The sequence below is a fragment of the Methylobacterium sp. J-077 genome (assembly GCF_022829365.1).
Lineage (GTDB): Bacteria > Pseudomonadota > Alphaproteobacteria > Rhizobiales > Beijerinckiaceae > Methylobacterium.
Map to the genome: position 1 here is coordinate 113706 of NZ_JAKSYJ010000093.1, position 99203 is coordinate 212908.

General features: G+C 66.7%; 89 protein-coding genes and 3 pseudogenes (1 of these 92 only partly in view). 46 read left to right on the forward strand and 46 right to left on the reverse strand.

Annotated features, from left to right (window positions below; translation table 11 throughout):
- A protein-coding gene (locus tag MKL11_RS07215; protein WP_243941683.1) for an ABC transporter transmembrane domain-containing protein crosses the window boundary here: on the reverse strand, positions 1-828 show its beginning. The gene continues 1821 nt to the left of window position 1, outside the view; 828 of the gene's 2649 nt are visible here — the first part of the coding sequence; its start codon is at positions 826-828; its stop codon lies beyond the left edge, outside the window.
- A 577-nt stretch (positions 829-1405) separates the two neighbouring features.
- Between MKL11_RS07215 and typA the strand changes: the two genes are divergently transcribed.
- On the forward strand, positions 1406-3232 hold the full coding sequence (gene typA / locus MKL11_RS07220) for a translational GTPase TypA (RefSeq protein WP_243941685.1): 1827 nt from the start codon (positions 1406-1408) through the stop codon (positions 3230-3232).
- Positions 3233-3350: 118 nt separating this feature from the next.
- Positions 3351-3602, forward strand: a complete 252-nt coding sequence (locus MKL11_RS07225) for an RAG2 PHD domain containing protein (RefSeq protein WP_409565823.1) — start codon at positions 3351-3353, stop codon at positions 3600-3602.
- A gap of 30 nt (positions 3603-3632) precedes the next feature.
- Here the strand turns inward: MKL11_RS07225 and MKL11_RS07230 are convergent, their stop codons facing one another.
- The 6 genes from MKL11_RS07230 to MKL11_RS07255 form a co-directional block, all read right to left on the reverse strand.
- A complete protein-coding gene (locus tag MKL11_RS07230; RefSeq protein ID WP_243941687.1) occupies positions 3633-3785 on the reverse strand; it encodes a hypothetical protein in 153 nt (50 codons plus the stop codon).
- Positions 3782-4096: a hypothetical protein gene (locus MKL11_RS07235; protein ID WP_243941689.1), complete on the reverse strand. Its 315-nt coding sequence runs from the start codon at positions 4094-4096 to the stop codon at positions 3782-3784. Before MKL11_RS07235 ends, MKL11_RS07230 begins: the two co-directional genes overlap by 4 nt.
- Entirely contained in the window at positions 4096-4434 is a 339-nt protein-coding gene (locus tag MKL11_RS07240; protein WP_243941691.1) for a hypothetical protein, read from the reverse strand. Before MKL11_RS07240 ends, MKL11_RS07235 begins: the two co-directional genes overlap by 1 nt.
- Before the next feature lie 118 nt (positions 4435-4552).
- Positions 4553-5050: a hypothetical protein gene (locus MKL11_RS07245; RefSeq protein ID WP_243941692.1), complete on the reverse strand. Its 498-nt coding sequence runs from the start codon at positions 5048-5050 to the stop codon at positions 4553-4555.
- A 368-nt stretch (positions 5051-5418) separates the two neighbouring features.
- Positions 5419-6393 carry a cysteine synthase A gene (gene cysK / locus MKL11_RS07250; protein ID WP_243941695.1) on the reverse strand — a complete coding sequence of 325 codons (975 nt, stop codon included), beginning with the start codon at positions 6391-6393 and terminating at the stop codon, positions 5419-5421.
- Between the two features lie 498 nt (positions 6394-6891).
- Positions 6892-7422: a GcrA family cell cycle regulator gene (locus tag MKL11_RS07255; RefSeq protein WP_243941697.1), complete on the reverse strand. Its 531-nt coding sequence runs from the start codon at positions 7420-7422 to the stop codon at positions 6892-6894.
- A gap of 441 nt (positions 7423-7863) precedes the next feature.
- Here MKL11_RS07255 and MKL11_RS07260 point away from each other — a divergent pair, with 441 nt between their 5' ends.
- Entirely contained in the window at positions 7864-9051 is a 1188-nt protein-coding gene (locus tag MKL11_RS07260) for a patatin-like phospholipase family protein (RefSeq protein ID WP_243941699.1), read from the forward strand.
- Between the two features lie 55 nt (positions 9052-9106).
- Here the strand turns inward: MKL11_RS07260 and MKL11_RS07265 are convergent, their stop codons facing one another.
- The 3 genes from MKL11_RS07265 to MKL11_RS07275 form a co-directional block, all read right to left on the reverse strand.
- On the reverse strand, positions 9107-9235 hold the full coding sequence (locus tag MKL11_RS07265; RefSeq protein ID WP_007561257.1) for a hypothetical protein: 129 nt from the start codon (positions 9233-9235) through the stop codon (positions 9107-9109).
- Between the two features lie 83 nt (positions 9236-9318).
- Entirely contained in the window at positions 9319-10731 is a 1413-nt protein-coding gene (gene pyk, locus MKL11_RS07270) for a pyruvate kinase (RefSeq protein WP_243941855.1), read from the reverse strand.
- A 139-nt stretch (positions 10732-10870) separates the two neighbouring features.
- Entirely contained in the window at positions 10871-11368 is a 498-nt protein-coding gene (locus tag MKL11_RS07275; protein WP_409565824.1) for an SRPBCC family protein, read from the reverse strand.
- A gap of 229 nt (positions 11369-11597) precedes the next feature.
- On the opposite strand from MKL11_RS07275, the gene MKL11_RS07280 reads away from it, so the two are divergent.
- Positions 11598-12881 carry a lytic murein transglycosylase gene (locus MKL11_RS07280; RefSeq protein ID WP_243941859.1) on the forward strand — a complete coding sequence of 428 codons (1284 nt, stop codon included), beginning with the start codon at positions 11598-11600 and terminating at the stop codon, positions 12879-12881.
- Here MKL11_RS07280 and MKL11_RS07285 read toward each other — a convergent pair whose 3' ends face one another.
- From MKL11_RS07285 to MKL11_RS07310, 6 genes are all read right to left on the reverse strand, one after another.
- Positions 12882-13670 carry an aldolase gene (locus MKL11_RS07285; RefSeq protein WP_243941701.1) on the reverse strand — a complete coding sequence of 263 codons (789 nt, stop codon included), beginning with the start codon at positions 13668-13670 and terminating at the stop codon, positions 12882-12884.
- Between the two features lie 103 nt (positions 13671-13773).
- Positions 13774-14790, reverse strand: a complete 1017-nt coding sequence (locus MKL11_RS07290) for a biotin-dependent carboxyltransferase family protein (protein WP_243941703.1) — start codon at positions 14788-14790, stop codon at positions 13774-13776.
- Positions 14787-15530 (reverse strand): 5-oxoprolinase subunit B family protein, encoded by a 744-nt coding sequence (locus MKL11_RS07295; protein WP_243941705.1) that lies wholly within the window; start codon positions 15528-15530, stop codon positions 14787-14789. Before MKL11_RS07295 ends, MKL11_RS07290 begins: the two co-directional genes overlap by 4 nt.
- Positions 15527-16288: a LamB/YcsF family protein gene (locus MKL11_RS07300; RefSeq protein WP_243941707.1), complete on the reverse strand. Its 762-nt coding sequence runs from the start codon at positions 16286-16288 to the stop codon at positions 15527-15529. The genes MKL11_RS07295 and MKL11_RS07300 overlap by 4 nt, the downstream gene beginning before the upstream one ends.
- A gap of 210 nt (positions 16289-16498) precedes the next feature.
- Positions 16499-16900: a DCC1-like thiol-disulfide oxidoreductase family protein gene (locus MKL11_RS07305; RefSeq protein ID WP_243941709.1), complete on the reverse strand. Its 402-nt coding sequence runs from the start codon at positions 16898-16900 to the stop codon at positions 16499-16501.
- The gene (locus MKL11_RS07310; protein ID WP_243941711.1) at positions 16897-18576 is read right to left on the reverse strand and encodes a hypothetical protein; all 1680 of its coding nucleotides are present in this window, start codon (positions 18574-18576) and stop codon (positions 16897-16899) included. Before MKL11_RS07310 ends, MKL11_RS07305 begins: the two co-directional genes overlap by 4 nt.
- 484 nt (positions 18577-19060) lie before the next feature.
- Here MKL11_RS07310 and MKL11_RS07315 point away from each other — a divergent pair, with 484 nt between their 5' ends.
- On the forward strand, positions 19061-19750 hold the full coding sequence (locus MKL11_RS07315) for a class I SAM-dependent methyltransferase (RefSeq protein WP_243941713.1): 690 nt from the start codon (positions 19061-19063) through the stop codon (positions 19748-19750).
- A 91-nt stretch (positions 19751-19841) separates the two neighbouring features.
- On the opposite strand, the gene MKL11_RS07320 is transcribed toward MKL11_RS07315, so the two are convergent.
- From MKL11_RS07320 to MKL11_RS07335, 4 genes are all read right to left on the reverse strand, one after another.
- A complete protein-coding gene (locus MKL11_RS07320; protein ID WP_243941714.1) occupies positions 19842-20501 on the reverse strand; it encodes a glycosyltransferase family 25 protein in 660 nt (219 codons plus the stop codon).
- A gap of 465 nt (positions 20502-20966) precedes the next feature.
- A complete protein-coding gene (locus MKL11_RS07325) occupies positions 20967-22286 on the reverse strand; it encodes an O-antigen ligase family protein (RefSeq protein ID WP_243941716.1) in 1320 nt (439 codons plus the stop codon).
- A gap of 810 nt (positions 22287-23096) precedes the next feature.
- Complete coding sequence (locus tag MKL11_RS07330; RefSeq protein WP_243941718.1) at positions 23097-23882, reverse strand: VOC family protein; 786 nt, start codon at positions 23880-23882, stop codon at positions 23097-23099.
- A gap of 424 nt (positions 23883-24306) precedes the next feature.
- A complete protein-coding gene (locus MKL11_RS07335) occupies positions 24307-24627 on the reverse strand; it encodes an FAD-dependent oxidoreductase (protein WP_243941720.1) in 321 nt (106 codons plus the stop codon).
- A gap of 453 nt (positions 24628-25080) precedes the next feature.
- On the opposite strand from MKL11_RS07335, the gene MKL11_RS07340 reads away from it, so the two are divergent.
- The 7 genes from MKL11_RS07340 to MKL11_RS07370 are packed head-to-tail and all read left to right on the forward strand — an operon-like array spanning position 25081 to position 31543.
- On the forward strand, positions 25081-26238 hold the full coding sequence (locus MKL11_RS07340; RefSeq protein ID WP_243941722.1) for an ABC transporter substrate-binding protein: 1158 nt from the start codon (positions 25081-25083) through the stop codon (positions 26236-26238).
- Between the two features lie 8 nt (positions 26239-26246).
- Positions 26247-27128, forward strand: coding sequence for a branched-chain amino acid ABC transporter permease (locus tag MKL11_RS07345; RefSeq protein ID WP_243941724.1), 882 nt, complete (start codon positions 26247-26249; stop codon positions 27126-27128).
- Entirely contained in the window at positions 27125-27970 is an 846-nt protein-coding gene (locus MKL11_RS07350; RefSeq protein WP_243941727.1) for a branched-chain amino acid ABC transporter permease, read from the forward strand. Before MKL11_RS07345 ends, MKL11_RS07350 begins: the two co-directional genes overlap by 4 nt.
- A complete protein-coding gene (locus MKL11_RS07355) occupies positions 27970-28734 on the forward strand; it encodes an ABC transporter ATP-binding protein (protein ID WP_243941729.1) in 765 nt (254 codons plus the stop codon). The genes MKL11_RS07350 and MKL11_RS07355 overlap by 1 nt, the downstream gene beginning before the upstream one ends.
- Positions 28727-29452 (forward strand): ABC transporter ATP-binding protein, encoded by a 726-nt coding sequence (locus MKL11_RS07360; RefSeq protein WP_243941731.1) that lies wholly within the window; start codon positions 28727-28729, stop codon positions 29450-29452. Before MKL11_RS07355 ends, MKL11_RS07360 begins: the two co-directional genes overlap by 8 nt.
- Positions 29453-29510: 58 nt before the next feature.
- Positions 29511-30380 (forward strand): ABC transporter substrate-binding protein, encoded by an 870-nt coding sequence (locus MKL11_RS07365; protein ID WP_243941734.1) that lies wholly within the window; start codon positions 29511-29513, stop codon positions 30378-30380.
- A gap of 38 nt (positions 30381-30418) precedes the next feature.
- Positions 30419-31543, forward strand: a complete 1125-nt coding sequence (locus MKL11_RS07370; RefSeq protein WP_243941736.1) for an LLM class flavin-dependent oxidoreductase — start codon at positions 30419-30421, stop codon at positions 31541-31543.
- Between the two features lie 21 nt (positions 31544-31564).
- On the opposite strand, the gene MKL11_RS07375 is transcribed toward MKL11_RS07370, so the two are convergent.
- Positions 31565-32941: an LLM class flavin-dependent oxidoreductase gene (locus tag MKL11_RS07375; protein ID WP_243941738.1), complete on the reverse strand. Its 1377-nt coding sequence runs from the start codon at positions 32939-32941 to the stop codon at positions 31565-31567.
- 235 nt (positions 32942-33176) lie between these two features.
- Here MKL11_RS07375 and MKL11_RS07380 point away from each other — a divergent pair, with 235 nt between their 5' ends.
- Genes MKL11_RS07380 through MKL11_RS07405 form a run of 6 tightly spaced genes read left to right on the forward strand, consistent with a single transcriptional unit; the run spans position 33177 to position 38187 of the window.
- A complete protein-coding gene (locus MKL11_RS07380; protein ID WP_243941740.1) occupies positions 33177-34385 on the forward strand; it encodes an ABC transporter substrate-binding protein in 1209 nt (402 codons plus the stop codon).
- Complete coding sequence (locus MKL11_RS07385) at positions 34382-35158, forward strand: ABC transporter ATP-binding protein (protein ID WP_243941742.1); 777 nt, start codon at positions 34382-34384, stop codon at positions 35156-35158. Before MKL11_RS07380 ends, MKL11_RS07385 begins: the two co-directional genes overlap by 4 nt.
- Entirely contained in the window at positions 35155-35883 is a 729-nt protein-coding gene (locus tag MKL11_RS07390) for an ABC transporter ATP-binding protein (RefSeq protein WP_243941744.1), read from the forward strand. Before MKL11_RS07385 ends, MKL11_RS07390 begins: the two co-directional genes overlap by 4 nt.
- The gene (locus MKL11_RS07395; RefSeq protein ID WP_243941746.1) at positions 35880-36740 is read left to right on the forward strand and encodes a branched-chain amino acid ABC transporter permease; all 861 of its coding nucleotides are present in this window, start codon (positions 35880-35882) and stop codon (positions 36738-36740) included. Before MKL11_RS07390 ends, MKL11_RS07395 begins: the two co-directional genes overlap by 4 nt.
- Positions 36737-37645, forward strand: coding sequence for a branched-chain amino acid ABC transporter permease (locus MKL11_RS07400; protein WP_243941748.1), 909 nt, complete (start codon positions 36737-36739; stop codon positions 37643-37645). The genes MKL11_RS07395 and MKL11_RS07400 overlap by 4 nt, the downstream gene beginning before the upstream one ends.
- Positions 37645-38187 (forward strand): carboxymuconolactone decarboxylase family protein, encoded by a 543-nt coding sequence (locus tag MKL11_RS07405; protein ID WP_243941750.1) that lies wholly within the window; start codon positions 37645-37647, stop codon positions 38185-38187. Before MKL11_RS07400 ends, MKL11_RS07405 begins: the two co-directional genes overlap by 1 nt.
- Positions 38188-38461: 274 nt before the next feature.
- Here the strand turns inward: MKL11_RS07405 and MKL11_RS07410 are convergent, their stop codons facing one another.
- Positions 38462-38863, reverse strand: coding sequence for a RidA family protein (locus MKL11_RS07410; protein WP_243941752.1), 402 nt, complete (start codon positions 38861-38863; stop codon positions 38462-38464).
- Between the two features lie 170 nt (positions 38864-39033).
- On the opposite strand from MKL11_RS07410, the gene MKL11_RS07415 reads away from it, so the two are divergent.
- Positions 39034-39630, forward strand: a complete 597-nt coding sequence (locus MKL11_RS07415; protein WP_243941754.1) for a TetR/AcrR family transcriptional regulator — start codon at positions 39034-39036, stop codon at positions 39628-39630.
- Positions 39631-40149: 519 nt separating this feature from the next.
- Here the strand turns inward: MKL11_RS07415 and MKL11_RS07420 are convergent.
- The 3 genes and pseudogenes from MKL11_RS07420 to MKL11_RS07435 all read right to left on the reverse strand — a co-directional run.
- Complete coding sequence (locus tag MKL11_RS07420; RefSeq protein WP_243941756.1) at positions 40150-41859, reverse strand: IlvD/Edd family dehydratase; 1710 nt, start codon at positions 41857-41859, stop codon at positions 40150-40152.
- A 26-nt stretch (positions 41860-41885) separates the two neighbouring features.
- A pseudogene (locus MKL11_RS07430) lies at positions 41886-42808 on the reverse strand (NAD(P)-dependent oxidoreductase).
- A gap of 46 nt (positions 42809-42854) precedes the next feature.
- Positions 42855-43736 (reverse strand): annotated as a pseudogene (locus MKL11_RS07435) (MurR/RpiR family transcriptional regulator); the annotation flags it as partial.
- A 373-nt stretch (positions 43737-44109) separates the two neighbouring features.
- Between MKL11_RS07435 and MKL11_RS07440 the strand changes: the two are divergent.
- Complete coding sequence (locus MKL11_RS07440; RefSeq protein ID WP_243941759.1) at positions 44110-45441, forward strand: aspartate aminotransferase family protein; 1332 nt, start codon at positions 44110-44112, stop codon at positions 45439-45441.
- 140 nt (positions 45442-45581) lie between these two features.
- A complete protein-coding gene (locus MKL11_RS07445; RefSeq protein WP_243941762.1) occupies positions 45582-46403 on the forward strand; it encodes an amino acid ABC transporter substrate-binding protein in 822 nt (273 codons plus the stop codon).
- A 78-nt stretch (positions 46404-46481) separates the two neighbouring features.
- On the opposite strand, the gene MKL11_RS07450 is transcribed toward MKL11_RS07445, so the two are convergent.
- From MKL11_RS07450 to MKL11_RS07495, 10 genes are all read right to left on the reverse strand, one after another.
- Entirely contained in the window at positions 46482-47360 is an 879-nt protein-coding gene (locus MKL11_RS07450; protein ID WP_243941863.1) for an amino acid ABC transporter substrate-binding protein, read from the reverse strand.
- Positions 47361-47476: 116 nt separating this feature from the next.
- Positions 47477-47941, reverse strand: coding sequence for a RidA family protein (locus tag MKL11_RS07455; RefSeq protein WP_243941765.1), 465 nt, complete (start codon positions 47939-47941; stop codon positions 47477-47479).
- Positions 47938-48840 carry a PhzF family phenazine biosynthesis protein gene (locus MKL11_RS07460; protein ID WP_243941767.1) on the reverse strand — a complete coding sequence of 301 codons (903 nt, stop codon included), beginning with the start codon at positions 48838-48840 and terminating at the stop codon, positions 47938-47940. Before MKL11_RS07460 ends, MKL11_RS07455 begins: the two co-directional genes overlap by 4 nt.
- A 97-nt stretch (positions 48841-48937) precedes the next feature.
- Positions 48938-49828 (reverse strand): helix-turn-helix domain-containing protein, encoded by an 891-nt coding sequence (locus tag MKL11_RS07465; RefSeq protein WP_243941769.1) that lies wholly within the window; start codon positions 49826-49828, stop codon positions 48938-48940.
- 61 nt (positions 49829-49889) lie between these two features.
- Entirely contained in the window at positions 49890-50183 is a 294-nt protein-coding gene (locus tag MKL11_RS07470) for a hypothetical protein (RefSeq protein ID WP_243941771.1), read from the reverse strand.
- A 104-nt stretch (positions 50184-50287) separates the two neighbouring features.
- Positions 50288-50992, reverse strand: a complete 705-nt coding sequence (locus tag MKL11_RS07475) for an ABC transporter ATP-binding protein (protein ID WP_243941773.1) — start codon at positions 50990-50992, stop codon at positions 50288-50290.
- Entirely contained in the window at positions 50989-52878 is a 1890-nt protein-coding gene (locus tag MKL11_RS07480; protein ID WP_243941775.1) for an ABC transporter permease subunit, read from the reverse strand. The genes MKL11_RS07475 and MKL11_RS07480 overlap by 4 nt, the downstream gene beginning before the upstream one ends.
- The gene (locus tag MKL11_RS07485; protein ID WP_243941777.1) at positions 52878-53753 is read right to left on the reverse strand and encodes a branched-chain amino acid ABC transporter permease; all 876 of its coding nucleotides are present in this window, start codon (positions 53751-53753) and stop codon (positions 52878-52880) included. The genes MKL11_RS07480 and MKL11_RS07485 overlap by 1 nt, the downstream gene beginning before the upstream one ends.
- Before the next feature lie 10 nt (positions 53754-53763).
- Positions 53764-55071: a substrate-binding protein gene (locus MKL11_RS07490; protein ID WP_243941779.1), complete on the reverse strand. Its 1308-nt coding sequence runs from the start codon at positions 55069-55071 to the stop codon at positions 53764-53766.
- Between the two features lie 44 nt (positions 55072-55115).
- Positions 55116-56141 carry a carbon-nitrogen hydrolase family protein gene (locus MKL11_RS07495; RefSeq protein ID WP_243941781.1) on the reverse strand — a complete coding sequence of 342 codons (1026 nt, stop codon included), beginning with the start codon at positions 56139-56141 and terminating at the stop codon, positions 55116-55118.
- A gap of 138 nt (positions 56142-56279) precedes the next feature.
- On the opposite strand from MKL11_RS07495, the gene MKL11_RS07500 reads away from it, so the two are divergent.
- From MKL11_RS07500 to MKL11_RS07545, 10 genes are all read left to right on the forward strand, one after another.
- On the forward strand, positions 56280-57263 hold the full coding sequence (locus MKL11_RS07500; RefSeq protein WP_243941783.1) for a LysR family transcriptional regulator: 984 nt from the start codon (positions 56280-56282) through the stop codon (positions 57261-57263).
- 1017 nt (positions 57264-58280) lie between these two features.
- Complete coding sequence (locus MKL11_RS07505) at positions 58281-59672, forward strand: sodium:solute symporter family protein (protein ID WP_243941785.1); 1392 nt, start codon at positions 58281-58283, stop codon at positions 59670-59672.
- 60 nt (positions 59673-59732) lie between these two features.
- Positions 59733-60590: a helix-turn-helix transcriptional regulator gene (locus tag MKL11_RS07510; protein WP_243941787.1), complete on the forward strand. Its 858-nt coding sequence runs from the start codon at positions 59733-59735 to the stop codon at positions 60588-60590.
- A gap of 128 nt (positions 60591-60718) precedes the next feature.
- Positions 60719-63694 (forward strand): xanthine dehydrogenase family protein molybdopterin-binding subunit, encoded by a 2976-nt coding sequence (locus MKL11_RS07515; RefSeq protein WP_243941789.1) that lies wholly within the window; start codon positions 60719-60721, stop codon positions 63692-63694.
- Positions 63691-64554 (forward strand): FAD binding domain-containing protein, encoded by an 864-nt coding sequence (locus MKL11_RS07520; protein WP_243941791.1) that lies wholly within the window; start codon positions 63691-63693, stop codon positions 64552-64554. The genes MKL11_RS07515 and MKL11_RS07520 overlap by 4 nt, the downstream gene beginning before the upstream one ends.
- Positions 64542-65075, forward strand: a complete 534-nt coding sequence (locus MKL11_RS07525) for a (2Fe-2S)-binding protein (protein WP_029357551.1) — start codon at positions 64542-64544, stop codon at positions 65073-65075. The genes MKL11_RS07520 and MKL11_RS07525 overlap by 13 nt, the downstream gene beginning before the upstream one ends.
- Positions 65068-66627, forward strand: a complete 1560-nt coding sequence (locus MKL11_RS07530) for an AMP-binding protein (protein ID WP_243941793.1) — start codon at positions 65068-65070, stop codon at positions 66625-66627. The genes MKL11_RS07525 and MKL11_RS07530 overlap by 8 nt, the downstream gene beginning before the upstream one ends.
- A 35-nt stretch (positions 66628-66662) precedes the next feature.
- Positions 66663-67469, forward strand: coding sequence for an enoyl-CoA hydratase/isomerase family protein (locus MKL11_RS07535; RefSeq protein WP_243941795.1), 807 nt, complete (start codon positions 66663-66665; stop codon positions 67467-67469).
- A gap of 174 nt (positions 67470-67643) precedes the next feature.
- On the forward strand, positions 67644-68993 hold the full coding sequence (locus tag MKL11_RS07540) for an MFS transporter (RefSeq protein WP_243941797.1): 1350 nt from the start codon (positions 67644-67646) through the stop codon (positions 68991-68993).
- Between the two features lie 31 nt (positions 68994-69024).
- Positions 69025-69492 carry a TIGR02444 family protein gene (locus MKL11_RS07545; RefSeq protein WP_243941800.1) on the forward strand — a complete coding sequence of 156 codons (468 nt, stop codon included), beginning with the start codon at positions 69025-69027 and terminating at the stop codon, positions 69490-69492.
- Here the strand turns inward: MKL11_RS07545 and MKL11_RS07550 are convergent.
- Together MKL11_RS07550 and MKL11_RS07555 are read right to left on the reverse strand one after the other, a co-directional pair.
- Complete coding sequence (locus tag MKL11_RS07550; protein ID WP_243941802.1) at positions 69470-70072, reverse strand: UbiX family flavin prenyltransferase; 603 nt, start codon at positions 70070-70072, stop codon at positions 69470-69472. The two genes, MKL11_RS07545 and MKL11_RS07550, sit on opposite strands and share 23 nt — an antisense overlap.
- 108 nt (positions 70073-70180) lie before the next feature.
- The gene (locus tag MKL11_RS07555; protein WP_243941805.1) at positions 70181-71104 is read right to left on the reverse strand and encodes a LysR family transcriptional regulator; all 924 of its coding nucleotides are present in this window, start codon (positions 71102-71104) and stop codon (positions 70181-70183) included.
- Between the two features lie 176 nt (positions 71105-71280).
- Between MKL11_RS07555 and MKL11_RS07560 the strand changes: the two genes are divergently transcribed.
- The 3 genes from MKL11_RS07560 to MKL11_RS07570 are packed head-to-tail and all read left to right on the forward strand — an operon-like array spanning position 71281 to position 75168.
- Positions 71281-72666: a UbiD family decarboxylase gene (locus MKL11_RS07560; protein WP_243941807.1), complete on the forward strand. Its 1386-nt coding sequence runs from the start codon at positions 71281-71283 to the stop codon at positions 72664-72666.
- 4 nt (positions 72667-72670) lie between these two features.
- Positions 72671-74377, forward strand: a complete 1707-nt coding sequence (locus tag MKL11_RS07565; RefSeq protein WP_243941809.1) for a GMC family oxidoreductase — start codon at positions 72671-72673, stop codon at positions 74375-74377.
- Entirely contained in the window at positions 74374-75168 is a 795-nt protein-coding gene (locus MKL11_RS07570; RefSeq protein WP_243941811.1) for an alpha/beta fold hydrolase, read from the forward strand. The genes MKL11_RS07565 and MKL11_RS07570 overlap by 4 nt, the downstream gene beginning before the upstream one ends.
- A 1694-nt stretch (positions 75169-76862) precedes the next feature.
- Here MKL11_RS07570 and MKL11_RS07575 read toward each other — a convergent pair.
- The 7 genes from MKL11_RS07575 to MKL11_RS07605 form a co-directional block, all read right to left on the reverse strand.
- Entirely contained in the window at positions 76863-77330 is a 468-nt protein-coding gene (locus MKL11_RS07575; RefSeq protein ID WP_243941866.1) for a hypothetical protein, read from the reverse strand.
- Complete coding sequence (locus tag MKL11_RS07580; protein WP_243941812.1) at positions 77252-77722, reverse strand: exonuclease domain-containing protein; 471 nt, start codon at positions 77720-77722, stop codon at positions 77252-77254. The genes MKL11_RS07575 and MKL11_RS07580 overlap by 79 nt, the downstream gene beginning before the upstream one ends.
- 107 nt (positions 77723-77829) lie before the next feature.
- Entirely contained in the window at positions 77830-78042 is a 213-nt protein-coding gene (locus MKL11_RS07585) for a hypothetical protein (protein WP_243941814.1), read from the reverse strand.
- A gap of 616 nt (positions 78043-78658) precedes the next feature.
- Positions 78659-80668, reverse strand: coding sequence for a plasmid replication protein, CyRepA1 family (locus tag MKL11_RS07590; RefSeq protein WP_313900736.1), 2010 nt, complete (start codon positions 80666-80668; stop codon positions 78659-78661).
- Positions 80658-81854 (reverse strand): hypothetical protein, encoded by a 1197-nt coding sequence (locus tag MKL11_RS07595; RefSeq protein WP_243941817.1) that lies wholly within the window; start codon positions 81852-81854, stop codon positions 80658-80660. Before MKL11_RS07595 ends, MKL11_RS07590 begins: the two co-directional genes overlap by 11 nt.
- A 372-nt stretch (positions 81855-82226) precedes the next feature.
- Complete coding sequence (locus MKL11_RS07600; RefSeq protein WP_243941819.1) at positions 82227-82505, reverse strand: hypothetical protein; 279 nt, start codon at positions 82503-82505, stop codon at positions 82227-82229.
- 117 nt (positions 82506-82622) lie between these two features.
- The gene (locus MKL11_RS07605) at positions 82623-83261 is read right to left on the reverse strand and encodes a hypothetical protein (protein WP_243941821.1); all 639 of its coding nucleotides are present in this window, start codon (positions 83259-83261) and stop codon (positions 82623-82625) included.
- 323 nt (positions 83262-83584) lie between these two features.
- On the opposite strand from MKL11_RS07605, the pseudogene tnpC reads away from it, so the two are divergent.
- Positions 83585-84914 (forward strand): annotated as a pseudogene (tnpC, locus tag MKL11_RS07610) (IS66 family transposase).
- Positions 84915-85302: 388 nt separating this feature from the next.
- Here tnpC and MKL11_RS07615 read toward each other — a convergent pair.
- Positions 85303-85926, reverse strand: coding sequence for a hypothetical protein (locus MKL11_RS07615; protein ID WP_243941823.1), 624 nt, complete (start codon positions 85924-85926; stop codon positions 85303-85305).
- A 339-nt stretch (positions 85927-86265) separates the two neighbouring features.
- On the opposite strand from MKL11_RS07615, the gene MKL11_RS07620 reads away from it, so the two are divergent.
- Together MKL11_RS07620 and MKL11_RS07630 are read left to right on the forward strand one after the other, a co-directional pair.
- Positions 86266-87171 (forward strand): hypothetical protein, encoded by a 906-nt coding sequence (locus MKL11_RS07620; protein ID WP_243941825.1) that lies wholly within the window; start codon positions 86266-86268, stop codon positions 87169-87171.
- A 284-nt stretch (positions 87172-87455) separates the two neighbouring features.
- A complete protein-coding gene (locus tag MKL11_RS07630; RefSeq protein ID WP_313900737.1) occupies positions 87456-88781 on the forward strand; it encodes an integrase in 1326 nt (441 codons plus the stop codon).
- Between the two features lie 763 nt (positions 88782-89544).
- Here the strand turns inward: MKL11_RS07630 and MKL11_RS07635 are convergent.
- Positions 89545-90984: a PLP-dependent aminotransferase family protein gene (locus MKL11_RS07635; protein WP_409565825.1), complete on the reverse strand. Its 1440-nt coding sequence runs from the start codon at positions 90982-90984 to the stop codon at positions 89545-89547.
- 361 nt (positions 90985-91345) lie between these two features.
- Here MKL11_RS07635 and MKL11_RS07640 point away from each other — a divergent pair, with 361 nt between their 5' ends.
- The 9 genes from MKL11_RS07640 to MKL11_RS07680 form a co-directional block, all read left to right on the forward strand.
- The gene (locus MKL11_RS07640; protein WP_007558304.1) at positions 91346-91828 is read left to right on the forward strand and encodes an MSMEG_0572/Sll0783 family nitrogen starvation response protein; all 483 of its coding nucleotides are present in this window, start codon (positions 91346-91348) and stop codon (positions 91826-91828) included.
- 83 nt (positions 91829-91911) lie between these two features.
- Complete coding sequence (locus MKL11_RS07645; RefSeq protein ID WP_243941831.1) at positions 91912-93000, forward strand: Nit6803 family nitrilase; 1089 nt, start codon at positions 91912-91914, stop codon at positions 92998-93000.
- On the forward strand, positions 92954-94057 hold the full coding sequence (locus MKL11_RS07650) for an MSMEG_0568 family radical SAM protein (protein ID WP_243941864.1): 1104 nt from the start codon (positions 92954-92956) through the stop codon (positions 94055-94057). The genes MKL11_RS07645 and MKL11_RS07650 overlap by 47 nt, the downstream gene beginning before the upstream one ends.
- Positions 94054-94599 (forward strand): MSMEG_0567/Sll0786 family nitrogen starvation N-acetyltransferase, encoded by a 546-nt coding sequence (locus tag MKL11_RS07655; protein WP_243941833.1) that lies wholly within the window; start codon positions 94054-94056, stop codon positions 94597-94599. The genes MKL11_RS07650 and MKL11_RS07655 overlap by 4 nt, the downstream gene beginning before the upstream one ends.
- Positions 94599-95594, forward strand: coding sequence for a sll0787 family AIR synthase-like protein (locus tag MKL11_RS07660; protein WP_243941835.1), 996 nt, complete (start codon positions 94599-94601; stop codon positions 95592-95594). The genes MKL11_RS07655 and MKL11_RS07660 overlap by 1 nt, the downstream gene beginning before the upstream one ends.
- Positions 95591-96766, forward strand: a complete 1176-nt coding sequence (locus MKL11_RS07665; RefSeq protein WP_243941836.1) for an MSMEG_0565 family glycosyltransferase — start codon at positions 95591-95593, stop codon at positions 96764-96766. The genes MKL11_RS07660 and MKL11_RS07665 overlap by 4 nt, the downstream gene beginning before the upstream one ends.
- On the forward strand, positions 96759-97040 hold the full coding sequence (locus MKL11_RS07670) for an MSMEG_0570 family nitrogen starvation response protein (RefSeq protein ID WP_243941838.1): 282 nt from the start codon (positions 96759-96761) through the stop codon (positions 97038-97040). Before MKL11_RS07665 ends, MKL11_RS07670 begins: the two co-directional genes overlap by 8 nt.
- A gap of 37 nt (positions 97041-97077) precedes the next feature.
- Complete coding sequence (locus tag MKL11_RS07675; protein WP_243941840.1) at positions 97078-98346, forward strand: MSMEG_0569 family flavin-dependent oxidoreductase; 1269 nt, start codon at positions 97078-97080, stop codon at positions 98344-98346.
- A gap of 101 nt (positions 98347-98447) precedes the next feature.
- Positions 98448-99203 (forward strand): IS5 family transposase gene (locus MKL11_RS07680; RefSeq protein WP_243941842.1). Its coding sequence is split into 2 segments (ribosomal slippage), with 757 coding nucleotides annotated over them: positions 98448-98775 and positions 98775-99203; the frame shifts between segments, so codons are not numbered across the junction. This gene is flagged as partial in the annotation.

The following is a 99203-nucleotide window of genomic DNA, read 5'->3' on the forward strand; positions in this document are numbered from 1 at the left end:
CCGCCGGTAAATGCGCAGGCGCAGGTCGTACAGGCTGTAGAGCCGGCCGCCGATCTCGGCCCGCTCCCAGCGGCCGGTATCGTTGAGCGTCACCGCCGGCAGGCCGTCGAGCACCTCGGCGACCCGGCCGGCGAGGTTGCGCGACGCGATCTGGCGCTGGCGGCTGAGCAGAATGATCTGCCGCCGCAGCCGCGGGATTACGGTCATCTGCACCGCCACCATCCCGCCGGCAGCGAGGCCGAGCCAGATGTTCTGCATCATGATGAAGGCGAGCGCGGTGGCCGCCTGGGTGCCGAGGAAAACCGGCACCACGATCGCGTCGCCGATGAACGAGCCGATCGGCTCGACCTCGTCGCGGATAATCGTCGCCGTCTCGGAGGATTTCACCTCGCGCTGCGCCTCAGGGGTGAAGCGCAGCATCAGCGAGAACAGCTGGAAGCGCAGGCGCCGGAGCATGCGCTCGCCGAGGATGCCCTTCTGCAGATTGATGTAGAACTTGAACGCGCCGTTGATGAGCACGAGCATCAGGAACAGGGTCGAGAGCCCAAGAAGCAGCTCGAACCGGTCGAACTGGAACCCCTCGAACAGCCGGGTCGTCCCGCCGCCGAGCAGGTCCGGCCAATCAACCGTGATCTCCAGAAAAGGCGCCGTCGCCTCGCCGTGCGCGAAGGCCTTGCCGGTTATGGCATCGTTGACGATGCGCTTGGGCAGGTCCAGCGAGGCGAAGTAGAACGGCAACGACGCCAGGACGACCGCGCAGATCTTGAGCTGTTCGGCCTTGGAGTAGCGCCAGATGTAGGAAAAGAGCCGCGGCTCAAGCTCGCGCATCGGGAACGTCCGGCAAAGGTCTCTCCTGGCGAAAATGGTGCCGGCTCGGTGTGCGCCTCCGCACGGATCTGAGCGAAAACGCCACCGAACGATGCGGTTCGCTTCAACAGGCTTGGCGGCAGGCGGAGCCAACCATCCAGCCGCGTCGACGCGGACCCGGTGCTAGCGGGCAGTGTCATCGCGTCGTCATATAGGGCATGCGGGCCCGGCGGCAGCATCCCCCGTTGCGGACGCGGTTGCTGCACAGTCCCCGCGGACCCGGAAGTTTTGACTTCGGCTTGGGGCGACGAATCGCCACCATCGGCATGGCCGGTCGGCTTACGGTACACGAGCAGCCCCGGCTACGATGGGGCGCGGGCGCTGGGGAGCAGGTTCTTCCCCGCCGCAGAATGTCCGCTACCACGTGTGGTTTAGTGGGGTACGCGAGGCCCGCGCTCCATCGGCATGCGTGCGCCGGCCTTGCCGCGGGGCCCGCGGGCTTATATTGCGACGCAACCACCTCGACCGTACCTCACCCGGCGCGGACGGCCGCGCCGCGCGGCCGCCAGGGAGCCGGCACAACCCGTTTCGGGCCGCCATGAATCTACGCAACATCGCCATCATTGCCCACGTCGACCACGGCAAGACGACGCTCGTCGACAAGCTGCTGGCCCAGTCCGGCACCTTCCGCGAGAATCAGCGGGTCGAGGAGCGGGCGATGGACTCCAACGACTTGGAGAAGGAGCGTGGCATCACGATCCTGGCCAAGGCGACCTCGGTCGTCTGGGACGACACCCGGGTCAACATCGTCGACACCCCCGGCCACGCCGATTTCGGCGGCGAGGTCGAGCGCATCCTGTCGATGGTCGACGGCGTGATCGTGCTGGTGGACGCCGCCGAGGGGCCGATGCCCCAGACCAAGTTCGTGGTTGGCAAGGCGCTCAAGATTGGCCTGCGCCCGATCGTGGCGATCAACAAGGTCGACCGTCCGGACGCGCGCATCACCGAGGTCGTGAACGAGGTGTTCGACCTGTTCGCGGCGCTCGACGCCACCGACGACCAGCTCGACTTCCCGATCCTGTACGGCTCCGGCCGCAACGGCTGGATGGCCGACAGCCCCGAGGCCGACCCGTCGGTCGGCCTGAAGCCGCTGTTCGAACTCGTGCTCAAGCACGTGCCGCCGGCGCGTGTCGAGGAGGGCCCGTTCCGGATGCTCGGCACGCTGCTCGAGGCCAACCCGTTCCTCGGCCGGATCATCACCGGCCGCATCGCGTCGGGCACCGTCAAGCCGAACCAGCAGATCAAGGTGCTGTCGCGGGACGGCAAGGTGGTCGAGACCGGTCGCGTCTCGAAGATCCTCGCCTTCCGGGGCCTGGAGCGCGCGCCGATCGATATCGGCGAGGCGGGCGACATCGTCTCCATCGCGGGCCTGATCAAGGGCACCGTGGCCGACACGTTCTGCGACCCGCAGGTGGATACGCCGATCCAGGCGCAGCCGATCGATCCGCCGACCGTGACCATGTCGTTCATCGTCAACGACTCGCCGCTCGCCGGCACCGAGGGCGATAAAGTCACCAGCCGGATGATCCGCGACCGCCTGTTCAAGGAGGGTGAAGGCAACGTCACGCTGAAGATCGAGGAAGCCGCCGACAAGGACTCGTTCTATGTGTCCGGTCGCGGTGAATTGCAGCTCGCCATCCTGATCGAGACCATGCGCCGGGAGGGCTTCGAGATCGCGGTCTCGCGTCCTCGGGTCGTCTACGAGAAAGACGAGAATGGCGAACTCCTGGAGCCGATCGAAGAGGTCGTGATCGACGTCGACGAGGAGCATTCGGGCGTCGTCGTCCAGAAGATGTCCGAGCGCAAAGCCGAGATGCTGGAGATGCGGCCTTCGGGCGGTGATCGCCTGCGCCTCGTGTTCCACGCCCCGACCCGCGGCCTGATCGGCTACCAGGGCGAATTGCTCACCGATACCCGCGGCACGGCGATCATGAACCGCCTGTTCAAGGCCTACGAGCCGTTCAAAGGTGAGATCGCCGGCCGCCGCAACGGCGTGCTGATCTCCAACGACAAGGGCGAGGCGGTCGCTTACGCCATGTGGAACCTCGAAGACCGCGGCCCGATGATGATCGAGCCGGGCTGGAAGGTCTATCAGGGCATGATCATCGGCGAGCACAACCGCGAGAACGATCTCGAGGTGAACGTGCTCAAGGGCAAGAAGCTCACCAACATCCGCACCACCTCGAAGGACGAGGCCGTGCGCCTGACGCCGCCGATCCGGATGACCCTGGAGCGCTCGCTGGCCTGGATCCAGGACGACGAGCTTGTCGAGGTGACGCCGAAGTCGATTCGCTTGCGCAAGACCGTGCTCGACCCGAACGACCGCAAGCGCGTCGAGCGTTCGTCGAAGGACACCGCCGCTTGAGCTGAATAACGGGCAACCGGGCACTCAGGCCCGGTTGCCGTTGGGGACCTTACACCGATCCCCGGTTGACCCATCGGGCCGTCCTGCCGAGCTTCCCGGCTCGGCAGCGAGGTCCCGGATGGGCCGCGTGAACCCCGTGATCCCAATGCCCGTGCCGTCGAATGCCAGTCTGCCGGTCCGCCCGGCAGCTCTCCCCTATCGCGTCGGCCAGGATTGCGAAGGCCATTGGGTCGCCCTCGAGTTCGGCGGCCGGGCAGGGGGCCTGTTCCGCACCCGGCAGGATGCGATCCGCTACGCCTGCGTCGAGACCGGCTGCCGCCCGGATGAGGTCGCGCTGGCCGTCGAGCCGATCCGGTTCCGGCTTTCCTGAACCGATCACGCCGGGCGATCTGAAAGACCCTCAGCTGCCGCCGGGATCGGTCTCGTCGTTCTGGGTCTTATCGCCCTTTGGACCCATCCCGGGCTTGCCGTCGGTCTTCTCGTTCGGGTCCTTCACCGCGTCAGGCGCGACGTTGGCCGGCTTCTCCAGCTTCGGATCTTCGCGCTCGCTCACGCTTCGTCCTCCCGCTCGACGCGATCGTGCCCGTCGGCCACCTTCTGGTCGGCGGACGGGCCGCGCGATGCTTTCTGGTCAGAATGACCGCCGGACGAGCCGCCGACGGCGGGCGGCGAGCGCCCGGCCTCGCCGGACGCGCCCCAGCCCTCTTTGGGCTCAGTCTTGGCCGCACCGCCCGGACCCATATCGGTGATCGCCGCCTGTTCGGGGGTCTGGTGACCGCCGCCCGCTGGGTGATCCCCCTGTGAGCCGACCGTGTCGTCGGGCTTGCGGGTGACGGTTCTGGAGCCGCTGGTGAGCCTGCCCATCAGCGTTTCCCGTCGTCCTGACCGACCGCAGCGGTCGCCCGGTCGATCGCCTCGCCCAGGCTCGAGCCCTTGTCCGAAGCTTGGCCGAACTCGCCCTGCAGCTTTCTCAGGTTCTCGGGCGGCGTCTCCGCCTCGGTGGCGTCGGTGGCGTCCGAGCCCGGGGTGCCGGAGGCGATTCGCGCCGCCTGGGCGTCACCCGCCGGATCCCGCTTCAGGTCGGCCTGCGTGTTGGCCGCCAGTCCCACGTCGAGGGGCGAATCCTGGCCGAGATCTTGGCCGTTGCGGTCGGCGTTGGCGTTGAAGTCCTTCAGCGAAGGCCGTGTCGTCTGCTCTGCCATGGCTCTTGCCTCTCTCGCGTTGCGCTGTGGCGGGACAACGGAGGCGGGAGACCAGGGTTGCGTCGGAGCCGCTGCTCCCTCGGAGCCGTGCGGTCCGCGCGCTGCGGGTACGTCAGATTCAGGGGCCGACGATCTTGGGGACGATGGTCTGCGTCAGTGCCCGGACAGAATCCTCGGCATGCCCAGGGCTGTCGGCCCTGGCCCGGATCGTCAGAAGGTCGCCGCCGCGCAGGATCACGGCGGTCGAGCCGCCCCCGTTCTCCAGAGCATAGACGGTGATCCAGCCGATCGCCGGGCTGACGGGCAGGGCCGAGAGGCGGCAATCGGGGTTCTGCTTGATGCAGAGCGATTCGAGCTTCCCGAGGGAAGTTTCCCCGGAGCGCACGCGCTTCTCGGTCCCGTCGTTCGAGCCTCCGATCTGCACGTCGATTGCCGGTGAACCCGTGCAGGGCGCACAGGTGAGGGCCAGGTTCAGCGGTGTCGCCTGAACCGTGGCTTTGCCGCCGATTGTGACCTTGATCGGGTCGATGAAGGCGGTGAGGTCGTGGCTGGCAAAACCCCGTGCCTGCGCAGCCTGGGCGCTGAGGCAGCTGAAGAGAACGAGCAGGCAGCGCATGCGGGTAGGTCCGTCCGATCGTCGGGCCGCCAGCGGCGACCCGGAATTCAGATGACCTATGCCCGATGGTTTTCCAAGATTTGCGTCAGAACGGCTTCTTGCGTGCAGTGCAGATCACAAATGATGCTGGAGAATATTGACTATAAGATCGAGAAAAATCGTACTGTTCGCAAAGCAAGGCATCGATATGTCGATGATAAACCGCTTGGATCAGTCGATCGATTGATAAATCCTGTGCCAAATATCTTCAGCGGGCCGACGATTTCATCCGGGAGCGCGCACCGAGCATGGCCCCGCGATACCGAAAGCCGCGCCGGCTCCAGCGGAACCGGCGCGCCTTGAGGCTTCATCGTCGGTGCGAGGCCGCGCTAGCCGATTCCGTCGAACAGGGCCGACGAGATGTAGCGCTCGGCAAACGAGCAGGCGATCGTGACGATCCGCTTGCCCTGGAACTCCGGCCGCTTGGCCAGTTCCAAAGCCGCGGCGACGTTGCCGCCGGTGGAGATGCCGCCCGGGATGCCCTCGAGCCGGGCGAGCGCCCGCGCGGTCTCGAAGGCGGTATCGTTGGAGACCTTGAGCACGCCGTCCAGGATATCGATGTGCAGGTTCTCCGGGATGAAACCCGCGCCGATGCCCTGGATCTTGTGCGGGCCGGGCTGGCCGCCGGAGATCACGGGCGACTCCACCGGTTCGACCGCAAAGACCTTGAGGTTCGGCAAGCGCGGCTTCAGCACCTCGCCGACGCCGGTCACGGTGCCTCCGGTGCCGACGCCGGCCACGAAGGCATCAAGCTGGCCGCCGGTGTCGCTCCAGATCTCTTCCGCCGTGGTCTTGCGGTGGATCTCGGGATTGGCCGGGTTCGAGAATTGCTGCGGCATCACCGAGCCCGGGATCTCCTTCAGCAGGTCCTCGGCCTTGGCGATGGCGCCCTTCATGCCCTGCGCGCCGGGGGTGAGCGCCAGCTCGGCGCCCAGGAAGGCCAGCATCTTGCGCCGCTCAATGGACATCGTCTCCGGCATCACCAGGATCAGACGGTAGCCCCGCGCCGCGGCCACGAAGGCCAGCGCGATCCCGGTATTGCCGGAGGTCGGCTCGACCAGCGTGCCGCCGGGCTGCAGCTTGCCCGAGGCCTCCAGGGCGTCGATCATGTTGACGCCGATCCGGTCCTTCACGCTGGCGATCGGGTTGAAGAACTCGAGCTTCAGCAGGATCTCGGCATCGACGCCGTGCTCCTTGGGCAGGCGGTTGAGGCGCACCAGCGGGGTGTTGCCGATGGTCTCGGTGATCGAGCCGTAGACACGGCCGTGGCCGACCTTCGCCGGCGCGTTGAGGGAAGCGGCCATCGCGGAACTCCTGCTGGTCTCATGTCGAACGGATGTCGGGTCCGGGCGGACCGTGCCAAGGGGGGCCTCGGCCGGGCGGCGGACAGGAGGCTGCGATATCGCGTCGCCGGACTGGGGGCAATCAGGCTAAGTGTCCTGTACGAAAGTTCTTTTTGCCCGTTTCACGGATGACGCGTGAATATGGAACACCGTCGCTGACGCACGGCCATTCTGTGGAATATCGTTCTCTTAAAACGATGAGGGTCTGCCGCCGGCGGCGGGGATCCCTGAAACGCGATGGTGCCGGGGCGACACGGCGCGCGGTGCCCCCGGCCGCGCCGGGGTGGTCCCGTCTGGCCAAGTTTTGCGGCGATGGCGCAGGCACCGGACGACGCACGGTTCTTCGGGCCGCCGGACGCCGATATCGCGCGCCTGTTCGTGCCGGAGTCGCAGTTCAGCCTCGGCACCCTGCGCGATCGCGGCGAGACCGGTGTTCCGGCCTGCCGAGACGGCCGAACGTTACCGGAACGAGGCGACGCGCCGGTCGCGCTTGCGCTCCGCGGCCGGCTGGTAGGCGATCTCGGCGTGGTGGGTGCAGTAGGGCAGCCCGGTGATCGAGCGGCCGCCGCAGAACCGGAATTCCGGCGTGGTCGGATCGCCCAGCGGCCAGCGGCACATGGATTCCCGCAGGTCCATGATCGTGACCCGCTGCGATACCGACAGCGCCACGGGCTCCGGGGCCGCCGGGGCGGGAGTCGGGAAGACCGGTGCAGGACGATGCGAGAGGATCGCCACCGGTTCGGGCGCCTGGGTCTCGACCACCGCGATGGCGGTCTCGATCTCCACGGCCTTCACCGCTTGCGCGATCACGGGAGCCTCCTCGCCACCCCGGGCGCGGCCGCCCAGGCCGAGACGATGCACCTTGCCGATCACCGCGTTGCGGGTGACGCCGCCGAGCTGCGCTGCGATCTTGCTCGCGCTCTGCCCGTCTTCCCACAGCCGGCGCAAGAGCGCCACGCGATCATCCGTCCAGCTCAGGCCCGCTTCCATAGTCCCCCTCCGCCCCCTGCGGCCCGCGCGCCGTGTCCGTATCGGGGTGCGTTCCGGGTCGCTCGAGACCCGCCCGGCCGTACCGCCGGTGCGGACAGCACCCTTGAGCGTCACCCATGCGCGTCGGATGCCGCACCGCGTGCGACACCCTGTCTCGTCAGGCCACGGCCGGACCCTAGCGCGGCGTTCGCGACGCTTGCAAGGGCGGCGCGAAGACGGAGACCGGCCCTGTCCACCGGCAATGGGCCGTTCCCCTGGGAAGGTGGTTACCGGGTGCCCGCGCACGCACCCATCCCGGCGCGGCGTGGCGCCGGCGTCACAGCCCGGCGCAATCACACCACAATCACGTCGAATGCTCAGCTTGGCCGGAACGGGGTCACGGCCGAGTCGCTTCCCTGTGGCATTAAAGGGCAAGCGTTGCTGTTATCCGAGGTGAGGACGATGGGTTACCGTCACGGGGGGCTGCGCGCGCTGGTCGCGCTCGGGCTGGCCGGTCAGGTTGCGGCCTGCGGCAGCGTCCCGCGCACCGCCTACACGGCCGAGCAGGCGGCGTTCGCCAGCGTACCCGGTATCCCCGGGGCGCGGGTCTACGCCGACGCCTCGGTCGACACGATCGCGGAACTCGCCGGCAATCCGCAGCGCCGCGCCGCCGGGTTCAACTATCTCGCGCTGTCGGGCGGCGGTGGCGACGGCGCCTACGGGGCCGGCGTGCTCAATGGCTGGACGGCCTCCGGAACCCGCCCGGAATTCAGCTTGGTCTCGGGCGTGTCGACCGGCGCGCTGATCGCACCCTTCGCGTTCCTGGGCCCGGCCTACGATCCGTATCTCACCGAGTTCTACACCAGCGGCGTCGCGGGCGAACTGGTGACCTCGCCCAACATCGCCAACGTCCTGTTCGGCTCCGGCCTGTTCGGGGACGGGCGCCTGCGCAACCTGATCGGCCGCTACGTCACCCCGGAGCTGCTCACCGCCATCGCGGAGGAGCATGCCAAGGGCCGTCGCCTCATGGTTGTGACGACCAATCTCGATTCCCAGCGCGCGGTGATCTGGAACATGGGCGTCATCGCGTCGAGCGGCGCGCCGAACGCCCTGGAGCTGTTCCGTGACGTGCTCGCTGCCTCCGCCAGCATCCCGGCAGTGTTCCCGCCGCAAATGATCGACGTGACTGCCGGCGACTCCCGCTTCCAGGAGATGCATGTCGACGGCTCGGTGGTCACGCCTGTCTTCACTCTCCCGCAGACGCTCCTGCTGCGCGACGGAAAGATCCGCACCGGCGGCAAGGCCAACATCTACGTGGTGATCAACGGCCGTCTGGAGCCGGATTTCGAGGTGACGAAGGACAACACCCTGTCGATCGTCGAGCGCTCGTTCACGACGGCCAGCCGCGCCCGCTCGCGCGCCACCCTGACGGCGACCTACGCATTGGCGCGCGGCAACGGCATGGGCTTCAACCTGACCTATATCGACGAGAACGGGCCGAAGGCGTCCGCCGCCAAGGGCTTCGACACCGGATACATGCGGGCGCTCTACCAGGAGGGGCTGGAGAAGGGCCGGACCGGCACCTTCTGGCAGCACACGGTCCCGGCCGCGCCGACGCTCAAGCAGACCGCGGCCGCGGTGGCGAACTGACTTTTCCCGGACTTCCGCGCCGCGCACCTGGGACGGTGCGCGGCGATCGGGCCGGTTACTTGCCCAGGATCTTGGTGACCAGACGGCCAATCGGCGTCGCGGTGCTGGCGTTGCGGTCGTCGCGGTCGATGGGGCGGTTCTCGTTGCCGAGAAGCTTGGTGACGATGCGTCCGATCAGGCTCATGACTCTCTCCGCGCGTTCGCGCCAAAACGGCGCAGCTTGCCCATTAACGGGCGACGCGCGGGCGGCGTTCCCCCCGCGCCGCGTCAGACCTGCATCAGCCGGATGTTGTTGGTGTTCCCCATGGTGTGGAACGGGATGCCGGCGGTGACGACGATGATGTCGTTCGGCCGGGCAAAGCCCTCGTCCTGCGCGTGCTGGCAGGCCTTGGCGGTCATCTCCTCGTAGGAATCGACATCATCCGTGTGGACGCTGTGCGCGCCCCAGAGCAGGCACAAGCGCCGCGAGGTTGCGAGGCTCGGGGTCAGCGCCAGGATCGACGCGGCGGGGCGCTTGCGGGCAACCCGGGCCGCCGTCGTCCCGCTCGTCGTGTAGGTGACGATCGCGGCGGCGTGCACGGCCTCGGCCAGATCGGCGGTGGCGGTGGCGACCGCGTGAGGCGGCGTCTCCTCCTCGCCAGGCTCGGAGGCCGCCACGATCGAGTGGTAGAGCTTGTGGCCCTCCACGCTGCGGATGATCCGGTCCATCATCGAGACGGCCTCGACCGGATATGCCCCGGTGGCCGATTCCGCAGAGAGCATCACGGCATCGGCGCCGTCGTAGATGGCGGTGGCGACATCGGACGCCTCCGCACGGGTCGGCGCGGGCGCGTTGACCATCGAGTCGAGCATCTGGGTCGCCACGATCACCGGCTTCACCGCGAGCCGGCAGGCGCGGATCAGCTCCTTCTGCCGCCCGGGGACGTCCTCGTGCGGGATCTCGACGCCGAGATCGCCGCGGGCGACCATCACGGCGTCGGAGAGCCGGATAATGTCGTCGATCCGCTCGAGGGCCTGCGGCTTCTCGATCTTCGACATGATGCCGGCCCGGTCACCGATGATCCCGCGGGCCTCGATCAGGTCCGACGGCTTCTGGACGAAGGACAGGGCGACCCAGTCGACGCCGAGTTCCAGCCCGAAGGCGAGGTCGGCCCGGTCCTTCGCGGTGAGCGGCGACAGGTCGAGCAGCGTGCCCGGCAGGTTGACGCCCTTGCGGTTCGAGATCGGGCCGCCGGTCACCACTTCGGCGGTGATCGAATCCCGCTCCGGCCCCACGACCCGCACCCGCACTCGCCCGTCGTCGATCAGGAGGTCCTGGCCTGGCACCACCGCGGCGAAGATCTCCGGGTGGTGCAGCGGGATCGCCTGCTTGTCGCCCTCGGACCCGTCGAGCACGAAGCGAATGGTCTCGCCGGTCACGAGATCCTGGCGTCCGCCCTGCAGCGTGCCGATGCGGATCTTCGGGCCCTGCAGATCCTGCAGGATGCCGATCGGCCGGCCGACTTCCTGTTCCAGGGCGCGGATCGCCGCGTGGACCTTGGCGTGATCCTCCTGCACGCCATGGCTGAAATTGAGCCGGAAGGTGTCGACCCCGGCGAGGAACAGGGCGTGCAGCCGGTCGGGCGCGGAACTCGCGGGACCGACGGTGGCGACGATCTTGGCGTGGCGGTGACGGCGCATGCGGGTCTCTGCCATGAGGGCGGCCTCCGGAAATCGGCCGGCCGATCGGGCCCGCCGACGGCACCCACATTGGTAACGATGCGCGCCGAGGCGAGCTTTTTTTGCGAGGCGCGCGCGATTCGCCGATCCGGCCCGCCGCCTACTTGGCCGTTTCCCTGGCGATGCCGGCGAGACCCGCGTCGTAGACGCCGGTGATGTCCGCCAGCGCCTCGGCGTCGCTCATGCCCTCGGCGTCGAAGGTCGCGGTCCAGACCACCGTGGAGCCCGCGCCGTTCGGGCGGACCGCCAGCGTCGCGTTGTAGGCGCGCACCGGCAGCGGCCCCTGGATAAAGCTGTAGCTGTAGCTCATGCCCGCCTCGTCGCGGGCGGTCTCGACCTCGACGATGGTGCCGAGGCCGCCCTTCGCCACGACTCCCCGGACCTGCGCCCGGATGCCGTCGTCGTCGTCTTCGCGCGACAGGATGCAGCGTTCGACCTGCGGGTGCCACAGCCCGATGGCGCAGAAATCGCCGATCAGCGCCCAGACCGCCGTGGGCGGCGCCGGGATGTCGCGGCTGCGGGTCACTTCGAGGGCGCAAGCCGGACCGGCGGCCAGCAAGAGTGCGGCGCCGATCGCCGCGTGGGCGGGTCGCTTCACGATGGGGCCTCCGCGGGATGTCGCTGGATGCAAGTAGGGCGCGTCCCGGGCAAAACCCATCCGTGTCTCAAGGCCGCCTATGCCTGGAAACCGTCGGTCATGACCGGTAAAAGCCGCGTTGATCGGGCGAATTGCTCGACCGGATTCGGCATTGCGAGCGCAGCGAAGCGACCCGGTGCCGCGCGCTTCGACCGGAAAACGCATGATTGGCCTGAAGCCGGGGACGCCTATGGACGACCGCATCATGTCGGCTTCCCCATCGCGGCAAGGCAGCCATACGGGGCTTTGCGCCCTCAGGCTCGGGATCGCAGCCCTGGTGCTGGCTCCGGCGCTTGCTGTCGCGGCGCCGGAGCCAGCGCCGACCCCGTCCTTCGAGACCTGCCGCACCGATCTGATCGCCTGGGCCGCGGCGCATGACGTGCCGCAGGCCGTCGCACTGGCGCAGCTCGGCGGCCTGGAGCCCGATCCAGAGGTGCTGGCCGCCACGCGGAACCAGGGCGAGTTCGTCCGGCCGATCTGGGACTATCTCGAGGCCAGCGTCACGCCGGCCCGGATCGAGGCCGGGCAGCGCAAGCTCGCCGAGTTGGCGACGCCGCTTGCGGCGATCGAGGCGAAATACGGCGTCGACCGTTACACCCTCGTCGCGTTCTGGGGCGTGGAATCGAGCTACGGGACCGTCCTCGACAACCTCGCGGTGGTGAAGCCGGTCGTGCGCTCGCTCGCGACCCTCAGTTGCGGTGATCCCACCCGGGCCGCCTACTGGCGCGACGAGCTGACCGCCGCCCTTCAAATTCTCGCCCGCGGGGAAGCGCCGCTCGACCGGATGCCCAATGGCCTGACCGGCTCCTGGGCCGGCGCGATGGGCCACACCCAGTTTATGCCGACCGTCTACCAGCAGCACGCGGTCGATTTCGACGGCGACGGCAAGCGGGACATCTGGACCTCGGCCACGGACGCGCTTGCCTCAACGGCGAGCTACCTGCTTGCCCATAGCTGGCGAGCCGGCGAGGGCTGGGGTTACGAGGTGGTGTTGCCGGAGGGGTTCGACGCGGCGCTCGCCGACGAGACCACATCGCGCAGCCTTGCTGCCTGGCGGGACCTCGGCGTGAAACCCGCCCGGGACCGCGCGATCTCCGACGCGGCCGCGCAGGCGACTCTGATCCTGCCGACGGGGATCCGCGGCCCCGCCTTCCTGCTCCGGCCGAATTTTTCGGTGATCCTGCGCTACAACACGGCGCTCGCCTACGCCCTGACCGTGGCGCATCTCTCGGACCGCCTGCGCGGCGATCCGGGGTTTTCCCGCGACTGGCCGCGGGGCGATCGACCCCTGAGCGGGGACGAGCGGCGTGACCTCCAGTCCCGGCTGACCGAGCGCGGCTACGCCATCGGCGTCGATGGAAAGATCGGTCCCAAGACCCGGGCGGCCCTGCGGGCCTACCAGGGCTCGGTCGGGCTGCCGGCGGACGGCTATGCCGACGCCGCCCTGCTGGAGCGGATCCGGGCGGCGCCGTGATCAGGCGAGGAAAGCCGGCTCGTCCCGGGCCAGCACGCGCTTGACGCTCTCCAGGTGCCGCCGCGCGCTCTCGGCGCGCCCCGCGGCCTCCTGGGCGGCGACGTGCTTCACGATCTCCTCGGGCACGACCTTCAGGGTGCGCCCGGTGCTCATGGCGAGCACCTGCGCCTGGGCGGCGCGCTCCAGATAGTAGAGATCGTCCCAGGCCTCCGCGATGGTCTCACCCAGCACCATCACGCCGTGGTTCTTCAGGAACACCACGTCGGCCTCGCCGGCGCTGCGGGCGATCCGCTCGCCCTCGCGGGAATCGAGTGCCAGCCCGTTGTAATCCTCGTCCACCGCGATGCGGCCGTAGAAGCGCAGGGCGGTCTGCCCAGCCCAGAGCAGCGGCTGGCCCTCCAGCATGGCGAGCGCCGTCGCGTAGGGCATGTGGGTGTGGAAGGCCGCCCGGGCGTTCGGCTTCAGCCGGTGCAACTCGGCATGGATGTGGAACGCGGTCGCCTCCGGCTGGCCGTCGCCCTCGACGACGTTGCCGTGGAAGTCGCACAGCAGCAGGCTCGAGGCGGTCACCTCCGCAAAGGCCAGCCCGTAGGGATTGACCAGGAACAGGTCGGGCCGCTCCGGCAGCACTGCCGAGAAGTGGTTGCAGATGCCCTCCTCAAGGCCGTTGCGCGCGGCCCAGCGCAGGCAGGCGGCCAGGTCGATGCGGGCGCGGCGGACGCTGTCCGCGTTCAGAGGCTCATTGCTGCGCACGGGCGGCATGCCCGAGGCTGTGACGGCGTGCGCCATGCGGGAAGGCTTTCTCTCGGATTGAATCTCGTCCGCTGGAATCAAGCGGCGCGGTATCTTACGCGGTCGCGCGGCGTTGCGGACCACCCCAGCGTGCAGACGGTCAGGCGCCACCGTCGGTGACACCGTCGACGAGGTTGAGCCCGAGCAGGAAATCAGACGCGAAATCCGTGCGCACCACGGGCTCGCGCAGCACCGGCTCGCGCAGGGCGTCGCGTTCCGCCCGGCGCGCGGCCACCGCCTCGGCCACGGTGACGCGGCGGAACGACAGCCGCGTCCCGCCCTGCACCTGGGCGAGGCGCCCGAGATCCGGCCCGATCACCGTGGCGATTTTCGGATAGCCGCCGGTGGATTGCCGGTCGGCCATCAGGATGATCGGCAGGCCGTTGCCGGGCACCTGGATCGCGCCCATCGCCACGCCGTCGGAGACGATGTCGTGGCCCTTGGCGTGGGTCAGCGGCGTGCCATCCAGGAAGCAAGCCATGCGGTCGCCGCGCGGCGAGACGGTCCAGGGGCCGGCCAGGAAGGCATCGATCTGGTCGGAGGCGAAATAATCGTCCTGCGGGCCGAGCACGATTCGGATTTTTTGGGGATCGCGATCGAGCCACGGCGCGAGGAGCCTGTGCGGCGAGACTTCGCCGGGCCGGGTCTCGGCGACCGGAAGGCGGTCGCCGGCCGCGAGCCCCCGCCCATGCAGGCCACCGAGGCCGGAGCGTGTGTGGGTCGCGGTCGATCCGAGCACCGGCGCCACGTCGATGCGCCCCTGCACGGCCAGGTAGCCCCAGGCACCGGATGCGCCGGCGCGGATAGTCAGTGTCCGACCGGGGTCCAGGGTCAGCGCCACCGCGTCGGGCAGGGCGGCCCCGTCGAGGGTGATCCGGAAGCTTCGGGAGACCATGGCGATCCCGAGCGGCCCGCCCTCGGCCGTGACCGTGAGGCCGCCGGTGGAGATCTCGATCGCGGTGGCGTCGAGGCGATTGCCCGCCGCTCGGTTAGCCGTGGCGTGCATCAGCGGATCCATCGGGCCCGCCGCGGTGATGCCGTAGCGCAGGTAGCCGTGCCGGCCGCCATCCTGCAGCGTGACGCCGGGCCCGGCGGATTCAATGACGAGGGCGGTCATCGGACGGCCTCTTCCCGGCGGGCCACGGGCTCGCCGGCCGCCTCCCGGGCCGTCAGGGCGTCGAAGGTCGCGACGTCCACCGGCTCGAACCGGATCAGGTCGCCGGCGCCGATGAAGAAACTCTGTTCGCGCTCCGGGGCGTAGAGCCGGGCCGGCGTGGCGCCAATCACGTACCAGCCGGTCGGCATCGGCACCGTCGCCACCGCGGCGAGGCCGCCGCCAATCACCACCGCGTTCTTCGGATGCGGCGGCCGTGGGCTCGCGCGCCGAGGCACCGCCAGGGTCTTGGGCAGGCCGCCGAGATAGGCGAAACCCGGTGCGAAGCCGTACATGTAGACTCGATAGATCGCCCCGGCATGGGTGGCCACGATCGTCGCGGCGGACAGGCCGGTGCGCTCGGCGACCTGGGCGATGTCCTCGCCGTGCGGGTCATCGTAGCAGCAGGGCAGGGTCCAGAGGTTCGGCGTGCCGGCCCGCGCCACGGCCCCGGCGACCAGCGTCCGGACGTGTTGCGCCAGCGTCTCCCGATCGAGCATCAGCGGATCGTAGTGGAGCATCAGCGAGCGGTAAGTCGGCACCCGCTCGCGCAGGCCCTCGGGCGGGTCGACGCCGAGGGCGTCGTCGAGCGCCAGGACCCGATCGCTGATCGCGGGATCGACGGTGCTGCCGAACTCCACCACCAGGGCCGCCTCACCGGAATCCAGCAAGCGGGGTTCGCCCGCGCTCTCAACCCCGCTCATGGCCGGAACGGCGCCAGCGTCACGCCAGCACCCTCAAGACGGGCGCGAACCGCCCGGGCCGTGGCGACCGCGTGCGCAGAATCCCCGTGGACGCAAATCGAGCGGATCGGGGTCGGCAGCGTCCTGCCCGACGCAGTGAGGATCGCCCCGCCCTCGACCATGCGCAGCACCCGGTCCGCGGCCACGTCGGCCTCGGTAATCAGCGCGTCCGGCCGGTCGCGCGGGATCAGCAGACCCGCCTCGGTATAGCCGCGGTCGGCGAAGATTTCCTGGTGAACCTCCAGGCCGCAGGCCTCGCCGGCCGCGACCTGCGCCGTGAGCGCGATGGCGAGCAGCGCGAGGTCGCGGTCCACCGCCCGGACCGCCTTGGCGATGGCGTCGGCCACGGCCCGATCTTCGGCGGCGAGGTTGGCGAGTGCCCCGTGGGCCTTCACATAAGTGATTCGGTGGCCGGCGTAAGTGGCGAGCGCCTGCGCGGCGCCGACCTGATAGGCCACCAGCCGCTCGATCTCGGGCGGAGTGAACGGCATGCGGCGGCGCCCGAAGCCCCAGAGGTCGGGGAAGCCCGGATGGGCGCCGACCGCCACACCGCGTTCCTTCGCCAACGCGAAGGTGCTGGCCATGATCTCGGGATCGCCCGCATGCAGCCCGCAGGCGACATTGGCGGAGGTGACGATGCCGAGGATCGCGGCATCGTCACCGCAGGCATAGGCGCCGTAGCCCTCGCCGAGATCGGAGTTCAGGTCCACGCTGGCCAACGGACTCGTCCCCTTCCTGCTGCACAGTCGCCCTGCCGAGCCCACGGGGCGGCGCGCATCGCGACCGGATCTGCTCCTTCCACACCCGCGACGGTCAGAAGTCGAGAGCGCCGTCGCGACGGCGGGGTGGATGCCGGACCGGGAGCAAGGCCGATGCCGGATGGGTTTTCTTTCGGGAGATCAGAGGGGCGCCCGGGCGGCCGGCCGGTCTCAGCGCAGCAGGCCGGGATCCGGCTCGGCGATGAGCCGGCGGCCCAGCAGCGCCAGTGTCGCGCGCCGACCGAGCTTCATCACCGGATAGAGCAGGCGGGCGCGGGCCGGGTCGCGCAGCAGCCGCGCTAGAGTTCGGCCGACCGCGCCCCGATCCTCGCTGAGGGTCGAGAGCAGCACCAGGGCGTCCGCGCCATAATACAGGCTCCGGCCATGGCGCGCGACCATGCCGTTATTCAGATCGTAGCCACGCCGATGCAGGTCCTCCACCAGGGGGCCGCCTGTGCGGGCATCGACCAAAGCCACGGTGCCGACTGACCGGCGCAGGGCCATCAGGCGGACGTAGTTGCTGCAGAACGGGCATTCGCCGTCATAGACGACCGTTAGGGTGGCGTCGGTCATGGCTTCAAGTCGATCCGATGCTCGGCTTCCGAGACCAGCCGCCGGACCGGCACACCGTCCTGCAGGCTCAGGCAGACGGATTCGCGCCGGTAGATGTAGGCGACGACATCGCGCAAGGGCACGCCGTCGAAGCTCGCTCCGTGCTGGAGCGGGACGAAGAAGTGATGTGGGTAAAGCGCGTGGGGAAACGACCCCAGCGTGTCGGCAATCCGGCTGACCAGGCCGTGGTAGCCGCGGATATAGGCGTCGACCGCAGGGTTGATCTCGGTCTTGGCAAGCTCTTGACTGGTGCCGTCCCGGGCGGTCAGGACCGGCACGTCGCAGCTCAGCGAGGCGAGCACCTTGCGATAGACCTGGGTTCCACCGTTCGGGTTGTCGAGGGCGAAGGCGGTCTCGGCATCCGGCGAGCCGTAGGCCATGTGGGCGAAGGGATACGAGTAGAAGGTGAAGAAGTTGGTCGGCACGTAGTGCCGCCCGCCGTCCTTATCGACCGCCTGGACGTACATCTTGTTGTTGGCGGCGGTGTCGTACCAGCCGAGCCGCGCCTGGGTCATGAAGCTGTTGTCGGTCAGGATGAACAGCACCGAGAGGAGCCCGACCAACAGCGGCGGCCGCTGATAGTGGCGGCTGACCACCACGGCGCCGATCGCCAGGTTCAGCAGGATCCACGGGGCGAAATTGGCCCCCATCACGATCACGATCGACAGGTGCATCGCGTCGAAGCCGAGCAGCAGGAGCAGGAGCCAGCGTCGCGGCATCAGGATGCCGAAGAGGGCCGCACCTTGCCCGAGCAGGATGAGCGCGTTCGTCACCGGGCCGGCATGGCTCAGGATCGCGCGCATGCCCGCCACGAGCGAGGCCCAGCTCGCATAGAAGACGTGGTTGTTGTCGAGGCCGACGCTGAACAGCTTTCCGGGGTCGTTCGCCAGCAGCCAGGAGGTCGGTCCGGCATCGAGCGTCACCTTGGCCAGGAACGACGAGTAGTAGTTCCCGAGATGGATGCTGATCGCCGCGGCGATCAGGACTTTCGCGAACAGCGCGCTCGCCGCCGCCATATCGCTCTTCGCGGAATCGCTCATGCCCGGCCGGGCGCTCAGGCGCCCCGTCAGCGCGATGACGGCGAGGCCGGCCAGAAGGCAGAAGCTGACCTCCGCGAGGGGCACCACGTCGATGATGTGCCCGTGCCAGAGCCCGGTCACCCGGACGACGGCGAGCTTGCTCCAGACCAAGTAGGCCGCCGCCACGGCCCCGAGCGACGGCCAGCGCAGGCACAGGATCCCGGACGCCACGGCGGCGATCCAGAGGACCACGATGGCCCAAAGCGTCGTCGTCGCCTTGAAGCCCTGCTCGATCATCGGGAAGAGCGGGTAGTGGACGAGCGCATAGGCTCCCGAGATCACGCCGATCAGCTGCAGCAGCCGGATGGCGGCTCGGTCGGAGGCGGCATAGGTCCGGCGCACCATCGCGGCGGACAGCAGCAGCGGCAGCACGATGATGTAGAAGTTGTTCTGCTCGTCGATGACCCGGGACAGCTTGATCACCGTCAGCAGCGCGATGGTCTGCGCCAGCACGATGAGATACGGCCGCGCAACCGCCAAGGAGACCGGTCCGGCCGACCGGGATTCCTGGAGCGAGAGCGTTCCGTTCTGAGCTGAACCCAAAAGCGATCGGATCATCGTCCCTCTTCGCTGCCCGGGTGATCGCGGCGGACGCTGCGGCGGCTGGACGGTCGGAGCGGCCTCGACCCGTCCGCCTGTCGGAAGCCAGATTGGCACGGTTGACGGCCGGGTCGCGGGCAAAGTCGGAGGAGGCCGGATACGCCTTTCGGTTGTGGCGGCTTCTTCGCGCCGATATCCGCGCCCCGGCAAACCCGGGCTCGAACCGGATCGCTCTCGGCCGCTGTACGGGTGTCTCGGAATACCTCGTCAGTCTCGACGCGCTCATCCGAATGGATAGCCTGCGCGGCCGAGGCGAGTCCTGCGAGATTGGCTCGGCACGCTCTCGCGGTCGGTGACGGACCAGGCGCGTCCGGATTGCGCGATCACGCTTGCGATCCGCTGAACAGGACGACGGCGGTTTCGGACGATCGAAAACGATCGCTCCGGTTTCGAGAGCACCAGACCTTTGGAACCCCGAGATTTCCAGGCAGGAGGATACGGAATGCTGGTCATCAAGCAGAGCGCGGGCCGGTTTCTGGCCCGCCGGCCTGCCCTGCGGTCGTCCATCAAGGAACTCGTGGAACTTGCCTTCTGGCGCAAGACCCTGTGGAAGTCGAGGGGACGTTTCTACAACGCCCATTTGGCCCCGTTCTACACGACGTTCTTCGGTCTGGGCCAGGAGTTCTATGCCGGCAAACGGGTTCTCGACGTGGGCTGCGGCCCGGTCGGCAGCCTGGAATGGGCAACCGAGGCCCTGGAGCGTGTCGGCCTCGACCCGCTGGCCGATTCGTACGTGAAGCTCAATCGCGGCCTTCACAAGATGCGCTACGTCGCGGCGCCGAGCGAGAGCGTCCCGTTCCCGAACGGCCGCTTCGATGTGGTGACCATGTTCAACGCCCTCGATCACGTCGAGGATGTCGACCGGACCATCGGCGAGCTGAAGCGCGTCTGTGCGCCCGGCGGGACGATCCTGCTGATCGTCGAGATCAACCATCCGCCGACCGTCACCGAGCCGCACCTGCTGGGGATGGACATCGTCGACCGGTTCGACGGGTTCTTGGTCGCGCGAAGCGAGGTGTTCGGGATCCGGGAGGACCACAACGTCTACGGCAGCCTGACGGACCGGCATCCGTTCCCGGGCTCGGGCAAGCCCGGCATTCTCTGCCTGCGCCTGACCAAGAAGCTGAACTGAGCGGCGCCGCGCGGCATCGGTCGAAACGGGATCGCAGACCGAGGCCGCGCAATCCCGTTTCGACCGAGGCGCGCGGCCCCGGCGATCGCCGCTATTGCGGCGCCATGGTCCCGTAAGGCGAGGCTTCGTCCACGAACACCGTGTTGCCCGTCATCCGCGCGCTCAGGAACCTGCGTTTGACCGCCAGCAGCGGCTGCAGCAGACGGCGACCTGTCATCGGGAGGCCGCCGGCCTTCGATCCGGCGGCGAAGGGCCGGGGCTCGAAGGTTTTGAGCGTTACGGGGTTTGGCGACATCACCCGCGCCCGGGTGATCGCCTGGCACTCGTAGAAGTAGCCCCAATCGTCCGCGGCTGCCACGACCGGGCGATTCGCCGCCAGAATGCCTTCCGCTGCCTGTCGCGTGATCACGTAGGCCGCATTCGCTCCGAGCCCGCCCATGCTCATCGGCAGGCATAGCCGGTAATCGCCGATCGAGACGGCATCCACGGTGCTGAACGCCGCACGGTGCTGCGGCAGATTGTGGAGCAGGACGACGTCGCCCCGGCGGAGGGTCGCCTCGACCCGGACCAAGATGTCGTGAATGTCGGGCGGCAGCACCGCGTCGTCCGCGACGATGAGCGCCCAGGGCATTTTGCGGGCGATCACCGATCCGTAGGCCGCCAAGTGGGAGAGGGCGCAGCCGACCTGGACCGGACTCAGCTCGGAACCCGGCAAGGCATCCCGACCGGCCACCGTCCCGTCGATGCCCATGATCTCGAAGTCGGCCCCCCAGATCGTGTGGAGATGCCGGGTAATATAGGCATGTCTCTCGCGGAACCGCGGGGTGGATATTGCAATGCAGCACATTGTACCAACCTTCGACGGCCGATAATGTGCAGAAGTTAACGATTTTGCAAGTTATTTCTGTGCTCGAATTCAGTAATCACCCTGCATAGAAATCGTCCGTTCGAGATCGACCGGGATGTCGAGTCGGTTTCGACGGCGTCCGATCCGACTCAAGCGAATCGGCAGTCGGGGAGCCGCCTTTTCGACGTTCGACTTTATCCGCGCTGACGCTGTACGCGTGATAGAACCCAGGGATGCCAAAAAAAGTTGTTTTTTGCTGCAAGATCCGGCACGTGATCCGGGGTGGATCCCGTTCTATTCAGGACAAATTCTTTTTCTGATCGAAATTCGCTCGGCTCAGCGTCGAGAGCCGGAATCGGATCGGCGCGCTCAAGTCGCCGGCCGGGGCCGCAGCACCGGCAGAATCGCCGCCAGCAGAAACTGATGCAGGCCGTGGTTCACGAAGAGCGGGCATTCGAAGCAGATGAGGATGCTGAGCTGCGCCAGGAACAGGATCGGCCAGGCCTCGACATAGCCCGGCGAGCGGGCGAAGTGCCGAACGACCCGGCGGGCCGTGTCGAGCATCACGCCCGTGAAGACCAGCAGGCCGACGGTCCCGAACGCGACCGCGATGTCGATGAAGTTGTTGTGGAAGAACCAGACCTTCTGCTTCGTGGTGAAGTGCAGGTAAGGCGCGGTCGTGATCGGGCTCTCCCAATAAGCTTTGTAGCCGATACCGATAACGGGCTCCCGCCAGAACTGGTCGATGCCGAACTGCCAGAGGATCGTGCGGCCGGTGAGCGTGGTGTCCTTGCCGAGATCGGAGAGCAGGCTGGCGGACAGATCCGCTCCGTAGCTCGCGCAGACGAGGATGCCGATGCCGGCGAGCGCGATGGCAACGCCCAGACAGAAGCCCGTGACCAGGTTTCCCTGGCGCCACGCGATGATGGCGCTGAGCGGCGCAAGCCCAAGAACGCCGGCCATCAGGGCGGTCGCCGAATGGGACGAGGCGAGCAGCGCCAGCGCCCCGAGGAAGGCCGCTCCGGTCAGGACCCGGTTCCAGCCTTGCAGGAACAGGCTGGCAGCGCAAAGCAGCTGGAGGCTCATCAGGCCCCCGAGCACGTTCTTGTGCGAGTAGACCCCCGACCATTCACCGCTGAGGCCCCGGGTCATGTCGGGTGCCGCCACCCCCAGCACGACCGACAGGATCTGCCCGCCCAGGAGCCCGAGAAAAACGATCCGGACGACGCCGGACAGTCCCAAAGTCGCGCGCAGGGCGATCCCGGCCACGATCGTGGCGAGCAGCTGAAGCCCGTGATAAGCCGAGATGCCCGGGGTCAGGGACCAGGTCGCCGACAGGATGGCGAGCGCCGGCCAGAGCAGGATGATCGGCCGGCTGCCGAACAGGATGCCGGCGAGATCGCGCCGCAGGACCAGGAAGGCGAGGGCCGCCAGATCGGCGCCGAGCCAGATGAGCTTATCGAGCCCCGGAAGCTTGACCTGCTCTCCGCTCACCGGCGCCAGCATGATCAGCAGGATCCAGGGAATCGCCAAGGCTCCAAGCCGTGGCAGCGCCTCCGCGGGATGGCGGCGGCGCGCACGGCGGCCCACCGGCCGGCCGGAGATCGCGCGGGAGCCATCGGGCGGAAGCCAGGCCAGCGGCGCGGCATCCCCCGGCCCGAAGGCCGCCATGTCTCGCCGAAACGCCATCGCACCCAGCTCCAGACCTGCCCAACGCTCCGCGGCAGCGCCTCCGTACGGGCGGGACTCTAGCCGAGCCCGCTGCCCGGCCGATTCCGCCAAACGAGGTAGGCCGTCTCACGCGGCGGCCGGTTCCGTGCTGCGGTGTTCAGGGGACCGGCTCGCTCGGTCGATCGTCTCAACACCCGCGGAGCCGGCCAAGGCCGCCGGCTGTGCCGGGCAGTCGCCATGATCCAAGAGAACAGTACGCTCCCGCCACGGACCGGCGCAGGTTTGCGGTGAAGAGAAAGTGGAGCGGGCGATCGGGATCGAACCGACGACATTCAGCTTGGGAAGCTGAGGTAGATCGTTGAAATCATTGGAAGGTGTTCCTCGAGCCAATCTGCGCCTTGCAACCGTTCGGCCGCGGGCAGGCGTATTTCCCCAGCGGTGTTCGTCAGTCCAGGAGTGGACGAAATCTCTCACCTGCTGGCCATCAGGTTCCGTGGCCCTCGGATTGGACCGTGTTTCCGAAGCTCGGCGCATCGACCGTAGGCCGTGGGAGCCAATTGAAGCTCCGACAGGGGAGGGGGCTCAATTCAAGAGTCGAACAATTTTCGGCTCGGCTTTCGTCACGCCTCTTGAGCGGAGCAGCATCCGCCCTGCGCGGCGAAAAGGGTATATGGGCGCAAAGCGGACATTCCGCTTTGCGCCCATTGCCGTCATTCAAGACAACCGCAGTCATCCCCATAAGCGGACATCGTTCATAGTGATTGGGGCTTTAGGCCATTGCATCGAGTTGCGGTGCAGTCTACGCGGCATGGTTACAACGGCGCTCGGTCACAACGTGATCGACAAGGGCGCGCCGTGCGATCGGGATGTGTCGAGGGCCCCGACCGGATGCGCCGCCCGCAAGCTCGCCGAGAACGGACCCTCTCCGCGTGCCGCCAGCGATGCCGCCAGGGGCCCCTCCGACGCTGCTGGGCTCGCCCAGGTCACGGCCGTGCCGTTGGCCAGCGTCAATGTCGCGCTGCGGGCCGGCGCGCCGGCTACGTCCTCCGCCTGGATCGTGGGAGGCGAGAAGCCGAGGAGGGCGGCGTTGCGGCGCACGGAAGCCTCCAGGTCAGCGACGACGACCGTGAGTGTGGCAACGCCGACCACCCCGTTGCCGTGCCGGCGGACCGCCCCTTCCTGCACACGCAGCGATCGGGGCGTGACGTCGCCGCAGAGGAACGGGACGTCGGGCCGCGGCGAGCGTGCGGTGCGCCACTCCAGGCGGGCGCCGTCCGGGCGGTTGCGCCCGCCGGGGATCGGGTTCTGGATGTCGAGGCCCCGTGCCTGCGCGCCGGCAACGACCGCCTCGATCTCGTCGGGGAGCAGAGCAAAATCGATGAGCCCTTCGCCGGCTCGTTCGTAGACGTCCCACCAGCGGTTGCCGGGGTCGGGCCGCTTCCAGGCAATCAATTCCAGGTAGGCGCCATCCTCGAAGATGACGAGGACGTTATGGGTGATGCCGTTGGCGTGCGCGCCGCCGCGCACGACCGTGAAGCCGAGCGCCGCGTAGTCCGCGGCGGCGTCGTCGAGGTCGCGAACCGCGATCACGATGTGGTCGAGCACGAGTGACATGGGGTCTCCGGTTTCAAGCGGCGGGTTCAGGAGGCCGGGGCGGCTGTAGTCGATGCACCGGCCTCGCCCGCAGCCCGCCCCCGGCCGGGGACGGCATCGAGTAGGGCGCGGGTGTAGGGGGGGGGCGGGGCGCGCGGAACACATCGGCCGTCGTCCCCGTCTCGACGACGACGCCGCGCCCGTCCGCGATGGAGAAGCCGACCGCGCCCCTCACGCCGCCGTCGCCTGAGGAGAGATCCGTGATGCAGAAGTCGCCGATCCGGGTGATGCCGGCCTGCCGCAGCACGCGTGTGCGCAGGGTCTTGGCGACGGCGGGGCCGGTGGAGAGAAACTCGACGTAGACGCAGCGTGGGCGATCGTGGCCCGGCGCCTGCGCCTGCGCCTGCCGGATGCGCCCGTCCGGGTCCCGGGCCCAGCAGACCTTCTAGGCATCCAGTTGCCGGATCTCGGCGGGCCCGCGCTCGCAGACGAGGCGAGCGAGGGGGGCGTCGCAAAGGCCCCGCCCGGCGGTGAGCGTGTCGGCGAGGTGATGGGTCCAGTCGTCGGTCCCCTCCGAACCCAGGGAGGCCGCGACCGTCATCTGCGCCATGATGGCGGCGCCGCTGCGCCCGATCAGGCTGCGGTCCGCAAGGATCACGCGGGCGCCGTCCTCCGCCGCGGCCAGGGCGGAGGCCATACCGGCGGCCCCCGAGCCGACGACGAGCACGTCTGTCTGGAGTGTCACCGTCTCGATCGTCGGAGCCATGTCGTTCTCGTCAACTGGCACGGGGACGCGCGTGTGGGGTGCGTTGTGGGCCGGTGGCATCGGCCATGCCAACCGCATCGCGCGATGCGATGGGCCGGTTCATCGCGGCCATCATACCGACCGAATCGCCGAATCGTCGATCCGGACACCAGCAAAAAGGCCGAGCACCCCGATGAGAGGTTCGTTCAGGTCACACGTCTCGAAAGTAAATTCTATTCTCTGATTGAAATTTGGATGCAAAGCCTCGAAAGCCGCGGAAATTTGCGGCGCGCTTTTGTTGACGCAGGCGCTGGCATGATGAAGAATTACGTATGCATTTATTCACTCATTCGAATTGATGCTCCAGAGATAGAATGACTTCTATCGTCACCAGACCTTGCAAACGCAGCGACAGTCATTCCACCTTCCTGGCCCGGGGGGGACGAGAATGCCTGTTGCCGACGGAGTGTCTCGATGCCTGATCTCCGCCTCTCTCGCCGGAGAGTGCTCGCCCTTTCGGCGGTGGCGACCCTGCTCCCCCGGTCGGGCCTGGGCCAGACCAGTAAGGTCGCCCGGATCGGGCTCGTCCAATCAACAACGGGGGGGTCGGCGGCGCTTTACGGCACGGAGCAGAAGCAGGCGATCGAACTCGCCTTCAACGAGATCACTAAGGCCAGGACGCTGGGCGACATCGCGTTGCAGGCGTTCCACGCGGACGACGGTGCCGACCGTGGGCAGACCGTGAACATCTTCCAGCGCCTGATCCGGCAGGACAAGGTGGTGGCGATCCTCGGCCCCACCCTGTCGAACTCGGCCTTCGCCGCGGATCCCTTGGCCCAGCAGGCTGGCATCCCGGTCATCGCCAGCTCCAACACGGCACCCAACCTCACCAAGATCGGCGACTTCATCTTCCGCACCAGCGTGCCTGAGGATCAGGTGTTTCCCACCGTCCTCGCCTACGGGGTGAGGAAGCACGGGGTGAAGCGCGTCGCCCTCATCTACGGGATCGACGATGCCCTGACGCGCAGCGCGCACGACGTCCAGAAGAAAGCGGTCGACGCCCTCGGGCTAGAGTCGGTCGGCATCGAAACCTACCAGCGCGGCGACGTGGATTTCTCGGCGCAGCTGACGAAGATCAAGGCGCAGAAGCCGGACGCGATCATCCTTGGCGCCCTGGCCGAGGAGGGAGCGGCGATCCTGCGGCAGGCGAGGCAACTGAACCTCGACCCGAAGACCGTCTTCATCGGCTGCAACGCCAACATTTCCGCGAAGCTGTTCGAGCTGGCGGGACCGGCGGCCGACGGCATCCTCGTCGGAGCGTCGTGGTTCGCCGGGTACGACACACCCCGCAGCAAGGCTTTCGTCGAGGCTTACCGCAAGCGCTACGGCACCACGCCGGACATCTACGCCGCGCAAGGCTACGACGCCGCCTACCTGATCGCCGAGGCCATCCGCCGGGCGGGGACCGCCACCGACAGCCGCGCCATCCGCGACAAGCTCGCCGGCATCACCGACTTCGAGGGGGTGCTCGGCAGGTTCGGCTGGTCGCCGGAACGGGATGCCACCGTCACGCCGAAGGTTTTGATCGGCGACGGGCAGGCCAAGGTCTTCGCCGCCGCGCCGGCGGTCTGACCGGCATCATGATCCTTCAGCAATTGATCAACGGTCTCTCGCTCGGGGCTGTCTATGCCGTGTTCGCCGTGGGCTTCACCCTCGTGTTCGGTGTCCTCAACGTGCTGAACCTGTCGCAGGGCGCCGTCTTCATGTGGGGCGCCTATGTGGGCCTGGAGATGGTCCGTACCCTGCAGCTGCCCCTGCCGGCCGCCATGACGGTGGCGGTGATGGCGGCGGGCCTCCTCGGCGTCGTCACGGAATGGCTGGTGTTCCGCCCCCTGCAGCGGCGCGGCGCGCATCGCTGGATGGGCATGGTCGCCAGCCTCGCCTTCGCCCGGATCCTGATCGGGGCGGCGCAGGAGGTGTTCGGGACGCAGGTCATCCGCTACCCCGACGCCACCCTCGTCGATGCGACCCTCGTGGTCGGCGAGGCCCGTATCCAGGGCCTTCAGGTCGTCGCCCTCGGTGTCGCGCTGGCGATGGTTCTGGCGTTGGGGCTCCTCCTCAAGTTCACCAATTTCGGCCGGGCGATCCGCACGGTCGCCTTCAGCGAGACCGTCGCACGGCTCGTCGGCGCGCCTGTCGCCCGGGTGCGGGGGGCGACCTTCTTCCTCTCGGGCACCCTCGCCGGAGGGGCCGGCGTGCTGTGGTCGCTTCTGTTCCAGTCGGTCTCTCCCTTCATGGGCGACACGATCCTGCTGAAGGGTTTGACTGTCCTGATCCTCGGTGGCCTCGGCAACGTGGCGGGAGCCCTCGTCGGCGGTCTCCTCCTCGGGCTCGTGGAGGTTGGCAGCGTCGTGGCCGTCGGGTCGGGCTTTCGGGACGCCGTCGGCTTCGGCCTCGTCCTCCTCATCCTCCTCACGCGGCCCACGGGTCTCTTCGCCACCCGGGAGGCGAAGCGGGCATGAGCGACCTGTACGCGGCCTACGAGAACGTCATCGACCTCTGCCTGCTGAACGCCGTCCTAGCCTTCAGCTGCCTCCTCCTGTTGCGGGTCAACCTCCTCTCGCTGGCGACCGGCGGACTCATGGCGATCGGCGCCTATCTGTCGATCTGGCTGACCATGCGAGAGGGCTGGCCCTTCGGCCCGGCCCTGCTCGCAGCCACCGGTGCGGGGGCGCTGGCCGCCGCCGGGCTCGGCACCCTCGTCCTGCGCCTGCGCGGCGATTACTTCGCCATGGCGACCCTCGCCTTCACGGAGGTCGTCCGCATCCTGGCCTTAAACGCCGATCCGGTGACGGGTGGGGCGCTCGGAATCTTCGGCATCCCGAAATACACGCAGACTTGGCAGCTCCTGGCGCTCCTCGCGCTGGCGATCTACCTCGTCTGGGCGCTGCGCCGCTCGAGCCTCGGTGACAGGATGCGCGCCATCGCGGAGGATGAGCTCGCCGTCGCAGCTGCGGGACACGACGTCGCCCGCCTCCAGCTTGGCCTGTTTACGGCATCGGGGGCCATCGCCGGGCTCGGCGGGGCGCTAGCCGCGCATCTAAACCTGTTCGTCGCCCCCAGCGATTTCGGATTCCTGCGCTCCATGGATGCCGTGATCGCCCCCGTCCTCGGCGGGGTCTGGAACCTGTTCGGGGCGGTCGTCGGCGCCGCGATCCTGACCGTCCTGCCGGAGGTGCTGCGCTTCTCGGCCCAGCTGCGCGAGATCCTCATCGGCGCGGTGACGTTGCTCGCGGTCCTATTCCTGCCGACCGGGATCGCCTCCCTGCCCCGCCTCCTCCTCCGGCGCGGGAGGCTCGCCTGATGGACGCGCTCCTCGCTATCCGGGGCGTCTCCCGGCGGTTCGGAGGCGTGGCGGCGCTGGCCAACGTCTCCTTCGCGGTCCCGGCTGGGGCCATCGTCGGGGTGATCGGGCCCAACGGCTCCGGCAAGACGACCCTGATGAACCTCGTCAGCGGTGTCGATGCGCCGAGCGGCGGCGAAATCCTGTTCGAGGGGCGGCCCGTCCAGGGGCGCCCGGTACACCGCCTCGCCCGACTCGGGATCGCCCGGACGTTCCAGCACATCCGCCTCGTCCCGCAACTGACGGCTGCGGAGAACGTCGCCCTGGCGCTGCACGAGCCGGAGGCGAGCCTCGCCGACACCCTCCTGCGCCTGCCGCGCCTCTCCCACATCGAGGGGGAGCGCCGCCGGCAAGCGGTCTCTCTGCTGGAGCGGACAGGCCTCGACGGGGCCGCCGACCGGCCGGCGGGGGACCTCTCCTATGGCGACCGCCGCCGGGTCGAGATCGCCCGGGCGCTCGCCACACGGCCGCGCCTCCTCCTCCTCGACGAGCCGGCCGCGGGCATGAACGCCACCGAGAAGCGGGCCCTGCACGCCCTGATCGCGGGCTTCCGAGCCGATGGCATCACGACCGTTCTCGTGGAACACGACATGGATCTCGTCATGGGCGTCTGCGACCACCTCCATGTCCTGAATCAGGGCCGCGCGATCGCCTCCGGCCCCCCGGCCGCCGTGCGGCACGACCCCCTGGTCATCGAGGCCTATCTCGGGGCCGAGGATGCTTGAGATTCAGTCCCTGTCGGCGGGCTATGGCGGCCCACCGGTCCTTCACGGGATCTCTCTGGCCCTGCGGCCCGGGGAAATCGTCGCGGTGGTCGGCAGCAACGGGGCGGGGAAGACCACCCTCCTCAACACCGTCGCCGGCCTGCTCCGGCCCGTTTCCGGCCGCATCCTCCTCGACGGGAAGCCCATCGGGGGGCTGGCGACGGAACGAATCGTCCGGGCCGGTCTCTCCCTCGTCCCCGAGGGTCGTCAGGTCGTCGCGCCCCTGAGCGTCGAGGAGAATCTGCTGGTCGGCGCCTACGGGCGACGGGGCGGCGGCGCGCGCGAGACCCTGGCGGCGGTCTATGGGCGGTTCCCCCGGTTGAAGGAGCGCCGCCGCCAGGCGGCGGGCCTGTTGTCCGGCGGCGAGCAGCAGATGCTCGCGATCGGCCGCGCGCTGATGGCGGGGCCTCGGGTTCTCCTCCTGGACGAGCCGTCCATGGGGCTGGCGCCGCTGATCGTCTCGGAGATCTTCGCGCTGCTCGGCGACCTCCACGGCCGGGGAATCTCCGTGCTGCTCGTCGAACAGAACGCGCGCAAGGCGCTCGCCCTGGCCTCTCGCGGCTACGTTCTCGAAAGGGGACGGATCGTGCTGGAGGGGACCTCCGCCGAGCTGGCTTCCTCGCCGGCCGTCGTCGACGCCTATCTCGGCGCGAAGCCGCTGGAAGAGCAGGCCGCATGAGGATCGCCTGGCCCGGACGCCCCCCTTTCCATCCCCCCATGCCCGACCGGAGGCATCCATGACGGTCGTCGTCGGCGCCCACCCGCAGAACCCTTCTTTGTCGATCCTGGCGCGCCGGCAGGCTGCGGTGGCGGCGTTGCGCGAGAGGGGGCTCACCTTCTTCGTCTATGGCGCAGGATCCCAGACCATTCCCCTGATTCAGGCCGGAGTGCTGCATCTGGCCGGAACCGGTGCGACGCCGCCGATCCTGGCGAAGGCCGCCGGCCTCTCGACGGCCGTCTTCGCCGTGGGTGAGCCGCGCCCGGAGCGCGGCGGCCTGCTGGTCGCCGAAGACTCGGCGATCACATCCCTCGCTGACCTCAAGGGTCGGGGCATCGGGCTGATGCCGGTGTCGTGGCACACGCAGTTCCTTGCGGCGGAACTCGATGCGGCGGGCCTCGCGTGGCGCGATGTGCGGGCGGCCGAGATCCTGCCGGCGACCGCCAAGGACGCCTTCCTCGCCGGATATCTGGATGCGATCGTCGCCACCGAGCCGCTGTACTCGCAGATCGCGGCGGCCCGGCCGGTCCGCATCCTGGCGAAGCCCGGCGAGTTTTTTTCCAATCGCACGGTCTTTTGGGGGGCGACCGAGATTCTGCGCACGCGGCGCGAGGCCGTGCGGACGCTGAGCGAGGCTCTGATCGCCTCCGACGCGGCCACGCGGGCGGACCCCGAGGAGGCCGCCCGCCTCCTCGACGGCGTCAACGGCCACTCGGCGGCGCAATGGCTCCCCGCGCTGACCGGGCGCCCCTGGGGCCTCGCCGCGCCCGGCCCGGATTTCCTGGCCGAGCAGCAGGCCCACGCCGACCTCTTCGCCCGGTTCGGTCTGATCCCCCACCGTCTCGACGTGACCGACACCGTCGATCCAAGCCATGCCCCCGCGGCCTGACGGCTGCCGCCGATCCCCCCGGAGCAGGAAACGCCCCCATGGAAGTTCTCTGGTATCTGACCGGCCCCGACGGCCGCTATCCCTGGCGGCCGGACGGCGCGCGAGCGCTGAACTACGCCTACTTTCAGCAGCTCGCCCGGGCGGTCGATCACCTCGGCTACACGGGGGCGCTGCTGGCGACCGGCTCCCACGACGCCTGGATCCAGGGGGCCTCGCTGATCCCCTATACCGACCAGTTTCAACACCTCATCGCCGCGCACCCGCCGATGATCTCGCCGACGTTGCTCGCTAAGATGATCACGACCTTCGATCAGTTCTCGAAGGGCCGGCTGCGGGTGAACATCGTCAACGGCGACGCCAAGCTGATGGCGCAACACGGCGTCCATCTCAGCCACGACGAGCGCTACGCCTACACCGACGAGTTCCTCACCGTTCTCACCGGATTGCTGCGCGGAGAGACCGTGACGTTCAAGGGCCGGTACATCCACGTGGTGGAGGCCGGCATCCCCGTGCCGCCGACGCAGGCGCGCATCCCCCTCTGGTTCGGCGGATCCTCCCCCGCCGCCCACGAGGTCGCGGCCAAGCACATCGACACCTACCTCTCCTGGGGCGAGACACCTGATCAGTCCGAGGCCAAGATCCGCGAGGTCAGGACGCTGGCCCGGCAATACGGACGCGAGGACAAGATCCGCTTCGGCATCCGCCTCTACGTCATCGTGCGCGAGACCGAGGAGGCGGCCTGGGCGGCGGCCCAAGACCTTTACGATCACATGGACGAGGCGGCGGTGGCCGGCGCGCAGGCCTATGTCGCCGGCATCGACTCCATCGGCCAGCAGCGCATGTCCGCGCTCCATGGCGGGCGCAAGCCGAAGGACCTGCGCGACCTCGAGATCGCCCCGAACCTTTGGTCGGCCATCGGCCTAGTCAGGCACGGCCCAGGCACCGCCCTCGTCGGCAGCGCGAAACAGGTCCTGTCCCGCATCCAGGATTATCGGGATGCCGGCAACGACGTGCTGATCGTGTCGGGAATGCCGCTCCTGGAGGAGGCCTACCGGTTCGGCGAGCTGATCCTGCCGCATCTCGACGTCGACCGGCAGGCCGCCTCCGGCGTCACCTCAGCCTTCACCAAGGACCGCGATGCGGCTTGGCGCGCGCGGGCGTGAGGCCGCGCCACCACCGCGCCGTCACCGGGCGCCCCTACGATAGCGGGCCCCCTCATGCGTCGGGCCCAGCCACGGCGACCGGCCGGGAAAAAGCTTCTCCCGCAGAGTGCCCTCGCCATAGGCGGCCTTGAAGACGCCCCGGTTCTGCAACTCGGGGACGACAAGATCGACGATTGCGTCGAGGGACTCCGGCATAACAGTGCGCACGAGGTTGAACCCGTCGACGTCGGTCTCCGCCACCCAGGCGAGGAGTTCGTCCACGACCTCGACCGGAGAGCCGACGATCACGGGGGCCCGCGCCCCGGCGGGGGTGAAATCGAGGAGATCACGCACCCGCGTCGGCTGGGCGGCGTCGCCGGCGAGATGCTTCACCGTCGACTGGATAGCGTTCGTTTTGACGAATGGCAGGGGATCGTCCAACCCAAGGGCGGCGAGATCGATCCCCGTCCAGCCGGACACCAGCGCGAGCTGGCCGGCGGTGTCGAGGTAGCCGCGGTACTCGTCGCGCAGGTCCCGGGCCTCCGCCGCCGTTGGGGCGACGATCAGCGTGGCGCCGAGGAAGGTGAGGATGTCGTGGGGGTCGCGCCCGGCCGCCCCCGCCGCCTCGCGCACGCCCCGGACGGCCTTGGCGGCGGCCGCCTTGTTCGGCCCGTTGAGGAAGACGCATTCCGCGTGGCGCCCGGCGAAGCTGGAGCCCCGCGATGAGGTCCCCGCCTGATAGAGCACCGGCGTGCGCTGCGGGGACGGCTCGGCGAGATGCCGCCCGTCCACCTTGTAGTAGGGCCCGTCGTGCCGGATGCGATGCACCCTATCGGGGTGGGAGAAGATTCCGGCCTCTCGATCGCGGACGACGGCGCCGTCCTCCCACGACCCCTCCCACAGCTTGTACACGGCGGCCATGAAGTCCTCGGCCGCCTCGTATCGCTCGTCATGAGCGCGCGAGGTCGCGAAGCCCATGCCCCGAGCGCCGCTGTCGAGGTAGCCCGTGACGATGTTCCAGCCGACGCGGCCGTCCGTGAGATGGTCGAGGGTGCCGAACCGACGGGCGAACTGGAACGGGTGCTCGTAGGTGAGGTTCGCCGTGACGCCGAACCCGATATGGCGGGTCACGTGCGCCATGGCCGAGACGGCGAGCACCGGGTCCGCGCTGGGGGCCTGCGCCCCCGCCCGCAGCGCCGCCTCCGGGTTTCCACCGTAGACGTCGTAGATTCCGAAGACGTCGGCGATGAAGATACCGTCGAGGAATCCGCGCTCTGCTGTCTGGGCGAGGTCGGTCCAATACTGAAGCCGGTTGTACGAGGACTGATCGTCTCGGGGATGGCGCCACAAGCCTGCCCAGTTGTGGGACGGAGCCGCCATCTGGAAGGTGTTGAGGCGAACTTCACGTTGCGAGGTCATCCGCTTCCGTCCGTCCTCTTGATCCGGCGTACCCCTTTGTTTGAACCCCCTTGCCCGCCCAAGTCAAATTTCGTTCGGAAAAAAGAACGATCCGATTGACCGGTCTGGGGGACGACAGTATGGCTCGAACCGTCAAGCCTCGCCGTCACGCCCGGGGGAATCGGTCCGGCGGGAGGCCTCTGGACGCGTCGTCGCCCGTGTGACCGCGCGCCCTTCCAGCCATCGGGGATCGACCGTGCGCCTCTGCACCCTTCGCCTTCTCGCGGCCCTTGGCCTGGCGTTGAGCGCCACCGTCCCCGAAATCGCGATGGCGGCCGACGCGACGACGCGGATCGGCCTGCTCGCCCCGCTCTCGGGCACCGGCGGTCCCTATGGCCGAGAGGAGGAGCGCGGCGCCCGCGCGGCTTTGGACGTCGTGAACGCGGCGGGCGGCGTGCTCGGCCATAAACTCGAACTCGTCGTCGCCGACGACGAGAGCGTCCCGACCTCGGGCGTCGCGGTGGCGCGCAAGCTGATCGACGTCGATGGCGTCTCGGCCATCGCCGGGGTGTGGAGCAGCGCGGTGGCGCTGGCCGTCCGGCCGGTGGCGATCGAGAAGGGCATCGCGCTCCTCGTCAACGGCTCCGCCGACGAGATCACGCAGGGCGACACCAAGGGACTCGTCTGGCGGTTCCAGACCACCGGCAAGGCCTGGGGTACGGCGTTCGCCCACGTGGTCAGGAAAGACGGGGCCAAGACGGCCTCGCTCCTTGTGCTGCAGACGCCCTTCACACTCTCGACCGTCCAGCCCTTCGTCGACGCCTTCAAGGCAGACGGGGGTAAAATCCTCGACGTGGTCAGTTTCAACCCGAACCAACCCTCCTACCGCACGGAGGTTGAGAAGGTCTTCGCCAAGGAGCCGGATGCGGTCTTCGTGGCCAGCTACATTCCGGAGTTCAGCGCCGTCGTGAAGGAGGCGTTCCGTTCGGGTTACACGAGCAAGCTCTACACCTTCAGCCATGCCGCCGACAGCCAGGGCGCCTTCGTGCGCAACGTCGGCAAGGAGGCGGCCGAGGGCGTGAACCACGTCCAAGCGGTGCCGGTCGGCGATGCCGGTGCCTACAAGATCTACCTCAAGGCCACGAACCAGCCGGAGGGGACCATCGTGCCCTTCGGTGCGAACGTCTTCGACGAGGTCGTCGTCCTCGCCCTCGCGATAGAGAAGGCCAAGAGCGACAAGGCGGCCGACTTCATCAAGGTCATCGCCTCGGTCGCCAACGAGCCGGGCCCGAACGTATCCGATCCGGCGGAGGCCCTGAAGCTGGCCCGCAACGGTAAGCCGTTCCGCTACAGCGGCGCCGCCGCCGACTTCAAGTTCACGCCGAACGGCGACCAGACCGACCTCGACTACGGCCATTTCCGCGTCAGTGACGGCGTGAGCCGCCGCGTCGGCACGACGCGGTGAGCGAAGCGCCGACGGCATTGCTGGAGGCTGTCGGCGTCGGCGTCCGCTTCGGTGGCTTCACGGCGCTCGACGGAGTGGACCTCGCGGTCCGGGCGGGGTCGATCACCGGCCTCGTCGGACCGAACGGCGCGGGCAAGTCCACGCTGTTCGACGTGCTCGCCGGCCGGCGGCGGCCCCAGGTGGGTGCCGTGCGGCTGCTGGGCCGCCCCGTGACGCGGATGCCCGCCCACCGCCGGGCGCGCCTCGGCCTGACGCGGACCTTCCAGATCTCCCGGGAACTCGGCGGCCTCACGGTGCTGGAGAACCTGCTCCTCGCCGCGCCCCGTCAGCCGGGGGAGGCGATCTGGAACGTGTTCGCCCGCCCCGGCCTCGTCCGGCGCGCCGAGGAGGCGGCCCTGGTGCGGGCGGACGCGCTCCTCGCTCGGGTCGGCCTGCGCCGACTTGCCGACCAGCCGGCCGACGCCCTCTCCGGCGGCCAGAAGAAGCTCCTCGAACTCTGCCGTGCGCTGATGCTGGAGCCGCGCGTGGTGCTGCTTGACGAGCCGGCCGCGGGGGTCAACCCGGTCCTCGTCGGCGAGATCGCGGACTTCATCCGCCTGCTGCGCGACGAGGGGCTGACCTTCGCGATCGTGGAGCACAACATGGATCTCATCGCCGCCCTGTGCGACCCGATCTACGTGCTGGCCGAGGGCCGGGTGCTCCGCCAGGGGCGCTTCGCCGAGATCGCGGCGGACGACGCGGTAGCGCAGGCTTATCTCGGGGGCGCGGCGTGAGCGCCCTCGACGTCCAGGGCATCGAAGCCGGCTATGGGGCCCGCAGCATCCTCCACGGGGTCGACCTCACGGTAGGGGACCGCGGCAGCCTCACCGTCGTCGGGCCAAACGGGTCCGGCAAGTCAACTCTGATGAAGGTCGTCGTCGGCCTCATCCGCCCTTCGCGGGGCCGCATCCGGCTCCTCGGCGAGGATGTGACAGGGCTCGGCGCCCCCGCCCGCGCCCGGCGCGGTGTCGGCTACGTGCCTCAGGAGGCCAACGTCTTCCGCAACATGAGCGTGCGCGAGAACCTGAAGCTCGGCTTCGAATTCATCCCGTCGCGGCAGCCCAGCGGTTTCGCTGGCCGGCTGGAGGCCATGCTGGACCTCTTCCCCGAACTGGCGGACAGGCTCGGGACGCTGGCGGGCCATCTCAGTGGCGGGCAGCGCCAGATGGTGGCGATGGCCGCCGCCCTCATGCCCGCGCCCGCCCTGCTCGCCCTCGACGAGCCCTCAGCCGGGCTGTCGCCTCGCAACGCCGGGCTTTTGTTCGCCGCGATTGCGCGGATCGTCGAGTCGGGCGTCGCCGTCTTCATGATCGAGCAGAACACCCGCCTCGGCCTCGGCGCGGTCGAGGACGGTCTGGTGCTCGTCGCCGGTCAGGTTCGGGCCCGTGCCCCGGCGCAGGCGCTGCTGGCCGACCCGGAGATGCGCCGGCTCTACCTCGGGGCCGAGGCGACCCCATGATCCAGCTTGTCTTCAACGGCCTCGTCACCGGCCTCCTGATCGCGCTTCCCGCCCTCGCCCTCGCCCTAACATTCAGCGTGCTCCGCTTCGCGAACTACGCCATCGGCGCCATGCTGACGGTGGGGGCCTACGCCGCGTTCGGGTTCAACACCCTCGCCGGCTGGCCGCTTCCGCTGGCGACATTGGGCGGGATGGCCGCCGGGGCGCTGGTCGCGGTCGGCGTCAACGAACTCGTCTACGAGCGCCTTCGTGGGTGCTCGGGGGTCACGCTACTCGTCGCTTCCATCGGCGTCGCGCTGGCGCTAGAGAACGTCGTCCGGTTCATCGCCGGCAACTCCCCCCGGGGCTACGCGGTGGCGCTCGCCCGGCCGCTTCGCCTGTTCGGCCTGCGCATCAATTTCGAGCAGATCACCACCCTCTTCGCCGTCGTGGCGGTCCTCGCGGGCATCTGGGTGCTGTTCCGCTTCACCCGGATCGGTCGCGCCATGCGGGCCGTGGCCGATAACCCGGACCTCGCCGCCGTGCGGGGCATCGGGCGGCGGGGCGTCGTGACGGTGGTCTGGGCGCTGTCCGGCGCGCTCGCGGCTCTCGCCGGGGTGCTGATCGGTCTCGACGCGACCCTCGATCCGCAGATGGGCTGGACCTACACCCTACCGGTGTTCACCGCGGCGATCCTGGGGGGCCTCGCAAGCCCGATGGCGGCGGTTGCGGGCGCTCTGGTGCTCGGGGTGGCCGAGGAGCTCGCCACCACCGTGCTCGCCCCGCAATACCGCAACATTGTGGCGTTCCTGGTGATGGCCGTGATCCTCCTCGTCCGCCCGTCCGGGCTGTTCGGCGCAAGGTGGCTGACGCGATGACCGCCTACCTCATCGCCACCCTGGCGCTGGTTGCCATCAGCACGATCGCGGGCCTCGCCCTCAACTTGCAATGGGGCCTGGGCGGCTTGGTCAATTTCGGCCTGTTCGGCTTCGTCATGCTCGGCGCCTACACCTGCGGGCTCTTGAACGTCGCGGGCTGGCCGCCGCTCCTCGCCATGGCGGCCGCCATCCTCGTGACCGGGCTCGCCAGCGCGACCGTCAGCCTGATCTCGATCAGGCTGTCCGACGACTACCTCGCCATCGTGTCCCTCGGCTTCGCGGAGAGCCTGCGGCTGTTCATCAGCTACGAGGAGTGGCTCACCCGCGGGACGCTCGGCGTGCCGGGTATCATGCGCCCTTTCGCCGGCTGGGTCCCACCCTCGGCGGCCGACGCGGTGTTCCTCGCCTTCGCCGTCGTCTGCCTCGCCATTGTCTATACCGTGTTCGAGATCCTGGCCCGGTCGCCCTTCGGCCGGACGCTTCGGGCCACCCGGGAGGACCCGATGGTCGCCGAGGCGCTCGGCAAGAACGTGCTGTGGCTGCGCCTGCGGGCTTTCGGCCTCGGCGGCGCGGCGCTCGGCATCGCGGGCAGCCTGCACGCGTTCAACTACACCTACATCGACCCGACCCAGTTCGGCCCGGTGATCACGGCCTACGCCTTTATGGCGGTGATCATCGGGGGGCGCGGCAGCAACACCGGCGTCCTACTCGCGGGCTTCACCGTGGTCCTGCTCCTCGAAGGGAGCCGCTTTCTCATCGACGCATTCGGCCTGCTGGATGGCGCCCAACTGGCGGCCTTGCGCCTCTTCCTGGTTGGGGTCGCCCTGGTCACGATTCTGATCTTTAAGCCGAACGGCTTCGTGCGTGAGTACCGCCTGATATCCCCGACGAAGGAGCGATCCTGATGGCCCGCGTGACGATGAAGACCCTCGACGACCTCCCGGCCGTGCTGCACCCGCTTTGGGACAAGATGACGAGCTACGGCGAGTTCGCGGACCAAGCCGGCGTGATGGCGCAGCGCCTGCCGATCTTCCAGCACACCTGGGCGATGCTCACCCAGCTCTCCGACGAGGCGGTGTTGCCGAAGCGCTATCTCGAACTCGCAATCGTGACCGTCTCGCTCCTCAACAAATGCGAGTACTGTGTCGCTCATCACGCGCCGAAGCTCGCGGTGCAGGGCGTGACAGAGGCCGGTGCGGAGCGCCTCCTCGACTACGGGGACCACCCCGAGCTCGACGATGTCGACAAGCTCGTGGTGGAGTACAGCATCGCAGTCACGAACAATTGGAGCCGGACGCGAGACGAGATCTTCACCCGCATCCGGCAGCATTTCAGTGAGCCGCAACTCGTCGAGCTGACATGGCGGATTGCGCTTTGTGGCGCCTTCAATCGCTTCAACGACATCCTTCAGGTCGATGTCGCCGAGGCCTCAATCGCGGCGGAGTAAGTCAGGCGCGAGGCCGCCCCTGGCAGCGGGTTGTCGTTGCTTGCAGCCAAGAACAATTCGGCGGCAAGGTATGGACTGATCCTAAGTCGATGTTCCCGGGGTTCGACTGTGTTTTTCGGTCGTGTTGACCGCCGCCGAGCACTGGCTCAGCAGCAGACGGTGTGAAGCCAGCGCCGTGTCGGTCCTCGATCGGCCTGTCTGCTGATTCAGCGGCCTGCCCTATATGCGGAAGGGCCGCTTTGGGCCATGTGCTGTCGGCGCTGATAGCCCTGGGTCACGTCGCAGTCATGGGGATGCGTGCGATGACCTTGATCTCGAAGTCGAAGCCTGCAAGCCACGTCACCCCAACAGCCGTCCAGTTTGGGTAAGGCGGCGCTCCGATCTCAGCGTTACGCACGGCCATAATCGTCTCAAACTGCGCCTGTGGGTCGGTGTGGAAGGTCGTGACGTCAACGACGTCGTCGAAGGTGCACCCGGCCGCTGTCAGCACGCCGCGCAGATTGGCGAAGGCGCGTCGAACTTGAGCTTCGAAGTTGGGTTCGGGGGAGCCGTCCTCTCGACTGCCGACCTGTCCCGAGACAAATAGCAAGTCGCCCGAACGGATCGCGGCTGAGTAGCGATGCGCATCGTACAGGGCATGACGAGCGGCGGGCGTGACGGCGTCGCGCTTAGGCATGATCACATCCTTCTCGTGTATCGGGTTGGGCAAACGCAGCGTCGATATGCGTCGCCGTTCGAGACGTTCCCCTTCTGAGCGACAGGTTAATATACGCCTCGTATGTCAGCGGATGCTCCACATACGTCACGTATGTCAACTGGCTCGATAGCGCACTGGAGGAAAGGCACATGGCCACGGGACGGCGGGCCGAGACGATGGCCGAGACGCGAGACAAGCTTCTGGGGGCCGCGCGTCGGGCGTTCGCAACCCAAGGCTACGCGGCGGCGTCCATGGATGATCTCACTGCCTCAGTCGGCCTGACGCGCGGCGCGCTCTATCACAACTTCGGGGACAAGAAGGGACTGCTCTGGGCCGTAATCGCGCAGATCGACGACGAAATGGCCGAGCGGTTGCGCAGGGTCCGCGAACGAGCGCCGAACACGTGGCAAGGCCTCCTCGACGACGGGACGGCCTACATCGAGATGGCGGTTGAGCCCGAAATACAGCGCATCATGCTGCTCGACGGCCCCGCCGTTCTCGGTGATCCTTCTAAGTGGCCGGGCGAGAACGCGTGCCTGCAAATCACGATGCGCACCATCCGGTCGCTGATCGACGAGGGCGTCGTGCACGCCCTCGACGTCGAGGCGGCGGGGCGTCTCTTGAATGGTGCGGCATTGAGTGCGGCGCTCTGGGTCGCCGCTTCCGATGATCCATCCGCGGTCCGCGACAAGGCCGTCACCGCGTTCCGGCGGTTAGCGAGTGGGTTGCTGGGCGATCAGGTCTGAGGATCACAGAAAGCCGCAGACGCGCTGAACGTGACGAGCTGACATGCTCTAACAACCGCATTTGGGAGGGTCGGGCACAGGGTTGAACGGCTCAATCGGGTCGCAAGCCGCGCGTCCGCTTTTCCAGCAGCCTCGCTCCGAAGCGGACTGGCAGCAATCGGCCAAACCCTGCCATTCCAGACCGCGGCTTCGCGCCATGAGCAGACATCAACCCACCGCCTGGCAGCGGACATTCAGGTCCAGGTAATCATCCGTCCGGTGTCGACCCTTCTCTGAAGTTCGGAAGGTCCGCTTGCAGGCAACCTGATGCCCCGCCGCGACCGATCCTGATCAAAGGCACTGCACAGCGGCGTTCCACACGGATCTAAAATGTCGGTCTTTTTGGCGTTCCAAACTTCGCAGACACCTTTTGGAACGGCTCGGCCGAGATTGTAGACCGTCCCACAGGAGCAGGCCCTATCGGAACGACGTACGTCACAACCAAGCACTGTGGAGGGGCTTAGCTTGATATGCGAAGCTTTACCCACCGCTCGGTGCGCTTTTACCTATGAGGAAATCGAAGTCGCAGCCCTCAGGAGCCTGAGTGACGGTGCGGCGGTAGAGCGCCTTGTAGCCCCGGGTCGGGGCCGGCGGCGGTCGGTGGTCCGTGATCCGACGAGCAATCTCATCATTCTCGACCAGCAGGTCGATCCGCTTGTCCCGGATCGATAGGCGGATCCTGTCGCCGTCGCGCACCGCCGCGAGCGGGCCGCCGATCGCGGCTTCGGGGGCGATGTGCAGAACGATCGACCCGAAGGCGGTGCCGGACATTCGCGCGTCGGAAATGCGCACCATGTCCTTCACCCCCGCCCGGGCGAGTTTCTTCGGAATGGGCAGATAGCCGGCCTCCGGCATCCCGGCAGCGTGCGGGCCGGCATTCTGCAGCACCAGTACGTCGCCTGGGCCCACGTCGAGCTCGGGATCGTCGATCCGCCGGCTCAGGTCCTCGAGGCCGGTGAAAACCACCGCACGCCCCTCGGACTCGAAAAGGTTCGGCGTCGCGGCAGCGCGCTTAAAAATCGCCCCCTCGGGGGCGAGGTTGCCGGTGAGCGCCACCAGCCCGCCGACCGGCGAGACCGGATTGTCGAAGGCCCGGATAACCGAGCGGTCGACCCAGCCGGGCGGCTCATCCAGGCGTTCGGCCAGGGTACGGCCCTCCACATCGACGGTGCCGAGATGCAGGAGCGGGCGCAGTTCACGCAGCAGCGCACCCATGCCGCCGGCGGCATGGAAATCCTCCATGTAGCCCTCGCCCACCGGCTTCAGGTCGACCAGCACCGGCGTCTCGTCCGAGATCTGGTTGAAGCGCTCGTATGAGATCCGAATGCCTATCCGACCCGCGATGGCCGTGAGGTGCACGATGGCGTTGGTAGATCCGGACACCGCCATCAGGGCCCGGATCGCGTTCTCCACGGATTCCCGGGTGATGACCTGGGCTGGGGTGATCTTGGTCTGGATCAGGCGCACCGCGGCCCGTCCCGTCTCTTCGGCGGCGACCAGCCGGTCGGAATGCACCGCCGGGATCGCGGCCGTGCCCGGCAACGACATGCCGAGCGCCTCGGCGATGCACGCCATGGTCGAGGCGGTGCCCATCACCGCACAGGTGCCGGCCGTGACGGAGAGCCGGCCTTCGACTTCGGCGATCTCGTCTGCATCCACTGTCCCGGCCCGGTACTTGGCCCAGAAGCCCCGGCAATCCGTGCAGGCGCCGAGCCGCTGGCCCCGATGGCGTCCGGTGGACATCGGGCCGGTCACGACCTGGATCGCCGGCAGACCCGCAGAGGCCGCGCCCATGAGCTGGGCCGGGACCGTCTTGTCACAGCCGCCGATCAGCACGACCGCATCCATCGGCTGGGCCTGGATCATCTCCTCCGTGTCCATGGCCATCAGGTTGCGGTACATCATACTGGTCGGACTAAGGAAAACTTCGCCCAGCGACACGGTTGGGAATGGCCGCGGCAGGGCCCCAGCGGCCAGCACCCCCCGCGAGACGGCCTCCACCAGCTCGGGCATGCTGCGATGACAGTTGTTGAACCCGGACGGCGTCATGGCGATGCCGACCACCGGCTTGTCAAGCAGCGTCCGCGAGATCCCCATTGAGCGGGCGAAGGAGCGGCGCAGGTAGCGGGCGAAGTCGCGGTCGCCGTAATTGGTTAGGCCCCGGTCGAGGCCATGCGGTTCATCGGTCATCTGGGTACCTCGATCCTTAATCAGGGTCAGGGGCAGGCGGGGTGGCTGCGGTAGCGAACGTCGAGGAGATCCTCAAAGACGCGGACCATCCCGCCCTTGTCCTTGTCGCCGTGACCGCTAAGCAGCGCGGCCTGATAAGTCGCAGTAGCCGCAGCGAGGACGGGCATTGGCACACACAGGTTTGCCGAGATGCCTGCACCGCTCACCAGGTCCTTGTAGGCGTGTGCCATCGAGTAGCCGTCGAAGAAGTGCCCCTGAAGTATGCGCGGAATGAAGAATTCGGACGCGTGGCTCCGGCCCGTACCGAGTTAACGACCTCCGCCACCAGGTCAGAATTGAGACCTAGCTTCGCGGACATCGGCAAGATCTCAGCGAGCGCAGCAGCGTTGATATCGAACAACAGCTGATTTATGAGCTTGATGAGTTGGCCGCTACCGCTCGGCCCAGCGTAGACAATTTTGTTCCCGATCAAGTCGAGATGTTTTCGGACCGACTCGAACACGTTGGGATCGCCCCCGCACATCACCGTCAACGTTCCATCGGCGGCCCGCGCCGCCATCCCGGACACGGGAGCATCGAGGAAATGGACGCGCAGGTTAGCGAGCCTTCCGGCGAGTTCGAGGGCCTGCGCGTAGGCGATCGTGCTGGTGTCAACGATGACGGTGTCTGGCCTCAGCCGCTCGGCCTGGCCGTCGGGGCCGAATAGGACAGCTTCAACCGCATCCCCGTCTGGAAGGCACAGAAAGATTACGTGCGCCTCGGCCACGTCGGAGAGGCGCGTGGTCGTCCGGGCTCCCCAGCGCTCGAACTCGGCGAGCTGCTCAGGTTTCCGCGCGCCGACGACGAGGCCGCCCGGGACTCGCAGCAGGTTCATCGCCATCGGCCGGCCCATCTGGCCCAGTCCTATAAATCCCGCTTCCCGCATGCTCGATTTCCCCTCTAGACCCATCTGGTGTCGCTTCGGCCATGCTCGTCTTGGCTCTCGCCCCCAAGCGTGGCCGTCGACCAGCGGATCGCGGCTGCAGGTGGATGCCGAGGCTCGCGAGATGTCCGTCGGTCCGCTGGAGCGCGGCCACCGTCTCCTCGCCGTCCGCTTCAGACACGAGAGCGGCGAGGATCTCGGCGACCACGAAGGCCGGCGACATCGCGTGGAACGGCGCGGGGCTTTCGGTCGGCGCTGTGACGACGTACCGAGCGAGGCGGGCGAGAGGCGATACGATGCTGTCTGTGATGGCTACGACCGGGATGCCGCGCGAGGCAGCGTGTTCCGCCAGTTCGACCGTCGCACGCGTGTATGGGAGCGCCGTCGCGGCCAGCAGCACATCGTCCGCCGTGGCCCGCCCCAACGCGTCAGGCCCCGTCCCCCCCGGGCCATCGAGCAGGATGCTGCGCTCCCCGACGAGCGTCATGATGTAGTGGAAATGCCAAGCGATCGGATGCATCGAGCGCAGGCTGACGCAGTAGACCCGCCTCGCACCCGCCAGCAGTTCCGCCGCAGCGACCAAGCTCGCGAGCGTCTCCGGTTTCGCTAGGCTCGCGACCTGCGCGGCGAGCGATGCGATCATGGCAGCGGCAAGGGATTTCGCGCCTTTCTGGCCCGGTCCGACGGCACGCGCCTTGCCGGCGAAACCAGAACCACCCGTCCGCAGAGTCTCAGCATGGGCCTCACGGATACGGTCGTACCCATCCAGACCGAGATGCTTCGCGAAGCGTGTCATCGTGGCTGGTTGGACGCCTGCCCGCCGCGCCTGTTCGCGCATCGTCAGGAGCGCGACGTCGCTGGGGTGGTCCAAGACGTACTGAGCCGCGACACGGAACTGCTCCGAGAGCGCGCCGTAGTCGGCGACGATCCTGTCCCTAAGCGCCTCCTGGCTCATACTAACCCCTTACCCTTTGAAAGATGATGTTGCAACGCATGGATCATATTGGTACACGATGAAACAATGAGATCATCTCGGATGCCGAGTGCCTCGGCGAGCAACTGCGCCCGGCTCGGCAGGAGCATAGACCGCTAAGGCGCTCAAACGGGATGAGGGCGATCATGTCGGAGAAACCAATACAGCCTCGACGGTAGGTCCCTCTGACCTGGTTGCTGCTGCAAGCCAAGCGCCTGCCTCCGCGGCTTCCGGGCTCGATACCGGACGGCTTGTTCGCCGGACCGGTCCCAAACACCGCCGACGTCCATCGGTGGTCGGCAGCCGAAAACAACGCGCTCTTTAAGCTCGCAACAACTTTGAAGGACGAAGGCGTATGACGCACATCCTGCATCGCACAATCGGCGCTCGGCTGCCGACCGCTGTCGGGGGCGGCGGCGTCGAACTCTACGACGCAGATGGCCGCTCCTACATCGACGCTTCCGGTGGGGCAGCGGTGTCTTGCCTGGGCCATGGCCATCCCGACGTGGTTGCAGCGCTCCATGCCCAAGCCGACAAGCTCGCCTACGCCCACACCAGCTTCTTCACCAGCGATGCGGCTGAGGCTTTGGCCGACCGCCTAGTCACAGGCGCGCCCGACGGTATCAGCCACGTTTATTTCACCTCTGGCGGCTCGGAGGCTGTCGAGGCCGCGCTAAAGATGGCGCGCCAGTACTTCGTAGAGATCGGCCAGCCAAACCGCAGCCGGATCATCGCCCGCCGCCAAAGCTATCACGGCAACACCCTCGGTGCCTTGGCTACAGGTGGTAATGCGTGGCGCCGTGCTCCGTTCGCGCCGCTGCTGGTTGAAACCCATCACATCGACCCCTGCTTCGCCTACCGGTACCAGGAAGTGAGCGAGAGCGACGACGCCTACGCGGCACGCGCCGCTGGAGCGCTGGAGGATAAAATCCTCGAGCTCGGCCCAGAGACAGTGATGGCCTTCGTAGCCGAGCCGGTTGTGGGTGCAACCGCAGGCGCCGTGCCGCCCGTGGCTGATTATTTCAAGCAGATCCGTGCGATTTGCGATCGTTACGGCATTCTACTGATCCTCGACGAGGTGATGTGCGGCATGGGTCGCACCGGCACGCTCCACGCTTGCGAACAGGATGGCGTCGCGCCCGACCTAATGACGATCGCCAAAGGCTTAGGCGGGGGCTACCAGCCAATTGGTGCGACCCTGCTGAGTGGTCGTATCTTCGAGGCGTTCGCTGCAGGTTCGGGGTCGTTCCAGCACGGCCACACCTACATCTGCCACCCGATGGCATGCGCGGCAGCTCTCGCAGTGCAGGAGGTAGTCGCTCGCGACCGGCTCCTCGACAACGTTCAGGTCATGGGCGCGCATCTGCGGCGGCGGCTGACTGAACGTTTCGGCAATCACCCGCACGTCGGTGACATTCGCGGTCGCGGGTTGTTCGTTGGCGTGGAACTGGTGGCGGACCGCAGCACCAAGGAGCCGTTCGATCCCGACCTGAAGCTTAATGCGCGGGTCAAGCGCGCCGCGATGGAACGGGGGCTCGCGGTCTACCCGGCCGGCGGCACAATTGATGGCGCCCGAGGCGACCATGTTCTGCTGGCCCCGCCCTTCATCATCGACGCGATGACGGTCGACACGGTCGTCGAACGCCTTGGCGACGCCATCGACGCTGCCCTCCCCACCGCCGCTTGAACAGGGGCCGCCGCGGCCGGTGGAGCTGGGGCAAATCTCATAAAAGGAAGAAGACGATGCGGAACTTGGCTTGGACGACCGTGACTGGGGCGTTGATCCTCAGTTTATGGCCGCACCCATCAGCGAGGGCAGAGGAACTCATGGGTACGCTCAAGAAGGCGAAAGAGTCTGGTACGTTTACGGTCGGATACCGGGAAGCGTCCGTCCCATTCTCCTATCTAGATGGCGCGCAGAAGCCGACCGGCTTCGCGGTGGACCTGTGCGCCCGAGTAGTCGATGCCGTCAAAGCCAAGATTGGCGCATCCGATCTCAAGGTCGCGTTCAATCCGGTCAATTCGGCGACTCGTATGCCACTTGTTGCGAACGGCACCGTCGACATCGAGTGTGGTTCGACGGCAAATCAACTTGCCCGCCAGAAGCAGGTGGCGTTCTCGGTCTCCACCTTCGTGCCGCAGTTCAGGTGGCTGGTGCGCACTGCAGAAAACATCCATTCCACGACTGATCTCAAGGGAAAGACGGTAGCCGTAACGTCAGGGACTAACACGGCTCAGTTCGCGAATAAGCTTAATCAGAACGAGAACCTTGGACTTACCATTATGTCCGCTAAAGATCACGCCGAGTCGTTTCTCTTAGTCGAAACCGGGCGCGCCGCAGCATTCATAGAAGACGACATCAACTTGGCTGGCTTACGGGCAAATACAAAGGACCCTAGCAAGCTGACGATCCTCGACCAAGCTTACCCATCCGATGTCTACGCCCTCATGATTCGACGCGACGACCCACAATTCAAGGCGCTCGTCGATGAAACTCTAACCGATTTGATGAAGTCCGGCGCGTACGAAAAGCTGTACGCTAAGTGGTTCGAGAGCCCTATCCCCCCAAGAGGAGCAAATCTTGAATTTCCTATGTCGAGCAAGCTCAAGGAACTTATTAAAAATCCTTCGGACAAGCCGAATGAATAATCACCTCAAACGATATCATTCACCAACTAGGACTGAGTTGACAGTCCCGGATCTGGATGTCGCGCAATTGAGTGGTGATCAATAGGCGCTTGGGTCGAAGCTATCGGTCGGACTCGCAAAAGCTTTCCGCAGTGCAGCGCTCATCGGAAGCCCCAAGTTAATCCCTCTCGGCGGGATCGGCTTCGTGAACCACTTGTCGTATAACACCTGTCCTTCGGGACCGGCGTAGAGCTTGGCTGTTGCGGCGTCAGCCACGGCTTTGAATGGGGCGTCATCCTTGCGCAGCATGACGGCGTAGGGCTCTGGTTTCGATAAGGCTTCCGACGATATTTCGAAGGCAGCGGGATCCCTGGCTGCGGCTACCAAAGAGGCCAGCAGCACATCGTCCATCACAAAGGCCACTGCCCGCCCGTTCTGGACCATCAGGAACGCCTCTGCATGGTCGACGGCGGGTAGGATGGTCAGACCGAGGTTGCGCGCGATGTTGGCTTCGTTGATCTGGCGTAGGTTAATCGTGCCAGAGGTCGAGACCACAGTCTTGCCCTGCAGGTCATCGATGGTGTGCAGACCGGTACTCTTCTTCGACACGTAGCGCGTCGCGGTCAGGAAGTCGGTATTGGTGAACGAAACTTGGTTGCGGCGTTCGAACGTGTTCGTTGTCGAACCGCATTCAAGGTCGATGGTGCCATTTGCGATCAGTGGGATGCGCGTTGCCGACGTCACCCCGTTGAGCCGGACGTCAAGCTTGGCAAGCCCAAGCCGCTCCTTTACCGCATCAACGATACGATAGCAGATCTCAAGCGCATAGCCGACTGGCTTCTGATCCCCGTCCAGGTAGGAAAATGGCACCGAAGCGTCCCGGAACCCAAGCGTGATGACGCCCGTATCCTTCACCTTCTTGAGTGTGCCTGTGAGTTCTTCTGCTGAGAGTGAGGGAGAAGCTAACGCGAACGTCATCGTCGCGGCGACGGCCGCGTTCTTCAGGGCATACATCGTCGATGTCCTTTTCCGTTTCTAGGTCGCTCCGATTGTCTGGCCGACACGGGCGTCCCCTGCAGGGAGCCACGACAAGGTCATGCCAGCTCGAAGACTCCCTCGACCTCGACGGGCACGCCACGCGGCAGGGCGTTGGTCCCGGCCGTCGTACGCGCGTGGCGGCCATCTTCGCCGAGGGCGAGCACCATGAGGTCCGAGGCGCCGTCTAGCACCCGCGCCTGCTGTATGAAGTCGCCCGTGCAGCGGACGAACCCACCTAGCCGGAGGCAGCGTACTCGAAGGGGTTCGCCTTTGAGGGCAACGTCGACTTGGGCGAGAACGTTCAGTGCGCATAGACGCGCCGCGGCCTGCGCCTCCTCGATCGTGATGCCCTCGCCGACGATGCCGCAATACTGGGGTTCGCCATCCTGTACAGGGGTCTGCCCAGCTACGAAAAGCAGCGGGCCGGCACGCGTGAATGGCACGTAGTTGGCGGCAGGCATTGTCGGTCGCGGTAATGCCAGCCCGGCCGCCGCCAAGCGAGCTAGGATCGCGCCGTTCACTTGAAGGATCCTTCATTGGCGGAGCCGCGCTCGTCCTCGGGGGCGACTTCGCCTCCAAGCAAGCAGCCGAGGGCGCGGTCACCCGCGAAGCCGATACGAACCGAGATTTCCGAGAGATGGCCCATGGCGCGGCCTTGGTGGATTAGGATGCGGCGATCGTCGGGCTCGACGGTTCCATCGTGCAGGAGACCGAACGCCAGCGCCGCCGCGGCGATGCCGGTTGCAGCGTCCTCCGGGTAGCCGGATGAGCGTGGGAACTGCCGCGCCTCAAACGTGCGCCCCGGCCCGTCTACGACTGCGTAAGGATAGAGGCCCGTCGAGCCGATGGCCCGACACGCGGCTTCGACCGCCGCAGGGTCGGGGGCGAGAGCGTGCAGGCCCTCCGGCCAGCGTATCGGTATGAGGGTCTTCACACGCGAGGTGGCGGCGTTGTGCACCGGTAGATCGGCGAGAGCATCGCGGCTGATGCCCAGGGCGGCGCAGACGGTGTCGACACGCTCCGATGCGAGCGGCACGACCCGTCCGGTTGGCTGGGTGATCTCAACGCGCCACGATCCGTCGTCGTGGGCCTGGACGAAGCCGGTGACGGTACCGCTCACTGTTGCAATTCGCACCGGCGCACTCGCCAACCGCCCGCGGCGGGCTAACACCCAGAGGGTGCCGATGGTGGCGTGGGCGCACATCTCCATCTCGTGGTTTGGCACGAAGAAGCGGAACCGGAGGTCGTGTGTGTCGTCCTCAGGCGGTAGCACGAACCCACTCTCGTGGCGGTACCGCCGAGCGATGTCCTGCATCGCGCCTGCGTCTAAGGTGCCGGCGTCCGCCACGACGGGGCAAGGATTGCCCCCCGCGCCACCGCAGGTAAAGACGCGTACGACTTCGACTTCGACATCGCTCATGACTGAGATACCCAACCCGCAGCGCGCAGGACCTCGGCCGCGCCGTCATCGGAGATCATTGTAGGAAACAAGGACCGCCCGCGCGGCCGGGTGGGCCTTACTTCTTGACCGAGTGGGCCACGAGAGCTCGTGAGGATGCCCGAATTCCCGTAGCTGCCTGACCGTCTCGCCGACGCAGGGCGCGGGACAAGGCTGAGCCGCTCTCGAACCCGACCCGGGACGCGATCTCGTCGACGGGTAAGTCCGTAGCTCTTAGCATGTCCTTGGCGGCGTCGAGACGCTTGGCCCGGTGAAACGCGCCGACCGACAAGCCGACTTCGGCGTGGAACAGGCGGGTCAGGTGGCGGCGTGAGACATCCAGGCGCTCAGCTAGCAGGTCGAGCGGGACGTCCTGATCCAGACGCGCAGCGATTATAGCTCTCGCCTGACGGATCAGGGCCTTGCCGTGTCCGTGTCGGGATGCCGAGGGGAGAGGTCGGCCCTGCTCGATGGCTGCTAGGCATCGGATGAGTAATGCGGCTGAGAGGTGGGCGCGGACAGCCGCGGAGCCTAACGTATCACCTGTGCCGTCGAGACAGAGGGCGCGAAGCGTACGGATCTCGGGGGTGACGGGGAACATACCGCTCGTCCGAATGGAGGTTCGGACGCGGCTTAACGAACCGAGGCTCGCTTCGATGCGTCGGAGCGCGTTTTCTTTAACGTAAGCGACTATGTGAGCTTGATTATCTCGAAGAGTGCTCGTGTCGTGAGCATGCGAGGCAGGAACGACGGCGAAGCGGTCTTCAGATACCCAGACGCCTTCGCGCCGAGCCTCGTGTTTGAGGCGGAAAGCACCTAGGCTGGGCAACAGCAGCATAAGGCCGTCATGCCAATGCCATGGCTTGGTGTAACCGGAGCCACCGCCGGCAAGGGTCATATGTCCGTCGTCGTCGGCGATGAGCGACGCGGCCGGGGTAATTTGCCTTAGAAGGTCGAGCGACCTGAGCATGATTTGATCTTACGCGAATACCGCGACCGAGTTCCAGCGCAGCCGTTCTACAGAGCTTGCCCTAGTGGAACGCAACGGTAGGTAGCACAACCGCACGCGTCGGAAATTCGATCGCTTTGCCGACGGAACCCATGCGCCGTTTGGCAAGCTCTGGAATGGCCTTCATTCTGTCGGGAAAGCGTGTCAGCATTTCAAGCTTCGGTAAAACGCTGCGAACGGAAACATCGGTTTTGATCCACCTCATGCCAGGAAGTGGACGGACGGCTTTCGGCCATCGTTGGGCGCCGCACAGCGTCCACGCAAACGACGCAGAAGGTTGGATCCCGCCGGTCTTCTTTCGGGCAAAATGCAGCAAGAACAGACATCAAACTGCAAGATCAAACATCTCTTAGTTGACCGAACCAAATTGGTGATCGCTCGATGTAAGCAGCGGCATCGAGACGGTGTCCGTGGTCTCGCTCACGGCGCCAAGCCCATGAAGTTCCGCATCGGAGCGGGATCCGTCCGGAGAGCGGAGGCCTGCCCCTCGTAGACGACGTGGCCGTTGTTGAGGCCGTAGACCCGGTCGGCGAAGCTCAGGACCGCTGCGACGTTCTGCTCGACCACGACGATCGTGCGCCCTTCCGCGGCCAGACGCTTCGTCAACACGACCAGATCCTGAACGATCAGCGGCGCCAGCCCCTCGAAGGGCTCGTCGAGGAGGAGGATGCGCGGGTCGCGGACCAGGGCGCGGGCGATCGAGAGCATCTGCTGCTCGCCCCCCGAGAGGGTGCGCCCCCGCGAGGTGCGTCGCTCCTTGAGCCGGGGGAAGATCTCCCAGATCCGGTTGAGGGGCCACGCCTTGGGGGCGGTCAGGCGCGCGACGCGGAGGTTCTCCTCCACGGTCAGGCCGCCGAACACGGCGCGCTCCTCCGGCACGAGCTGCATGCCGACGCGGGCGATCTGCGAGGGCGGGAGCCCGTGGATCGCCTTGCCGTCGAGGCGGATCGTGCCGCGCCGGGGGCTGAGCACGCCCATCAGCGTGCGCAGCGACGTGGTCTTGCCGGCGCCGTTGCGGCCAAGGAGGGCCACGACCTCGTTCTCCTCAACCCGCAGGGAGACGCCGAACAGGATGTGGGAATCTCCGTAGAGGGTGTCGATGCCCTCGACTTCGAGCAGGCTCATGCGGCGCTCCCCAGGGTGGCACCGGCTTCCGCCGGGCCGGTACCGAGATAGGCGCGCTGGACGGCTGCGTCCCGGCGCACGGAATCGGTTGGGCCGTTGGCGAGGAGGCGGCCCTCGCACAGCACGGTGATCCGCTCGGCGAGGTCGAAGATGGCGTCGAGGTCGTGCTCCACCACGACGACCGTGCAAGTCTTCGCGATGCGCCGGATCAGGGCGCAGGTCGCCGCCCGCTCCGACAGGCTCATGCCGGCCAAGGGTTCGTCGAGGAGCAGCACGTTCGGGCTAGTGGCGAGCGCCATGCCGATCTCCAGCCGTCGCTTCTCGCCATAGGCCAGGACGCTCGCCGGGGTGCCGGCCCGCTCGCCGAGATCGAGAAGGTCCATCAGGGTCGCTACCTGCGCCTCCACCTCGGGGCGTCCGTCGGCGGGGGCGATGAGATCCAGGCGGAAGCCGCCCCGCGCCCGAGCCAGCGCCGCCACCCGAAGGTTTCCCCGCACCGTGAGGTTCAGGAAGAGCTGGTTGAGCTGGTTGCTCTTGGCAATGCCCCGCTGGGCCGCTCGGCTCACCCCGCCTCCGGTTAGCCGCTCGCCAAACAGCAGCACCTCGCCCGCGCTCGGGCTCACCTCGTCGGAGAGCATCTTGAACAGGGTGCTCTTGCCCGCTCCATTCGGCCCGATCACCGCGTGGATCGACCCCCGGCGCACGGTGAAGCTCACGCCGTCGACCGCCTTCAGGCCACCGTAGTGCCGGGCGAGCCCGCGCGCCTCAAGGACGATCTCCCCGCGCGCGCTGCGTCCGTCCACCGCCGGGCGCGGCATCGGCAGGGCGATCTCAGCCGGGACGGCGCGGGCCGGTGCTCCGCCGCTCGCCTCGATGGCCTCCGTCCGGGCCAGCTCCGCGCGGAGGCGACGGGCCTCCCGGCGGCGGTTCCAGAGATGCAGGATCTCCCCGCAGATGCCCCGGCGTAGGCCGATCACGAGGCCGATGAAGGCGAGCCCCAGGACGAGCTTCCACAGCGGACCGAGGCCGGGGATGAGTTGCAGGTTGTCGCGCAGCCACAGCCAGAGGGCCGCGCCGACCAGTGGCCCGACCAAGGTGCCGACGCCGCCGACGATGGTCTGCACCACGAGTTGCCCCGAGGTCTCCAGGGCGAAAGCGTCCGGCGGCATGTAGCTCTGGAACGGCCCGAGCATCGCCCCGGCGAGCCCCGCATAGAGCGCGGCGATGGTGAAGGCGGCGAGCTTGTAGGCCGGGACGTCGTGGCCGAGCATCGCCACGCGGGCGGTGTTCTCCTTCACTGCCCGCAGGATCAGCCCCACAGGGGATTTTGCGATGCGGCGGGCCAGAACGAAGCCGACGAGGAAGGTGGTCGCGAGGAGCGCGTACATCGGCAGCCCGGCGGTGATCCGCACCGCGCCCGCCCCGAAGCCGATTGTCGGAAGGGGCACCCCGGCGATGCCGTTCTCGCCGCCGGTCCATTCCGAGAGCGGGGAGTTTTCGATGAAATACGCCATCTGGCCGAAGGCCAGCGTGATCATGGCGAAGTAGATGCCGATGCGCCGGACGGCGAGCCAGCCGACGAGGAGGCCGAATAGCCCCGCCGCCAGCGTCCCAGCCAGGAGGGCGAGCCAGACGCTTCCCACCGTCCCGGAGACGAGGAGGGTGGCGGCGACGAACCCGCCCGTCCCGTAGAAGGCGGCCTGGCCGAAGGAGAGGAGGCCCGCGAGGCCGAACAGGATGTCGAGCCCGAGGCCGAACAGCGCCCAATTGAGCGCCCGCGTCAGCAGGTCGTGTGAGAAGCCCAGCGGCGGCAGCAGGAGAGGGGCGACCACCAGGAAGGCGGCGAGCGCCAGTTCGGGGAGGATGCGGCGGAGGGCAGGGGGCATCAGACGCGGCCCTCCGTGCCGAACAGCCCTTGCGGGCGCGCCACCAGCACCAGTGCCATCAGGCCGTAGAGCATCACCTCCGAATAGGCGGAGCTGAAGGCACTCGTCAGGCTGATGACCTCGCCCGCGATCAGCCCTCCCACCACCGCGCCGGGGAACGAGCCGAGCCCGCCCAGCACGATGACCACGAAGGATTGCACCATGAAGCTGGCACCCATGTCGGGCGTCACCGAGACGACGGGGGCGTAGAGCATCCCGGCGAGCCCCACCGCGACGATTCCGATGCCGAAGACGAGGAGGAAGGTGCGGCGCACGTCGATGCCGAGGATGCCGACCATGCCGGCATTCTCGATGCCCGCCCGCACCACGAGGCCGATCGCAGTCCGGTAGAGGACGAGGTAGAGGCCGAGGAGGAGCGCCGCGACGATGCCGATCAGTTGGAGCCGGTAGGTCGGGTAGACGAGGAAGCCGAGCTTGGTCGCCCCCACGCCCCAGGAAGGCAACGGCACCCGCTGGCTGTTCCCCCCGAACCACGCGCGCAACGCCTCCACGAGAACAATGCCGATGCCGTAGGTGACGAGGATCTGGTCCTCGTCGGGCCTCGCGTAGAAATGGCGGATCACCAGCCGCTCCATGGCGAAGCCGACGACCAGCATGACGGCGCAGCCGCCGAGCAGGGCGAGCAGGAAGGAATGCGTCGCCGACATCATCACGAAGGCGGTGTAGGCCCCCACGGCGAACAGCGCACCGTGGGCGAAGTTGAGCACCCCCAGGGTGCCCAGGATGATGGTGAGCCCGCTGGACACGAGCGCCAGAAGGCTCCCAAGGGCAAGGCCGTTGAAGGCCTGGGAGAGGAGAACCACCGTGTTGGGCATGGCCGGTCCCTCAGGTGTAGGGGCCGAGCTTGCAACCGAACAGGTCGGGCGGGTTCATCACGCTCTCGCCCTCGACCACGTCCACGATCTCGTAGAAATCCTCCGGCCCCTTCATCGAGGCGGGCGCCTTGCCTTTCAGGATCGGGATTGGTCGGACCATCTGGTGGTCCTCGGCGCGGTAATAGACGCGGCCGATGGTCGAGTTGTAGGGCTGGCTCTTCGAGGCCTCCATCGCTTTGATCATGTCGACCGGGTTGAACCCGCCGACCCGCTCGACCGTGAGCGCCCAGAGATAGGTCTGCATGTAGGCGATGTGGGCGCCCCAGCGTGGGTGATACTTGTTCTTGTCGAGGAAGCTCGCCACGAAGGTCTTGGCGAGGGGATAGCGGTCCTCCAGCGTCCACCAGAAATCGCAGGAGCCATAGACGCCCTGCATCAGTTCGGCGCCGAGTTCCTTGTCCTGGAAGGAGGACAGGTTCGGCACGACGAGCTTCATGCTCGATAGGACGCCGAACTGCTCGGCTTGCTTGGTCGAGGCGACCGCATCCGCGCCGAAGCAGATGTTCACGAAGACGTCGGCGCCGCTGTTGGCGATGTTGAGGAGCGCCGAGCTGTAATCGGCGGTGCCCAGCGGCACGGTCTCCTTCAGAACCTGTGTCCAGCCCGCCTCCTTGGCGAAATTGGCAAAGGATTCGTAGACCGTCTGGCCGTAGGTGTAATCCGGCACCAGGAAGGCCATCTTGCGCTTGGGACCGAGCGCCTTGGCGACCACCGGGGCCAGCGCCTTGGCGGCCATGTAGGCGTTCTGCTGCGAGCGGAAGCCGTAGCGCTGGCAGTTCTTGCCGGTGACGTCGTTCGAGCCGGCGATGCCGACCATGTAGAGGACCTTGTCGCGGCTCGCAAGTTCCTCGAGGGCGATGGCCTCGGAACTGCTCACGGAGCCCGAGAACTGAATCGCCTTGTCCCGCTGGATGAACTGGGTCGCCGCCTGCACCGCAACGTTGGGCTTCCCCTCCGTGTCGGCGACCTTGTAGCGGATCTGGCGCCCGAGGACGCCCTTGCCCTTCAGGCCCCAGGCGGCCGGGATCTCGCCGCCCGCGTTGATCTGCGCGATGGCGAGTTCGTAGCCGAGCTTCAGGTCGTTGCCATCACCGGAGAAGACGCCTGTCAGGGGCATGTTGAGGCCGACGAAGACGGAGTCAGCGCCGACACCCTCCGGGAAGGTGCCGATCGCGGCGGGCGTCTGCGCGCGGGCCAAGCCCGGCAGCATCAGTCCGGCGGCGCCCCCGAGGAGCAGCTTGCGACGGTCGAACATCATAGCACATCTCCACTCGGGCAGGGGTCGAGGCAACGCTCAGCAAGTCACGCGCCGTCGCCGGGGACAGGCGCGGAAACACCCGCGGGCGGCGGGGCGGAGCCGGGATCGCGAAAGGCCGCGGGGGCGAGGCGGCGGCGGTTCACCGTGAGGTCGAACACGTCGAAGCGGTTGTAGTAGCCGACCACGTCGTGGAACTGCTTCGGCTCGATGCAAGCTGCGAGGTCGATTTCGGCGTAGAGGATTCCCTCGTCCCGAAGGGCTTCGCCGATCTGGGCGCCGGTCGGATCAAGGAAGAACGAGGCGGCGCGCGGCGTCCCTTCCAGAACCTCGGCGGCCCGGGGATCGCAAGAGGCGATGGTGTCGAACGCCGCACGGTCGAGCACACTCGCGGTGACGAGGCCGAAGACCTTGGCCTCGAAGCAATGGGCGCCCGCCCGGAGGCGGTTCGCGGCGAGGTTGTCGTAATTGCCCCCGCCCGCTGGGCGCCGCGTCGGCCAGACCGGCGGCCAGGACGAGATATGGAACTGCTCGCCCTGCGCCATCAGGCTATAGCGGGCCAGCGAGTTGGTGTTCTCGCCGCAGATGAGTTGGCCGATCCGGCCGATCGCGGTCTCGACCACCCGCAGCCCGGCCCCATCGCCTGCCGCCCAGACCAGCTTCTCGTAGAAGGTCGGAACGAGCTTGCGGTGGTGGTTGAGGATGTCGCCGCCCTCGCCGATCAGCAGGTTGCTGTTCCACAGGCAGCCGACGCTCACGGGTGAACGCTCGCTGAGGCCGATGGAGACGATGACCCTCGCCGCCTTCGCGGCCTCGCGGATGCGGGCGACTTCCGGTCCGTCGACGAGGACCGACTGGTCGGCCATGCGGGCGAACAGGTCGTGGTTGTCGATCGGCGCCGCAAGGGCGGCCCAGACCGGAAAGGCCGGGATGAAGGTTTCCGGGAAGGCGACGAGGGCCGCGCCGGCCCTGGCCGCCTCGTGGATGAGGGAAACCGCCTTGTCCGTCGTCGCCGTGGCGTCGAGGAAGACCGGTGCGGCATGGATGGCCGCCGCCTTGAAACGGGGATTCATGAAACGGGGATTCCTGGATTGCCCTTTCGAGGCCGAGCTTAGGCAGCCTGTCCGCCGCTTGAAGCGGTCAATTCCGCAAGCGCCCTTGCACGGATCCCAAGCCGCCGACGTGGCGCGACTCTTGCGCCGCGCGAGACCATGCGTGCCCTCGATCAGCTCGACTGGGATGACCTGAAGGTCTTCGTCCATGCCGCCCGTGGGGGCAGCCTCGCGGGAGCGGCCAAGAGGCTGCGGGTCGATCAATCGACCGTCAGCCGGCGCCTCGCCCATCTGGAAGCCGCCCTGGGCGTCTCCCTGTTCGAGCGCATGCCCTCCGGCCTGCGCCTGAGCGAGGCCGGCCAGCGCCTGCTCCGCCACGCGGAGCGGGTGGAGAGCGCCATCATCGCCATGGAGGAGGAGGTCACTCCCAGCTCCGGGCAGGCCGGAGGCCGCGTCCGTCTCGCGACGATGGAGGGCATCGCCTCCCTCTATCTCGCCGAGCGGTTCGTGCGCCTGCACGAGACGCATCCCGACCTCACCGTCGAGCTGCTGACATCGCCCCAGACGGTCTATGTGAATCGCCGGGAGGCCGACCTCTTCCTGAGCTTCTTCGAGCCACCGGGGCAGGGGCTCGTCTCCGAGCGGATCGGCCGCTTCCGGCTCGGGCTCTACGCCTCACCGGGCTACCTCGACCGGGCGGGAACGCCACGATCCATCCAGGATCTGGAGCGCCACGCCTTTGTCACCTACGTCGAAGACCTCGTGCAGGTCGATTGCGTGCGGTGGCTCGACGAAATCATCGCGGATCGGCGTACCGTGTTCCACTCGACGAGCATGATCGCGCAGAAGCAGGCGGCCGCCGGTGGGCTCGGCATCGTCCTCCTCCCAAGCTTCGCGGTTGCCGGACGCGACCTCCTGGTCCCGGTACTGCACGATGACTTGTCGACGATTCGAGATCTCTGGCTCAACGTCCACACCGACCTGCAATTCTCGCCCCGCATCAGGGCGGTCTCGGCCTTCCTGAAAACTCTATTCCGCTCCGATCCCACGCTGCAGGTCAATCTTCGGCTTCCGCAACCAATCTCTGTTTTGGGGCCCGCGATGTCTTCAGTGGACTTGCCCGAAACTGCCCAGGCCGTTTGATGCTCGAAGACAAAAAATATCTCTCAAATGTTATTCAATATGCATTTAGTGAGATTGACCCTGGGGACCAATCAGCGTCCTGGCGTTTAAGTATATCTTATTCTGCGATCCACCTTCCACCCCGATGGGAATGTCCGCTTTGGGGAGCCGCGCCGATCATTTCCTGTGACCGGGTTGGGTCGGGAGGCGGCTGTCCGTTCCGCGCCAAGTGTGGAAATTGGCGGTCTGCCCGGAAGCAGACGTTCGGCTTCGCGCCCATTGCTGCCACTCAGCCGAACCGGGCAGCAACCTAAAAGCAGACGTTCTATCGGCAGCTTAGCGATAGCCTGATTGTCGATGTATCCGACGGTGCATCGCCGTAGGGAGGCTTCGCAGGTACCTTCACGAATTTCGCTCCGAGGCGCACAATCCCCCGGTGGACCTTCTACGACACCATAGTTGAGGTCAGCCTCGCCCTTGCGCCGTCACTGACGGCCTACGCCCCTTCGTGCCCCAAGCTAAGCTGAGTTTGCTCAACTGCCGCAAAAGACCGCTATCGGGATGCGCCAACTCCGCCCGAGATGGCAGACATGGGTCGCGAGGAGTATGTTAGCTTTCTCGGCTAGCGTGCTACTCAGTGACTATCCCACGTAAAGTCGATACAAATGCGTTCTGATAACATTTTGACCCATTTGATTGTCTAATTTTGTAGGTGTTCGAGCACACTACGACCTATAACATCTATTTAATCGGTAAAATTGATTTAATAAAAATTCAAATCAATATAAAAATGTTTCTTGACCTGCCGCGCCCTGCTTAGGGTGCGCTTTATATAGATTATCGTGCTGAATCAGATAATCTGATGGTGCCGATCAAATCAAAATATTTGTCCGCTTCCTCTTCAAAATCTAGTTTCCCCCGTAATGGCCGTTGCTTCTCGCTCCTGCGAGGAAAGCTGCGGCCCCGAATGATTTCGGAGGAAACATGCTGGGTTCCCTTGGCGCCCAGGCGCTACGGCGTCGCCGTTAGGCCGCACCCATGCAGCCAAACTGGATCGTTCTCTCCCTGACCCTGGCCTACATGGCGGCGATGGGGCTGATCAGTTTCTCTGTGCGACGCCATGCGAAGAGCGCTGGAAGCTTTACCTCCGGCGGCACGCGCTATCCGGCGTTCCTGATCGGCTTTCTGTTGATGTCGGAATTCATCGGGACTGCCACGAGCGTCGGTACCACACAGACGGCCTACAGAGTCGGGGTGTCGGCAGCCTGGAACGTCCTCGCCCTCGCCGTCGGATTCGTTCTTTACGCCATCCTACTCGCGCCCCGTTTTAAGGAACTCGGCGAGAATACGATCTCCGGGGCGTTGAATAAGGCCTACGGTCGCCCGACCAAGCTCGCGACCTCGGTCATTATGATCTTCGCTCTTCAGATCGTCGCAGTCTCAACCTATGCGGGCGGCGGTACGATCCTGGCAGGTCTCCTCAATGTCGATCGGACCAGTGCCATCGTCATCACGGGTATCGTCGCGACGCTCTATGTTAGTGTCGGGGGGATGCGCTCGGTCATCTACACGAATGTCCTCCATGCCGTCGTGAAGTATCTTGGCATCCTCGCGGCCGTCGCCTTCGGATTGTCTCAGGTCGGCGGCCTCGCGAACCTGAGGGCCCGCGTGCCCGAAGCGATGTTCGCGGTCGATACGGTCGGCTGGTCACAGATCTTCGCGTGGATGGTCGCCGGCATCGGCGCGGTCTTCTCGACGCAATACGTGATCCAGGCCATCAATACCGTGCAGGACGGGCGCACGGCGCGGCAGGCCAGCTTTTATTGTGCCTTCCTGCTCGTGCCGTTCGGCATCGGCGCCGCCCTGGTCGGTGTCTGCGCGGCGGCGCTGCTGCCGGGAATCCCCGCGATCCAGGCTTTGCCGGGCCTAATCGCCCGGATGGACGATCTGCTGGCCGCCATCGTGGTGGCGGGATTGGCGGGGTCGCTGTTCGGCACGATCTCGGCCCTCAGCATCGGTGCCGCCACCCTGCTGTTCAAGGATTTCTATCATCCCCGCCGTCGGAGCGAGGATGGGACGTCGTCCCTGCGGTTCGTCCGCAGCATGACGGTGCTCGTGGGCCTGATCCCGATTCCCCTGGCGATCTTCGCGCCGGATATCCTGAAGGTGACCTTCCTCGCGAAATCCCTGCGGGCGACGCTGGCGGTCCTGGTCGTCTTTGCCTTCTACGCTCCGCGCTTCGGCACCCCGCGGGCCGCCGTCGTCAGCATCCTGGTTTCCCTCGTCCTGACGATCGGCTGGTTCCTCGCCGGCGATCCCGGGGGAATCGACAACGCCTATGTGGCCCTCGTCATTCCCCTAGCGGTGATGGGTACCGCCGAACTCCGGAAGAGGACCACGCTCCGGAACGAACCGGTTGCGGCGCCCTGACGGGACGGGGGTCCCGGCGGCGATCTAGCTGCCACCCGCGGACCATGCTAAATAGTGCAGATGTCCGAGGCTCTTGAGATCGCCCATGGCGCCTTCGGCCGCGTCGCGCTCCTCGACATGGACCGCAGCCTCGTCCGCCACGCGCACCCGCATTGCCACGTGCTCCTGAAGGTCGAGGGAGACGACACGCAGTTCCTCGTCGGCGATCAGGTTGTCGCGCTCACCGACGATCAGGCTGTCCTGATCAACGCCTGGGAGACCCACGCCTACCTGCACGATCCCCAGCGGGCCAAGGCGATGATCCTGGCTCTGTACATCGAGCCCGACTGGCTCGGCGCGTTCCGGCGGAATTGGGCTGCGAGCGGGGCGCCCGGTTTCTTCGGACAACCGTCGGGCGCCGTCACACCAACGATTCGCCGGCTCGCCCACGACCTCGCCGCCGAGATGGTCTACACGCCGCTTTCCTCCCACATCCAGGACGAGTTGCTGTCGAACCTGATGGTCGCCGTGATCGAGCGGTTCACGGCTTGGCGCGAGGAGCCCCTCTCCCTCCGCGCCGCCGCCCGGCGCAACGCTGGCGACTGGCGCATCCGACGCACAATCGCACGGGTGCGAGCAGAGCCCGGCGCCATGCTGGGCACCGAGGCGCTGGCACGCGAGGCGGGGCTCTCCCGCGCCCAGTTCTACCGCCTGTTCGAGCAATCCACCGGGGCCCCGCCGCATGTCTTCCTGAACGCGATCCGGATCGAGCAGGCCGTCGAGGCCATCGTGAGCAGCGAGGAGCCCATCACCGCGATCGGCATGCGCCTCGGCTTCGCCGCGCCCGCACATTTCTCGCGCTTCTTCCGGGACCACGTCAGCGTACCCCCGAGCATCTTCCGCGGTATCGTCCGGCGGGGCGGCCAGCCCGCTGCCTGACGGCGCCGTCATCAAAGAATGAGACGTTTCGGTAAGTCTCGAGACGCCTCGGCATCGCCGCACCCACACGGAGTCGCCATTCTCCCCGAGATACGGACCCCATCGAGAGGTCCGGCGGAGGAAGCGGCTTGGGTATCGTGTCATCGACCTATGTCGGACGATCGGTGGAGCGCGTCGAGGATGCCGGCTTGCTCTCCGGGCTCGGCCGCTACATCGACGACCTCGGCACGCGGCCCGGCACGCTGCAGGCGGCGATCCTGCGCTCGCCCCACGCCCATGCGGACATCCTTGGCATCGACGTCCAGGCGGCCAAGGCGCTGCCCGGCGTCACCGCCGTGGTCACGGGCCGGGACCTCGACGCCGTCACGACCGGCCTCGTCCCGGCCTTGCGGGCGGCCGTCGATGCCCGCGCCATCGCGGTGGACCGGGTGCGTTATGTCGGCGAGCCCGTCGCCATCGTCGTCGCCCGCGACCGCTACCTCGCGGAGGACGGCTGCGACCTGATCGAGGTGCAGTACCGGGTGCGCCCCGCGGTGGTTGACCCGCTGTCGGCCCTCGCCCCCGACAGCGAGATCCTGCACGAGGGCGTCGGCGTCAATTGCGTCAGCGACCGCCGCTTCCGCTACGGCGAGCCCGAGGCGGCCTTCGCGGACAGCCCGCACAGCCTGTCCGTGACCGTGCGCTACCCGCGCAACACAGGCTCGCCGATGGAGACCTACGGCGTCGTCGCCTCCTACGATCCCACCGACGATTCCTACGACGTGCTGGCGAACTTCCAGGGGCCGTTCAGCATCCACGCGGTGGTGGCCCGGGCGCTGAAGGTGCCGGGCAACCGCCTGCGCCTGCGCACGCCCCCCGATTCCGGCGGCAGCTTCGGAGTGAAGCAGGGCGTCGCGCCCTACGCCGTGCTGATCGCCGCCACGGCGCGCCTCGTCGGCCAGCCGGTGAAGTGGATCGAGGATCGGCTGGAGCACCTCTCGGCCTCCGTCTCTGCCACGAACCGGGTCACGACCCTCCAGGCCGCCTTCGACGCAGATGGGCGCGTCACCGCGCTCGACTGGGATCAGGTCGAGGATTGCGGCGCCTACCTGCGGGCGCCCGAACCCGCCACGCTCTACCGGATGCACGGCAACCTCACCGGCGCCTACGCCATCCGCAATGTCGCCGTGCGCAACCGGGTGGTGCTGACCAACAAGACGCCGACCGGCCTCGTGCGCGGCTTCGGCGGGCCGCAGGTCTACTATCCGCTCGAACGGCTGATGCAGCGCATCGCGCTGACGCTGGGCCTCGATCCCTTCGCGGTGATCCGCCGGAATCTGATTCCGGCCGACGCCTTCCCCTATCGCACCGCGACCGGCGCCCTCTACGATTCCGGCGATTACCAGCGCGCCCTCGACGAAGCCACCCGGGACGGCGGGCTCGATGAGCTGAAGCGGCGGCGGGATGCCGCCCGTGCCGAGGGCCGCCTCTATGGGATCGGCCTCACGGCGGCGGTCGAGCCCAGCGTCTCCAACATGGGCTACATCACCACTGTGCTGACGGCGGAGGAACGCGCCAAGGCCGGGCCCAAGAACGGCGCGCAATCGACCGCCACCATCACCCTCGATCCCGTCGGCTCGGTGACGGTGCAGGTCGCGTCAGTGCCCCAGGGGCAAGGTCACCGGACGGTGCTCGCCCAGGTGGTGGCCGACGTGCTCGGCCTCCCGATGGAGCAGATCCGCGTTACCGCCGACCTCGATACCGCCAAGGATGCGTGGTCCATCGCCTCGGGCAACTACGCGAGCCGCTTCGCTGCCGCCGTGGCTGGGGTCGCGCACCTCGCCGCCACCCGCCTGCGCGACAGGCTCGCGCGGATCGCGGCGGCGCAGCTGAACCTGCGTCCCGAGGACTTGCTCTTCGCGGGCGGTCGCATCGCCTCGCGATTGAACCCGGACGCGGGCCTGCCCTTCGCGCGGGTGGCCGCCACGAGCCACTGGTCGCCGGGCCTCGTGCCCGAGGATCTCGGCGCGGTGATCCGCGAGACGGTGTTCTGGACACCCCCGGAATTGACGGCGCCGGACGCCGAGGACCACATCAACTCCTCCCTCTGCCACGGCTTCATCTTCGACATCTGCGGCCTGGAGATCGACCGGGTCACCGGCAAGATCATCATCGATCGCTACGTCTCGATGCACGATTGCGGGCGCATCTTGCACCCGGGCATGGTCGAGGGGCAGGTGCGCGGCGGCTTCGCGCAGGCGCTCGGCGCGGCGGTCTTCGAGGAACTTTCCTACGGCGACGATGGCGCTTTCCTGTCCGGAACCTTCGCCGATTACCTGCTGCCCACCGCGACCGAGGTGCCGGATCTACGCATCCTGCACGTCGAGAGTCCGTCGCCCTTCACGCCGCTCGGCGCCAAGGGAGTCGGCGAGGGCAACTGCATGTCGACGCCGGTCTGCCTCGCCAACGCGGTGGCCGACGCGCTGGGCATCGAGGCCATCGACCTGCCCCTGACCCCCGCCAAGCTCGCTGCCCTCGCGGCGGGCGGGGAGGAACGAGCGCCCCCCGCCGGCCACTCTGCACCGAAGCCCGCCACGAAGGCGGGCGACCGCACCCTGCGCGGGGAGGGCTCGGCCGCCGTCACGGCTCCGCCGGAGACGGTCTGGGCGATGCTCCTCGACCCGGACGTGCTCGCCTCCGTCATCCCCGGTTCGCACGGGGTGCGGAAGCTCTCCAGTACAAAGTTCCAGGCCGACGTCACCCTCGGCGTCGGCCCGGTGAAGGGCCGCTACAAGGCCGAGGTCACCCTCAGCGATCTCGATGAGCCCCGGGCGGTAACGCTCACCGGCACGGTGACGGGTGGCCTCGGCAGCGGCGGCGGCACCGGCCGCCTGACCCTGGAGCCCGACGGCGCCGGGGGGACGCGGATCGCCTACGTCTACGAGGCGGCGGTGGGCGGCAAGGTCGCGGCGGTGGGCGGGCGCCTCCTCGACGGAGCCGCGCGGGTGATCATCGGCGGGTTCTTCACGGCCCTGGCTCGCCGAGCCGGCGGGTCCGGCGAGCGCAGGCTCCGCCTCCCGGCCGCCCTGCGATGGCTCCTCGCGCGCCTGGGAGTGTCCGCATGAAGCCCGCGCCCTTCGCCTATCTGCGCGCTACGTCCCTGGACGACGCCTTGGAAGCCCTGCGCCAGCACGGCCCCGAGGCCCGGATCATCGCGGGCGGCCAGTCCCTGATGCCGATGCTCAACATGCGGCTGACGAAGCCCACCGTGCTCGTCGACGTGATGCGCATCCCCGCTCTCAAAGAGCCCCGTCTCGACAAGGGGGCTCTCGTCATCCCGGCGGGCGTGCGGCAGGCGATCTTGCTCGACCGGCCAGAGCTTGCCCGGGACCTGCCGCTGCTGGCCGCCGCCCTGCCGTGGGTCGGGCACATCCAGACCCGGGCACGGGGGACTCTGTGCGGCTCCGTCGCCCATGCCGACCCGAGCGCGGAAATCCCCCTCTGCCTCGTGGCGCTGCAGGGCGAGATTCACCTACGCAGCCGCCGGAAAGTCCGGCGCGTGGCGGCCGAGGACTTCTTCACCGGCATGATGGTCACCGACCGGGCCGACGATGAGATGATTGAGGCCATCGCCTATCCCCTCCGCCGGGAGGGCGCCGGCACCGCCTTCGCCGAGGTGGGGCGTCGGCACGGCGACTACGCCATCGTCGCCTGCGCGGCGATCGTGGACGGCACCCGGATGCGGCTCGCCGTCGGCGGCGTCGCGGACCGGCCCACCGCCCGTGACTTCCCCCACCTCGCCGGCTCGGCGCTGGACGATGCTCTGAACACCTTCGCCTGGGACCTCGGCGCGGGGGACGATCTCCATGGCACTGCCCGCTACCGCCGCGACCTCGTGCGGAGTCTCGGCCGCCGGGTGCTGGAGGAAGCGGCAAGGGCCGCAAGAGGCGACACCCATCAGGAGGCCGTGCCATGCCACAGCTAGACGCGAAGGGCCGTCACACGGTGGCTTTCACCCTCAACGGGCGCGAGACCACGGTCGAGGTCGAGACCCGCACCCTGCTGACCGACGCCCTGCGCCACGGGCTCGGGGCCACGGGCACGCATGTCGGCTGCGAGCACGGCGTCTGCGGCGCCTGCACGGTGTCCATCGACGGGGTGCCCGCCCGGGCCTGCCTGACGCTGGCCGTGGGGGTTGAGGGCTGCGCCGTGCGGACCGTCGAGGGTCTGGCTCCGGAGCCCGGCCGGCTCGGAGTGCTGCAGGCGGCCTTCCGGCGGCGGCACGCCCTGCAATGCGGCTTCTGCACCGCCGGCATCCTGATGTCGCTCGATGCCTATCTCGTGCTTCGGCCGAACCCGTCGCGCCGGGAGATCACGGAAGTGATCGGCGGCCATCTCTGCCGCTGCACCGGCTACGCGCCGATCATTGAGGCCGCCCTGGAGGCGGCTGCGGAACTCAGGGGCGACATCCCGGCCCCGTCATCCCCGGAGGCCGCCCATGCTTGATCTCGGCACCAGCTTCCTTGCGAGCGTCTCCCGCGATCCCCGCGCCCTGGCCCTTGTCGATGGGCAGACCCGGCTGACCTACACGGAGTGGTTCGCGGTGATCTCCGCGACGGTCGCGGGGCTCGACCGGCTCGGGCTGAAGCCCGGCGACCACCTCGTCACGGTCCTTCAGAACCGGCACGAGGCGGCGACCCTGCACTGGGCCTGCCAGTTCGCGGGTATCGTGATCACGCCGATCAACTGGCGGGCCAAGGCCGAGGAGATCGATTTCGCGATCGAGAACGCGCAAGCCCGCGCCATCGCCTACGAACCGGTCTCGACCGGGAGCCTGCGGGATAGCGCGGCGTCGCAGCGGATACCGCGCATCGCCGTCGGCACGCCACTCGGCCCCGGCGAGACCGCCTTCGCCGACCTCGCCGCCACCGAAGGCCCCCCGGCGACGCCCCGGGTCGACGCGGAGGCGATCTCGCTGATGCTCTACACCTCTGGCACCACCGCCAAGCCCAAGGGGGTCCCACGGCGACACCGGGCGGAGCGGGCGGCGGCGCTCGCCCACGTGGCGCAGAACCTCTACGGGCGTGGCGAGCGGACGCTCGGCGTCATGCCGCTCTACCACACGATGGGAGTGCGCTCGCTCCTCGCCATGTCGCTGATCGGCGGGACCTTCGTCTGCCTGCCGCGCTTCGACGTGGCCGGGGCGCTGCGGCTGATCGCGGCCGAGCGGATCACCAACCTCTACCTCGTGCCGACCCTCTATCACGACCTCGTGCACCACCGGGATTTCCCGGCGACCGACACGACCTCCGTGCGCAAGCTCGGCTTCGCCGGAGCGCCGATGACGGACGGCCTGCTCGCCCGCCTGACCGAGGCGTTCCGGCCGGACCTGTTCGTCAACCATTACGGCTCTTCGGAGGTCTACACCTTCACGATCAACCACGAGGCGGCGGTGAAACCCGGCTCGGCCGGGCGGGCGGGCCTCAACACCATGGTGCGTGTCGTGCCCATGGGGGACGACTTAGGCCGAACCGCCGCGCCGGGCGAGGAGGGCGAGATCGCCGTCATCGCCAAGGGCGACGAAGCCTTCGAGGGCTACTGGCATCGCCCCGAGGCCGACGCCAAGGCCTTTCGCGACGGCTGGTACTTCACCGGCGATACCGGCTTCGCCGACGCCGATGGCGACCTCTACGTCACCGGCCGGGTCGACGACATGATCATCACCGGGGGCGAGAATGTCTCGCCCGTCGAGATCGAGAGTCGCCTGTCCCTGCATCCGGCTGTGTCCGAGGTCGCCGTCGTGGGCTTGCCCGACGAGCGCTGGGGCCGGATCGTCGCGGCCTTCATCAAGCGGAGCGGTAGCACCGACGAAGCGGCGCTCGACGCCCATTGCCGGGCGGGCGGCCTGCCGAGTCACAAGCTGCCGCGCCGCTACGTCTTCGTGGACGAGATCCCGAAATCGCCGGTCGGCAAGCTGCTGCGCCGTCAGCTCGTGGCCGGCGAGTACGTGCCCGAGGGCGAGGCCGAGCCCCGCGCCGAAGGCCACGAGGCCGCCTGACACCCCCCAACGAATTTCAGCGAGAGCCCAGCCCCATGACGAGTGACACCCCCACCATCGACCCGCGCCTGACGAACCTCGACGGCTTCCGCGTCGAGATCGACACCGAGCGCGAGCGTGCCGACGTGATTCTGGCGCGACCGCCGATGAACGTCATCGCGATGCCCCAGCGTGACGAGATCAGGAAGGTGTTCGAGGCGCTGGACGAGGATCCCCGCGTGCGGGTCATCGTCCTGCGGGCGGAGGGCGAGCACTTCTCGTCGGGGGGCTACATCAAGGGCTTCCTCGACGCCTCGCCCGAACACGTCTCGAAGCTCGCCTGGAACATGGCGGCGCCGGCCCGCTGCTCGAAGCCCGTCATCGCCGCCAACCGTGGCTACACGTTCGGGGTCGGCTTCGAGATCTCCCTGGCCTGCGACTTCCGCATCGTCTCCGAGACCTGCCGCTATGCGCTTCCCGAACAGAAGCTCGGCCAGATCCCCGGTTCCGGCGGCTCGGCCCGGCTCCAGAAGATCGTCGGTATCACGCGGACGAAGGACATCGTGATGCGCTCGAAGCGCATCCCCGGCCGGCAGGCCCTCGACTGGGGCATCGCCACCGAATGCGTGCCCGACGCGGACCTGGAGAAGGCCACCGACGCCCTCGTGGAGGAGCTGCGCGCCTTCTCGCCCATCGCCCAGCGCACTGCCAAGAAGCTCCTCAACGACACCGAGGACGCGAGCCTGTCCATCGCCATCGAGCTCGAGGGACACTGCTACAGCCGCCTGCGGCAGGCCGACGACTTCCGTGAGGGCGTCGAGGCGTTTCACGCCAAGCGCGCCCCGCGTTTCACCGGCTCCTAAACCCACCGCGCCGGGGGGCTGCAGGGCGGCTCCCCACACCCCCGTGACCCCCACGGCACCGCTTCGATCCCGCCCCGGCGGGACACGATGGCGCGCGCCCTAATGGCCCCCGTCCCGACCCAGAGCCCGAACCGGCCCCACCGCGGCAACGACCGCATCCCCCGGAGGAACCCCATGCAGACCGCCGCAACCTTCGCATCCGATCCCCCCGCTCACGCCAAGCCCACGGGCCGGCAAACGGCGACGGCCGCCATGGCCTCGCTGTTCGGCTGGGGGCTCGATCTCTTCGACCTGTTCATCCTGCTCTACGTGGCGCCCGTAGTCGGCGCCCTGTTCTTTCCGGCCGACAAGCCGATGCTGTCGCTGGCGGGAGCCTATGCCTCCTTCGCGGTCACGCTGCTGATCCGGCCCCTCGGCTCGGCCCTGTTCGGCTCCTATGCGGACCGGTTCGGCCGGCGCCGCGCGCTCATGGTGGCGGTGACCGGGGTCGGCCTGTCGACGGCAGTATTCGGCCTCCTGCCGACGGTCGGCCAGATCGGATGGCTCGCCACCGCGATCTTCCTGATCTTCCGCCTCGTCCAGGGCATCTTCGTCGGCGGCGTGGTCGCGGCGTCTCACACGATCGGGACGGAATCCGTACCGGAGCGATGGCGGGGGCTGATGTCCGGGGCGGTCGGCGGTGGCGGCTCGGCCATCGGCGGCCTGCTTGCCTCTCTGGTCTTCTACATCGTCTCGCTCATGGCGCCGGGAGAAGCCTTCACCGAGTGGGGCTGGCGGCTGATGTTCTTCTCGGGTCTGCTGACCTCGGTGATCGGCCTGATCCTCTTCCGCAATCTCGAGGAATCCCCGATCTTCAAGGATCTCCAGGCCCGGAAGGCGGCGCTCCGGGCGGGTGCTCCGGCGGAGGGCTCTCCGATCCGCTCCCTGTTCTCGCCGTCCAACCGGCGAAGCTTCGTGGTCGCGACGCTCATCTCCTTCGGCGGCGGCGCGGCCTACTACCTCACGTCCGGTTACCTGCCGACCCTCCTCAAGCTCGTCAACGGCGTGCCGAACGCCACCGCCTCGATGATCCTGATCGGCGCCAACGTCGCGGCGGCGATCGGCGCCTGCGGCATGGGCGAACTGAGCCAGCATATCGGGCGCAGACGGTCGTTCCTCGTAATGGGCGTCATCCGCCTGCTCGCTTTTCCCGCCCTGTTCCTGACCATGGCGAACACGACGAGCCTCGTTGGGGTCGCGGCCTGCGCCTTCCTGCTGGCGCTCATTGCCAACGCCAGCTACGGGCCGCTACTGATCTTCCTCAACGAAAAATTCCCGACGGCGGTGCGGGCCACGGGGACGGGCCTGACCTGGAACATCGGCTTCGCCCTCGGCGGCATGCTGCCGACGCTCGTCTCCCTCGTCGCCGACGGGCCGACGCAGATTCCGATGGTGCTGGCCGTCGTCATGACCGGCGTCACCCTGGTCTATCTCGTCGGTGCCTTCCTGACCAACGAGACGCAGGGCAATCTCGACCGGGCCTGACGATACGGTTCTGCGCGGGCGGAGACCTCCCATGACGAGTGATCCCCTCTGGAGCTTCGCCTGCGCGTTCTACGGCCGGCCCGGCGTCGCCGCGGCCTGCCTCGCGCTCCAGGACGAGGGCGGCGCCGATGTGCCCCTGCTCCTGTACCTGATCTGGTGCGGGAGGACCGGACGAAGGCTGGACGCCTCGGCGCTCGCCGGAGCGGAAGCCCGGATCGGAACCTGGCGCGGACAGGTGATTATTCCCTTACGGGCGATCCGCCGGGCGATGCGGTCGGACCTCATGCCGGGCCAGGGGACGGAGGTGCTCCGGGAGCGGATTAAGCTCGCGGAGATCGAGGCGGAGCGCCTCGCCCTCGCGGCTCTCTTCGAGGCCGCGCCGGTCCCGGATATGCCGGCGAGTTCGGGCGGCGAGGCGCTGGCCCTCTATGCCGCTCATCTCGGCCGGACCTGGCCGGAGGCACCGCTGCGGGTTCTCACGACGGCGCTGGAGGGCTGAGCGCCGGTGAGCCTTCTCCGCTCCGCCAACGCCGGACGCCGGGTGCGTCGATGTCGAACAGGTCGAGAACCCGCCCAATCGTATGGTCCACCATTTCGGCGAGGCTCTCCGGACGCGCGTAGAAGGCCGGAACCGGCGGGGCGATGATCGCCCCCATTTCCGAGAGCGCCGTCATGGTGCGGAGGTGGCCGGTGTGGAGGGGGGTCTCCCGCACCATCAGGACGAGGCGGCGGCGCTCCTTCAGGGTCACGTCGGCGGCCCGCGTCAGCAGGCCGGATGTGACGCCGGTCGCGATCTCGGCCTGGCTTCGCATGGAGCAGGGCGCCACGACCATGCCGCGGGTCCGGAAGGATCCGGAGGCGATCGAGGCGCCGATGTCCCCCTGGGCGTAGGTCTTGGCGGCCAGGGCGCGGACGTCGGCGACCTTGAGGTCGGTTTCATGGGCCAGCGTCACCTCGGCCGAGCGCGACATCACGAGATGGGCCGGGATCGCGAGGTCGCTCAGGATTTCCAGGAGACGGATCCCATAGATCACCCCCGAAGCACCCGAGATGCCGACCACGAGGGGCAGCGGTGTCATCGTTCCTCCCGGCCGCAACGGGCGCGGCGACGTTTCCGGTGACAGTATCGGGGTGTGCTCGCTCGTGTCGAATAACGTCGGCTGATCGCTGCCATCAGTCCGGGGGGCTCAACCGGTGATGATATGGGCCTGGAGTGCGGTCGCCGCCGCGGTCAACTCTTCCTCAAGGATGCCGATAAGGAGCTGCGCCGCGTGGCTGAGCGGTTTCTGCGGATGGTGAATGATCACCAATTCGCGGGCGATGCGCGGCGCGACGATGCGATAGGCCTTGAGGGACCCGTCGGCGAGCTGTCGGCTGACGGCGATGCTCGGCAGCACAGTGAAACTCGTCGAGCGCGCCACGAAGTCTGCGATCGCGGGGGGCAGGTCGAGTTCGAGCTTTGGGCACAGGGTCACGTCCGCGGCGGCGACACGGCGGTCGAGTTCGACGCGCAGGCCGTGGCGGGTCGAAGGCAGGATCAGGTTGAGGGCGGCGAGGTCCGCCATCCGGAGGGGCAGGGGCACCGGCAACGGTGTGTCGCGCCCGCCGACCACGACCATTTCCTCGTCGAGGAGGGGTGCCATGACGAGGCCGAGGCGTCGGGCCGGCCGGTTGATCACCGCGAGGTCGAGGGCGCCGCTGCCGACGCCCTCGATGAAGGTGCTGCTGTAGCCATCGGCCAGCGACAGCTCGACCTCTGGGTAGGCCGTCGCGAAGCGAGCGAGGACGCTCGGGATTACGCTCATCGACAGGGACGACAGGATGCCCGCCGTGACGCGGCCCGACACGGTTTGGGACAGGCGCGCCATGGCCGCCCGGGCCTCGGCGACATCCCGCTGGATCGGGTGGACCAGTCGGTGCAGCGTCCGGCCGGCGGCTGTCGGCACCATGGCCTTCGGCTGGCGGTCGAACAGGCGCTGGCCGAGTTCCCGTTCCAGCTTGGCGATCTGCATGCTGAGCGCGGGCTGGACGACGTTCATCCGCTGCGCGGCGCGGGTGACGCTGCCCTCCTCGAACAGGGCGACGAAGTAGGAGATCTGACGGAGATCCATACACGGGACCCGGGCGACACGAGCAACGCGCCAGAGGACCATGTGCGGGCTGGTCGGCGCAATTCAAACCGGCTGATGGGCGGCATCACCAATCGTTATTTTTCCCGCCTGCGGGAAGGGCTTAACGCTTCCTCCCCTGGCAAACTTGGTTGAGATGACCCCGCCGTGAGGACAGCATGAACGCGCCCACTCCCGTTCGTTCCCTCCGCGACTGGCTCGATCGGCTGTCCGGGGATGGGCGCCTCGCCATCGCGCGGCCCGGAATCGGCTTGCGCCACGAGGCGGCAGCGGTGGCGAACCGCCTCGACGGCCGGCAGGCCAGCCTGTTTCCGCAGCCCGGGGGGCATCCGGGCACCATCGTCTCGGGCCTCGTGTCGAGCCGGGCCTGGATGGCGGAAGCCCTCGGCACCACGCAGGATCGCCTCGTCGCCCATTTCCAGCAGGCCGCCGCCCAGCCGCTCCCCTGGCACGAACGCAACTCCGCCCCCGCGCAGGAGGTCGTCCACCGGGAGGGACTCGACATCCTGAAGCTCCTGCCGGTGCCGACTTTGAACGAGCACGACAGCGGCCCCTACATCTCGGCGGGCCTGATGATCTCCCGGGACCCAGAGACCGGCCTGCAGAACGTCGCCATCCTGCGCTGCCAGATCAGCGGTCCGGACAGGATCGGCGTGCTGGTCCTGCCCCGGCATACCGACAATTTCTACCGCAAGGCCGAGGCCCAGGGCCGGGGCCTCGAAGTCGCCCTCGTGGTCGGCGTCGATCCCGCCTGCCTCCTCGCATCCCAGGCCATCGTGCCCCTCGGCCACGACGAGTTGGAGATCGCCGGGGCGCTCACCGGCCAACCCCTCGACGTGGTCAAGTGCCTGACGAACGGCGTGCGCGTTCCGGCGAACGCAGAGATCGTGATCGAGGGCCGCCTCCTGCCCGAAATCCGCGAGCCCGAAGGGCCGTTCGGGGAGTTCCCGCAATATTACGGGGAGCGGGCCAAGCGGCACGTCATGCGGGTCGATGCGGTGACGCACCGGCGCGCCCCGATCTTCCACATGATCGTCGGGGGCGGTCTGGAGCATCTGTTGCTGGGGGCGATTCCCCGCGAGGCCACGATCCTCGCGACGCTCCAGCGCAGCTTCCCCGGTGTCGAGGACGTGCATCTGTCCCTGGGGGGAGTCGGCCGTTACCACCTCTACGTCCGCCTGCGGAAGACGCAGGAGGGCGAGGCCAAGAACGTGCTGCTCGGGGCCTTCGCCGCCCACTACGACATCAAGCACGCCGTCGTGGTCGATACGGATGTCGACATCCACGCCCCACAAGAAGTCGAATGGGCGGTCTCGACGCGGTTCCAGGCGGACCGAGACCTCGTCGTCATCCCTCACGCCCAGGGCTCGAAGCTCGATCCCTCGGGCCGCGAGGGGGTCGGCGCGAAGATGGGTCTCGACGCGACCGTTCCGCTCGACGCGCCCCCCATGAAATTCAAGCGCATCCGTGTTCCCGGCGAGGCCGAGGTCGATCTCGACGCGGTGCTCGCGTCCGGCGCCGACTGGCGCGCGGCGATCGGCTGATCCCGTGAACGCCTTGCCCGAAACGGTCGACGTGTTGATCGTCGGCGGGGGCTCTGCCGGCTGCGTGATGGCCCACCGGCTCTCCGCCGACCCGCGGCGCCGGGTGCTCCTCGTCGAAGCCGGCATCGATACACCGCCGGGCCGGGTGCCGGCGGAGATCCTCGACAGCTATCCGATGCCGCTGTTCCATGGCGACACCTACATCTGGCCGGGGCTCGACGCGGCGGTCACCCGCGACTCCCGCGGTCGCACGCGGCGGCGGGCCTACGAGCAGGGCCGGGTGATGGGCGGCTCGTCCAGCATCAACGTCCAGGCGGCCAACCGCGGGCTGCCCCGCGATTACGAGGCCTGGGCCGCGCTCGGCGCCGAGGGCTGGGCCTGGGACGACGTGCTGCCGTATTTCCGCAGGCTCGAGACCGACCTCGATTGCGGCGGTCCGCTGCACGGCCATGATGGGCCGCTCCCGATCCGGCGCATCCTGGAGCCCGCATGGCCCCCCTTCGCCCATGCGGTCGCCCGCGCCTTCGATGCGACGGGGCTGCCCCGGCGCGTCGATCAGAACGGCGAATTCGAGGACGGGATCTTCCCGCCGGCCTTCTCCAACCGGGACGACGCGCGGGTCTCGGCCGCCGCCGCGTATCTGGACGTGGGGACGCGGGCCCGGCCGAATCTCACCATCGCCGCCGGCCTCGAGGTCCGTTCGCTGGTGATGGACGGGCGCCTCGCGACCGGGGCCGTGCTGCGGCGGGGCGACGGATCCGAGCAGCAAGTGAGCGCCGCCTCCGTAGTCCTGTGCGCCGGCGCTCTTCGATCGCCGGTGCTCCTCCTGCGTGCCGGGATCGGCCCGGGCGATGCGCTCTCCGCCTGCGGGATACCCGTCCGGCTGGATCGTTCGGGCGTCGGCGAGAACCTGCGGGACCATCCCGCTTTGACGATGGCCCAGGTCCTTCCCCGCTCGCTCCGGCTGCCCGAGACCTTCCGGCGCGCGAGCTTGCTGGCCCTGCGCTATACGTCCTGCCATCCCGGAGGCTGCGCCTCCGATATGTATCTCACCGCCTCCGCCCGTGCCGGCTGGCACGCCCTCGGCGGACGCCTCGCGCTCTACTTCCTCTGGGTGAACCAGCCGCACTCGGTCGGGCGCCTGCGTCTCGATCCGGCGAACCCGTCCGGCCCGCCCGACATCGACCTCGGCCTGCTCTCGGATCGCCGCGATCTCGAACGCCTCGCCTCGGGGATTCGGCTGCTCCGCGACCTCGTGGTCTCGCCCACGCTGAACCCCCGCTCAGACGACCTATTCCCCGCGAACTATTCGCCGCTGATCCGCCGGCTGAGCGCCGTCTCCCCTCGCAACCGGCGGCTCACCGGCCTCCTCGCCCCCGTGTTCGATGCACCGGCCATGCTGCGCGCCCCGCTGCTGCGCGCCGTCTTAGGCGGCCACGCTTGGGCGACAGTGCTCCAGGACGATGGCGCTCTCGACGACTTTGTCCGGGACAACGTCTTCGGGGTCTGGCATGCGAGCGGTACGTGCCGCATGGGCCGGGCCGACGATCCCGGCGCGGTGGTCGATCCGGGGGGGCGCGTCATCGGAACCGAGAACCTGTCCGTCGCCGACGCATCGGTGATGCCCCGCCTTCCTAGCGCAAACACGAACGTCCCGACCTTGATGATTGCGGAAAAGATCGCGGAGAGGATGATGGTGGAGATGGGATGATCCCTCTCGACACGTTCGGCACCTTTGCGGTGGCCGACCTACGGCTGGAATACCGTTTCGTCGGTCCGCAGCCGGACTTGGCGCCGACGCTGGTGTTGCTTCATGAGGGTCTCGGTTCTGCCACGCAGTGGGGCTTGCTGCCGGAAATTCTGGTCGAGAAGACCGGATGCGGTGTCCTGGCTTTCTCGCGGCAGGGTTATGGGGCCTCGAGTCCAGTGCCTCTGCCCCGCCGGGCCGACTTTCTCGAACAGGAAGCCTGCACCATACTTCCCCAGGTCTTCGACCTCGCGGGACTGCGAAGCGGCCTGCTGATCGGCCATTCCGATGGCGCCTCGATCGCGGCCCTCGCGTTGGCGGAGGGCGACACCCGCGTGCGGGGCGGCGTCCTTATCGCGCCCCATTTCTTCGTCGAGGAGGCAACGCTGGCCGGGGCCCGACGGGCCCGGGACGCCTATGACAAGGGCGATCTGAAGGTCCGTCTCGGCCGTCGGCATACCGATGTCGAGGGAGCCTTTCGCGGCTGGAACGACGCTTGGTTGGATCCGGCTCGGCGCGGATGGACAATCGAGACAGCCCTCACGCGATGGACCGTCCCGGCAGTCATCATCCAGGGGACGAAGGATGCTTACGGAACTAAGGCTCAGATTGCTGCCGCTCGCAGACTTTGCCCCGCCGGTCTGCTGAATATTTGTGAGATGCCGAATGTTGGGCATCACCCACATCGAGAAGCGTTGGCAGAAACTGCCGACGTCATCGCCCGCTTCGTCACCCATGTCTTGAGCAGAGCTTAAGTATTCACAAGACAATGTTTGATTGGCCTTGAAACACACTGTCGCAAGGCCGGGTGCCGGCCCCTTTCCCGTGGGGAGGGGCAGGAGGCGGTGTCAGGTTCGTTGACAGGGTTATTTGGAATCACCTGCCTCCCAGGCCTCATCCAGATCGAGCTTTCCGAATCCGGGCGAGGACAAAGCCCAGCCGTGGTACTGGGCACGTTCGCCCACAATGCCGCCCGACAGCTTTCGGCAAATTCGCGTCCTCGACGGAATGAGCGGATTGGATCGGGTAAGACGCTGTCCGTTTTTCCAGCAAGCCCCCTCCAAAGCGGACCGGCCGCTTTCGGCCAGTACCGGACCTGTACGGCCACTTGGAGGTCGTCTTACCCTCGGGCGGGATCCGCGCCAACGTGTCGTCGGCATGTAGACGAGAACCGGCCACGCGTGCCTGCGGCTCGGAAAGGATTCCGGTTCGCCGTGACAGACGTATCACTCCGCCTGTTGCTTCCGGGGCTGGTGCTGCCGTGATCTCGGAAATTGCCAAGTCCAACAGGTTCAAAACGGTGAAACCCCACGGCAGGACGTCGAATGGGGGAGGGGCCTGCTGGAACGCTCCGCAGGAGCAGCAGGTGAGCTTCTTCCGGCCTTGCTGCACTACTTTCAACGCGAGTGGTATTGGCTGCTGCGAATCGGCGACGTTCTCTTCGGTCAAGGCAGGCGGGTTGCGTTAATCATAATGTCAGCGAAGTGGAATGATTAGGCTTGCCTAAATTCTCTGTTCTGAAGCGTCGTAATAGCGTGAGGTTCTTCCTCGAGGGCAGTCACTCCTGGAGTGATCAAAAGAAGCGATTCGATCACGCGGAACAAGTGAGGATGCGATCGCGATCCAGGATCATCCTTCGATCTCGTAATTGAAGGAGATCTGCGAGCGAAGCGAGCCTGTGTAGAGCGAAGCGACCCACAGCAAGATCAATCTCGATCCATGACGAAGTAGACCTGGAAGAGAATGCGTGGTCATTCCGAATCATTGATCGACCTCGCTGCGCTCGGCCGATGCTTCGCCGTCTCTGGTTTGTCATCTTGAACGAAGATCTGCCGGGTGTTCGGAGGGTACAGTTCACCCTACCAGGGGAGAGCTGTACCCTCAGGACCTGCGTGGCGTCCCGGCAAGATACACGCGATCAGCACACCTTTCGGTCAGGACAGGCCGTACGTTTTGCCCTGTTACGTGCTCGTTCACTCGACCTACACGGTCGATACGGCGGCGGCTGCCCTCGGCTGATCGGGGAACTCGAAGGCGACGTGCTGGTCTTCTGCCAGCGTCTTGGTCCAATCGGACCTTCTCAACGATGATATGGCCAGACACCCCGACCTCTTGGATAGGCCGACGAGACGGTGGACTGACTGGAGCCGCCACAAGCCCCGGGGATCGGACCCGGTTGGTATGTGCATGATGAACCGGATCATGGGACCCGTGCTTCTATTTATCCCGATGCTCTCTTCATCGGCGCGGAGACGCGGTTGCCGCTGGCGATCGAGGTTAAGCAGCGGGAAGACCCAAATCGCGTCACGCACACGAAGGTACGTTTCTGGTCCCCGATTCAGGATCGTGTCTTCAAAATTGTGATGCGAAAGTTTGATGCAAATCCAGTACTTGAGCTGGATCTGGTTGCCAAACCCAAAGGCGAGCGGCACCTCAAACGCAACGGAGATCAGAGCTCTGGATTCGCCCTCGCCGAGAACCGATCATTTGCGGCGAATTTGTCTGACGGAAGGTTGGGGACAGGGCGACCGATCACCTTCTCACTGAGAAAGGTGCGTTCGATCTCGATCTGCGCCACATCAAGGTCCGCGTACCAGTTCCGCCGACGCTGGCTCCAACGGTAGCTGCGTGCCTTCAGGACCTCCTTCGTCTCGAAAGGCGAGTCCTCTGCCCACAGCCTCACGGTGGGGCGCCGCGCGGTTGCGAGTAGCGCGCTCATCGCCAATTGTCCGGAGCTGCGCAGTGGGCTGGCGAGAAGCCGAAGCAGAGCGTGACAGTCATCAACGGCGCGATGGCCACGGTGGAAGAAGCCGAGGTCGGTCAGCAGATAACCGAGCTTTAGGCCCTCGTGCCCTCTGCCCGCCAGGGAATTTGGTTGAGAGGGCAGGCCCATTTCTTCTCGCGGAAGATCGACCATCGAGACTCGCACATTTGCCGATCGAAGCTGGCGTTGTGCGCGATCACTACAGCGGCGTCCGCAGCCATGGCCTGAGCGGCCGCTTCGTCGATCCGATGGCCGGACACGTCGGCATTGGTGATGCCGGTCAACCGGCTGATCTCCGGCGGGATCGGGCGACTGGGCTGATGCAGTTGGTTGAAGGTGTCGAGGAGACGGTAGATGCGACCACTGGCTCCATACTCGAACTTGAGCATGCCGAACTCGATCACCTCGTCCGCGGCGAAGTCGGTTCCGGTCGTCTCGACGTCCACGGCGAGGCCAATGAAGGTCGGCTTGTCTGGTGGTTCTGCGCAATCGACCAGCGGCTCGAGCGGACCCAGCACGCGGTAGTTGCCCGTGTTCTCGAGCACGGCGGCGATGCTGTCGAAAGGCTGGTCCGCGTGCGCGCCGGTCCCGGCTTGGTTCTTTCCGGATGCCGGGATGTGCCGGCAGGGTCTTACCGCGAGCTAAACTGCGCTCAGACCAGGACATGGTTCATCACAACGTCCCGACCGTGCTGTGAAGCGGCCGCGTCGATGCCCTGTCCTGCCGTGTGGGGAACGGTAACGACCGGAGAGACCTGGGCTGCCGCCGATCCCTTGCGTCTGTCGCAGGCATGCAGGTCCTTGAAGGTCAGCGCCCGCAACACCGGCTCGCGCCGTTTCTTGCGTGTCCGAAGCTGGATCTTCACGTCGTCCTCGATCCCTCACGACCCAAGGCAGAGGGCCGGTGAGCTATTTATCCAATTATCCTCTGTCTCGGTCCCGGGCGACGGTATGGGACCGAGGCAGACCGACCTTAGGTCGGTGCACCGAGGATGGCGGATCTTCTCGCGTCGCGGCCAACGAAGGATGCTGCACGTGCGTACGAAACCTGCTCGATGAGATCATGGGGTCGCGCGGAACCCAATCACGCTGTGGAGGATGAGGACCGAATGATCATCGGGTGCGACCTGGGAGTGTCGCACTCGGGATAGAGAAGATGGGCGCTGACTATCGAGGTCGTCGGTCGATGCCTCGACGTACGAGGTCCTCAAGACCTCCGCCGGGAGCGTCGAACACGGTGGGCGCTTCCAATTCGGACCAGTCTCCCCCGTAGCGGGGGACAACCCGGTGCTTTTTATAGAGACCGTCTATCTCCCCCTTTTGTAATGATCCGGGTTGTCCCCGACTCTCAGCCACCGGTGGGGACAACGAAGCGTTTTATTGGAGATTGTATCATCCCTCCTCTTGTGATGCGCCCGGTTGTCCCGGGACCCAACCGACCTTCTGCTGAGGGGACAACGGGGCGTTTCATTATAGACGATCCTATACTTCTTCTTGAAATGTCCCAGTTGTCCCCCGCAGGAACTCCCTCGCACGCTCGATTTGCGCCTCGGTGTCGCTGAAGTCGTCCTGGTCCGACGGGTCGATGTGTGACCCGTAATAGTCGACCAGGAAGGCCCACCCCCTCATCCGCTCGCGGCGGGCCATGATCTCGGTCATAGTCGCGAATGCGGAGGCCTCAAGGCGATAGCTGCGGATTTTGCGGCCCGCGACCTTCCGCGTGTCGATCAACGTGAGGGCGAGCCCCACGAGCCTGAGCACCTGCCCAAGCTGCTGCATAGGCTTCCTCCGGAGGTCGGAGCGGATCTCGAAACCGAACAGGTTCTCCAGCGGTTTCCTGTTGTCGAGCATGAACTGTGCGAAGGCCTGCAGGTTGGCGGTCTCGATCACCGCCTCCGGATCGAACGATCCAGCCACACGACCGTCCTGCGTCTGCAGCCAAGCGTCGATCGGCGGAATGAGGCGGCCACGCTCGATCTCCGCTTGCCCCTCGGGGTGGGGGATCCGGGTGTGCGGATGCTCGCGCCAGAGCGGGATCAGGCGGAGGATCCGCACGAGGGCCGGCGCGAGGTCCTGCTCGGTGTCGCCGACGAAGCTCAGGTCTCTGTGCAACGGTGCGCTCCTGTCCGCCGGCATGGCCTCCGGCGGCAGGCGGGCGATCTTCTCGAACAAGCGGACCTGCTGCCTAAGCCGGCCGTCACGATCGAGCCGGATCAGCTCCGGTGTCGCCTCGGCGCGGTAGAAGAGCTTGAAGTTCGTGGCCTCGTAGGACCACTGAAGCGCCTCGCTCACGACCGCGCCGGCGTCGATCTGCCGTCGAACGTTCTCTGTTTCAACCTTCGTCAGGACGGGCGCCGCCAGGATCTTGGCCACGCGCTCCTCCTCGGCCAGCCCTGCCCCAAGCTTCAGGGCGATGTGACCACCGAAGCTCCTCTCGGGATCCCTGCTGACATGGACGAAGGTGCAGCCCTGGGCCTCCTTGTAGCGGATGTAGTTGCCCCGCAGGTTGTTCTTGGAGATCCGCTCGTCCGACTTGACCAGGGCCGCCAGTTCGATCAGCGGATCATCCTCGAGGAAGCGTGGTTTGCCGTCGTCGTCGAAGCCGTCGAGCAGGTCTTTGTAAAGCCCGGCCCGCAAGATGTCGTGCCGGACTACGTCGAGGTGCGTCTCGTAGTTGGAACGCCGGGACGTGATCCAGACCTTGATCGTACCGGGGTTCCGGACGCGCGCGAGCTGCTGGTCGAAGTCGAGATGCGTGTTGATCTCCGGCTCGCAGAAGCCGACCACCAGGTCCACGCGTTGGGCGTTGTCCGGAAACGTGATGTCCACCCCCGTGCCGAGCGAGGGCGAGCACAGAATGACATCGTAGGTGAGGGCGCGCGCGGCGGCGTTTTCGATGAAATCCTGCGCCTCCGGCCTCCCGCTGGTGTCGCTCGTGATCATGATCACCCGTCTGGTCTCGCCGAACCGTTCACGGATGATCGCGTCGAGCTTGACGACCAGGTTCTTTGAGTTGGCGGGGACGAAGCAGCGCTTGCCGTCGGCGATCGCCTGCAGCAGGTCCTCGGCTAGATGTTCCTTGCTCTCGTAGAGCTCGATCAACTTGCGGTCAGGCGAGGGCGTCTCGTTGATCCATAGATAGCTAGGCTTGCTCGGACGCAGTACGCCGTCCGCGTCCGGAACGCTGACCATGCGGGCCAACGTATTTGTGGTGCGATAGGCCAAATCGGCATCGAGTGCGACGACGTACTTCGCCGTTCGCACGAACTCACGCAGGATTTTGAAGTGTCGATCCTGCTTACCGCGGCCGACCATGGTGTCGGAGAAAAAGTGGCTGAGGAACTGCTCCGCCTCGTCGATGAGGACCATCTCGAAGGGCTCGTTAGCCTGGAGCAGATGCAGGCTGTCGGCGCAGATACCGAATCGTTTGGGCGTTTTCCGGCGCTTTTGGTGAGGCCTCGTCTTTGCGGGCTTTCTTGGCCTAGTCCTCATCGTCGGCCTTCAGGAAGGGACGCAGGGAGGTCGTGGGCCCGTTTGCTGTGCCGGATTGCTTGGTCTTGTCGAGATAGCAGTGCAAAATCAGCCGCCCGCAGCTGCCTCGGATTAGCGAGCGCCGATGGCCGACGAGCAGCACCGTCTTCACGTCCTTGCTCAGCCTCTTGAGGGCCTCGGTCTTGCCGGTGCCCTTGTCGCTGCGCACGAACGTGATGCCGGGCTGCAAGACGGCGGGCGCCGCCTGGCCGCGGACGATGCGGACCCGGCAACCAGCGAACGGCCCCTGGGTGGCCGCGCGGCCGTCCGGCTGAGCATTCGGGATCGACTGAGCCGCGGCGGCACCCGCGATGGCACGGGCCGTGTTGACGAACGCGTCGGGATCGTAGTCGTCACTACGCAGGATCTTAGGCCAGTAGCTCTTCGCGCAGGTCGAGCAGTACACGCCGTTCACGCCGTCGCGGTTCTGAATGATGAAGGCGCTTGCGGTCTCGTCCGGGTGTACGGGGCAATGTACTGAGGTCTTCGGCAGCACGTCACACAACGGCATCTGCCGCCCGTCCTTTAGCTGTAGCTCCTGATTGAGGCGCAGCGCCACCATGGATCGCCGGCTGATGATCTCCGTGGCGGACAGGTCGGTGTCGAGGGGCAGGTTCGCGTCGGCGATCAGCTCCTTCATGAGCTCCGGACCGATCGTGCCGCCGACGTGGCACACTTGGGCTCCGCGGTGGCCGTAAAAGAGCCGGGCGGGGTCTGTGGCCGCCATGTCGCCACCAAGACGTCGCGCGAGGCCGCGGTTGATCCTTCTCATCACGCGCGAGTCCGTGATGGTCACGCCCAACTCGAAGAGCACGCGGATACGATGATGATCCTGTGTATGCCGCACCGTCGTGTAGAATAGCAGCCCGTGCTGCTGGATGAGGGGGCTGTCGTGCGCGTCCTCGATCGTAAGGCCGTGATCGATGTCGACCGAGGCGACGTTGGTGGCCAGGAAATTGGCTTCATTCCGGGCTCCCTTTAGCTGAGCGCAATACCCTTGACCGCGCCTAATCCGCTCAGCGAACTCACCGGGAGTGACCGACACGTTCTCAAACCCGTGCGAGAACAATCCCGCGTCGCCGGCGATATTTTTGTCGATGAGGAGTGGATTGAAGGCGACATCAAGTCGCTTCACAGTGGTGGTCATAGTTAATCCCAAGCAGCGAGGGGTAATTTTTGGGTTTTCGACGATTATAGGGGCAAATACGCCGTGTATCGGGGTAAAACGCTGAAGGCATCAAAGCTCTGGCAAATTTTTGCTCTAGCGGAAGATAATTAGTATATGATTGTCACCTGCCTCACGCGGACCAACGCAGGCGTCGAGATAAGACCATGCACCGCGCCCGTGCGTTACTACACTGAGCTGAAGCTAAGAATTCTTGGTGGCTCGTTTGATCGGTGCTTGGCTGACCCGCCAAGCGATCTCGGCCTCAGACCTTTTGCGGTCTGAGGCCGAGATCGCGTGATGGATCGTTGTTGCGGCCCGCCAAACCTCACGGTATGGCGGGCGCAAGGGCTACTAGTCGAAGTCGAGATCTCGGCTCCAGAATAGATTCCTGAACATCGTCTTGGCTTCAGAGATCTCTAACTCGATCTGTTTCTCGCCGCTTTCGGCGCAGAGAACGAACGACTGGATCAGTCGATTGATTGCGTCTTTGGCTGAGATCGAAGTATCCCCGTAGCCGTATTTTTCGATCATCGATCGAGCTCGCGGATCATACTCATCGAGGTACGTACCTGTCTGGCTAAGATCTTCGATATCATCGTCGATCGTTTTTGATTTGTCGACATCGTTCATATCAATGTCCCGTTCGAGAATTATTATCGACGTATTACTGGTTAGGACCCCCTCAGTTTGGGTGCCCAAAGGTAAAGCATCGGCGTATATAGGCGCCAAGTTTGACTGTGCGGCTCGTCAGCTGACCGGTGCACGCCATGCTCTGGGCAGAGCGACGAGCGCCTCTTCGAATTTGAGAGAGCCCCGGCAGACCGTTTCGAAGCAGCTCCACATCGCGTCCGAGATCGTCGTCGGATCGACAGCCTCGAAATCGACCCGCTCGACGCCGGTGCCTTCACGAATGAACTCGTCCAGCCTCATCACGTGCTGCCGCATCGGCAGATTGCCTAGCGGGCCTGGGGGCATCGCGAGCAACCCGCGGTAGCGCAGACCTTCTCCCGGATCGGAGTTGACCTCGTCCGGATTCTCCGACGCGTTCGGGAGATCGGCTGCGCCGATAAGCAGCGGTAAGACGTTCCTCCTTTTCCTGTTGGCTGGGTGGGGCCCGCGATTCGCGAAGATGCTGAGACGAAAATGGACCTTCAACACGGGATCACGGACCACGTCCGGAATCCGTCTTCTGTCCCTAGACGCGGCTGTTGGCGTGAGCGTCACAGATCCGACTGACCAGCCGACCTCCGCTCTATCCTTGATCGCCTGTGCAAGCAGACCTATGCAGGAATCCAAATTGAGTTCGGGGAGGTCGATCGTTGTTTCAGACCCAATGGGCCGCGTTTTCGGGATTTTTTCAATGTCGGAGATCTCGTCTTGGTTCATGATATCATAATTCTCCGTATTTCATCTGCCGTACGATTGACGCGGATGAATATTGCTGAAACCGTTCACATTTCAGAATGTGTCGTTTTTATTTTCGAAACAGCAAGAAATCCGTTTCTCATCGCTGACAAAAAAATCTTTATCTGTGTTGACGCCTGATTTGCAACGATAGAAACCACAAATAATGGTCAAAGTTTGATAGTATTATATCTAAAGGACGCCTATGGGCGGGTAATTACACAGGGGGTATCCGGCGACTGCGGCTGGCATAGTGCGGGTGTTCCCCTATTGCAGAGTTTGGATTTCGCTGATTCCTTCGTGGGATGGGGCGCAGCGATCTTGAGCGGTTGAGCCGCGAGGAGCTGATCGATCCTTCGACAGGCTCAGGATGAGGTGGTGCTGCAGCTGCAACGTCCGGACAAGATCTCGCGCACGTCCTCGAAGCCACCGTCGACCGCCCGTAAGGAGCGCCGCGAGCAGGCCAAGCCCGGGCACGAAGGCCACAACGGCGTGATGAGCGAGGATCCCGACGCGGTCGTCGAGCATCGTCCCGACCGCTGCGCGTGCTGCGGTGGCGCCCTGCACGAGGATCTTTCTGCCGAGGTCGTCAACGTCTCCGAGCGGATCGAGCTGCCGGCGGTGATGCCGGTCGTCACTCAGCATCGACGGCTGGCCGTGCAGTGCCCGACCTGCGGGGCGCGCGTGGTCGCGCCGGTTCCGGAGGCCGCGCATGGCGGCCCGTTCGGCCCGCGGCTGCATGCGGTGGCGACCTATCTCTAGACGTTTCAGGCGCTGTCGTACGAACGGCTCCTGGCGGCCTTGTCGGATCTGTTCGGCCTGACGCTCAGCCAGGGCGGGCTGATGAACCTGCTCCAGCGCGCGCAGGGCCGCTTCCGCTCCGGTCGCGAGAAGGCCGTGTCGACGCTACGCCGGGCCGCGGTGGTCGCCTCGGACGAGACCGGCGTGCGGATCGAGGGCAGCAACGCCCTCCATTGGGTGTTCCACGCGGCCGACGCGGTGGTGCACACGGCCTCGCCGACGCGGGGCACTGTCGTAGTGCGACAGATGATGGACGGCCACCGACCGGTGGTGTGGATCTCGGATCGCTACACCGCCCAGCAGGGTCATGCCGCCGAACACCAGACCTGCCTCGCCCATCTCGCCCGCGACGTCGCCTACGTCGTCGAGGCGAGCGACGATTCGGTGCCCTGGCGCCTGCGGCTCTGGCTGCAATCCGTGTTCGCTCTGGCCGAGCGCGTCACCACCTTGGCCACCTCGACACGCGCCGCCAAGCGCCGGAGCCTGGATCGACAACTCGGGGCCATCCTCGTCACATCGAGCCGCTGCGACCTGACCCGCGATCTGCAAGCCAAGATCGGCCGGGCCCGCGGTTAGCACCTGGTGTTCCTCGCCCACCCCGGCTCGGTCGAGCTGACCAACAACGTCTCGGAGAGGCTGCTGCGTCCCTCCGTCATCCAGCGCAAGATGACTAACGGTTACCGCGCGATGTGGGCTGCCGAGGGCGAGGCCGCCATCCGCACCGTCGTCGATACCGCCCGCCTCACCGGTACCAGCCCGTTCGCCACCATCCTCAAAACCGTCAGCGCCCAAATCACGCCACCACAGGGGTGGGTAATTACGATTTATGCGTAAGCTAAAGTTGAGGACTGGGCAGAGAAATGTGGTAAATTGGCCAACTGATTCAACTTGATGGATCGCTCGAACGCCAAAAACGAAACGCATTTCGTTTTTCTTTAGCACTGATTCACAACCCTAACGCCTGTGGCGTGATCTGTTTGACCGATCCTGCGCTGAGAGCTGACGGACCATTTCCGACTGATGGACGGACATTTTGCGAAGATCGCTCCGCACCTGCTCCGTGTAGTGCGGTTCAAGAAGCGCGCGGGGGAGCGGCGCGGAATCAGCAGCATCGTTTACATCATAACAACCCCCCAAATTTGCTTAAAGATAGATGACTCCGTCTATATCAGAAAATCTTTATCGCCTGGAATATTGTTCACTGAAATCTGTCTGTGCTTCATTACTGAAGTTTAAGCTTATCTATCAGCCCGCCGTATTTAAGATTTTCGGGCTCTCCATCTTCCAGCTTCCTGAAGGCGGCACATTCACATAGGAATTCTAGTAATTCGATGCGTGGCCTAAATTTTTGAAAATTCTGATCGAAATATATAAGTGACAAACCGTCCATATCTAAAATGTGTTGAGCTTGCGCAGTGAAAATCTCAGCATATTCATTTCGACGGCCTGCTCTACCATACTGGCGCCGAATCTGCTGTAAGCGATTGACTAGAACCACCTCTGCCGTTCTCATCACTGAAACTGCATTCACAAGAACGTTATAGTCATTTGTTGTATACGACTCCGCAACTCGGTTTGCCAGCAATTTGTCGAGTGAGTCTGCGGTAGACTTAAGTGCCTGGCTTAGTTTCTGAGTGTTTTTCCGGGCTTCAACAGGCGAGGTGTCGTTTTCTGTGTCGTCCCGCTCCATCCTCCAGAAATATACAAGGCTATCTAATCGATGGCATGCTGACGGTGGAATGGTCGGAAAAATCTGTTCGAGCTGCTCCACCTGCTCAGCACTGAAGCCACAATTAATGTACTTACCCGTTTGTTTTTCTGCAGCGGTCAAAATTTCTGCGAGCAACGGCGGTCGTAAGATGCCCCTGAATTCCGAGGTAGTAAGCCTACGCTGCGTTGTGCGGCCCAATCCCTTCATAACTACTCTTTCCCTCGGTTCCCAGTCACATTCTGGCATATCGACATGGCGGATGGTCTCATAGCGGTACGCGCGATCTTAATTGGTTGTCAACGCGGCTGATTAAATGTCGAAAAACTTGATGATTTTTGATATTTTTTGATTAGACCTCCCAAATCAGTGAAGGTTCGGACGCCTTAAGATCATAGATCTATTCGGGCGATAGATACATTTCCGCGACAATTTTGTGCCGCGCGACCGATCACTGCTCACGCAGAGGAGGATCCTGTGTCGAACGACGATACGGCCTACGTGCCGAATGCAAACCTGACCGATGGTAGCGAGAGGTATGACAAAATCCTCGAAAATTTCCCGCTGGACAAGCGCGAGAACATTTTGGGTAACATCGCGATCATAGCGCGCATGCAGCGGAAAGAGACGGCAACGGCGATCGAGGTTGGGAAGGCTTTGATTGAGATCAAGAAGGTGTGCCGGGGCAAGAAAGGTAAATTTGACGAGATCTGTGACGCTGCCGAGGTTACTCGTCGCATGATCCAGCATTTAATGAGGATCGCTAAGCATTTTTACGACATTCGCGACTGCGTCTGCGACATACCGCTCAATTTGCTCATCCGCCTCGCGGCGAAGGCGACGCCGAAGGCGCTCATCGAGTGGGTCATACAGGAAAAGCAGGCGGGTAGGTCGATCGATCTGACTGAACTGAAAGGCAAACTCGACGCGGTGTGCAAAAATAGATCTCCGAGCCCCGCGATCGACGAGTCGTCTTCGGAAAAGGCTGCCGAGATAGCTCCCGCTTCGACAACCGAGGTGGGGTCTTGCTCATCGCTATCGCATACCGCTCAAGTCAGCGACGAGTCGGCGGACGATGGCGCGACAATGTCGGACAGCACCGGCGATCCGATGATAGCGGACGAGAGCAGCGAATGCGCGGCAGGTGTCGTGATGAGCGACGAGAGGCAGCCTCACGAGGGCCAGGTGCTTCAGCTTAAGGGGGGGACCCGGGATGGCGCGCGAAAAGACGAGTCCGCTACGGCAGCGCATAACGCGGCTGATATGCTGATGAGCGAAGCCCCGATCGACCGGCACGAGCTGGCCGTCAAGCTCAAAGCGGCAGACGCGTTAGAGCTGAAAAAGCTGCTTATCGAGCGCTGCAACATGGCCGAGGCGGCGTAGTCCGAATGATCGCAACGGCCTGATCAACGACCTAGGCAGCTGAGGCGCAAAAACGATCTGCCTGGCCGCCTTCGATGGACCTCAAGAGGGGCGGGTGCGTCAAGCAACCCGCTCCAATCCGTAGATGGCATACATGACACGTGGAAGCCGACGCGTCCGCGACGATGGGCTATTTCCGTCCGAATCCGAGATCGCCCGGCGGCTCAGCCAAACACTGCAGGAATGGGCCGCGAAGGCCTACGTTCTCGAGCGTGACGGACTGCCACGCATCGATCCCTTGATGGGTGGTCGGTACTGGCCGGCGGTTCGCGCTTACTTCCATACACGACATGGTCTGTCCGTTAGCGCGGCACTCGCGCCTGATGGCTCGGAAGATCTCGATGCCCTCTCATCTCGACGCGCCCGGCCTGAAGCGTCGGCGCAACCCCAAGGGTGCCGACCGCATCTACTGGTTCGCGACCCATAAGGCTGTACAGGCCGGCTTTCGCCCCTCTGTGGTTCGCCTGCCATACGATCTCGACGAGCCGGATCACCGTCTGCTGATTGAGGGTGCCTGCATACGGCTTCAGACTGAGATGTTGGCCCACCTCTCCGGCCAGCGGCGCGACAAGGCCGCCTTTGACGGCACCATCCTCAGCCTGTCACGCCGCTACCAGACTGACCCGGCCAGCCCCTATCGTCGCTTGAAGCACAACAGCCAGCGCGCAGATTTTTACGTCCTCCGGCAGCTAGATCGGGCCGTTGGCAACCGCCAGATCTCGGCAATCAAGATCGGCGACGTCCAGCGCTGGTACGATGTTGCCAAGCGCTCGGCCAGGCCGGGCGGACCGGAGCGGGTGCGCAAGGCCTGGGGCCTCATCAAGAAGCTGCGGGAACTCTGCTCCTATGGCGTCATGGCCGAGTTGCCGGGTTGCGAGAGGCTCCACACCATCCTGAGACACGCCCGCTTCCCACAGTCGGCTCGGCGTCGGGTTGTCATGGAGCTGCACCACGTCGAGGCCTTCATCCCGCAGGCGATCAAGATGGGCCGGCCGTCGCTCGCCCTAGGCACCGCCCTGCAGTTCGAGACCGCTATGCGGCAGAAGGACGTGATCGGTGAGTGGGCCCCCGTCCCCGAGGGTTCGGCCTTTGTACCCGACGCGTTCGTGCTGAACGGCCGCGAGTGGGGGAGGGGGCTGAGCTGGGAGGACATCTCGGCCGACCTGATCATCCGCAAGGCGACGACCAAGACCGGAGCCTTCGCGGCCCACGACCTGAAGCTATGCCCGCTGGTGCTCGACCTGCTAGAACGCGCGCCGGTCGAACAGCGGCACGGGCCGTTGATCATCGACGAGAATGCCGCACGCCCGTACGCCGAGTCGGCCTACGGACGTGAGTGGCGGATCGTGGCGAGGGCGGCTGGTATCCCGAACGAGGTCTGGAACATGGACGCGCGAGCCGGCGCGATCACCGAGGCGGAGAACGCCGGAGCCGATCTCGATCACATCCGCTCGGCCGCGGCTCACAGCCAGGCCTCGACGACACAGCGCTACTCGCGCGGCGCGCTCGGCAAGTCGCAAAAGGTAGCCGAACTCCGGCTGGCGCACCGAGCGGCACGAGGCAAGGCGTAGTTTGTTCGGCAGGGGGAGGGGGCGTCGGTTGCGCCGTCCGGTTTCGAGGAGCAGTCGTGCCGCGCCGGACGGCTGGTCGTGGCCGAAAGCTGCAGGTCTGCTTTCTGGCGAGCGATAACTCAAACCAGACGTTGCCGGTCTCGAGAGCGTTTTACCGATGCTTGAAAAGCCGACACGCTTTGCCGACAAAAAGAGGCCGTCGTGGGGCTTTCCAACTAACGTCAGGCTTATGTCGGAAAAGCGATCGGACCCTGTTGGCGAATTCCGAGCGGCGGTAGCCTGGGTGTAGGGTGGCTGTTCCGCCCGGAGGCTTCCTATGTCGCTCCGCCCGCAATCCGTGCTCCCGCTGGTGCCTGACGACACCACTCGGGTCGCTCAAACCGCGTTCCGCCGCGGCAATTCCTACCTACTGCTGCGGGATCACCTCGGTCCCATCTTCGCCGACACCCAGACCGTCGCACTGCCGGTGGCGTCGGACTACCTTACCGGGGAAATCTTGCTCTCGGATGGAGGTTTGAACCTCACGTAGCGCTTGTTACGCCGTGTCTGAGCTTTGACGAACGAGCGCGATCCGAAACTACGTGCGGTGCGCAAGATTCATAGGCGCCGCGTAACATAACGGGAGCGAAGCCGAGGTCCGCTTTCCGCACCAGAGGTGAAGACTGCTCAGCGCCCTGAGCCGGCCTTTAGAGGTGACCGGCTCACGACTGCTTGCGGGACGCCCTAGCGACCTTCTGTGCTTCCGACATGGGTACCGATCAGTTCAGATGTAGGTGGAGGCCAGCGCCGGTGATCCTTCGAGCGCGTGGGCGAGCACTTCCAAGCCGTGCGTGATCTGCTGCCGGGTCGCTGGGCCGCCCAGGCAGAGGCGTACCGCCTCAGGCGGTGTACCTGCCACGCAGAACGGGTCGCTTCCGACAACGCCCAGGCCCGCCGACCGACCTTGGCTGGCGAAGGCCGAGCGCGTCCAGCCCTCCGACAGCGTGATCCAGACGTGGAAGCCGTGCGGGTCGGCGGTGTAGGTCCCGGGCGGGAGCAGCGAGGTCACGATGCGCTGGCGCTCGGCCGATTCCTCCCGGACGAATTGCACGATGGCGTCAGCCGTGCCGTCCATGATCCAGCGCGTCGCCAGCGTGGTCGAGATCGGTGAAGCCATCACGGTCGCGGCGCGCAGGGAGCCCGCGAGCGGAAGGGCTGCTCGGGCGCTGGGGGCTACGAGGTACGCGAGGCGAAGCCCGGCGCCGAGGCACTTCGCCAGGCCGGCCACGTAATAGGTGATCTCCGGCGCTAACTCAGCGAAGCTGGGAGGCGGCGCCGGGCAGATACGCGCGTAGGCATCATCCTCGATGATGCTGACGGCATAGCGCCTCGCCACCGCGATGATGGCCTCCCGTCGGGCCTTGGGCAGGGTCGCCGTGGTCGGGTTTTGCAGCAGGGGGTTCAGGTAAATCGCCTTCGGAGCGACCTTCGTACAGGAGGCCGCGAACGCGTCGGGGTCGACCCCGTAGCGGTCCATCGGCAAGTCGATAAGACGCAGTCCCAGATGGGCCGTGAGCGCGCGAATGCCCGGATAAGTGATACGCTCGGCGCAGATGGTGTCACCTCGCCGGGCGACCTGGCCTAGTACACTGAACAGTGCGCTGTGCGCGCCCGGGCAGATGAGCAGGCGCTCCCGCGTCGTGTCGATCCCGCGGCCCCTCAGCCATCGCAGCGCCGCCTCCTTGTCCTCATCGGTCCCGCCGAAGCCCTGGTAGCGCAGCAGGTTGGCAAGGTCGCCGGAGAGCTCCGCGAAGGAAGCTTTCATACGCGCTTGCAGAGCCGGTGCGTCGGGCTCGGGAGGCAGGTTCATGGTGAAGTCAACCGGCCCGACCCGCGGCGTGCTGGCGCCCCCGCCCGAACGGGCGGCGCGGGCCGGATCGACCACGAAGGTGCCCTGGCCGACCCGCCCCTCGATCAGGCCGCGCTTGTGCGCCTCGACATAGCCGCGGGATACCGTCGTGAAGTTCAGGTCGAGCGCCCCAGCCAGCGCCCGCTGCGTCGGCAGGCGCGTGCCCGGCATCAAACGGCCCGTCCGAATGTCTTCCGCCAGCGCCTCCGCGATAGCGAGGTAGTGCGGCTTACCCCAGCGCTTCAGGTCCGGCGTCCAGGTCCCAAGAACCATATTATCGGGGTTGGCTCGTCCCGCTCGTTCAGTCGCCTTCATTCGCTCCGAGCCTTCGCCACCAACATGCAATCAATGTTCGATTGTATGGCTAGCAAGCGCCGTACCGCGACAGCATTTCAGGATCTAAGGTCACGCCATCCATACAATGCCATCAATCCATGAGCCTCGAATAGGCAATCGCTGACTAGAAGATAGTCATTCTGTGCTTGTAGAGCGAGCGTTGTTTTAAAAACTAACGGGTCCTTCGCCGATCAGTTCGAACGCAAAATTGTATGCATTCTACTAAGCAGCATTGATTGGTTTATTGATCGACGGCCTTTGGCACACCGCTTGCCATAGTTGGCGTGTGACCGTCGGCAGCTTCGCTTGTGGCGGCCCAATCCACCGAGGAGCGAAACAAATGCCTGCCGTGAACCGCGAACACCACAAGAAGGGCGACTTCCTGGTCGACTATGAGGAGAAGGTCTTCGAGGACGTGAAGGCCGAGCCGGGCCAGAAGGCGCTCGTCACCTTCCACACCGTCGCGTTCGAGGGCTCCATCGGCCTGGTCAATCTGCTTCAGGCCACGCGCCTCCAGCGCAAGGGTTTCGAGACCTCGATCCTTCTCTACGGCCCGGGCATCACGCTGGGTGTCCAGCGCGGCTTCCCGCGGCTCGGCGACGAGGCCTTCCCGGGCCATCTCAACTTCAACAACCAGCTTGAGAAATTCATGGCCGAGGGCGGCAAGGTCTATGCCTGCCGGTTCTCCACCCAAGCGCTCTACGGCCACGGCGAGGCTGCCTTCATCGAGGGCATCCGCATGATCAACCCCCTCGACGTGCTCGACTGCATCCTCCTGCACAAGCGCGACAACGCCGTGATCATCGACACCTGGACCGTCTGACCGGCCCCTCGGGCCCGGCGACCGGGGTGTCGCATCCGGCGGCCGCGGGCGATGTGGCCGCCGTCAGAGTTGGAGGATCACCCATGTCAGAGAACCGGATCGTGCGGGCTGCCGCCATCCAGATTGCGCCGGACCTCGACCGGGCGGACGGCACCCTGGAGCGCGTGCTCAACGCCATCGACGAGGCCGCCGCCAAGGGCGCGCGCTTCATGGTCTTCCCCGAGACCTTCGTCCCCTACTACCCCTACTTCTCCTTCGTCCTGCCGCCCGCACAGCAGGGCGCGGAGCACCTCAAGCTCTACGAGAGCGCGGTGGCTGTGCCGGGACCGGTGACCCAGGCCGTCTCGGCGGCCGCGCGCCGCCACGGTGCGGTGATCGTGCTCGGCGTGAACGAGCGCGACCACGGCTCGCTCTACAACGCGCAGCTGATCTTCGACGCGGACGGCAGCCTGAAGCTGAAGCGGCGCAAGATTACGCCGACCTACCACGAGCGCATGATTTGGGGCCAGGGCGACGGCGCCGGCCTCGACGTGGTGGAGACGGCCGTCGGCCGGGTCGGAGCGCTGGCCTGCTGGGAGCACTACAACCCGCTGGCCCGCTACGCCCTCATGGCGCGCCACGAAGAAATCCACGCCGCGCAGTTCCCGGGCTCGCTCGTCGGCCAGATTTTCGCCGACCAGATGGAGGTGACGATCCGCCACCACGCTCTGGAGGCGGCTTGTTTCGTGGTCAACGCCACCGGCTGGCTCACCGACGAACAGGTCGCGCAGGTCTGCCCGGACGAGCGCCTGCGCGGCGCCTGCCGGGGCGGCAACTGCACCGCCATCGTCTCGCCCGAGGGCAAGCATCTCGCGGACCCTCTCGGGCCCGGCGAGGGCATCCTGATCGCCGACATGGACCTCGCGCTGGTGACCAAGCGCAAGCGGATGATGGACTCGGTCGGCCACTACGCCCGCCCCGAGCTCCTCAGCCTCCTCCACGACGACCGCCCGGCCTCGTTCGTGCACCAGCCGACCCGTTCGCACACCGCCGCCCAGACCGCCTCCCGGAGCCTCGATCATGAGCAGCAGCCCGCTTCTGACGAACCGACCCTCCTGTCCGCCGGTCGTGTTGGGCCTGGTCGGGATGCCGACGGAGCGCCTGATCAACGCGTTGCAATCCTACGGGGTTAGGCTGGCCGACAGCCGGGCCGGAGCCCCGAGCCGCCGCGGCGGCGCCGGCCCTTCGGACCACAAGGCCATGACCATCGCGGGCCGCACTGTGATGGTCCCGGTCCATACCGAGACCGCCTTCGACTCGCCATTCCTCGTGCGCCGCCCGGACGCGGACGGCATCTCGGTGATCGAGCATGACGGCGTGGTGATCGGGCAGGCGACCTTCCCGGGCAAACCGCGCTTCTACGGGCTCTCCACCTTCGACGGCGTGCCCTACTCGAAGATCGCCGTACTGCACGGCCGGGACGTTCTCGCCACCACAGTGCTGCAGACCTGTATCCGCTACGCGAGCCGGGCCAAGACCTGCCAGTTCTGCTCCATCGGCCAGTCACTCGCCGCCGGCCGCACGGTCGCGCACAAGAGCCCGGAGCAGCTGGCCGAGGTCGCCCGCGCCGCCGTGCTGCTCGACGGTGTGAAGCACATGGTGATGACCACGGGCACGCCGAACGCCACCGACCGGGGCGCCTCGGTGCTGTGCGAGAGCGCCTTCGCGGTGAAGGCCGCGGTCGACCTGCCGATCCAGGCCCAGTGCGAGCCGCCGGATGACGACCGCTGGTTCGAGCGGATGAAGGCGTCGGGCATCGACGCGCTGGGCATGCACCTGGAAGCGGTCACGCCCGAGGTCCGGACCCGGATCATGCCCGGCAAGGCGTCGGTGCCTCTAGAGCGGTACTATGCGGCGTTCGAGGCGGCCGTGCCGGTCTTCGGGCGGGGCCAGGTCTCGACTTACATCCTGGCCGGCCTGGGCGACACGCCGGAGGCGATCCTGGCAATGGCCGAGCGCCTGATCGGGATGGGCGTCTATCCCTTCGTGGTACCGTTCGTGCCGATCTCCGGCACCCCGCTGGAGAGCCACCCGGCGCCAAGCCCCGACTTCATGCACGACATCCTGCAGCCACTTGCCGACATGCTGGCCGGTGCGGACCTGCGCTCGACCGACATCAAGGCCGGTTGCGGCCGCTGCGGCGCCTGCTCGGCGCTCTCCACCTACGAGCGCGCCGGGGTAGCGGCATGATCCTCGAACCCGTCCCGCCGTACCGGCCGAGCCACTTCCACGTGAAGTTTGCAATCGCCCCCTGGGAGCGTCGCGCCTGCGCGGCCCTGCGCCGCCAGGTTTTCTGCACGGAGCAGGGCATTTTCGCGGACGATGATTGCGACGCCATCGACGTGCACGCCATCCCGATCTGTGCCCTCTCGACGTTGGGCGCTGACGCGGACGCCGTCGTGGGCACGGTCCGCATCCATGAGATGGTCGAGCGGCCCGGCGAGTGGTGGGGTTCTCGCCTGGCCGTCGCCAAGCCGTTCCGCAGCGCCGCCGCCCTCGGCACTGGGCTGATCCAGGTCGCCGTCTCCTCGGCCCATGCCCGCGGCTGCACCCGCTTCCTCGCCCACGTGCAGGAGCGGAACGTGCCGCTGTTCCAAGCCCTGCACTGGGCAAGTCTCGACGCGGTCGACCTTCACGGGCGGCCACATCACCTGATGCAGGCGGACCTCGCGGCCTACCCGCCGATGCACGACCCCGAGCACGGCCTCGTCACCTTCCGCAAGGCCGCGTGATGACGGTCGCTCTCGATATCCAGGCCCTAGCCGGTCAGATCCGAGACGCCCGCGGCCTCGGCCACAAGCGCGACATCGACGCCGTGGTCGCGCGGTTGGGGCTGGGAAGCCGCCACGTGGCGGTGCCAGTTGGCGACGACTGCGCGGCTATCCCCGATGGCGACGGCCACCTGCTGTTCGCCATCGAGGGCTTCCTCGACGGCTTCGTCGCGGCCGACCCGTATTTCGCTGGCTACTGCGGGATCATGGTCAACCTCAGCGACGTCGCGGCCATGGGCGGGCGCCCGCTCGCCGTGGTCGATGCCCTGTGGAGCCGGGATGCGGCGGGGGCGGACCCGATCCTGGCCGGTCTGTCCGATGCGGCCGCCCTCTACGGCGTTCCGGTGGTGGGCGGGCACACCAATACGCGCGCCGCCTGCGGCAACCTCGCGGTCGCCGTACTCGGCCGGGCGGGCCCGCGCCTCCTGACGAGCTTCGATGCCGCACCGGGGGACGACCTCGTCGTTGCCATCGACCTACGCGGCCGCTTCCGCGAGCCCCACCCATACTGGGACGCCTCGACCGGCAGTCCGGGTGAGCGCTTGCGTGGCGATCTCGCGCTGCTGCCGAGCCTCGCCGAGGATGGCTTGGCCTGCGCCGCCAAGGACATCAGCATGGCGGGTGTCGTCGGTACGGCGCTGATGCTGCTCGAATGCTCGGGCGTCGGCGGCCTCATCGAACTCGACGCGATCCCACGGCCCGAGCACGTCCCGCTCGCGCGCTGGCTGACGGCCTTTCCGAGCTTCGGCTATCTCCTCAGCGTGCGTCCCGACCGCACGCCGTCCGTGCTTGCGCGCTTCGCCGAGCGCGGGATCGCTGCCGCCGGGATCGGGCGCCTAGACGCGAGCCGGGTCGCCCGGGTCCGTGGCGGCGCGGGGGATGAAGTCATGGTGTGGGACTTCGTCGCCGGCCCGCTGATCGGCTGCGGTCAGGATGGAGCGGGGGCCGCCTCATGACGGCCCTGCGCATCGCCCTTCTGACCCACTCCACAAACCCGCGCGGCGGCGTCGCGCACTGCCTCGCGCTGGCCGAGGCGCTCTGCGCCTTCGGACACGAGGCGGTGGTCCACGCGCCTGACCCGTCCGGGCGCGGCTTCTTTCGCGTTGCCGCCTGCCCGACGGTATCGGTGGCCGCAAAGCCGATCGCCGGCACGACGGTCGACCTCGTGCGGGCTCGCATCGACGATTACCTGCGCCACTTCGCGTCGCCCGCCGCCTGTGACTTCGACGTCTTCCACGCCCATTGCGGCATCGGCGGCAATGCCCTCGCGACGCTCAAGCACCGCCGCCTGATCCCCGGCTTCGTTCGCACAATCCACCACGTCGATAGCTTCTCCGACCCAGTGCTCGCGCAGTGGCAGGATCGCTCGATCCATGAGGCCACGAGCCTGCTCTGTGTCAGCCGCACGTGGGCCGACCTGATCGAGGACGATCTCGGTGCCGAGATCGGCGTCGTCGGCAACGGAGTGGATCTAACGCTCTTCCAAGAGACACCGACCGAAGCCGACGCAATCGTGAGGGAGCGCTGGGGCATCGGTGTCGGGCCGGTCGTCCTGAGCGTCGGCGGCTTCGAGGAGCGCAAGAACACGGCTGGGATCATCGAGGCTTTCGCGCTTCTGCGTCGACGCCACCGGCAGGCGCAACTCGTGGTCGTCGGCGGCGCATCACTCCTCGACCACGCCTCCTACGACGCCCGCTGCCGCGCCGCACTGAGCGCATGCGGGCTTGCGGTAGGGCACGGCGAGGCGGTGATCGCTACCGGTCCGGTCTCCCAGGAGGAAATGCCGGCCTTCTATCGCCGAGCGGACGTCCTGGCCTTTCCCTCCTGGAAAGAGGGCTTCGGCCTCTGCGTGCTGGAGGCCATGGCCTGCGGCACGCCAGCGATCGTGTCCCGGCAGCCGCCCTTCACCGAGTACCTCCGGACCGACGACGTCCTCTTCGTCGACCCGGGCGATCCCGGTGACATCGCCGACGCCATGGCGGCCGCCCTGGCACCGACGACGCGAGCAAGCCTGCGCGCTGCCGGTGCGGCTCGGGCCGCCGCCCATTCCTGGCAGGCCTGCGCCGAGCGTCACCTCGCTACCTACGCGGCCTGCGCCCGCGTCGAACGGGAGCCGATCCATGCCTGAGATGCACTTCCACATCCGCTGGCCCGATGGCCGGCGCGAGGCCTGCTACTCGCCCTCCCTCGTCGTGAAAGACTTCCTCACACCGGGCGAGAGCTACGCCCTCGACGACTTCGTCGCGAAGACCCGGACCGCCCTCAACATCGCAAGCGAGCGGGTGCGGGAGAAATACGGGTTCGCCTGCTCCTCCGCCCTGGACCAGGTCGCCCGCATCGAGGCCGCCGCAAAGCGGCAGGCCCCCGACGGCCAAGTCACGGTCGAGTCCTTTGAGCCCTGAGCCCACACGGCTGCCTAAGCATCACGGAGTGAGAGCCATGACCTCTACCCCCCGTCACGTCCCCGTCGCCATCGTCGGCGGGGGCCAGGCCGGCCTCTCGGTCAGCTACCACCTCAAGCAGAGTGGAATCGAACATCTTATCTTCGAGAAGAAGACCGCTGCGCATACCTGGGCGAGCCAGCGCTGGGATACGTTCTGCCTCGTCACGCCGAACTGGCAGTGCGACCTGCCGGGCCACCGCTATGACGGGCCGGACCCGGACGGGTTCATGAAGAAGGACGAGATCGTCGCCTACCTCAAGGCGTTCGTCGCCAAGGTGAACCCGCCGATCCGCGAGGGTGTCGCGGTCACCCGCGTCGAACGGCGCGAGGACGGCATCTTCTCGGTACAGACCTCGGACGGCGACTACACCGCGGACCAGGTCGTGGTGGCCTCCGGCGGCTACCACACGCCGATTATCCCGCGCATGGCCGAGAAGCTGCCTGGCTCGATCACTCAGATCCACTCGAACCAGTATCGCAACCCGGCCCAGCTGCCTGAGGGCGAGGTGCTGGTGGTCGGCTCGGGGCAATCCGGCGCGCAGATCGCCGAGGACCTGCACCTCGCCGGGCGCAAGGTGCACCTGGCGGTGGGCGACGCGCCCCGCTGCGCCCGCTTCTACCGCGGCCGCGACGTCGTCACGTGGCTCGCCGACATGGGCTACTACGAGATGACCGTCGACAACCATCCGTTGTGCGACGGCGTTCGCGACAACACCAACCACTACGTGACCGGCCGCGATGGTGGCCGGGACATCGACCTGCGCCGCTTCGCCGCCGAGGGGATGGCCCTTTACGGCGTGCTTGAGGATTACGACGCCGGCAGTCTGCGCTTCCGCGACAATCTCAAGCGCTCGCTTGATCAGGCCGACCGGACCTACAACGGCATCAACGCGGCCATCGACAAGTACATCGCCGAGAAGCGCGTCGAGGCGCCGGCACAGGAGCACTACACGCCCGTCTGGGAGCCGAGCGAGCCCGTGACCAACCTCGCCCTCGAAGGCTCAGGCATCACCAGCATCGTCTGGTGCATCGGCTTCACGCCGGACTTCCGCTGGCTCGACGCGTCCGTGTTCAATGGCGCGGGCAGCCCCAAGCACAAGCGCGGCGTCACGAACGAGGACGGCGTCTACTTCATTGGCCTGCCTTGGCTGAACACCTGGGGCTCGGGGCGCTTTGGCGCCGTCGGCCGGGATGCCGAGTACGTCGTGCAGGTGATTCAGAAGCGCCTCGGCGCCGAGCGGTTCGCCCTGAAGTTCGCGGTTTAAACGACGCAATCGAGGCGTCGCCCACGTCTCGATGAACCCATTCAACAAACGTGGGTAGCTAAGAGCCTCTAACAAAACCGGTTGCGGCGCGTTGAGGGGAGATGGCGAGACCGCTTCTTCCCGATGGCCTGTGGGCCGAGATCGCACCGCTGCTGCCGCCTGAGACAGCTAAGCCGAAGGGCGGTCGCCCGCGAAGATCTGACCGCGCGGCGCTGACCGGCATCCTGTTCGTGCTGCGCTCGGGCACGCCGTGGGAGTTGCTGCCCAAGGAGATGGGCTGCGGCTCCGGCATGACCTGCTGGCGGCGCTTACGCGACTGGCAGAAGGCCGGGGTGTGGGACCGCCTTCAGCAGGCGCTGCTTGACCGGCTCGGACGCCAGAACGGCATCGACTTCAGCCGCGCCTCCCTCGACAGCGCCTCCATCGCTGCAAAAAAGGGGGCCCGGCGGCAGGCCCGAACCCGACCGACCGGGGCAAGCCGGGCACGAAGCGCCACGTCCTCACCGATGCGAAGGGCATTCCCCTCGCCCTGAAGCTGACGGGGACCAACGTGCATGACAGCCGGATGCTGGAGGCGGTCGTGGATGCCGTCCCGCCGATCCGTTCATGCTGGGGACGGCCGCGCAAGCGGCCCTCGAAGCTGCACGCCGACAAGGCCTACGATCACCGCCGCTGTCGTCAGGCGCTGACCCGCCGTCGCATCCAGCCCCGCATCGCCCGGCGCGGGATCGAGAGCAGCCAACGTCTGGGCCGACACAGGTGGGTCGTGGAGCGGACGCTGGCCTGGTTCGCCAAGTTCCGCCGCCTCGCCATCCGCTACGAGCGACGGGCCGACATCCATCTCGCCTTCTCGACCC

Excerpts from the sequence above, each read along its gene's own strand:
- MKL11_RS07325 (WP_243941716.1), bottom strand. The coding sequence starts at position 22,286 with ATGGCGTTTCGGCGAGACATGGCGGCCTTCGGGCCGGGGGATGCCGCG.
- MKL11_RS07655 (WP_243941833.1), top strand. The coding sequence starts at position 94,054 with ATGATCCTCGAACCCGTCCCGCCGTACCGGCCGAGCCACTTCCACGTG.
- MKL11_RS07465 (WP_243941769.1), bottom strand. The coding sequence starts at position 49,828 with ATGCTCAGGTCGCTCGACCTTCTAAGGCAAATTACCCCGGCCGCGTCG.
- MKL11_RS07375 (WP_243941738.1), bottom strand. The coding sequence starts at position 32,941 with ATGACCTCGCAACGTGAAGTTCGCCTCAACACCTTCCAGATGGCGGCT.
- MKL11_RS07360 (WP_243941731.1), top strand. The coding sequence starts at position 28,727 with ATGCTTGAGATTCAGTCCCTGTCGGCGGGCTATGGCGGCCCACCGGTC.
- MKL11_RS07370 (WP_243941736.1), top strand. The coding sequence starts at position 30,419 with ATGGAAGTTCTCTGGTATCTGACCGGCCCCGACGGCCGCTATCCCTGG.
- MKL11_RS07570 (WP_243941811.1), top strand. The coding sequence starts at position 74,374 with ATGATCCCTCTCGACACGTTCGGCACCTTTGCGGTGGCCGACCTACGG.
- MKL11_RS07665 (WP_243941836.1), top strand. The coding sequence starts at position 95,591 with ATGACGGCCCTGCGCATCGCCCTTCTGACCCACTCCACAAACCCGCGC.
- MKL11_RS07255 (WP_243941697.1), bottom strand. The coding sequence starts at position 7,422 with ATGGAAGCGGGCCTGAGCTGGACGGATGATCGCGTGGCGCTCTTGCGC.
- MKL11_RS07475 (WP_243941773.1), bottom strand. The coding sequence starts at position 50,992 with ATGAGCCTGCTCGAAGTCGAGGGCATCGACACCCTCTACGGAGATTCC.
- MKL11_RS07225 (WP_409565823.1), top strand. The coding sequence starts at position 3,351 with ATGGGCCGCGTGAACCCCGTGATCCCAATGCCCGTGCCGTCGAATGCC.
- MKL11_RS07365 (WP_243941734.1), top strand. The coding sequence starts at position 29,511 with ATGACGGTCGTCGTCGGCGCCCACCCGCAGAACCCTTCTTTGTCGATC.
- MKL11_RS07355 (WP_243941729.1), top strand. The coding sequence starts at position 27,970 with ATGGACGCGCTCCTCGCTATCCGGGGCGTCTCCCGGCGGTTCGGAGGC.
- MKL11_RS07595 (WP_243941817.1), bottom strand. The coding sequence starts at position 81,854 with ATGACCACCACTGTGAAGCGACTTGATGTCGCCTTCAATCCACTCCTC.
- MKL11_RS07530 (WP_243941793.1), top strand. The coding sequence starts at position 65,068 with ATGCTTGATCTCGGCACCAGCTTCCTTGCGAGCGTCTCCCGCGATCCC.
- MKL11_RS07500 (WP_243941783.1), top strand. The coding sequence starts at position 56,280 with ATGCGTGCCCTCGATCAGCTCGACTGGGATGACCTGAAGGTCTTCGTC.
- MKL11_RS07505 (WP_243941785.1), top strand. The coding sequence starts at position 58,281 with ATGCAGCCAAACTGGATCGTTCTCTCCCTGACCCTGGCCTACATGGCG.
- MKL11_RS07590 (WP_313900736.1), bottom strand. The coding sequence starts at position 80,668 with ATGAGGACTAGGCCAAGAAAGCCCGCAAAGACGAGGCCTCACCAAAAG.
- MKL11_RS07545 (WP_243941800.1), top strand. The coding sequence starts at position 69,025 with ATGACGAGTGATCCCCTCTGGAGCTTCGCCTGCGCGTTCTACGGCCGG.
- MKL11_RS07640 (WP_007558304.1), top strand. The coding sequence starts at position 91,346 with ATGCCTGCCGTGAACCGCGAACACCACAAGAAGGGCGACTTCCTGGTC.
- MKL11_RS07635 (WP_409565825.1), bottom strand. The coding sequence starts at position 90,984 with ATGAAGGCGACTGAACGAGCGGGACGAGCCAACCCCGATAATATGGTT.
- MKL11_RS07520 (WP_243941791.1), top strand. The coding sequence starts at position 63,691 with ATGAAGCCCGCGCCCTTCGCCTATCTGCGCGCTACGTCCCTGGACGAC.
- MKL11_RS07510 (WP_243941787.1), top strand. The coding sequence starts at position 59,733 with ATGTCCGAGGCTCTTGAGATCGCCCATGGCGCCTTCGGCCGCGTCGCG.
- MKL11_RS07490 (WP_243941779.1), bottom strand. The coding sequence starts at position 55,071 with ATGATGTTCGACCGTCGCAAGCTGCTCCTCGGGGGCGCCGCCGGACTG.
- MKL11_RS07395 (WP_243941746.1), top strand. The coding sequence starts at position 35,880 with ATGATCCAGCTTGTCTTCAACGGCCTCGTCACCGGCCTCCTGATCGCG.
- MKL11_RS07315 (WP_243941713.1), top strand. The coding sequence starts at position 19,061 with ATGCTGGTCATCAAGCAGAGCGCGGGCCGGTTTCTGGCCCGCCGGCCT.
- MKL11_RS07305 (WP_243941709.1), bottom strand. The coding sequence starts at position 16,900 with ATGACCGACGCCACCCTAACGGTCGTCTATGACGGCGAATGCCCGTTC.
- MKL11_RS07420 (WP_243941756.1), bottom strand. The coding sequence starts at position 41,859 with ATGACCGATGAACCGCATGGCCTCGACCGGGGCCTAACCAATTACGGC.
- cysK (WP_243941695.1), bottom strand. The coding sequence starts at position 6,393 with ATGGCCGCTTCCCTCAACGCGCCGGCGAAGGTCGGCCACGGCCGTGTC.
- MKL11_RS07605 (WP_243941821.1), bottom strand. The coding sequence starts at position 83,261 with ATGAACCAAGACGAGATCTCCGACATTGAAAAAATCCCGAAAACGCGG.
- MKL11_RS07280 (WP_243941859.1), top strand. The coding sequence starts at position 11,598 with ATGGACGACCGCATCATGTCGGCTTCCCCATCGCGGCAAGGCAGCCAT.
- MKL11_RS07320 (WP_243941714.1), bottom strand. The coding sequence starts at position 20,501 with ATGGGCATCGACGGGACGGTGGCCGGTCGGGATGCCTTGCCGGGTTCC.
- MKL11_RS07245 (WP_243941692.1), bottom strand. The coding sequence starts at position 5,050 with ATGCGCTGCCTGCTCGTTCTCTTCAGCTGCCTCAGCGCCCAGGCTGCG.
- MKL11_RS07560 (WP_243941807.1), top strand. The coding sequence starts at position 71,281 with ATGAACGCGCCCACTCCCGTTCGTTCCCTCCGCGACTGGCTCGATCGG.
- MKL11_RS07485 (WP_243941777.1), bottom strand. The coding sequence starts at position 53,753 with ATGCCCAACACGGTGGTTCTCCTCTCCCAGGCCTTCAACGGCCTTGCC.
- MKL11_RS07400 (WP_243941748.1), top strand. The coding sequence starts at position 36,737 with ATGACCGCCTACCTCATCGCCACCCTGGCGCTGGTTGCCATCAGCACG.
- MKL11_RS07460 (WP_243941767.1), bottom strand. The coding sequence starts at position 48,840 with ATGAGCGATGTCGAAGTCGAAGTCGTACGCGTCTTTACCTGCGGTGGC.
- MKL11_RS07670 (WP_243941838.1), top strand. The coding sequence starts at position 96,759 with ATGCCTGAGATGCACTTCCACATCCGCTGGCCCGATGGCCGGCGCGAG.
- MKL11_RS07290 (WP_243941703.1), bottom strand. The coding sequence starts at position 14,790 with ATGACCGCCCTCGTCATTGAATCCGCCGGGCCCGGCGTCACGCTGCAG.
- MKL11_RS07575 (WP_243941866.1), bottom strand. The coding sequence starts at position 77,330 with ATGGTCGATCTTCCGCGAGAAGAAATGGGCCTGCCCTCTCAACCAAAT.
- typA (WP_243941685.1), top strand. The coding sequence starts at position 1,406 with ATGAATCTACGCAACATCGCCATCATTGCCCACGTCGACCACGGCAAG.
- MKL11_RS07340 (WP_243941722.1), top strand. The coding sequence starts at position 25,081 with ATGCCTGATCTCCGCCTCTCTCGCCGGAGAGTGCTCGCCCTTTCGGCG.
- MKL11_RS07295 (WP_243941705.1), bottom strand. The coding sequence starts at position 15,530 with ATGAGCGGGGTTGAGAGCGCGGGCGAACCCCGCTTGCTGGATTCCGGT.
- MKL11_RS07600 (WP_243941819.1), bottom strand. The coding sequence starts at position 82,505 with ATGAACGATGTCGACAAATCAAAAACGATCGACGATGATATCGAAGAT.
- pyk (WP_243941855.1), bottom strand. The coding sequence starts at position 10,731 with ATGCGCCGTCACCGCCACGCCAAGATCGTCGCCACCGTCGGTCCCGCG.
- MKL11_RS07345 (WP_243941724.1), top strand. The coding sequence starts at position 26,247 with ATGATCCTTCAGCAATTGATCAACGGTCTCTCGCTCGGGGCTGTCTAT.
- MKL11_RS07415 (WP_243941754.1), top strand. The coding sequence starts at position 39,034 with ATGGCCACGGGACGGCGGGCCGAGACGATGGCCGAGACGCGAGACAAG.
- MKL11_RS07445 (WP_243941762.1), top strand. The coding sequence starts at position 45,582 with ATGGGTACGCTCAAGAAGGCGAAAGAGTCTGGTACGTTTACGGTCGGA.
- MKL11_RS07330 (WP_243941718.1), bottom strand. The coding sequence starts at position 23,882 with ATGTCACTCGTGCTCGACCACATCGTGATCGCGGTTCGCGACCTCGAC.
- MKL11_RS07235 (WP_243941689.1), bottom strand. The coding sequence starts at position 4,096 with ATGGGCAGGCTCACCAGCGGCTCCAGAACCGTCACCCGCAAGCCCGAC.
- MKL11_RS07645 (WP_243941831.1), top strand. The coding sequence starts at position 91,912 with ATGTCAGAGAACCGGATCGTGCGGGCTGCCGCCATCCAGATTGCGCCG.
- MKL11_RS07265 (WP_007561257.1), bottom strand. The coding sequence starts at position 9,235 with ATGAGCCTGATCGGACGCATCGTCACCAAGCTTCTCGGCAACGAGAAC.
- MKL11_RS07440 (WP_243941759.1), top strand. The coding sequence starts at position 44,110 with ATGACGCACATCCTGCATCGCACAATCGGCGCTCGGCTGCCGACCGCT.
- MKL11_RS07350 (WP_243941727.1), top strand. The coding sequence starts at position 27,125 with ATGAGCGACCTGTACGCGGCCTACGAGAACGTCATCGACCTCTGCCTG.
- MKL11_RS07410 (WP_243941752.1), bottom strand. The coding sequence starts at position 38,863 with ATGCCTAAGCGCGACGCCGTCACGCCCGCCGCTCGTCATGCCCTGTAC.
- MKL11_RS07550 (WP_243941802.1), bottom strand. The coding sequence starts at position 70,072 with ATGACACCGCTGCCCCTCGTGGTCGGCATCTCGGGTGCTTCGGGGGTG.
- MKL11_RS07285 (WP_243941701.1), bottom strand. The coding sequence starts at position 13,670 with ATGGCGCACGCCGTCACAGCCTCGGGCATGCCGCCCGTGCGCAGCAAT.
- MKL11_RS07450 (WP_243941863.1), bottom strand. The coding sequence starts at position 47,360 with ATGACGTTCGCGTTAGCTTCTCCCTCACTCTCAGCAGAAGAACTCACA.
- MKL11_RS07675 (WP_243941840.1), top strand. The coding sequence starts at position 97,078 with ATGACCTCTACCCCCCGTCACGTCCCCGTCGCCATCGTCGGCGGGGGC.
- MKL11_RS07525 (WP_029357551.1), top strand. The coding sequence starts at position 64,542 with ATGCCACAGCTAGACGCGAAGGGCCGTCACACGGTGGCTTTCACCCTC.
- MKL11_RS07260 (WP_243941699.1), top strand. The coding sequence starts at position 7,864 with ATGGGTTACCGTCACGGGGGGCTGCGCGCGCTGGTCGCGCTCGGGCTG.
- MKL11_RS07540 (WP_243941797.1), top strand. The coding sequence starts at position 67,644 with ATGCAGACCGCCGCAACCTTCGCATCCGATCCCCCCGCTCACGCCAAG.
- MKL11_RS07555 (WP_243941805.1), bottom strand. The coding sequence starts at position 71,104 with ATGGATCTCCGTCAGATCTCCTACTTCGTCGCCCTGTTCGAGGAGGGC.
- MKL11_RS07650 (WP_243941864.1), top strand. The coding sequence starts at position 92,954 with ATGCCGACGGAGCGCCTGATCAACGCGTTGCAATCCTACGGGGTTAGG.
- MKL11_RS07310 (WP_243941711.1), bottom strand. The coding sequence starts at position 18,576 with ATGATCCGATCGCTTTTGGGTTCAGCTCAGAACGGAACGCTCTCGCTC.
- MKL11_RS07660 (WP_243941835.1), top strand. The coding sequence starts at position 94,599 with ATGACGGTCGCTCTCGATATCCAGGCCCTAGCCGGTCAGATCCGAGAC.
- MKL11_RS07335 (WP_243941720.1), bottom strand. The coding sequence starts at position 24,627 with ATGGCTCCGACGATCGAGACGGTGACACTCCAGACAGACGTGCTCGTC.
- MKL11_RS07480 (WP_243941775.1), bottom strand. The coding sequence starts at position 52,878 with ATGCCCCCTGCCCTCCGCCGCATCCTCCCCGAACTGGCGCTCGCCGCC.
- MKL11_RS07240 (WP_243941691.1), bottom strand. The coding sequence starts at position 4,434 with ATGGCAGAGCAGACGACACGGCCTTCGCTGAAGGACTTCAACGCCAAC.
- MKL11_RS07405 (WP_243941750.1), top strand. The coding sequence starts at position 37,645 with ATGGCCCGCGTGACGATGAAGACCCTCGACGACCTCCCGGCCGTGCTG.
- MKL11_RS07495 (WP_243941781.1), bottom strand. The coding sequence starts at position 56,141 with ATGAATCCCCGTTTCAAGGCGGCGGCCATCCATGCCGCACCGGTCTTC.
- MKL11_RS07535 (WP_243941795.1), top strand. The coding sequence starts at position 66,663 with ATGACGAGTGACACCCCCACCATCGACCCGCGCCTGACGAACCTCGAC.